A 106128-nucleotide genomic window follows, 5' to 3' on the forward strand; every position below is an offset into this window, starting at 1 on the left:
TCTCGAGAAGCACCCAAACGCCGAACCCAACACCTGATAACGATCTCCACCATCAATGAATCCAGATCAACTTACACAGACAACTTGACAAGCTCGCTCCTGGGGACTCGCCCACGAGCTGGGACACGTCTTCCAGAACTACACCTTCCTGGGCCGTACCGGATACGGCTTCACCGACGCGTCGGCGGGCACCTTCTGGGAGACCAGCGCCGAGTTCATGGCGATGCAGGCGCTGCCGACCACCGCGGCCGGCGACCTGTCCCGGTGGCTGCGCTCGGAGAACCTGTACTGGAGCTCCAGCCGGCACCACTACGGCAACTGGATGCTGGCCCAGTACATCAAGGACCGCGACGGCCTCGCCATGTTCAACCGGATCTGGAACGAGGCGCTCAGCAGCGAACACCCGCTCGACACCTACCGCCGGATCACCGGCATCACCCAGGCCGAGCTCAACCGCCGCGTCGGCGAGTACGCCACCCGCACGGTCACCTACGACTTCGGCAACCGCGCGACACTGATGCCCTTCATCACCAACGTCTACGGCGCCGGGTTCCTCAACGACGCGTACAACGGCGGCGGTGTCGAGGCGATCGACCAGAGCCTCGGCCACTACCGGATCAACGACCGGATGGCCCCCGCCGACTACGGGTTCAACAAGATCAAACTCGTCCCGGCCAGCACCGGCGCGACCGTCAAGGTCCACCTCAAGGGCCACGCCGAGACCGGCGCGACCGGCTGGACGTTCGGCCTCGTCGCCAAGAACAGCAGCGGCACCGCCCGCTACTCCACGCTCTACACCGGCACCGACGGCCAGATCAACCTCACCCTGCAGTCCGGCGAGACCGAGGCGTGGCTGGTGGTCACGGCCACCCCGAGCGCCGTGCCGCACTACGCGTTCCTCGACGGGTACACCGCCGCACGCCGCTTCCCGTACGAGTTCCGGGTCAGCGGCGCCACCCCCAGCGGCTTCGAGACCGGATACGTCAAACCGGCCGCCACGGGCGGCGGCCACTGGCACAGCAACGGCGGCGGCTGGGTCTCCGCCGGCGCCAGCGTGGCGTCGACCGCCTACGTCGGCCCGAAGGCCGCCGTCTACGCAGGAACGGTCACCGGCAACGCCCGCATCGAGGGCCTGGGCTGGGTCAACGGCGGCACCGTCGGCGGCAGCGCGGTGGTCAGGGACAACGCCCTGATCCAGGCCGGCGCCAACCTCTCCGGCAGCATCGTGGTGGGCGGCGACGCCGAGTTCGCCATCACCTGCGCTTCCGGTACGTACCTGCGCTTCAACCCGGACCGCGGCTGCGACGGCGGCGCCGGCGAGACCGACGTCAACCCCGCACACGGCACGTTCACCAGCACCGAGCTGGCCATCGGTTAGACGGCTCCGGCGTGATCGTCGCCGGCCCATTCGGCGACGATCACGGCCCCCTGCTCAGAACGAGTACAGGCGGTACCGCGGAGGTCGTGAACGGTGAGCGTCGTCATGCCCTCAGGACGTCCGCGGCCCGCCACGGTTCACCGCTGTTCTCGTACAGCGCGAGGTAGTCGGCGTGCACGGCGGCGGCGGAGTCGCCGAGCCGGAGCGTGTCGTGCCCGATGCCCATCGACTCCGGCAGGGTCAGCACGCCCAGCGGAATGCCGGCGGCGTCGGCGAGACGGCGCGGCACCCCGATCGCGGCGACCGGGTCCACCACACCGTCGCGAGCGCTGATCGCCACGGCCACCCGGCGCAGGCCGGTGGGCCGCGGGCGCCGGAGCCGGGCGGCCACCCGCAGATACTGCGCGGCCGCCCGCATCGAGTAGCCGCGGGCCGTACGGCGCTCGGGCAGCAGCCCCCGGCCGTAGAGCGCGATCATCGGCCGGATCAGGGCCCGCGGGGCGCGCGCCGCGTCGGGTGCGAAGAACGGCGAAAGCAGGAGCAGATCACGGACGGTGTCGCCGCGGGTCTGCGCGAGCCAGGCGGCCAGCACCGCTCCCCCGGAGATGCCCACGACGCCCGCCTCGTCGCCGAGCCCGGCCGCGACGGTCATCGCCGTGTCCGCGTAGCGGGTGAGCGCGGCCGCGGTCACCCGGTGGTGCGCGTCCGGGTCGGCCGTGCCGTGGCCGGGCGCCCGCGGGATCCAGACGTTGTACCCGCGGTCGAAGAACGCGGCGGCCAGCGCGTCGAACTGCACCGGCGCGTGCGTGTACCCGTGCAGCAGCAACACCGACCTCTCGGTGCGCGAACCGTGGCTCAGCAGGCGGCTGCGACCCTCCGGGCGCACGGCCGGATCCGCCGTCTCGGCCGCGATCACCGCCTCGGCCGCACGGATCGCGGCGCCGAAATCGGACTCGTCATCCCCGAGTTCACCGGTTGCCGGTTCGGGCATCGCACTTCTCCTTCCGGTCGACTTCGGACGGTGGAGAGAACGTACCGCGAGGGCCACGGTTCACCGCCCCCACCGATGAACCCCGGTGGCCCGGCGCCGTCCACCCCTCCGTAGACACGACCTCGCGAAGGAGACCACGTTGCGACTCTCGGAGAAGACGGCAGTGATCACGGGCGGCACCACCGGCATCGGCCTCGCCACCGCCCGCCGGTTCCTCGCCGAAGGCGCCCGGGTGATCATCACCGGACAGAACCAGGACCGCCTGACGAAGGCCCGCGCCGAGCTGGGCGCCGGCGAGAACCTCGCCACGGTACGCGCCGACATCAGGGTGATCGACGATCTCGACGCCCTCGCCGCCCGGGCCGCGGAACGTTTCGGCGGCCACCTCGACGTGCTCTTCGCCAACGCCGGTGTCGCCGCGCTGGCCGCGGTGCCCGAGGTGACCCCGGAGCAGTTCGACGAGCAGGTCGCCGTCAACCTGCGCGGCCTCTTCTTCACCGTGCAGCGGCTGCTGCCCCTGCTCGGCTCGGCCGTGACCGTCGACGGCGGGCTCGCCGACCTCTGAGCCACCGCAGGTCCGGGCCGCCCCTCGGCGCACCGGTGGTGCCCGGCCGGCCTCGCGCCGGCCGGGCACCGGGATCACTCCGTGAAACGCGGCGGGGTCACTTCGGTGGGATCGTCCCACCGGACGTATACACACCCGCCGAGTTCACCGCGATGGCGAATCCGACATTCTCTTGCCTATTCATGAATGCGCCGGAATCATCGTCACCATGTCGATCGAAATCACTTATTTCACCGTCAAGGCCGGTCGCGAGGAAGAATTCGTCACCGTCTTCGCCGAGCGCGCCATCGACTATTTCATCGATTCCGGCGCGACCGATATCAGGATCCACCGCAGCGTTACCGACCCCACCCGATTCGTGAAGACGAGCGTCTGGGAATCGCGCGAGGCGCGCCTCACGAACTTCTCCGAAACCCAGCGCCACCAGGACTTCGTGGCCCTGATCGGCCCCTATCTGGCCGGCCCGCCCACGGTGGACGACTACGACGTCGCCTTTCCCTCCTGAAAGACCGATGGCCGGCCTCAGCGGCCGGGAGCGAACTCCGCGTCGAGCCGGGCCATCCGGGACCGCAGATCGGGCGACATGAAGGCACTCTCGGCGGCCAGGGCGTCGAAGGCCACGACCGAGCGCTCCCAGACGGCGGCGGCGTCGAGGCGGCGGCCGGCCCGCAGGTAGGCCTCGCCCACCATCAGGTCGGTCAGCAGCGCCCAGATGCGGCTGCTGACCTCGCGGAACATCCGGTTCGCGGCGACCAGGAAGTCGGTCGCGTCGGGGCGGCCGGACGCCATGCCCAGCTGCAGGAAGATGGTGGCCACCAGGTTGATGTCCTGCTCGAACTCCACCGCGAGCAGCGCCTCGGTCAGCGTGGCGGTGCCCTCCTCGGCACGGCCGAGTTCGAGCAGGGTACGCCCGAGCCAGGTCAGCGTGTGGCCCAGTCCCTGCGTGTTGCCGGACGACCGGTACAGCGACACGGCGCGTTCGTAGAAGGGCAGGGCACGGGCGAAGTCCGGTACGTCGTTCAGCGACCACGTCTCGGCGATCTTCACCAGCACCGAGGCCTGCTCGGCGGGTGCGCCGAAGTCCTCGAAGAGCGACAGGGAACGCTCGTACTCGGCGGTGCCCCTCTCCCGGTCGGTCAGCGCGTACACGTTGCCGAGCAGCCGGCGCAGGTGGGCCTCGGCCAGCAGGTCGCCGGCCGCGACCGCGGCCTCCAGCGCGGGCCCGCCCGCCTCGGCCCACATCGGGATCCGGCCCGTCCGCAGGTAGGCATTGAACAGGTCGATCACCGTACGCCAGGGATGGCGGCCCCGCCGGTAGGCGGACCGGAGCGCGGCCAGCAGGTTCTCGCGCTCGGTCAGGAACCAGGCCAGGGCGTCCGGCACGGTGCCGAAGAGCTCGGGTTCGACGCCGGGCATCGTCACCCCGTCGATGACCCGCAGCACCGGCCGGATGTTGCGTTCGTTCATCAGTTCGACCGTACGGGTGAAGTGGTCGAGCAGGCGGTCGGCGGCACGTTCCCGCTCGTCCGCCGTCTCGTGCTCGGCGGCCGTCTCGGTGGCGTAGACCGCGATCAGGTCGTGCTGGGCGTACCGGCCGGGACGGGCCTCGTCGACCAGCCGGGCCCGGACCAGCTCGCGCAGCAGCCGCGCGGTGTCCCGGGCGGGCCGCCCGGCCAGGCTGACCAGCAGCGGGAGACCCGCATCCGGTCCGGTGTGGGCGGGCAGCAGCCGGAACAGCCGGGCCGCGCCCGGCGAGAGCTGCCGGTACGACCAGGAGAAGACCTCCCGGACGCCGCCCGGCGCCTCGTCGTCGAACGGGTCCAGACTCGCGCGCGCCTGATCAAGGTCGGTCAACAGGTCACCGATGCCCCGGGCCGCGACGATCGAGAGCGCGAGCGGTAGCCGGCCGCAGAGCTCGACCACCCGGTCGAGTTCCCCGTCCGGGATGCGCCCGTCGCGCACCCGTCGCCGCAGGGCGTCACGGGCCTCCCGCGGGCTCGGCAGGTCCAGGCTGATCAGCGCCGCGCCCTCCCGGACGGCCAGCCCGTCGAGCCGCAGCCGACTGGTGACCAGCACCAGCGAGCCCGGTGCGGCGAGGATGAGCGGGCGTACCTGCTCGACGGTGCGGACGTTGTCGAGCACGACCAGCAACCGGCGGTTCACCGTCAGCGTCCGGTAGAGGCCGGCCCGGGCGTCCGGGTCCTCCGGCATGCCGCCCCGGGAGACGCCGAGCGCCTCGAGGAAACCGCCGAGCACCTCGCCCGGCGCGACCGGGACGCCGGCCGGGTCGAAGCCCCGCAGGTTGGCGAAGAGCTGGCCGTCGGGGAACCGGTGCGCGACCCGATGGGCCCAGTGCACGGCCAGCGTGGACTTGCCGACCCCGGGGATGCCGTCGATCGCGATCAGTCCCGGGCCGGTGAAGCCCTCCGCCGCCTCGGACAGGGCGCGCAGTTCGCCGCTGCGGCCGCTGAACAGCCGCAGGTCGGGCGGGAGCTGCGCCGGGTGCGGCAGCGCGGCCGGGCGGGCCGGGCGGGCCGGCCGGGTCACCTGCTCGAGCACCTCGGCCAGCGCGGCTCCCGGCACCAGTCCCAACCGTGCCCCGAGTTCCTCCTCGATCCGCCGATACCAGGCGGCCGCCTCCTCCGGCCGCCCGTCCTGGGCCAGCAGGCGCATCATCTCGGCGGCCAGCGCCTCGTCCAGCGGGTCGGCCTCGGCCGCCGCCCGCACCAGCGGCAGCATCCGCCCCGGTACCCCGGCCCGGCGCGCCGCCGCGCCCGCGGCCAGCGCGGCCGCCGTACGCTCCCGGTCGACCGCGGCGAACGCCGCGACGGCGCCGAGCCCCTGGGCGTACGGTCCCCGCCACAGCGACAGCGCCGCCGTCCAGATCGGCACCGCCTCGGCGGGCTCGGCCGCCGAGGCGGTCGCGACCAGCTCCCGGAACTCCAGGACGTCCGCGCTCGACCGGTCGGCCCGCAGGCGGTAGCCCTCCGCCGTACCGGCCAGCCACCCGCCCTCGGCCCGCACCGGCAGACCGGGCTCGAACGCCCGCCGGATCATGCCGACGTACCGGTGCACCATGTTGGTCGCGTTCGCCGGCGGCTCGGCGGGCCAGAGCAGGGCGATCAGGTCGGCCGGGCTCACCGTGCCGCCCGCCCTGGTCAGCAACAGCGCCAGCATCCGCTGCGGCCGCACCCCACCCGGCTCCACCTCGGCGCCCGCCCGCAGGACCCGCAGGGCACCGAGCACCTCCAGCCGGATCGGAGGTACTCCGTCGCGCATCCCGGCCCTCCCGCATCGACTACCGCCGCTGAAACACGGTGATTCTGCACCACCGCCCGGACCTCGGGGCACACCGATCCCGGGCGGCTAACCGGCGGCCATGCCGGCGTAGCGCACCCGGTCGGCGCCGGGCACCAGCCGCAGCGTGTGCCGGGGCGCGGTCTGCTCGGCCAGTTCCCGCGCGAACTCGAGCACCGGCTCGATCACCGTGTAGCGGTGCAGGCCGGTGCGGACCAGCAGGCCGGCACGGTAGATCTCGCTCAGCGCGGCGGAGGCGCCGGTCCGGGCCACCCCGGCGAGCTCGGCCGCGACGTCCGGGTCGACCGCCGGGGATCCGCCCCGGCTCAGGCTCCGCAGCATCCGGGCGGCGTCCCGCCCGAGGCCGTGGTACGACCGTTCGAAGACCGCCCGCAGGTCGGCGTCGGCGTCGTCACCGATGAACGGATCGAGACCGGGCAGCGTCGGCAGGCAGGACGCGAGCTCCCGCAACGGCCGGGGCCTGTGCTCCGAGATGCGTGCGGCGACGATGGCCATCGCCAGCGGCAGCCGTCCGGACCGGGAGAGCAGCGTGGCCAGCATGTCCTCGTCCTCGGGCCCGGCCGGCGCGGGACCGTTGAGACGTCGCAGCAGCAGGTGACGGGCGTCCTCGGCCGGCGGGACGTCCAGAGTCAGCAGCAGGGCGCCGTCCGCGGCGGCGAGGCCGGTGAGCCGACTGCGGCTGGTGACCAGGACGACGCTGCCGGGCGCGGCCGGGATCAGCGGGCGCACCTGCTCGGCCTCGCGCGCGTCGTCAAGCAGGATCAGCAGCCGGCGTCCGCTCGTCAGGGTGCGCCACTGCGCGGCCCGCGCCTGCGCCGTCCGGGGCAGCTCGGCGCACGGAACTCCCAGGCCGCAGAGCAGCCGGCCCAGCGACTCGGCGGCGGTCGACGGCTCGTCCCGGCCCGATCCGCGCAGGTTCAGGAAGAGCTGCCCGTCCGGGAACCGCTCGGCGATCTCGTACGCCCAGTGCACCGCGAGCGCGGTCTTGCCCACGCCGAGCATCCCGTCGACGGCGACCACGGCCGCGCCGTGCTGCTGCGCGATGCCCTCGCCGAGCATCCGCCCCAGCTCCGCGCGCTCGGCCCGGCGGCCGGTGAACAGTGGCGACGCCGGCGGCAGCTGTGCCGGCACCGATGTCCACCCGCCCGGCGCGGAGACCGGCACCGCCGGACGGCCCGGTGCGACCCCGGGCACCGGGGCCGGCGGCTCGCGCAGGATGGTCTCGAAGGCCGCGGTGAGCTCGCGGCCCGGACTCAGGCCGAGGTCGGACACGAGGCGTTCGCGGAGGTGGTGGTACCGCTCGATCGCCTCGGCCGGGCGCCCGGCCGAGGCCAGCAGCAGGAGCAGGCGCGCTTGCAGGGCCTCGTCGAACGGCTCCGCCGCCGCGGCCTCCTGCACGGCGGGCAGCAGCGACACGGCGCCCGGGCCGTCCGGCGCCGCGGCCGCCGCCGCGTAGGCGACCATCGAGCGTTCCCGGTTCACGGCCACGAACAGGGGGTGCGTGTCGGCGTCGAGCCCGGCGCCGAACCGGCCGTGCCAGAGTGCGAGCGCCTCCCGGTAGGCCGCGATCGCGGGTTCTGTCCGCCCCGCCTGCAGCTCGGCCGCCGCGTGGGCGGCCTTCGCCCGGAACAGCAGGAGGTCCACGGCCCCGGTGGGCGCGGTGATCCGGTAGCCGCCCGGCCGGCGAACCAGCCACTCCCCCTCGGCCCGCCGGGCCAGACCGGGTTCGATCACTCGCCGGATCGCGCCGATGTGCCGGTGCACGACGTTGACCGCGGTCGGTGGCGGGTCGTCACCCCACAGCAGTTCCACCAGTTCGGACACCGCCACCGGATGCCCGGCCCGGGCCAGGAGCATGGCCGCCATCAGGCGTGGCTGCCGGGCACCGAGGTCCACCTCGGTTCCCGCACGCCAGGCCCGTACTCCGCCGAGGACCGAGAACTGCACCGGACTGGACAATGCGCCGCCCTTCGGATGACGAGTCAACGTACTTAAAATCTCAAAGAGGCCATTGTCCCCCCGCGACGCACGCCCGGAGTTCGTGATCTCCGAGAATGCTGGGGCCTGCAACAGTGAGAATCCACCGGGTTTCGGCCTGTGTCGGAAATTGAACAATCCACCCCGGGCACCGTCCTCCCCTGCGGGAAGGGTGCGGAGCCCGCCCCCCGCTCGGCGGAAGTGACGACCACCGCCGGGGCCGTCACTTCCGCGGCACTTCGCCATCAGTTCCGCATCACAACGCCCTCCTAGCTTCGGATTCGGCGGTACGGGAGCACGTTCCCGCACCGCCGGCCGAGAGCGATCAGGGATGACGAGATGACGACAATGACGGCGGCGAGCGACCGGATCGACGCGCTGCACGCAGCACACTCCGCGAGTCTGCTGCGCTTTCTGACCCGCTTGACACACGGCGAGCGGCAGACCGCCGAGGACCTCGTGCAGGAGACCATGTTGCGCGCCTGGCGGCACGTCGACACCCTGCCGACCGACCCGGACAGCGAGCGGCGCTGGCTGTTCACCGTGGCCCGGCGCCTGTTCATCGACGTGATCCGGTCGCGGCAGAGCCGCCCGGCCGAGACACCGGTCTTCGACATGGACTGGGTGTCGTCCGCCGAGGACACCGTCGACGTGGCCATCGCGACGCAGTCGATCCTGACCGCGTTCGACCAGTTGAGCGACGTCCAGCGCGGTGTCCTGTCCGACCTGCACTTCCGCGGCGAGGCACCCCGGGATCTCGCCCGCCGCCTGCGAGTGCCGCTCGGCACGGTCAAGTCCCGGGCGCACTACGCCCTGCGCGCCCTGCGCAACGGCATGGAAGCCACGGGCTGACGACCGCTCCCGGCCCGCAACATACCTCCGACCACGGGAAAGAAACGATGACTGACCTACCTGACCTGACCCGGCTGAAGAACCAGCTGACCGGGCCCGTCTTCCTGCCCGGCGACGCCGGTTACGACGCCGAGCGCGCGTTGTTCAACCTCAACCGGGAGCTCGTTCCGGCGATCGTGGTCGGCGCGGCCACCGCGGCCGACGTCCAGGCGGCCATCCGGTTCGCCGCGGAGCACGGGCTGGCGGTCGCGACCCGCGGCGGCGGGCACCTCGCCCCGCGTGACGGCGCCGGTCAGCTGCTGCTGACCCTCGACCGGATGAACTCGGTGACCGTCGACCCCGGGCGGCGCACCGCCCGGATCACCGGCACGCCGCGCTGGGCCGACGTCATGGGCCCGGCCGGCGAGCACGGCCTGGCCGCGGCGAACGGCTCCGCGGCCGGGGTCGGCGCGGTCGGCTACATGCTCGGCGGCGGCCTCAGCCCGGTCCTGGGCCGGCCGAAGGGCTGGGCCTCCGACCACATCATCGCGATGGACGTGGTCACCGCCGACGGCCGGCTGCGCACCGCCAGCGCCACCGAGGAGACGGATCTGTTCTTCGCGCTGCGCGGTTCCAAGGGCAACGTGGGGGTGGTGACCGCGGTCGAGTTCGGACTGTTCCCGATCACCACCGTCTACGGCGGCGGCCTGTGGTTCGCCGGTGAGCGCCTCGCCGAGGTGCTGCCGGCCTGGCGGGACTGGGCGGCCACGCTGCCCGAGTCCGCCACCACATCGGTGGCGATCCAGCGGCTGCCGCCCCTCCCGGAGCTGCCCGGCCCGCTGCGCGGCGCGTTCGTCGTCCACGTGCGCTACTCGCACATCGGCACCGCCGCCGAGGGCGAGGCGGCACTCGCCCCGATCCGGGCGCTGGGCTCCCCGGTCTTCGACACCGTCACCGAGATGCCGTACGCCGAGTCCGGCGACATCCACAACGACCCGCCGGACCCGCTGCCCTACTACGACCGCAGCCTCGGCCTGCGCGAGTTCTCCGACGACACCATCGCCACCCTGGTGGAGCTCACCGGGCCCGGATCCGACTGCCCGCTGGTGGCCGTCGAGGTCCGGGCGCTCGGCGGCGCGCTCGACCGCGTCCCGCCGGCACCCGACGCGGTGCCCTCCCGCGGCCTGCCGTTCCAGTGGTTCGCCTTCGGCGCCGGCGGTCCCGGGCAGGAGGAGCTGATGACCGGCTACCTGGAGAGGTGTGTCGAGGCGCTGACGCCGTGGGCGCACCCCCGCCGCATGGTCAACTTCGTCGGCCCGGAGGAGGCTCTCACGCCGCGGGAGCTGCGCGACACCTACGGCGCCGACCTGTACGACCGCATCGTCGCGGTCAAGGAGAAGTACGACCCGGAGAACATGTTCCGGATCAACCACAACATCGTCCGGGTCTGAGCCTCTACCCGGGCTGACCGCGGGGCGGGTCCCATCATGCCGGTGGGACCCGCCCCGGTTCACTTCCTCGACAGTGGACGGGCCGCGGCGACGATCAGCGCCACCAGCAGGACGGCGAAGTAGAGCACCGCGTCGCGGGTCGCGACGTGCTGCGCCGCGAAGCCCAGGCCGAGAACCGGCACCGCCAGGCCGAGGTAGCCGGCCAGGAAGAGCCCGGCGAGGGCCTCACCGCGAGCCTCGGGCTCGGCCAGCGTGATGGTGGTGGTCAGGGCGCCCTTGAAGGCGGCGCCCGCACCGGCCCCGGTGATCAGGCCGCCGATCAGGAACAGCGCGAAACTCGTCTGCCAGACCCCGGCGATCAGCACGCTCAGACCGGCGGCCAGCGTGAGCAGACCGATGCGCAGCAGCACCGGCAGGGACGCCTTGGCGAGCGCGAACTGGGCGAACACCGCGGCCGCGAAGACGCCGAAGGCCACCAGCCCGGCCACCGCGTGCGAACGCTGGCCCAGCACCCCCACCAGGAAGCCCGGCGTGAGCGAGGTGAACAGGCCGAAGACGGCGAAGCCGGAGAACGCGACGGCGGCCGCGGCCGCGTACCTGCCGAGCGCGGCCCGGGGCACCGAGACCCGCTGCGGGCGCCACGGCACGCTGCGCCTGGTCACCGTCTCGTGCGCGGTCAGCGTGACGATCAGACCGACCGCGAGCAGGGCCTCGAACACCAGGTAGGGAACGGTCAGCGGGTGCCCCGCGTATTCGGCCAGGACGCCCGCGATCAGCGGGCCGAGTCCGATGCCGCCGAGGTTGGCCGAGGTGGCGACCAGGTCGGCACGCCGGCGGCCGCTGCCCGGCCGGTCCTTCACGTGCAGTTCCATCAGGTACGCGGTGGCGGTCGCGGTCAGCATGCCGACGCTGACCCCGGAGATGAACCGGGCCACGAGCAGCGACGCCAGGCCGGGCAGCAGGAACACCGGCCCGGCGACCAGGTCGGCGACGAGTGCCCAGGCCACCATCCGGCGCCGGCCGACCCAGTCGGAGAGGTGGCCGGCAGTGAAGACGCTGAGCACGACACCGATGGCGTACATGGCGAAGACCACGGTGATGGTGAACGAGCTGAGCCCGTCGCGCTGGGCGTAGAGCACGTAGAGCGGGGTCGGGGCGGCCGAGAAGGCCATCACGACGGCGAAGGCGAAGGCGATGCGCCAGAAGCCGCGCACCCCTGCCCCGGTGGTCTGTTCGGTGGTCGTTGCGGTCGTCATGCCCCGGAGGACGGGCCCGGTGCCGCCGAGTTCACGTCACGAGCCGGAACGGTCTGGCACTATTGATCGATGTGACGGCATCCCTACTGGCGGTCAGCGATCTGCACATCTCGTACCGGGAGAACCGGGAGGTGCTCGACGGGATCCGGCCGGAGTCCGAGGACGACTGGCTGATCGTGGCGGGTGACGTCGGCGAGCTCTTCGACGGCGTCGGCTGGGCGCTCGGTTCGCTGCGAGAGCGCTTCGGCACGGTGATCTGGGCGCCCGGCAACCATGAACTGTGGACACACCCGAAGGATCCGGTGCAGCTGCGCGGCGAGGAGCGCTACCGGGCCCTCGTCGACCGGTGCCGCGAGCTGGACGTGCTCACGCCGGAGGACGAGTACCCGGTCTTCCCCGGCCGGGAGGGCCCGGTCGTCGTGGCGCCGCTCTTCCTGCTCTACGACTACTCGTGGATGGCGCCCGGCGCGACCACCAAGGAGAAGAGCCTGGAGCTCGCGTACGCCGCCGGGGTGGTCTGCACCGATGAGATGCTGCTGCATCCGGACCCGTACCCGGACCGGGAGTCGTGGTGCCACGCCCGGCTGGCGGCGACCGAGAAGCGGCTCGCCGCGATCGACCCCGCGCTGCCCACTGTGCTCGCCGGCCACTGGCCGCTGCGCCGCGAGCCGACCGACGTCATGTGGCACCCGGAGTTCGCGCAGTGGTGCGGCACCGACCGGACCGCCGACTGGCACCTGCGGTTCCGGGCCGCCGCCGCGGTCTACGGCCACCTGCACATCCCGCGTACCACGACGTACGACGGGGTGCGCTTCGAGGAGGTCTCGCTCGGCTACCCCCGCGAGTGGGGCCGCCGCGAGGGCCCGCCCCGGCCGGTGCGCCGGATCCTGGAGGGCGCCGCGTGATCAAGGAGCTGCTGCCCCCGGCGGTGGTGGCCGTCGAGGCGTTCGGCGACGTCCCGGGCGAGGCGCCCTTCCCCGGCGAGGAGGATCTCGTCGCCCGGGCCGTCGAGGTCCGCCGCCGCGAGTTCATCACCGCCCGCCGGTGTGCCCGGGAGGCGCTGCGCGGTTTCGGCTTCCCGGACGCGCCGATCCGCCCCGGCCCCCAGCGCGAACCACAGTGGCCGTCCGGCATGTCCGGCAGCATCACCCACTGTGCCGGCTACCGGGCCGCGGCCGTGGCGCGTACGGCCGACGTGCCGCTGCTCGGCATCGACGCCGAGCCGCACGGCCCGCTCCCCGAGGGCGTCGCCGACTCGATCGTCGTCCCCGGCGAGCCGGAGATGCTGGACCGGCTCGCCGCCACGCACCCCGGCACGCACTGGGGCCGGGTGCTGTTCAGCGCGAAGGAGTCGGTCTACAAGGCCTGGTTCCCGCTGACCCGCCGCTGGCTCGGTTTCGAGGAGGCCCGCCTGAGCATCGCCCCGGACACCGGCACGTTCGCCGCGACCCTCCTGACGGACGGCACCAGAGTCGACGGCGGCCCACCGCTGACCGTCCTGCACGGCCGGTTCACCGTCGGTCGCGGTCTCGTCCTGACCGCTGTGTCACCGTGACGCCACGCAGAAACGAACCGGAACGGGAAAAAATGACCATGGGTCCGTGCCGCCGTCACGCTGCGCGCGGAGGCGCGTGAGCACCGTCACTGACCAGTGCAAACACAGCTAAGACGCCTAAAATCGTCAAGATTTGTAAGAACGATGGGGGGTCTAGAGGTGAAGCGAACGATGGTCGACCGGCCGATCCGCGAATGGAACGGGCTCACGATTCCGGACCCTGGGATCTACCACCTTGACCAGGCTCACAAGCGCATCGGCTTCCAGTCCCAGCACATGATGGTCAGCGCGGTCCGGGGCGAGTTCGCCGAGGGCAGCGCGACCATCGCCGTGGCCGAGGACCCGCTCCGCTCCTCGGTGACGGCCACCATCCGGGCGGACAGCCTCACCACGCACCACCCCGACCGCGACGCCCATCTCGCGAGTCCCGACTTCCTGGACGTGGCGCGGTTCCCGACACTCGAGTTCCGCAGCACCGGGGTGCGCTGGCAGGAGAGCAACGAGGCGGTCGCCCTGCTGGCCCGGCTGCGGAACAACCCGATCTCCCGGCGGGGCCGGCCCGGCGGCGCCGTGCCCCTGGCCGCGCAGGCGAGCGGGCGGTTCCTGGTGCACGGCGAGCTGACCGTCCGGGACGTCACCCGCCCGCTCGACCTGCAGGTGTCCTACGGCGGGGCCCGGCGCGACCCGACCGGGCAGGACATCTTCGGCTTCAGCGCCTCCGCCGAGTTCGACCGGGAGGCGTACGGGCTGGTGTGGAACGTGCTGCTGGAGAGCGGCGGCGTGCTGGTCGGCAAGACCGTGCGGATCGAGATCGCCGGCGAGGCGGTCCACCACCGGGCCGGATGACCCCAACCGTCCCGGCCCGCTACGCCACGGCGGGTGAGCGCTCCTGCGACGCGCGCTCCCGGGCCAGCTCGGCGAGTTGCGCCCGCTCCTCTGCCGCACTGCGTGCCGGGGCGACCACCGCCGCCGGCAGCTCGGCTCTCGCCGTACGCGGGGAAACGGTGTTGTGTTTCCTGGCCAGGAAGACGCAGAGCAGCGCCGGGACGACGATCAGCGCGACCGGCAGCACGCTGTGGGTCAGCAGGAGCGAGACTCCGGCCAGGGCGATGCCGAAGGCGATCTCGGCGCGGGTGGCGCCGAACGCCTCGCGGAGCGTCACCCGGCCGGAGCTCTTCGGGGTGACCAGGAAGACCGACCCGCCGAACGCCGAGGTGACCGACGAGCGCAGGCTGACGAAGAACATCGAGCCGTAGAGCACCACCGAGTGCAGCAGGTAGGAGAGCAGCGCGATCTTCGGCATCCGGCGGAAATGGAAGAGGACGTCGTTGAGCAGCGGCGCCAGCAGGAATGCGATCGTGGGCACCAGCATCCACACCGGATAGGTGACCGTGTAGCCCAGTGCGGGCAGCGCGATCACGTGAATGGCCACGTAGAGCGAGAAGAGCGCGGTCAGCGGGAGGCTGTAGGTGAACAGCACGATGTCGAGCTTCTCGTACCAGGTCATCCGGGAGCTGAGAATGGTGCCGGAATACCGTTTGATGAACTCCATGTTGCCCTGCGTCCACTTCGAGTGACGCTTCTTGAAGGCGTGGTAGCTGACCGGGAACTCCTCCTCGCAGCGGATGTCCGGCGCGAAGACCGTGTAGTACCCGGCGTCACGTGCGGCGATGGAGAAGCAGAGGTCCTCGGCGACCACGCTGGGGAAGCCGCCGGCCGCGTGGTAACACTCCCGGCTGACCATCGCGCCGTGGCCGAGCAGCGAGAGGAAGCCGTGCCGGTCCTTGACGCTCTGGTACGCGATCCAGTGCGAGTCCACCCCGATGGCGAAGGTACGCATGAAGTCGTTGCGGTTGCGGGTCGCCGAGTGGTTCGCCTGGACGATCCCCGCATTGCCGTAGTGGGCGAAGTAGTCCAGGCTCCGCGAGATGTAGTCGGCCGGGACGATCTCGTCGCTGTCCAGGATGACGAAGTAGTCGTACTCCGCCGTACGCAGGTAGTTGTTGAGGTTTCCGGCCTTGAAGCCGGCCCGGTCGGCGCGGCGCACCACGCGGACGCCGTAGCGCTCGGCGAACGCGTCGACCTCGGCGAGTGACTCCGGCTTCTTCGAGTCGTCGAGGATCACCACCTCGTAGTTGCCGTACCGCTGGGCCATGCTGCGCAGCAGGCTCTCCCCGGAGAAGTCGTCGCAGGTGCAGTAGACGAGCACCACCCGGGGTTCGCCGCCACCGGCCCGGCGGGGCACCTCGACCGGGCGTGGCCGCTGGACCAGGTGGAAGTAGAGCGTGTACACGATGTCCTTGGTGCCGTTCAGCCAGAAGTAGGTGATGAACAGCGCGCTGGCGGTGGTGAGCGCGCCCAGGTACCACGCCGCGCCGGCGGCGGCCGACACCACGTGCGCCATCGCGGGGACCGCGGGCACGAGGATCGCCAGCCAGCAGGCGAGAATCAGCAGGTAGACACGGGGTGATTTGGCCACGACTGCCCTCTCCGGAATCGTCGTATCTTTACATTTCTCACGCCGCCCCGGAGTAATCACCGTTGATTATGGTCCGGTGTTGATATTGACGAGCGCTAGGATGTTTCCGGCCGACGGCAACCATAGCGAGCGGTCGATGGTGGAGCAACCGTGCCGGCATGGCGACAATCACGATCCGGCCGCCGACATTGCCCCTCCGTTAAATATGTGTGGCGTGGGAGCGCGATCGTCCGGGTACGGCGATCCACATCGCCCGAAATGAAATGCAAACGCAATACAGTGGCGAGCGTCACGGTTTGGGAGGAGGAATTCGTGAAAGGCGGGAGCGTGCTGATCATTGTGGCGATACTGCTGGCGGTGACCGGGCTCGGCAGGGGCGACGAGGCGGACCCGCCACGCTGCGGCGACGTCCCGGACCGGGACGGGGGCGTGCTGACGCCGTACCCGGGGATGGGCGCGGGAACGTTCCTGCGCGGCGCCTCCCTGGCGAGCACCGATCCCGCGCGGCTGCTGCCCGTCATGCGCGACCGGTACATGATCGACACCGTCGGGCTGTACCACCTGGACGATCCCGCGCCCGTCGCCGCCGCCCTGGAGCGGCTCGGCATGACCGCGGTGGTCCGCCTGGAGGAGTACGACCCGGCGACCTTCGCGTTCACCGGCGGGGACGCCGACCGCCTGCTCGCCCGCCACGCGCCCCTGCTCGCCGGGTTGCCGCGGGAGCGGATCGCGTACCTCGCCGTGAACATGCCGCTGGACGATCCCCGGGTCCAGGCCCGGCTCGGCGGCGTCAACTCCCCGCTGTCGGCCGGGAGCCAGCTGACGTACGCCGCCACGGTCGTGTCCCGGTTGCGCGCCATCGCCCCCGGGGTGCCGGTCTACCTGGGTGTCTTCTACGGCTGGGACGGCGCTTACCGGCCGCCGTCCTACCGGGACGCCCGCGCCGACGGCTACTTCCTGACCAGCTACAGCTACCCGGGCCCGACCGTGCGCGCCGCCACCGACGACGACGCCACCCTGATCGACGCCGCGGGCCGCCGGACGGTGATGGACCGCTTCCGTGAGCAGTACGGCGACGCCCCGGTGGTGATCGAGTACGGCGTCCACACCGCCGAGGGGCACGGCGGCACACGGCCCGCTCAGGACGCCGGCCTGGTCCGGGACCGGGCCGCCAAGCGCCGCGCTCTGGCGGCCACCACCCGCTTCTACTGCACCGAGTATCCGCAGGTCCGCGGCACCCTCTACTTCGGCTTCGACGTCTACAAGTCCGAAGGTGATCCCCCGGCGCCGCTGGACTACGGACTCTCCTGAGAATTGGCCGCGTAACATTCTTGTGACCGTCGTGTTAAGCGCTTAGAGTCTGGGCATCGGTCAAAATCTAAGCGCTTAGATGTACGACCGGCGCCCGTCGACAAGGAGCCGGCCATGGGAAAAGTGCTGTCCACACTCCTCACAGCGATCCTCTCCGCCATCCCCTCCTCCGCCACCCCTTCCTCCGCCACCCCCTCCTCAGCCGCCGTGAATGCGTCGAACCTGTTAACTCCGTATGACCCCGGTCGATTCGTCGATCTCTACTCCACGCCCGGCGGGCCGATCGCCGGGGCGACGTACATCTTCAATCCGACCGTGGACTGGCAGCGCCGGATGGCGTTCGACTTCCGGCAGATGCGCGCGATCGGCGTGAACACCGTCGGCCTCTACAACCTGGTGCAGATGACCGACGCCGACCGGGACGCCCTCTTCGCCGAGTTGGAGCGCAACCGGCTGAAGGCGGTGGTCCGGATCGAGTGGTACGACCGGCAGACGTTCGCGTTCACCGCCGCCGACGCCGACCGGGTGCTGCGCTACTACGACGCCGACGACACCGCACACGGCTACACCGCGCTGTTGAGCTACCTGGTCCGCCGCGGCAAACTGTCCGATGTCGCCTACCTAGCGGTCAACATGCCGGTCGACGACGGGATGGTCAGCGGACACTTCGCGACGAGTGAGTACCCGGACGGGCGGTCGAATCCCCTCTGGGCGGCGCGGCAACCGTCGTACGCGGAAAGGCTCTTGACCGGTCTGCGCGCGAAGACCGGGAGCACCGAGGCGTATCTCAGCGTCTTCTACGGCTGGGACCAGTCCTATCCGACGCCGTCCTACGCCGGGATCGCGCACCCGGCCGACGGTTATTTCCTGAACAATTACTCCTACCCGATCTCCGCACCCGCGAACGCCGGCGCATCCACCGCCGAGCTGCTGAACGTGCCACGCCTGGCCGGCGCCATGGATAAGATCATCGCGCAGTACGGCGCCGCCCCGAAGGTCATCGAATACGGTTTCCACACCGTCGACTTCAACAACGGCGTGATCCCGAACCAGAACGCCGGCCTGGTCCAGTCGCAGGCCGCCAAGAAACGCGCGCTCACCGAGACGACCGCCTATTACCAAAACCCCGATTTCCAGGTACGCGGCACGCTGTACTTCGCCGAGAACCTCTTCAAGCCGGAGGGGAACCCGCCCGCGACGATGGACTGGGCACTCGGGGTGCCGGTCGCCGAGACCCAGGCGGAGGACACCTCGGCGACCCGCTACTACCGAAACGGATCACCGATCGACGTCACCCCGGTCGCCGACTCGACCGCGTGGGGCGGCGCGGCGATCACCCTGGCGAACCCCGGCGACACGCTCGCGTTCCAGAACCTCGCGGCCGCCTCCGTGGCGCAGATCCGCTACCGCGCCGCCCCGGCGACCACGCTGTCGATGTCGGTCAACGGCGCCACCGCGCGCACGCTCACCCTGCCCGCCGCGACCGACTGGAGCACGTTCACCGTCCCGTTCAGCATCCCGCTCCAGGGCACCGTGACCCTGCAGCGCCCGTCGTCCGGCGGCGCGGTGACCGTCGACTGGTTCGGCGGCAAGCCGGAGAACGAGGCCGAGCTGACCGCCCACACCGGATCGAACCCGGTCAGCGCGTCCGGCGCGTCCCGCGGCGAGGCCCTCACGATGCCCGCCGGCCAGGCCGCCACGCTGACGATCGACCCGGTCCGCGGCGGCACCCGGATCCTGATCCGCTATTGCGCCACGGTCGCGACGACCCTGCGACTCTCCACCGGCACGACGGTCACCCTGCCCGCGACCGGCGGCGCCTTCGCCTCCCGAACGGTCGACGCCGCCGTGACCAGCGGAACCGCCCTCACGCTGACCCGCCCGGCCTCCGACGGCGACCTGCTGCTGGACTACCTGACCATCGGCGGCCAGTACGAGGCGGAGTCGTCCGGCGGCCTCTACAACGGAGCGCACGCGGTCGCCTCGGCGACGGCGTCCGAGGGCGCGCTCGCCACCTCGTTCGACGTGCTCGGCGCCTCGGTGGTCTTCGCCCCGGTCCGCGCGGGCAGCAGGCTCACGTTCCGGTACGCCGCCACCCGCGCCGCGAGCATGACGGTGCTCCTCGACGACGTGGCACACCCGATCGCGTTCCCCGCGACCGGCGGCCGGCTCGCCACCGCCGAGCTGTCCCTATCGATCCCGGAGAACGCCACGCTGATCGTCCAGCGCAATGCCGGCGACACCGCGCTGGGCCTCTCGATCGACGCGATGTCGGTATCCTGACCGCCATCCGCGCCCACCCCGCCGACCGTTCCCGCGGCCGGGCACTGCCGCGCGGATCACGCGGGTGCGAGGCGCGGTCCAGGTGGCGGCCGGCGCCGCCTGGGCCACGCCGCAGCCCCGCGCGACAGGGCCTCACCGCAGCCCCGCGAGCCCCGCGTGACGGGGCCTAACGGGTCGGCGGGGGCGGCGACTGCGACTGGCGCTGCTCCGGCACCGGTCGCTGGCCGTTGTCACGCTGGTCGTTGCGCCGGTCCTCCGGCCGAACCTGCTGGGCGGCCGGGGAGGTGAGGCTCGCCGCCGCCGTATTGGGAACGACAGGAGCGCCGGGACCGCGATTCTGCTGCGCGTCGAAGTTGGCAAGATACGCCCGGCCGGACTGCGTCAGACTCAGCGCGGCGCGCAGCTCGGACTGGGCCTTACGGGTTCGTTCCGCCAGGGTCGCCCTGACACCGTCGGCGTACTCCTGCGCCTGCAGACCGGTGGCGGTCGCTTGGGCGATCCCCCTCTGGGTCGTCTCGAGAGCCATCCGGCTCTGTCGCGTCGACAGCTCGACATACCGCTGGTCAACGGGGGAGAGCTGACTCTGGATTTGCGACAGGGGAGGCAGATCCTGGGGCATGGTGATGCGCATCCTTCCTCGCGGCCGGGCCATCGACGACTCGGCCGATTGACAACGGCGGGAGTACGACGTTCGCCCTCGGCGCCGGGTTCAACGAGGTGACCTGGCTCTCGATCAGCATCAGCTCCCGGACCCGGGCGGCGATCTCGAGCGGCCGGAGGACCGGCTGCCACCGCACGCCCAGCGCGCCGGGGTTCCCGGCCAGGTGCTCCAGCCCTCGCGCCATCCGTTCACGGATCTGCGTCTCGCGCGGCGCGATCTGGGCGACCAGCGCCGCCGCGTCCGGATTCAGCCGCGCCCATCCCTCCGAGGAACCGGTGGCCGCCCGGTGCGACTCCGCGGCGGCCCGGGCCGTCTGCAATCGGTGCAGCGACCACACCGCGGTGCCGAGATCGCCGAGGTCGTACCCGCGTTCCTGGATCTCGGGGAGCGCCCGGACGAGCAGCGCCAGGTCCTCGGTATGACGCTCGGTCACCTGCGACAGGCTCACGTTCTCGGGCACCCGGTGTTCTCCTCCGCGTCGGCTATCCCTCACAACGGGAACATTCCGCCCACCGTTCAGCGGAAGATGCTCCCCTGAATACCGTCCCGACGCCCCGGTCCGTGTGTGGACTCCGGTGCCGGTGCGCACCGGACTCCTCACGCCCGGCGCGGGCGGGTACGTCTCCGCCGGGGTGAGCCGCGTATACCGGCCGACCTCGGCGAGGTGGCCCGCCGTTCTCGGTCATGGTCCGGGTCGGGGGTTATCCACAGCCGGGGTTTATCCACAGGGCCCCGGGCCAAGATCACCGTTTTCTGCCACTGTTCCGTTAGGGATGGGGGTTTCCCCCGGTTGGGGTGGGCCCTGCCTGGCCGGGCTTGATCAACATTTCATGATCAACTGCGGGGATGATCTTGGTGGCTGGTGCTCAGGGGTGTGTCGGCGGGCTGGAGTGACCCGTGAGCGCCAGCTTTCCCGGCGCGGCTGGCGTTCACGGGTCACTCGGAGCGCCCGAGACACCCCTGACCACCAGCCGACCGGCCCGAGACACCCCGGATCGCCAGCCGGACCGGCCGAGGCGCGCCGGACCGGCGGTTCATCGCCCGCGGAGTGCCGCTCGACCGGTCCACGAACGAACCCCCGGGCGGGCGGAGCCGATGATCCGCGGGCGGTGAGTGTTCGGGCGGGCGGCACCCCGTCACGGGATCCGGCGTCCCGCCCAGGTGGTCCCGAATTGACCAGCAGGGTCATCCTCGGGCGCCGGCCGGGAACCGGCGGTGGCGCTCGGCGCTGAGTGACGGAAGGTCAAGCCGTGGCCGGCCGGGAAGAGCGGGTCGCCGGTGTCGTTCGGTACGTCCTCGTGGGACGCCCCGACCGAGGTCATCGAGGACGGGAGCTCCATCGGCAGGCGGCCCTCCGGCACGGCGTCGCCGAAGAGGACGGCCAGCAGGGCCTCGTCGGTGATGCCGAACTCACCCAGGGTCGCCGCGCTGGCCGCGACCACCTCGGGCAGCACGGCGGCGCGGTCCAGGTGCACCACCAGGACCGTCGGGGTCTTCGCGAAGCGGGTGACCAGCTCGTCGATGCGGGACTGCGGAAGGCTGAGCGCGCCCTGGTGGAATCCGGCCTCGTAGTCGATTCCGGTCTCCCGGTGCTCGTACGGCGCCGCCAGCCGGATCACCGCGACGTCCGCGTCCGCCGGGTCGTCGACCGCGCCGGGGAAGAGGCCGAAACCCTCCTGATATATCCGGCTATTTCGCGACAGCGGCAGTAGCCCGTCGTTCTTCAGCACCGTGACCGCCCGCTGCTGCGCCCGCACTCCAGCGGCCGAGAACTCGCTGTTTCCCACGACATCCGGCACGGCCGACGGGTCGACGTACGGATTCTCGAAGAGGCCGAGGGCGAACTTCACCCGCAGGATCCGCCGCGCCGAGGCGTCGATCCGTGACTCCGGCAGCGCCCCCGACCGGACCAGATCCACCACGATGGACGGGCAGAACTCGCCGCCCAGCTGATCGACGCCGGCCTCGACGATCCGGCGCACCCGCTCCGCACGGGACAGATCGGAGGCACCCCAGCACCGGGCCGGCCACCGCATCCCCTCCACGCGTACATCGGTCACCAGGCCCCAGTCCGAGCACACCACCCCGTCGTATCCGTATCGGTCACGGAGCCACCCGGTGACCACCTCCCGGTTGAAGCCGAAGCCGATCTCCTCGACACCGAGCCCGACCGGGATCGCGTAGTACGGCATCACCGCCGCCGTGCCCGCCGCGAACGCCGCCTCGAACGGCCGCAGGTGATACTCCAGGTTCCCGCCGGGATAGACCTGCTCCTGCCCATACGGGAAGTGCGCGTCCCACCCGTCCTTCTGCGGTCCCGCGCCGGGGAAGTGCTTGGTCATGCACGCGACGCTGCCCGGGCCGAGCGTCTCCCCCTGCAGCCCGCACACGTACGCCCGGACGAGCCGTGCCGCCGTCGCCGCGTCCGCCCCGAACGTCCCCGGCAGCCGGGACCACCGCGGCTCGGTCGCCAGGTCCGCCTGCGGCCCGAGGCTCATCCGGATCCCGACGGCGAGGTACTCCCGGCGCACCACCTCGGCGAACGCGGTCACCAACCGCTCGTCCCCGACGGCGGCGAGGCCGAGCGCCTCCGGCCACCGGGAGAACGTCGTGCTCACCATCGAGGTCGCCGGGTTGTCGGTGAACCCGTGCACCGGATCGCTGGAGAGCGTCACCGGGATCCCGAGACGCGTGGACGCGGCCAGCTCCTGCACCCGGTTGTGCCACTCCGCGTACGCGCGCGGCGGGATCCGGGGCGCGGCGTTGAAGTGGTTGATGTGCGACTCGTTGATCAGCGTGCGGGTGGAGAGCACGTCGCGCGGGATGTCGTCGCACGAGGGCCCCGGTTCATGAAGCCCGTCCGGGTCGGCCTTGAGCATGGTGTGGAACATCAGCCCGGCCTTCTCGGCGAGCGTCATCCGCGCGATCAGGTCGTCCACCCGCTCCTCGACGGGAAGCCGCGGGTCTCGGTAGCGCATCAGGCCAGCCCGTTCGCCCGGGCGACGGCGCCGAGCCAGGTCGCGCTCGCCTTCCGGGTACGCCGGAACGAGGAGCGGTCCACGGCGATCAGCCCGAACGTCGGCGCCCAGCTGCCCCACTCGTAGTTGTCCAGCGCACTCCAGTGGTAGTAGCCCCGCACGTCGGCCCCGTCCGCGATCGCCTCGTGCAGCCCGGTCAGCGCCGCCCGGGTGTAGTCGACGCGCCGCTGATCATCCGCGGTCGCGATGCCGTTCTCGGTCACCACGACCGGCACTCCCCCGGTGACCTTCCACGCGTTGCGGACGCCGATCGCGAGCGCGTCGGGGAAGTACTCCCACCCGGTCAGCGTGGTCTCCGCTCCGTCCGGCACGCCCACCGCGCCGTCGCGGCCCACGAACGTCCGGGTGTACGCCTGCACCCCCACGAAGTCGTCGTCCCGGGCGGCCTCCAGGAAGAACTCTTCGAGCGGGTAGCTGTACGCGTACGCCTGCTCCTCGCACCCCGGCAGCGGGTGGATCGCCTGGGTGGCCACCGTCCAGCCGGACCGGATCGCCGGGATCTGGGAGAGCACGTCGCGCGCGAGCAGATGGGCGCGGGCCAGTTCCGCCGACACCCGCCGGTGCGGCCGGGCCATCCCGTACGCGACCGGCGCGGCGCCCGGATCCGCCGCGCCCTCCCGGCAGGCGATCACGTTCGGCTCGTTGATCGTGCAGACCCACTCCACGCCGTCCGCGACGATCGGCAGCGCCGCCTCGGTGAACCGGGCGAACAGTTCGGCCGCCTCCCGGTGGTGCCAGCCGCCGAGCGCGTCCATCCAGCGCGGCACGGTGAAGTGGTTGAGCGTGACCATCGGGACCAGCCCGTGCTCGTGGCAGCAGTCCACCATCCGCCGGTAGTGGTCGAGCATCGCCCGCGAGACGTGCCCGCGCTCCGGCTCGATCCGGCTCCACTCGACGCCGAACCGGTAGCTGGTGAGACCGATCTCGGCCAGCAGCGCGATCTCCTCGGGGTACCGGTGCAGGCTGTCCAGGGCGTCGCCGCTGACCTCCGGGATCGCGCTGCTCGGCGCGTACTCGCGCTGCCAGTAGTCGCTGTTGACGTTGTTGCCCTCGGTCTGGTGCCCCGAGGTGGCCGCACCCCAGAGGAATCCGGGCGGAAACGATCGCACGTGCGTCTCCTTTCCTTGCTGTCGAGAACCGGGCTGCCGGGAACCGAGCGGTCGGGAACCGGGCTGCCGAGAACCGAGCGGTCGGGAACCGAGCGGTCGGGAACCGAGCTGTGCGGGATCACTTCAGGCCCGCGGTCGCGACGCCCTGCACGAACCAGCGCTGCAGCGCCACGAAGAGGGCCACGATCGGGGCGATGACCAGGACCGATCCGGCGAGCAGCAGCCCGTAGTCGGTGGCCTGCTCTCCCGTCGAGTAGAGCGAGAGCGCGACCGGCAGCGTGTACCGGTCCCGGCTCTGCGCGACGACGAGCGGCCAGAGGAAGTTGTTCCAGGACGCCAGGAACTGCAGGATGCCCAGCGTCGCCAGCGGCGGCCCGCAGAGCGGCAGCACCACCCGGGCGAAGATCCGCAGCTCGCCGGCGCCGTCGATCCGTGCCGCCTCGATCATTTCGTCCGGAATCGATCGCATGTACTGCCGCATCAGGAAGACCCCGGTCGGCGAGGTCAGAAAGGGCAGGATCAGTCCCGCGTACGTATCCACGAGGTGCAGTCTCGCGACCACCACGAAGAGCGGCACGAACGTGACCACGCCGGGCACCATCAGGACGACCATGACCAGCACGAAGAGCACCCGCCGTCCGGGGAACGAGAGCTTGGCCAGCGCGTACCCGACCATCGAGCAGAAGAGCAGGTTGCCGAGCACGGTGACGGCCGCGACGATCAGGCTGTTGCGGAGGAACGTGCCGATGCCCAGCGCGCCGAACCACTGCCGGTAGTTCTCCAGGGTGATCGCGTGCGGCAGCCAGCCACCCGGGTCGGCCCGGATCTCGGCGTCCGGCTTGACCGAGCCGAGCAGCATCCAGACGAACGGCATCACGGTCAGCACCGCGGCCACGACCAGCACGCCGTACACGAGGTGGCGGGGCCGCCTCTTCCGCCTCGGCGGTGGCGCGGGTGTGCGTACCGTGAGGGAAGGTCTTTCCATGGTCGTCGTCATCTCAGTCCCTCGCTCTCAGCAGGCGGAACTGCAGCAGACTGACCGCGGCGATCACCACGAAGAGCACGTAGCTGGCGGCCGACGCGGCGCCGTAGCGTCCGAAGCCGAACTGGTCGAACGTGTAGTAGGTGGCCGAGAGCGTGGCGTCGAGCGGACCGCCCCGGGTCATCACGTACGGCTCCTCGAAGAACTGCAGGTAGACCACGGAGATCAGCACCCCGCCGAGCAGCAGGGTGGGCCGCAGCAGCGGGAGCGTGACGTGCCGGAATCGCTGCCACGCGCTCGCGCCGTCCGCGGCCGCCGCCTCGGTCACCTCGGACGGGAGCGCCTGCAGCCCGGCCAGAAAGATCACCATCAGCGTGCCCATGTTGCGCCAGGCGGCCATCGCGATCAGCGACGGCATCGCCCAGACGGTGCTGTGCAGCCAGTCCGGCCCGGTGATCCCGGCCGTGGCGAGCAGCCGGTTGAGCAGGCCGTCCGGCTGGAGGATGAACCGCCAGACCACCGCGACGGCGACCACGCTGGTCACCACCGGGGTGTAGAAACCGACCCGGAACGCCGTACGGAAGCGGTTGATCCCGCTGTTGAGGGCCATCGCGAGAGCCAGCGCGACCGTCATGGTGAGCGGGATGCCGACCAGGACGAAGTAGCCGGTGTTGAGCAGGGCGCGGCGGAACCGCGGGTCGCCGAGGAGCGCGGTGTACTGGTCAAGGCCGACCAGGTCGACCGCCCACGGCGTGGTGACGTCGCTGCTGCGGAAGTCGGTGAACGACATCAGCACCGAGCCGGCCAGCGGCACCAGCATGAACAGCCCGAACACCGCGACGAACGGCAGCGCGAACCCCCACGCGACCAGCCCCTGCCGGCGGCGCGCGGCCACCGTCATCGGGAACCGGTCCCGATCCGGGCGGCCGTCTCCTGCAGCGTCCGCATCGCCGTCGCCGGGTCCTCGCCCGCGACGGTGAGCCGCTCCATCTGGGTGTTGCCGGCGTCCTGCACCTGCGTCCACTCGGTGGTGGCGGGCGGCGCGCTGACGTCCTCCAGCTGCTTGCCGAAGACGGCGAGCTTGGCGTCGCCCGCGAGCGCCGGGTCGTCCCACGCGGCCTGCACGGACGGCAGGTCGCCGACCGACTTGTACCAGGCCACCTGCGTTTCCGGGCTGCTCAGGTAACGGATCAGCAGCCAGGCCGCGGCGGCGTTCGGGGAGTCCTCGAACACGACCAGGTTGGAGCCGCCCACGAAGGACGTGGCGCTCTTCGCCGTCGGCAGGGTGGCGGTGGCGTACTGCGACGCGAAGTCCGCGCCGCCGAGCTCGGCGAGCGCGCCGACCTCGAACGGGCCGCCGATGAACATCGGCACGGTGCCGTCGACGAACGCCGCCTGGTACGCGCCCGGGTCGGTGCTCGGGGTCCGGTCGGCGATGCCCTCGGTGAAGAAGCTCTGGTAGTAGCGGGCGGCGTCGACCATCGCGGGGCTGTCGATCGTCCAGCTCTTCGCGTCCGGCGAGGTCAGGGTCGCGCCGTTGGACCAGGCGAACGGGAGGAAGCCCTGGAAGTCCCGGGGTGCGAGCGCGACGCCGTACCGGGAACCCGCCTTTGACTGAAATGCCTTCGCGAGGGCCTTGAAGTCGTCCCAGGTGGCCGGGGGCCGGGTGAATCCGGCCCGCGCGGCGAGATCGGTGCGGTAGTAGAGGACGGGCGTGTCGACGTACCAGGGCACCGCGTAGGTGCCGCCGTCCAGCCGGGTGGAGGCGACCGCACCCGGGTAGAACGGGCCGGCGCCCAGGTCGGACGGGACCTGCGCGAGGGCGCCCGCAGCGCCGAACTCACCCATCCAGGTGGTGCCGAGCTGGCCGATGTCCGGTGCGGTGCCGCCCGCGATCGCGGTCTGGTACTTGCTGTGCGCGGCGTCCCACGGGATCGGCGTGACCTCGACCGTCACGTCCGGGTTCGCCGTCTCGAAGTCCTTGAGCAGGGCCGGCAGGTGCTCGGCCTCCGCGCCCTGCGCCCAGAGCGTGATCGTGCCGGTCGCCGGCCCGGTGCCGATCGTCGCGGCGGTGGCCGGATCGTCGTTCGCGGTGGACCGTCCGCAGGCCGTGACGCAGAGCAGGCCCGTGAGCAGTGCGGCCAGTGCCGTCCTATTCATCGTCGCTCCTCGATTGTCGTTCTCAAAATCTAAGCGCTTAGATTTTGGGTTGGCAACGACCGAGGTTTCAGACAGTGCCTATTTCCGAGCGCGCCAGATCACGAGCGCGCCAGATCACGAGCGCCAGATCAGCAGCCGCAGGACTCGCGCAGCACGACCTGCACCGGCAGCTCGTGGAAGTCCGGCGCGCGACCCGGCTCCGCGATGTGCCGCAGCAGGACGTCGACCACGAGCCGCCCCATCTCGGCCATCGGCTGACGCACCGAGGTCAGTCCCGGCCGGGCCACCCGCCCCGCGACGATGCCGTCAAAACCGGTCACCGCGACCTGCTCCGGAACGCGCACACCCCGGCCGGCGAGGATCTCCAGCACGTCCAGGGCCACGTCGTCGGTCGCGCAGACGAACGCCTCCGGCAGCCGCAGATCCGCCGGCAGCGTGACCGCCGCCCGCCCGCTCGGCGTCGCCCGGGTCTCCGGCACCAGCGGCTTGCGCGGCACCCGCAGCCCCGCCGCCCGCAGCGCGTCCCGGAACCCGGCGAACCGGTCCCGCCCCTCCGCCGGGTTCAGCCCGCCGACGAAGAGCAGGTCACGCCGCCCGTGCTCGCGGATCAGGTGCTCGGTGACGGCCCGCATCCCGCCCCGGTTCGCCACCGTGACGTGGCTGAGCCGATCGTCGTGCGGCGGCTCGGAGACCGCCACCACCGGGATCCGCCCGGCGATCCGCTCCAGCGCGTCGTCCGGCAGCGTCTGCGGAAACACCGCAAGCCCGTCCACCCGCCCGGCGATATCGGTCACCGTGTCGGCGCCCCCCGACCGGCTCGGACCACCGATCATCAGCGCGTACCCGTGCCGCCGGCAGGCGAGCTCCATCCCCCGCTGAATCTCGTCCACATAGAGCGGGAACTCCCGGCACCGCTCGTCCGGATCCTCCCGCACGAAGGCGATCTCCGTCGGCAGCACCGCCGCCTCCGCGGGCAACAGATAGTCGAAAGAGAAGAGACCCAGCACTCCGGTACGCCCATCCGCGAGGCCACGCGCACTCGCCGACGGCACGTAGTGCAGCGCGCGGGCCGAGGCGAGCACCAGATCCCGGGTGGACTGTTTGACCCGATCCGGCCGCCGGAACGTCATGGATACCGTGGCGATCGAGACCCCGGCATGCTTCGCGACGTCGTACACGGTTGCTGCCTTCACCACGACAGCTCACCGTACACGCCCACTCGACCTATTCTCGCGGTGTCCGTCGTTGGGCATCCTCAACGCAACGGGGGTGTTCACATGCGCGGGGTGCTGTCCTTGATCGTGGCCGGGCTGCTGGCCGGTCCACACGTGCTGCAGTGGTGGCTGCGCCGGTCCCCGCGCACCACCCGGCGGGCCGTCCGCTGGTGGACCTCCGGCCCCACCCCGGCCGAGGTGGCCTTCCTCTGCGGCGGCCCGGACCGGGTGGCCGACCTGACCATCGCCGATCTCTTCGCCGAACGCCGCCTGACCGTCGACGACGACGGCCGCCTCGCGCTCACCGGCACCACCGTCGGCCCGCAGGACACCGGTTTCCGCGCCACGATCCTGCACCGGCTCGCGCAGGGCCCCACCGACCTGGCCGCCCTGCGCTTCGCGGCCCGGTCCGACACCGCGACGATCGCCCTGTGGCGGATGGCGGCCCGCTACGGTCTCCTGCTGCCCGCCTGGCACCGCCAGTATCCGCAGCGCGTCGTGGCCGCGTCGATCCTGGTCATCACGTACGCGATCGCCCTCACCCTCCCGGGCCTGACACTGTGGATCGGCGCCCTCGCGGTGGCCCTGGGCATCCTGGCCATCGCCCGCACCCGCGTGCTGGTCGCCTACGGCTTCGACCCGCGCACCGCCGCCGGCCTGCGCGCCACGACCCTGGCGCTGGAGGCCGCCGCGGCGGGCGAACCGCGCTACCGGATCGCCGCCCGCGGCCTGCGCTCCGTCTCCGACCTGCGCCCCGACGCCGCCGACCCGCACCCGGTCCCCCCGAGCACCTGGCACGTCCCGTGGCACGCCCCGCGCATCCCCGAGCCGGGCACCCCGTGGTGGCGCCAGGCCGCCCAGTCACCCCGCTGATCCGACGCCGGTCCGGCCGCCCTCAACGCCGGTCACTGTCAGACCGCCCCTGATCCGGGTTGATCGTGTGCACTCGCGGCCCTCAGACGCGGCTCACCCCAGCAGAATCGCCTTCGGCCGGGTTCCGGAACCCGGGCTGACCCGCCAGCAGGGCGAGCAGGCGGTTCCAGTGGCGTTGCAGCGCGATCGGGTCGAACGCGTCGGTGTCGGCCATGGTGAAGCCGTGGACCGTACCCGGAAGGATCTCGGAAATGTGGTCGAGGTTCGCCGCGTCCAGGACCCGGTTGAGCTCGCCGAGGCCCTCGGGGGTCACGTCCGTCGCGGCGTGACCGAAGTAGGCGCGGGCGGTGATCCGGGCGAGCTGCTCCGGGCCGGCCGCCGCCACCGGGCCGTGGAAGGAGGCGACCGCGGTCACCCGGTCGGGGTGGGCCGCCGCAGTACGCACCGCGAGGAGGCCGCCGATGCAGTACCCGGTCACCGCGACGGCCGCGCCGGAGACCTCGAGCCGGGAGCCGAGGAAGTCGAGGTACGCACCGGCGTCCCGGAGGGCCCGGTCCTCGGTGTGCGCCTCGATCATCGGCATCAGCCGGGCGAAGACGGCGGGCCGCTCCGCCGCCCCGATGAACTCGGGAAGCTCGATCACCGGCGTCGTCCCGTGCCGGTAGAAGATGTTCGGGACCAGCACGTAGTACCCGTGCCCGGCCAGCTCCTGGGCCATCTCGCGCAGCACCGGCCGGATCCCGAAGCCGTCGGGGTACATCAGCACCGCGGGGTACCGGCCGGCGCCGCCGGGATGGGCGGCGAACGCGTCGGCCCGCCCGTCCGGTGTGGGGATCTCCAACGTCGTGATGGGCATGGCTCTATCTCCTCGTCGTCGTCGACATGGTGCGACAGTGGACGGCGCCGGGTCCGGCCGGGTGCGGATCCGGCCGGACCCGGCGCCGGTCAGCCGAGCTCCGCCGGGTCCAGGGCCTGGCGGAGGTACTCGGGGCGGCCCAGCGGCGGCCACTCGTCCGGCCCGGTCCGCAGCACGCCGCCCCCCGCACGGTCCCGGGGCTCGCCCCAGTAGCCCTCGCCGACGATCTGCATGGTGCCGTAGCCGAGCCGGTTGACGGTCAGGTCGCGGCGAGGTCACCGTCACCCAGCAGACGCTGCACATCCCCCAGGAACCCCACCAGTCCCTGATCACGGTCACCGCCGAGGCGGGATTCGGATCAGCGCCACGCACCCTCCAGCTCACCGGCGGTGATGAGGTGGTGTGACGGCCACACCCGTCAACACACTGAAGCTCTCGTCCGGGCCGGGGTCAGTGCGCCCGGTCGGCCGGAGTGAGTTCTCCGGGCGTACCGGAAGAGAGATCTTGATGGGGTGACGAGCGCAGGGCCGGGGCGGCGACCGCGGCGATCGCGAGGAAGACCAGGACCGCGACCATGGCGCCGCGCAGGCCGAAGTGGTCGCCGAGGAAGCCGAGGGCGGGCGGGCCGGCCAGGAAGGCGACGTAGGCGATCGACGCGACCAGGGACACCCGGGCGGTGGCGTTCGGGCCGGAGTCGGCGGCCGCGGAGAGGGCGACCGGGAAGCCGAGCGCGGCGCCCAGGCCCCAGAAGATCACCGCGGCGCCGGCCACCACCGCGTTGTCGACGGCGACCACGATCACCAGGCCGACGGCGCCGATGACCGCGCTCGCGCCGAGGACCACCGGGCGGCTGAAGCGGGCCAGGAACCAGCCGCCGGTGAAGCGGCCGAGCGCCATCGCCGCGACGAAGGTCAGGTAGACCAGGGAGCTCAGCGCCGGGTCGAGGCCGTGCCCGTCGACCATCAGCAGCGGGAGCCAGTCGTTGGCGGCGCCCTCGGCCAGGGCCAGCGCCAGCACGATCACGCCGATCAGCAGCAGTTGCCGGTCTCGCCAGAGCCGGGCGCCGCCGCTCTCGCCGTCGGCCGCGGCGTCCTGGCCGAGACCGGCGCCCATCCAGGCCCGCGCCAGGATCATCAGCGGTACCCCGATCGCGGCGGCGGCGAGCATGTGCCAGAGCACCGGGAAGTCGACGGCGGCCAGCACCAGGCCGACCCCGGCGCCGAACACCGTGCCGAGACTGAAGAAGCCGTGCAGGGTCGGCAGGACCGGACGGCCGAGGATCCGTTCGACGTCGGCGCCCTCGATGTTGATGGCGACCTCGCTGCCGCCGATCCCGATGCCGAAGAGGCACAGTCCGATGCTGACCACCAGGCTCTGCGACGTCGTCGCGCCGATGCCGACCAGCGGCATGCTGATCAGCTGCGACACCACGCCGACGGTGATCACCCGGCGGGTGCCGAAGCGGGCGATCAGCGCGCCGGAGCCGAGCACGGCCACCATCGAGCCCGCGGAGAGGCCGAAGAGCACCAGGCCCATCTCGGCGGTCGAGGCGCCGAGCAGGTCGCGAACGGCGGGCGTACGCGTCACCCACGAGGAGAGGAAGAGCCCCGGGATGAAGAAGAGCATCAGGAGCGCCGCGCGCCGCCGGCCGATGGTGGTGGTCATACCTGTGAGCCTTTCCGAGTAGTGCGTACAAACGTACACACTCCCTGAGGGCTCCGTATATTGTCTTAATGGCTGGTTCCCGGCGGGTGGCGAACGATCCCCTGCGCAAGCAGCGCATCCTCGACGCCGCGCTGGCGGTGATGACCGAGCACGGCGTGCACGGGACCACCCACCGCCGGATCGCCGAGCGCGCGGGGGTGCCGCTGGGCTCGCTGACGTACCACTTCGACAGCCTGCAGACCATCATCGAGCAGGCGTTCGAGCATCTCGCCGAGACGATGTCGCACCACTACCGCGCGACCCTGGAGGCGGCACCGGACCGGCGGGCCGCCTGCGCCGCGGTCACCGACCTGATCTGCGGCGCGGAGTACGCCACCCCGGGCGACCTGACGCTGATCAACGAGATGTTCGCGTACTCGAACCACGACGAGGCGGTCGCCGAGGTCGGCCGGCGCTGGCTCGCCCGCAGTCACGCCAGCCTCGCGCTGCACTTCCCGGAGCCGGCCTGCCGGGCGATCGACGCGCTGATCGAGGGCTGGTCGATCCACCAGGCCGTCGAGCAGAAGCCCCTGGACCGGGCCATGGTCCTCGCCACGGTGACCGCGGTGGCCGCCGCCTTCTGATCAGAAAGGCCGCCTTCTGATCAGAAAGAGAGTGGCCGCACCCGGAACCCGGGTGCGGCCACTCTCCCTGGGAGGGGGATCAGTTCGTGACGCGGACGCAGGCGCGGGCCGCGGCGACCCGGTTGTTCGCGGTGAGCGCGCCGCAGACCTGGGAGTTGTTGGCGACCGTACGGTTCAGCGTGATCGTGCTGGTGGCCCGGTTCCCGCCGCTGCACGCGACCGTACGGCTGACCGCGTTCCCCTGCGCCGCGGTCGCCTGCAGGGTGACGTTCCCGGTGCACGCGTTGGCCGGCGTCGTCAGCGTGACCTGCACCGTGTTCACCCGCAGCCCGTTGCGCTGGACGGTCGCGCAGAGCCGCGCGGTGTTCTGCCCGGTCGCCCGGACCTGCACGTTCACGCAGGCGTTGGTGGACGCCGCGGCCCCGGTGCCGTTGGTCGGCCGGGTGGTGGGCGGCGTGGTCGGCTGGTTCTGGTTGTTCTGCTGGCCGTTGTCGTTCTGGCCGTTGTCGTTCTGGCCGTTCTGGTTGTTCTGCTGGTTCTGGTCACCCGGCTGACCGTTGTTGCCCGGGCCGGCCGGGCCCGCATCAGTCGAGGCCGACACCGCCGCGCTGGAGTTGCCGGGAGTCGTGCTGGCGTTCGCCGCCAGGGTGCCGAGACCGCCCATCGCGCCCAGGACCGCGACCACGATGGCACCGTTACGAAGGCTGTTCTTCTTCATCGGAATTCCCTCTCCTCGGTATTTCCTCGGCTTGCGCCCCGTTGGGAAATACCTTCGAATTCCGACCTGTGTGCCCCTTAAGCCGAACCTATCTATTACTTAAGTCGGCACTGTCACCCCGTTAAGAATCTGCTCGCAGAGCGTAGTCACCGGGCCGCCTTGCAGCGGTGAAAGACCAGTTCAGAGCGGATATCAGCAAAGACCAGCCGCACCACAGCGTCAGCACAGAAAGGCAGGTTTTACATAACCGCAACACAGGAAAACAACCTCCAAAACCTTTGAACCACAGGGCCGCATTTCCCGTACGCGCGAAAGAATGTCACCGGAAAAGGCGCGCGATCTCGAACGTGAGCTCGTCACCGAGGTCAATACTCCGGTCGATCAGCCACTGGAGTTGCAGCCCGTCCGAGAAGGCGACCAGGTGCAGCGCGGCCCGCCCCACGTCCACCCCGGGACCGAGCCCCCGGTTCGCGAGGTCGACCGCGACGAGGCGGCGTATCCGGCGGAAACGCTCCCGGAAGAACACGTGCGACGGGTGATCCGGATCGGTCGCCTCGGCCGCGAGCGAGGTGTAGAGGTTGACGAACCCGGGGACCAGGGTGTGCTCGCGGTTGATGTCCGGCCACACGTCCAGGAACGTCTCGTCACCCCGGGCCCGCTCGGCGACCACCCGCTCGCTGCGCTCGTCCCAGCGCCGGATCACCGTCTCCAGGAGCTCCTCGCGCGACGCGAAGTAGTGCAGGATCTGCGCCGGCTGCACGTCCAGCATCCGGCCGATCCCGCGCAGCGACGTGGACCGGTAGCCCTGCTCGCCGATCGACCGCATCGCCGCCTCGAGGATCTCCTCGCGGCGGCGGGCCCCCTTGGGGGAGAGATTCCGGCTCGTCATGGCGCCTCCACCGACGTTCGCGCTACGCTTCCGGCGAGAAACTCTACCAGTGATAGGTTTTGCCATGCTGCTCCCCGAGCCCACCCTCTTCCTCCCCCACCAGGGCGAACCGTCGCTGCGCTGGGGCATCCTCGGCACCGGCTGGATCGCCGGCGAGTTCGTCCAGGCGGTCCAGGCGCACACCGCCCAGCGGGTCACCGCGGTCGGCTCCCGGGCCACCGCGTCCGCCGAGCGGTTCGCGAAACAGCACGGCATCGGCAGCGCGCACGGCTCCCTCGACGCGCTGCTCGGCGACCCGGACGTGGACGTCGTCTACGTCGCCTCCCCGCCCGCCGAGCACCTCGCCCAGGGCCTGGCCGCGATCGCCGCCGGCAAGCACGTCCTGATCGAGAAGCCCCTCGCCACCAGCGCCGCCGACGCCCGCACGCTGCTCGGTGCCGCCCGCGCCGCCGGGGTCTTCGCGATGGAGGCGCTCTGGAGCCGGTACCAGCCGCAGACCCTGCTCATCCGGGAGCTGCTGCGCGAGGGCGTGCTCGGCGAGATCCGCTCGGTCTGGGCCGACCTGGGCCAGGCGATCAACCCGGATCCCGCCCATCGGCTGAGCCGCCCCGACCTCGGCGGCGGCGCGCTGCTCGACATGGGCATCTACCCGATCCAGCTGAACTCGATGGTCCGCGGCACACCGAGCGCGATCACCACGGTCGGCGGGCTCGCCGCGTCCGGCGTCGACGAGTACGCCACCCTGCTCACCACGCACGGCGGCGGCGAGCCGTCGGTCCTCTCCACCTCGATGACCACGCGCACCCCGGCGACCGCGGTGATCAACGGCTCCGAGGCGCGCATCGAGATCGTCTCGCCGTTCCACGTGCCGACCGGTTTCGCCCTCGCCACCAACGACTTCGGGACGCCCCCGGTCACCTGGCAGGACCCCACCGGGATCACCTTCTTCGGCGGGCTGAGCTGGGAGGCGACCGCTTTCGCCCACTACGTCGGCGAGTCCCGCGCCGAATCCCCGCTGCACACGCACGAGGAGACCGTCGCCATCCTCGCCACCATCGACGAGGCCCGCCGCCAACTCGGGGCGGCATGATGGGTTACGCCAGGCGTCTCGCCCCCGGTCAGATCTGCCGCATTTTCCGGTACGACGTGAACGCCCGAGTGTCCACCCTGCTCCACACCGGCACGACGACCCTGTTCGAGGCCCCGAACTGGACCCCGTCCGACGAGCTGATCCTCAACGGCGACGGCCTGCTCTGGTCACTGCCCGCCGACGGCTCCGCCGATCCCCGGCAGATCCCGCTCTCCGGCGTCCCCGAGCTGAACAACGACCACGTCCTCTCCCCCGACGGCGTGTCGATCTACCTGTCCGCGAACGACTGGCACCTCTACCGGGCCCCGCTGGCCGGCGGCGAGGCCCGGCGGATCACCTCCGGTACGTCGCGGATGCACTTCCTGCACGGGGTGAGCCCGGACGACGCGGTGCTCGCGTACGTCGGCATCGATCAGCAGGACTGGTCCACGGCGAGCGTCTGGACCGTGCACACCGACGGCACCCACGGCACGCGCCTCACCGCGCCGGGCGGCGTCGACGACGGCCCCGAGTTCACCCCGGACGGCGAGTGGATCTACTTCAACACCGAGCGCTTCTCGCCGAACGCGCAGATCGCCCGGATCCGCCCGGACGGCACCGCCCTGGAGCGCCTCACCGTCGACGACCGGGTGAACTGGTTCCCGCACGTCGCCCCGGACGGCAGCCGCGCCGTCTACCTGAGCTACCCGCCGGGCACCCGGGGCCACCCGGCCGACCTCCCGGTCGAGCTGCGCCTGGTCGACGCGGACAACTGGCGCACCCCGCACACGGCGGTCGCCCTCCCCGGCGGCCAGGGCACCGTCAACGTCAACAGCTGGTCCCCCGACTCCGCGAGTTTCGCCTACGTCGACTACCCGTTCCCCGCCTGATCGGTCCGGCGGGGTGGGCTGGTCGCCCTCCTGGCTGCTGTCCAGGGGTCTCTCACGGGCTCCGATACGCCCCTGGACACCAGCCGAGAGCCGGCACCGGCACCGGCACCGGCGAACAGCCGCGTGGGCGGAGGCGGCGGGCACGCGATGACGCGCTCTGATGGCCGTACGCGAGAAAAGGTTGTGGCTTCTATATGATCCCGGCCGTGACGACGGCCACGATCGATGCGGACATCACGGAAGCCACCCGACCGAGTGGTGTGCCGGACATCGTCCGGCGCCGGCTGGCGACCCTGCCGAACTGGCGCGATCCGTACTCGTGGCTGGTCACGCTGGTGGTCGTGGTGATCGGGGCGATCCTGCGGTTCGAGCGGCTGGGCGAGCGCAAGGGCTACATCTTCGACGAGGTCTACTACCCGACCGACGCGTGGGACATGCTCACCCACGGCGTCGAGTGGGATCCGGAGCACAACGCGCCGGGCTACGTGGTGCACCCGCCGCTCGGCAAGTGGCTGATCGCCCTCGGCGAGCTGGTCTTCGGCAACGACGAGGTCGGGTGGCGGGTGTCGTCCGCGGTCGCCGGCACCCTGATGATCCTGATCCTGGTCCGGGTCGCCTACCGCCTCTTCCACTCGGTGGTGCTGGCCGGCGCGGCGGGCCTGCTGCTGGCGCTCGACGGTTTCCAGCTGGTGCTCTCCCGCACGTCGCTGCTGGACATCTTCCTCGGGCTGTTCGTGCTGGCCGGCTTCGCCGCGCTGCTGCTGGACCGGGACCACTACCGGCGGCGGCTGCTCCGGGACCTGGAGGACGGCGTCACGACACGGATCGTGCCGTGGTGGCTGCTCGTCGCCGGGGTGCTCTTCGGGATGGCCTGCGGCGTCAAGTGGAGCGCGCTCTTCTTCCTGCCGGTCTTCGCGGCGCTCACCCTGGTCTGGCGGTGGCGGGCCCGGCGTACCGCGGACCGGACCGGGCTGCTCGCCGACCTCGGGTGGGGGGTGCTCAGTGTGGTGCTGACCGTCGTCACCTACCTCTCCACCTGGGCCGGCTGGCTGCTCACCGACGACGGGTTCTACCGGCACTACCGGCGGGACAACGGGCTCAGCGAGCCGTTCGTCATCGGGGCACTGCGCAACCTCTGGCACTACCACCACGAGGCGTACACGTTCCACGCCGGACTGACCAAGCCGCACACGTACCAGTCCTGGCCGTGGCAGTGGCTGCTGCTGGGGCGCCCGGTGCTCTTCGAGTACAAGAACGTCGGCGCGTGCGGGGACACCACCTGCGTCCGCACCATCCTGCTGCTCGGCACGCCGCTGCTCTGGTGGTCGTTCCTCCCGGCGCTCGCCGCGCTGATCTGGTTCGGTCTGGCCCGGCGCGACTGGCGGGCCTGGGCGATCCTCGCGCCGGTCGCCGCCGGATACCTGCCGTGGTTCTACTACGCGGCGAAGGACGACCGGACGATGTTCTCGTTCTACCTGCTGCCCGCGGTCCCGTTCCTGATCCTCGCCGTCGTCCACGTGCTCGGCGCGATCATGACCCCACCGACCGGCCTGGAGATCGGCGCGGCCCGCACCGACCGGCAGATCGTCGGCACGGTGGCGGTGGGGGCGTACGTCCTGCTGGTCGCGGTCTGCTTCGCCTACTTCCATCCGATCTTCGTGAACCAGGTCATCGAGTACGACGACTGGACGTCACGCATGTGGCTCGGCAACCGCTGGATCTGATCGGAGCGGTCTCGGCAGGACATCGAAGTCTGCCACACCCCCGGAACAGATGAGTGACTTCGCCCTAACGGAGGGTGCCCGTACAGCGATCATCGCCAATAGGGTCGGGTGGGTGAGCACTCCGGAGCAGCCGCCGCTCAGCACCCCGGAATACCGGCCCGCGCAGCAGTTCAGCGCCACCACCCGCGGGCTGTGCAGCGCCGCGTACATCGACCACGATTTCGCCACCGCGGTCATCGACGAGGTCGTCGAGTCCGAGCGCAGGGCGGTGCCGCCGTCGTTCGGTTTCGACCTCGACCCGGTGGTACGCCACTGTCTGCGCGCCCGGCGCCTGCTGATCGTCCGCTATACGCTCGTCACCGTCATCCTGCTCGCCGGACTGCTGATCAGCCCGTTCCTGACCCTGTGCTGGCTCGCGTTCTGCGTGGCCGTCGAGATGCTCCGGGCACCGGCCGGCCGGCGATGGCAGGTCCTGCGGTTCGGCGCCGTCACCGTGGTCCTGCTCGCTGCCGCCGTCACCGTCGTCTCGATCACCGTGGTCACCCTGCTCGCCCGGCTCACCCCGGACTGGCTCCTGGAACGGCTCCTCACCGGCGCCGTCGAGACGTCCGCCTCGGCCACCGCCGACCAGCTGGTCGACGCGCTGTTCAGCGCCGCGCTGCTGGTCACGCTGCTGCCACCGGTCGCCATGCTCGCCGCGATGTTCCTGTCCCGCTGGCACGCGTACGGGATCGTCTTCGGCGAGCTCGCGCCGGGCGCCGACGGCACCGCGCCGCAGACCCGCAACGACCGGGTGGAGCGCCGGCTGGCCACGGTCGCGCGGATGCAGCGGGGCAACATCGCCGTGCACGACGTCAACCCGTACGCGGGAGCCGGCCCCTTCCCGGATTCACGAGGCACCGGGGGCCGGTCCGGCGACATCGGACGGAGCTGGTCGTTCGCGGTCACCCTGCGGCCACGTGGCGCCGAGCGCAACGGTCACCGGGTGGCGCTCGACCCGCACGAGCTGAACCGGCGGGTGAACGCCGCGGTGCTCGCGCTCCGCGACACGAGCCTGCGCGACGGCGAGCGCATCCCGAACCTCTACACCGTGCCCTATGTGGCCGCCGACGGCACCCGCCGGCGCGACGACCCGCTGATCGACCGGCAGAGCGGGACGCCGTACACGAAGGCCTCGCCCGAGACGATCGCCGCGATCGAGGCCTGCCCCCAGGGCGGGCTGCGGCACTACCTGCGGGTGGTGGTGCCGGCCAACGGCAAGGAGATCCGGACCCCGGACGGACGGCCGATCCTGCCGGCCCAGGACTCCGGCATCGAGGTGACCGCCTTCATCCACCTCGCGGTCGAGGGCGGCCTGCTCTACACCGAGTTCATCGCGCTGGTCCTGCCGCCGCTGCGGCCCGGCTTCCGGGTCGCCGACCTGCTGCGCGCCGACCGGATGGTGCCGCTCGCCGCGGCGGACACCGCCCGGGGCTTCCTCACGGACAACCTCTACGGCCCGTCGCGCCTGATCCGGATCGGCTGGGACGCGGTACGGCTCCGGGCCCGGATGGCGCGCTCCGCGGCCGAGGCCGAGGAGCTGCGCTACTACGACTACGGAGCACGGTTCAGCGTCCGCGACCTGGCCTCGCAGGAGACGCGCACGTTCATGCAGAAGCTGGACGGCACGAAGTACATCAAGCTGCTGGACAAGACGGTGACCGAGGCGGTGATCGGCTTCCTGCGCGAGCAGGGCGTCGATACCGGCGAGTTCGAGACGAACGTGGCCAACCAGACCTTCGGCACCCTGATCTTCCACGGCGGGGTGCAGAACTTCGGCGGTGCCAACACGATCCACCAGGCGAACACCACGGCCGGAAGCGGGGCATGACGTGAACTTCAACGGACCGGTCGAGTTCCACGGCGGCGTACAGAACTTCGGTGGCGTCAACGAGGTCACCCAGACCAACATCTCCCTCGACGCCGGCGTCCGCGACCGGATCGAGGCGCAGATCGCGGCCCTGCGCGCGGCCCACCCGGACCCGGCGGCGGCCGAGCGGGAGATCCCGGTCCTGGAGGAGGCGGTACGGCAGCCGTCCCCGGAGGGCCGTGGCCGGGTGGAGACCGCGCTGGGCCGGCTCGCCGCCGGGGCGGGCAGCGCCCGCGGCGCCGTCGAGGCGATCGCCGCCATCGCTGCCCTGGTCAAGGCACACTGGCCGGGTTAGCCCGGGTTAGCCCGTGTTCCGGAACCCGGGCTAAATGTCGGTGGTGCTCCGCTTCGGGAAGCCGAGCGGCACCGCGACCTGGTTCCAGATCGCGACGAACCTCTTCTTGTACGTCTGCGCCTGCCGCGAGTACGCCTGCGCTTTCTCCCACGCCGCCGACCGGCTCGCGGTGTCGTCGCAGCTACCGGTCACGGCCGGCTCGGCCCACGCCACGAACTGCTGGTCGGCCTCGAGTGAGGACTGGAACGCGGAGATCAGCGTCGACCGCAACGACCCGCCGCCGATCGCGGACACGTCGGCCGCCTCGGCCGCGGCGATCTGCCCGCGGCGCTCGTCGCCGACCGCCCGCATGTCGGCGAGCGCCGCGCCGAGCTGCGTGCAGCGCTTGACCCGGTCGATCGCCCGGTTCAGCCTGGCACGGCTGGCCGTGCTCTCGTCCAGCAGCCGGTCGATCACGTCCGCCTGCTCCCGCGGCGTCGGCGTGGCCGGGGTGGTGACGGATGCGGTGGTGACGGCGGTGGCCGGATCGGACACCTGCTCCGTGGTGACCTCCGTCGCCGGCGCGGTCGCCGGTCCGGCGATCACGGCGGGTGTGGACGGCTCATCGTCGCGAACCAGCAGCACACCGACCCCGATCACCGCGACCAGCAACGCCGCGGCGAGCCCGATCAGGACCGGCACCAGTGGCGGACCCCGAACGGGCGGCGGTGCGAGGTTTTGCGGGGGCGGGGTCGGGTACCACCCCGGCGCCGACCCGGCGAGCAGGTGGTTGCAGCGGGCACAGCGCGTTGCCGACGGATCGTTGTCGAGACCGCAGGAGGTGCACTCCATGCGGACAAGGCTATCGATCTCCCCTCAACCCTCGGTACCACCCGTATGTACGAGGCGTGATCACCACCATCGGCGGTTCGGCACCGGACGCACGGCTGAAGGGACTTGCGATCATGCGCTTTGATGGATACATGACTGCCCGCGATTATCAGCGCTCTCGATGGAACCCCGCCGCGACCGGGGTGGTCCTGCTCCTCGCCGGGCTGGCCATGGGTCTGTTCGCGATCGTCACCGACGACGGGTTCCCGGTCGCGGGCGTCATGCTGGTCGAGGCGGGCGCGTTCCTCGGGATGTACGGCGTGCTCAGTCGTCGTTTCCGGCAGCGCCGGTTGCAGCGGTAGCCGGCTCGGGGCGGTGGACACCACGAGGCCGGTACCCCAGCTCGTCCGCCACCCCCACGAGGTCGGCCAGCAGCCAGACGGTGGCCAGCCACATCTCCGTACCCTGCAGGCCCGGCCGTCCGCGAGACGGCTGGAAGCCGAAGCCCTGCCCGGGTACCCAGTGCCCGAGCGCCTCCCGCAGCAGTCCCTCGGCGAGCGCCCGCACCTCGTCCGGCCGATACCCCGTCCCCTGGGTCAGCCACAGCGGATGCGCGATGTCCAGGATGTTGCACGCGTTCTGCCGGTCGGCTCGCCTCACCCGGGTGTCCCGCGCATGCGCCAGCACGGTGTCCACCACCCTCTCCGGATAGGGCACCGGCACCCCGAACTGCGCGAACGTCCCCCGTGACGCCCGATAGAACCCGTTCACGACCTGCAGCAGTCCCTCCCCGGCAGAGGATCCACCCCACATTCCGGTACGCCGATCCGCGTTGACCAGCAACCATCCGAGCAGCGTCTCGGCGCCGTCGCCACGGCCCATCCGCCGGTTCCAGTGGATCGCGGTGCCGAGGATGTCCACCCAGTGCCCGCCGTGCCACGCGTTCGTCTCCCACGGCAGCCGCCGCAGCTCACCGACGAGGTCCGCCGTGTCGAGCAGCCGGACGGGATGCGCGAACCCGCTGCCCAGCAGGTCCAGCGCGTACCCGGCGGCCAGCACGTGATAGCCCGCGTCGGGGTCGGTCAGCCCGGGTGACGCCGGGCGGATCCCGCCGCCGGCCAGCAGTGTGCCGACCATCCCGGTGACCGGATCCTGCCACCCGCGCAGCCGATCGCGCTGCACGTCCGCGGGCAGCTGCGGCGGCGCCGTCCCGAGCAGCAGATCGGCGATCTCCACGGCGTCGCACTGGGCCCGGACGGTGGGCGCGGCCCCCGGGACGTCCACGAAGTACTCCCCGTCGAAACACCGCCCCAGGATCTCCCCGGCCGCCGCCCGCGCCGCCTCCGCGAAGGCCGCGGCCTCCCCACCGAGGCCGGCCGTAGCGCGCCGTCCGGTTTTCGGCGGCACCCGCCACTTGATCACCCGGGCCGGGTTGCCGCCGACCACGGCACCCGCCGGAACGTCCTTCGTGACCACCGCCCCGGCCGCCAGCACCGCCCGGTCGCCGACGGTCACCCCGTCGAGGACCACGACGTGCGAGCCGATCCAGACGTCGTTCCCGACGCGGATGCCCTTGCTGGTCAACGGCTGGCGGAAGACCTCGACGTCCGGATCGCTCATCGTGTGGTTGAACCCGAGCAGCGACGTGTGCGCCCCGATCCGCACACCGTCGCCGAGCGCGATCGTCCCGCGGACCACGGTGTACGCGTTGATCGAGCAGTCCCGGCCGGCCCGCAGTTCCCCGGTCAGGTACGCCCCCGCCGCCACGTAGCCGCGCGCACCCAGCTCCAGCCGTTCGTTCTGCACCGCGGCGAGAGCGGAGACGAAGCAGTCCTCCGCGATCGCGTACCCGGGAAGCTCGTTGAACCTCGCCAGGAGCCGGCGCTGACCGGCCTGGGCCTGCTCATCCGCGGCACGCCAGAAGTCCCATGGCGAGTAGTCGAACGGTTGCTCCACGCCGGCCTCCCAGGAAAGCGCATTCCCCTCCATCAAACCGGGGAGACCGGCCAGCGCACAAGATCAGTCCTCGGCTACCGCGAGCGCGTGGGACGGGCAGAGTCCGACCGCTTCCCGTGCCCGGTCGGCGTCCACCCCCTCGGGATGCTCGGTCAGCAGCACCACGATGCCGTCGTCGTCCTGGTCGAACACCTCGGCCGTGGTCAGCACGCACTGCCCCGACCCGACGCACACGTCGTGATCCGCGATGATCCGCACGGCGTCCCCCATCACCAGGTCACCGGCAGCTCGTAGAGCCCGTAGATCCCCGCGTCCGTCTTCAGCGCCAGTGAGTCCACCGAACCCGCGAGCCGCAGCCCGGGGATCCGCCGGAACAGCGTGTTGAAGACGATCTCCAGCTCCAGACGGGCCAGGTTCTGCCCGAGACACTGATGAGGGCCGTACCCGAAAGCGATGTGGTTGCGCGCCCCACGGGTGACGTCGAAGGTGCCCGGGTTCTCGAAGGCGGCCGGATCCCAGTCGGCCGACAGCCCGTTGACGATGAGTCCCTCCTCCGCCCGGATGGTGACGCCGGCGACGTCGACGTCCTCGGTCGCCACCCGGGCGGTCGCGGACTCGACGATGGTGAAGTAGCGCAGCAGCTCCTCGACGGCGAGCGGTGTCCGCGACGGATCCCCGGTGATCAGCGCCAGCTGGTCCGGGTGCTCCAGCAGGCCCACCACGCCCAGCGAGATCATGTTCGCGGTCGTCTCGTGCCCCGCGACCAGCAGCAGGAACGCCAGGCTGACCAGCTCACCCCGGTCGAAGGACCCGCGGGCGATCTGGCGGCTGAACAGGTCGTCGCCCGGCGACGCCATCTTGCGGCCGAGCAGTTCGTCGAGGTACCCCCGAACCTCCTCCAGGCAGCGCCGTCGCTCCTCGGGTGCCGTGGTACGCCGGATCATCGCGCTGGTCCGGCTCTGGAAGAAGTCGTGATCCGCGTACGGCACCCCGAGCAGCTCGCAGATCACCAGCGACGGCACCGGCAGCGAGAGCATCCGGACCAGGTCGACCGGGCGCTCCCCGGCGGCGAGCATCTCGTCGATGAACCCGTCGACGATCTCCTGGATCCGGGGCCGCATCGCCGCGATCCGCTTCACGCTGAACTCGCTGATCACCGCGCGCCGGGCCGCCGAGTGTTCGGCGCCGTCCATCCCGATCATCGACAGCGGCTGGTTCTGGAAGTTCTTGCGGGTCTGCTTGTCCCCGAAGAGGAGCGGGAACCCCTCGCGCCGCCGGTCGGACGAGAACCGGCCGTCGGCGAGGACGGCGCGCGCCTCCTGCCAGCGCGAGATCCACCAGACCTCGTCGCCGCCGGGCAGGCGGACCCGGCTGACGGGTCCCTGATCGCGGGTCCGCTCATACTCCGCCGGCTCGGCGAACGGGCAGGTGCGCGCGACCGGTAATTCGGTGGGAACGGTTTCTGTCATGTCGACCACTCGGCTTTCATGAAGATCCGGACGTTTTTCCTCCGCTTATCGAGCCTAGTCAACCGGATGAAATCCGTCCATACATTGATGAATTGATCATCGAGGACATGCGATACTGCAGGTCAGGACGCTTGAGAACCAGGACGGTGACCATGCAGCCCGGTCCGCTGCGTGCCGACGCCCGCCGCAACCGCGAGCAGATCATCGAGGCCGCCCGCACCCTCTTCCTGCGCCTCGGCCCCGACGTCCCGATGGAGGAGATCGCCCGCAGCGCCGGGGTCGGCGTCGGCACCCTCTACCGCCGCTTCCCCGACCGCGACGAGCTGATCAAGGCCGTCAGCCTGGACACCTTCAGCCGCCTCGCCGAGCTCGCCACCCGCGCCGAACGCGAGGAGCCCGACCCCGCCACCGCCCTGACCCGCCTGCTGCACTCGGCCCTGGAGCTCCACCTCGGCCTCGCCACCGCCTCGATGTCCGCGCCCGGCAAGCGCGCCCTGATGGACTCCCCCGAGGTCAGCGCGTACCGCACCGAGGCGATCGCGGTCGTCGGCCGCCTGGTCCGCCGCGCCCAGCAGGAGGGCACCATCCGCCCCGACATCGGCCCCGGCGACGTCGCGGTCGCCCTGGCCGTCGTCTCCCGCTTCCTCCCCCCGGCCCTCCTCCCCACCGACCTCCCCCCGACCGAGAACGATCTCGCCGACATGGCCCGCCACCGCCTCTTCACCCTGATGATCGACGGCCTCCGCACCACCCCCGGCACCCCCCTCCCCGGCCGCCCGATCGAAGACCAGGACGTGGAGACCTTGCGCCGCCAGCGCACGCCTTTCTGACTTCTCCGGTACGCCGTCCGCGCTCCCCCCGCGCTCAAAAGGCCACGCCGTCCGTGGCCCGCGAGGCCCGTGCCCACTCCAGACCGTCACGCGCCCCCTCCCCTGGCTGGCTCTCCGGGGTGTCTCGGGCCTGGCGAGGCACCCCGGAGAGCCAGCCAGAAGCCGGAGCCGCCAATCCCCTGCCCGACAGATCGGAAATGTCGCCTGACGGGGCTGTCGAGCGGCGGGAATGTTCGCCTGACGGGGCTGTCGAGCGGCGGATGGGTTCCGAGAGGTGGCGGGAGTGAACGGTGCGGCGGGAGTGGGCCGTAGAGGCGAGTAGGTTGTGACGCTGTCAGAGCGTCGCGTTCGCTCCGGTCACGGCCACGAGGAGTCAAGGGTGAGCACGTCCGAGAGCACGCACGCCGACATCGGCGAGCCGGCCCCACCCGCCGAGATCACACCGGCGGCGGCCCCCGGCGCGAAGAAGCGCACGACGAAGGCGGAACCGTGGCAGTTCGGGCCGCTGGAGGGGCTCGCCGTGCTGCTCATCCTGTTGCTGCTGCTGCGGAGCCGGCTCTCGGTCGTCGTGTCCAGTGCGGGGCTGCAGACCTGGACGACGATCTTCGTGTCCGTTCTCGTTCAGGCTATGCCGTTCCTGGTGTTCGGGGTCGCGCTCTCCGCCGTGATCGCGGTCTTCGTGCCACGGAGCTTCTGGGCGAAGGCCCTGCCCCAGCACCCCGCTCTCGCCGTACCCGCGGCGGGTGTCGCCGGGGTCATCCTGCCCGGGTGCGAGTGCGGCAGCGTGCCGATCGCCGGTTCGCTGATCCGGCGCGGTGTCACCCCGGCCGCGGCGCTCGCGTTCCTGCTCGCCGCGCCCGCGATCAACCCGATCGTGCTCACCGCCACCGTGATCGCGTTCCCCGGCCAACCGCTGATGGCCGTCGCCCGGGGCACCGCCAGCCTGGTCGTCGCGGTGCTGATGGGCTGGCTCTGGCTGCGGATCGGGCGACCGGAATGGATCAAACTGCCGCACCGGCCGGATCTCGACGACGCGTCGAAGTGGCGGGCGTTCTGGGCGGCCTGCCGGCACGACGTCATGCACGCGGGCGGCTTCCTCGTCGTCGGCGCGGCCGCGGCGGCCACCATCAACGTGGTGATCCCCGAGGCCTGGCTGCAGAGCCTGGCGAGCAATCCGGTGGTCTCGGTGATAGCGCTGGCCGTCCTCGCCGTGCTGCTCTCGATCTGCAGCGAGGCGGACGCGTTCGTCGCCGCCTCACTGTCCCAGTTCTCGCTGACGTCGCGGCTGGTCTTCCTGGTCGTCGGCCCGATGGTCGACCTGAAACTGATCTCCATGCAGGCCGGCGTGTTCGGGCGGCGGTTCGCCTTCCGGTTCGCCCCGGCCACGTTCGTCGCCGCGATCCTGATCGGCTCGCTCTTCGGAGGAGTGCTCCTGTGAACCGCCTGACCCAAGCCGTGATCATGCTGCTGCTCGGTGCCACGGTCATCAAGGCCACGGTCACCGACACCTATCTGCGGTACGTCAAGGCGGGCCTCGGCCCGTATCTCCTGGCGGCCGGCATCCTGCTGGCCGCCGCCGCGCTCGCGACCTTCTGGTACGAGATCCGCACCGCCCGGAACCGGGAGGCGGCGCAGGCCCACGACCACGACGACCACGGGCACGACCACGAGCACGACGACGGGCACGGGCACGGCCACGGCGAGACGCGGGTCGGCTGGCTGCTCCTGCTCCCCGCGCTCGCCATGCTGATGATCTCGCCGCCCGCGCTCGGGTCGTACTCGGCGAACCAGGCGGGCAGCGTCGGCCTCTCCGCGGCCTCGGACTACCCGCCCCTCCCCGACGGCGACCCGGTCGAGGTCACCCTGCTCGACTACGCGTCCCGGGCGCTCTTCGACAGCGGGAAGAGCCTGACCGGCCGCAACCTGAAGCTGACCGGTTTCATCACGCCCGGCCCGGACGGCTCGATGATGCTGGCCCGGATCGTGCTCACCTGCTGCGCCGCCGACGGCCGCCCGATCAAGGTCGGTCTCACCGGTGTCTCGATGGACGCGCCGGCCGACGCCTGGGTGCAGATCGAGGGCGTCTACAGCACCCAGGTCGGCACCGATCCGGTGAACAACGCCCAGATCGCGTACATCGAGGTCCGCGGCTGGCAGGAGATCGACGAGCCGAAGCAGCCGTACGTCTAGAGAGCGATGACCTCGAGGTCGACCGGCGCCAGGATGGTGCCGGTGTAGCCGATCGCGGCCGCCGCGGCCTTGGCCTTGGCGAGGAAGACGCTCGCGGCCTGGGGCAGCGGCGTGTAGTGGCAGAACGCCAGGCTCGCGGCCCCGGCGGACTTCGCGACGCCGGGCAGGTCGACCACGTTGGAGTGCGAGACCAGCATGTGCTCCTTCATCGCCGCCCGCTGCGCCTCCGGGACGTACTGCAAGAGCACCGGAAGCAGGTCGTTGTCCTGGGCCTCGTGGATCAGCAGGTCGCAGCCCCGGGCCAGGGTGATCAGGTTGGCGTTCGGCGCGGCCGTGTCGCCGGAGAAGACCACCTTCTTGCCGGAGCTCTTGATGGTGAACCGGTACGCGTACGGGTCGCGCACCTCCGGCCCGTGCGAGACGCGGGTGGCGTGCACGATGACGTTGTCGTCCTCCATCACCGTCGTGAGCGGGTGGCGCCGGGGCAGCTCGACGTCGTGTCCGCGAACCGTCTCGAACGTCCCGAACCCGCCGCCGGACTCGAAGAGGTCGATGTCCTGCCCGAACGCGGCCCGCACCCCGGAGACCAGCCGGCGCGCACCGGGCGGCCCCCAGACGCCGACCTTCGACGGCAGCGGGTTCGGGTCGGTCCATCCGTGCAGCAGCAGACCGGGCAGGCCGGACGTGTGGTCGAAGTGGTGGTGGGTGATGAACACGTGGTCGACGGCGGTGAACCCGAGTCCGCTCTTGACCAGTTGGTTCGGGGTGTCGTACCCGCAGTCGATCAGGTAGACGCGCTCGTTGACGACCAGCGCGATCGCCGGTTTGGCCTGCCCGCTGTTCAGCTTGGGCCCGCCGTTGACGCCGAGCATGACGACGCGGTCGCCGGAGGAGGAAGCCGTGGAGGCCGCCAGGGCGGCGCTGCCGGGTAGCACGGCGCAGGAGGCTCCGATGCTCAGGGCGCCGAGCAGCGCCGTCCGCCGGGTCGTGGTCATCGTGTGATGCAGGTCTCCGCACATGCCCGACAGTCTCGGGCCGGGAAAAGCCACCCGGCCAGCGGGAATGAGCGCACGAGCGTTCGGTCGCACCGAACGCTCGTTGTTACGATCACGACGAAATGGATCTCACCGTGCAACACCTGCGCTGCTTCGTCGCGGTCGCCGAGGAGCTCAACTTCACCCGCGCGGCCCGGCGCCTGCACCTGAGCCCGTCCACCGTCAGCGAACAGATCACCCTGCTCGAACGCCGTCTCGGCCGCCCGCTCTTCGTCCGCACGCCGCGCACCGTCCAGCCGACCGCGGCGGCCGGCGAGCTACTCCCGCTCGCCCACCGGGCGGTGACCGCGATGGATCAGGTCGTCACCTGGGCCACCGGGCCGGACACCGCCTCGACCGTGGTGGTCGGCGTGATGGCGTCCAGCGAGCAGTTCCGCGCCCTGCTCGCCGGGGCCCGGTCCACCGCGCCGGGCGTCGACTGGCGGATCCGGCAGCTCGGCTTCGAACCGCCCTACGACGCCCTGCTGCGCCGGGACCTGGACGCCGCGGTGCTCGCCGAGATCGGCCCGGCCCGGCGGATCGCCGGGATCGTCGCGCACGACCTCTGGCAGGAGCGCCTGGTGGTGGTCGCCCACGAGAACCACCCGCTGGTCGAGCGCCGCCGTCTGCGCCTCGGCGACCTGGCCGCCGAGAGCCTGATCTGCGGACCGCACGGCCTGGAGAACGAGCAGTGGTTCGCGGCCATCCTCGCGCTGATCCCGGGCACCCCGAAGGTCCTGGCCACCGCCACCAACCTGGAGGAACTGGTCGAGATGTGCGCGGCCGGGATCGGCATCGCCGTCTCCCCCGCCTCGGTGATCCAGATGTTCCCGCGTCCGGGCCTCGCCTTCGTCCCGCTGCACGAGGCCCCGCCCGCGACGCTGCGCCTGCACGTCCGCCGCGACGACCCGGCACGCACGGTAGCCGTCCTGGTGGACCGGGCCCGGGAGCTGTTCAGTTGACCGTACGGAGATCCAGGCTGTTGCGGATGTACGACGACTGGTCGCCGGTCGACCACCAGAGCACGCCGCCGCGGTAGGTGATGTTGCCGGCGTCCTGGCTGACCAGCACGGTCTTGCGATCGCTGAGGTCGTAGATCAGCAGCTCCGCGTTGCCGCTCAGCTCCGCCTGCGTGCCGACCTGCGCGATGATCTCGAACCGGTCCAGCACCGCGACGTCGGTGATCCCCGTGGTCACGTCACCCTCCGCGACCTTACGGCGGGCCGAGCCGTCCGGCTGGGACAGCTCCATCTTCGCGTAGCCGTCCTGGTTGATCGAGACCAGCTGGCACCAGGCCGAGCTGCACGCGGTCACCGTACGCTTCCCGGTCGGCACCGCGATGTCCTGCCCGGTGGTCAGGTTACGCAGCGAAGTGGTCCCGGACGCGGCGATCTGCCCGTCCACCGCCCACGGCCAGGTGGTCATCCGCCAGTCACCCTTGGCGGTGGTCGACGAGACCTTACCGCCGGTGAGCTTGATCGAGCGGAACTCGGTGCTCTGCCCGCTGCCCGCCGCCACCCAGTGCACGCTGCCGCCGTCGATCACCAGGTCGTCGGTGGAGTCGTAGAACCGCACGTCCCCGACGTCCGCGGTCACCATCCGTGCCGGGGCCTCATCGGTCAGCGAGGCGGTCCAGAGTTGCGCCTTCCCCTTCACGCTCTCCACCCAGACGAGTGTGTCGCCCGAGCTGGTCAGCGCCGCGAACGGCGCGTGCCCGGCCTCCGGGACCGTGCGCAGCACGCGTACGTCACCACCGGACCGCCGGATCACCAGCCGCAGCGTGCCGTCGGTCCGCGCCGTCCCGGCCGAGGTCTTCGCGTCCAGAAACAGGCCGGGCGTGTATTCGCTACCGTCCGTCAGCTTGGCCGGCAGACTGCCACGCTCCGCCTCCGGCCAGGCGACCGCGAGCGGTGTCGGCTGCGTCGACTCCGACTGCGCCGGCTTCCCGAAGAGCAGCCCGGCCCCGGCCACGAGCGCCACCCCGAGCACCGTGAGCGTGCGATACAGGGGAACCCGCTCAGACATCCGACGATGCTAACCCCGCCTGCCGCACGCCAGGCGTTCAGGTCACTCTTGCTTCGGAGGTACGCGCCACGGCGTACCCGAAACGCTCAAAAGGCAGGCGGGAGCGCGGCAGGGACCTCGCCGCGGACGGTGGCCGCGGGGATCGACGCCGTGAGGGTCCAGTCGTGGCCGATGTCCGCGGCGGTGCGCAGCAGCTTCGGCAGGTGCTCCTCGATCAGCGTGTCGACCGAGGTCTCGGCCGCGTGCACGGTCACGTTGATCGCCGCGACCACCCGGCCCTCGCCGTCGCGGACCCCGGTGGCGACCGAGCGGATGCCGGGCGCGAGATCCTGGTCGGCGAGCGCCCAGCCCTTGGCCCGGACCTCGCGCAACGACGCCGAGAGCTCCGCGGGCGTGGGCTGCCAGCGCGCGGTGATCCCGGAGCGTGACGCCTCGGCCAGCACGCTCGGTACCGAGGCGGGCGGCAGCGCGGCGAGCAGCACCTTCCCCATCGACGTGGCGGCGGCCGGGAAGCGGGTGCCGATCGAGACGGCGAGCGTGACGATCTTCGGAACGGCGACCCGGGCGACGTAGACGATGTCGCCGCCGTCCAGCTGGGCCATCGACGTCGACTCGTTGGTCGCCGCGACCAGCTTCTCCATGTGCGGGCGGGCCACCTCCCACATGTTCAGCGAGTGCACGTACGCCATCCCGAGGTCGAGGACCCGCGGGGTGAGCGCGTACCCCCGGCCCGCGCCGCGCACGTACCCGAGCGTCTCCAGGGTGATCAGAATCCGCCGCACGGTGGGTCGCGCCAGGCCGGTCTGCCCGGCGATCTCACTGAGCGTCATCGACGGCTCCCCCGGTCGGAAGGAGCGCAGGACGTCGAGGCCACGCGCGAGGGCCTCGATGAAGTCGGGCCCCGCGCCCCTTCCGGTGTCAGTCACCCGGCTCATGCTTCCACTGCGCGGTTCCGGCGTCCCACTGGGTGTACTGATAGGGATTGTCGAAGAGCTCGGCCTCGGGGACATCGGGATTCATCCCCCGCGCCCAGGCCTCCTCCCCCATCGTCTCCCGCAGGTACGACACGGTCGCCTCGACCTTGGCCCGGGCCGCCGCGAGGTCCACGCCGACCAGCTTCCCGTCCCGCTTGACGACCTTCCCGCCGACCAGCACGGTGTGCACGTCGCCGCGCTGGGCCTGGAAGGCGACGTGGCCGTACGGGTTGAGGACCGGGAACATCACCGGCGACGCGTCGTTCTTGATCAGCACGATGTCCGCCTGGCGGCCCGGGGTGAGCGCGCCGACGGCTGAGTCCATCCCGAGCGCGCGGGCGCCGCCGCGGGTGGCCCAGTCGACGACGTGCTCGGCGCGCAGGTGGTGGTTGGTGATCGTCCTCTGCTCGGCGTGCGCCTCCAGGTGCTCGCGGGACCGGTCGGCGCTGAGCGTGGTGCGCATCGCGGAGAAGAGGTCGCCGCTCCACCAGACGCTGGTGTCCATCGAGAGCGAGACCGGGATGCCGTACTTCCGCAGCTGCCAGGTGGGCGGGTAGCCCTGGCCGGCGCTCTGCTCGCTCTCGGTCGAGACGGAGACCGAGCCGCCGGTCGCCGCGATCCGGTGGTACGAGTCGGCCCCGAGCGTGGTCGCGTGCACGTAGACGGTCCCGGGGGTCATGAACCCGTTCTCGTACATCAGCCGGATGCCGTCGTCGTTGGTGGCGCCCCAGACCCCGGCGTGCGTGGTCACGGGGACGCCCAGCTCACGGGCGGTCTCGAAGGCGGCCTTCTCGGGGAACGCCGGGTCGCCGGTGACGTCGAAGGCGAGCTGGAACCCGGCCAGCTTCCCGCCGTCGATCCGCCGCCGGAAGAAGTCCCGGAAGCCATCCGAGGTGGACCACTCCCACGGCCCCTGCTGGATGTTGCCGTACCCGAGGACGAACCGGCCCGGCACGGCAACGAGTGCGTCGACCGCGGCGTCGGCGTGCTGCGGGGTCTGCAGCCCATGCGACCAGTCGACGGTGGTGGTGACCCCGGCGTCCAGGGCCTCGATCGCGGAGAGCAGGTTGCCGGCGTAGACGTCCTCGGGCCGGAAGAGCTTGCCCGATTCCAGGTAATACCAGACGAAATACTGGGTCAGGGTCCAGTCGGCGCCGTAGCCGCGCATCGCGGTCTGCCACATGTGCCGATGCGTGTCGATCATGCCGGGCATCACGATGCCGCCGGTCGCGTCGATCTCCTCGGCGCCCTCCGGGGCGCTCAGGCCGTACCCGATCTCGGCGATCTTCCCGTCGACCACGAGAACGTCGGCGCCGGGCAGGACCGTACGGGTGTCGTCCATGGTGAGCACCAGGCCGTTGCGGAAGATTGCGCTCATCGTCACCTTCTTTCGGACTACTGTCCGCTGTGCGGGCAGCGCGGTTCGCTCAGCGTGGCCCCGGTCACCTTTGATGTCAAGGGCATGTTTCGGCGACATCAACCGGGCGTTGACAGGGCAGGTCGGAGCGAGGAATCTGTTCTGGCGGACAGGTGTCCGCAGAACGGGCGGTAGATATGACTGGGCCTCTCGCGGGGCTGCTCGTCGCCGACTTCTCCCGGATCCTCGCCGGGCCGTACGCGACGATGCTCCTGGCCGATCTGGGCGCGCAGGTGATTAAGGTGGAGGGTCCCGGCGGCGACGACACCCGGACCTGGATGCCACCGGTGCGCGACGGCGTCTCGACGTACTATCTCGGCGTCAACCGGAACAAGCGCTCGATCGCGCTCGACCTCAAGGACCCGGACGACCTGGCCGCCGCACGTGAGCTGGCCCGGCGCGCGGACGTGCTGATCGAGAACTTCCGGCCCGGCGGGCTGACCCGTTTCGGACTCGACTACGACTCGGTTGCCGCGCTTAACCCGCGCCTGGTTTACGCCAGCATCAGCGGCTTCGGCTCCGGGGCGGGTGCCTCGATGCCCGGGTACGACCTGATGGTGCAGGCGATCTCCGGGCTGATGAGCCTCACCGGTGATCCGGACGGGTCGCCGTACCGCGCCGGGATCTCGGTCTTCGACGTGATGGCCGGCATGCACGCGAGCATCGGCATCCTGGCCGCCCTGCACCACCGGACCACCGGCGGGCGCGGGCAGCACGTCGAGGTCAACCTGCTCAGCTCGGCGCTCTCCGGGCTGGTCAACCACTCCAGCGGCTACGTCGCCGGGGACACGATCCCGTACCGGATGGGCAATGCGCACCCGAGCCTCTTCCCGTACGAGCCGCTGCCCACCGCCGACGGCGAGCTGATCGTGATCGCCGGCAACGACGGCCAGTTCGCCAAGCTCTGCGCCGTCCTGGGCCTACCGGGGCTGGTCGCCGACCCCCGCTTCGGGCGTAATCAGGATCGGACAGCCAACCGGGAGCAGCTGCGACCGATCCTGGTCGAGCGGCTCGCCACCCGCACCAAGGACGAGTGGTTCCGCGACCTGATCGCCGCCGGCGTGCCCTGCGCACCGATCAACACCGTCAACGGCGGTTTCGCGTACGCCGCAGAGCTGGGTCTGGAGCCGGTGATCGACGCGGGCGGCATTCCGTCGACCCGGAACCCGATCACGTTCTCGGCCACGCCGCCGAGCTACGAACTGCCGCCGCCCGGACTGAACGAACACGGTGAGGAGATCCGTGCATGGCTACTGAGCTGAATGCAGACCCGGGACTGAGATTCCCGACCGGCCTCGGCACCTCCGACCGGGACTCGATCTCTCTGCTCGGGCAGGATCTCGCGGCCGACCTGATGGGGAAGGTCGGTTTCGGGGAGCTCGCGTTCTGGCTGGTCGCGGGACGCCGTCCGACGAAGGGCGAGGTACGCGTCTTCGAAGCCGTACTGGTCGCCCTCGCCGATCACGGGTTCACCCCGACGGCGATCGCGGCGCGGCTGACCTATCTGTCGGCGCCCGATTCGTTGCAGGGCGCGATGGCGGCGGGCCTTCTCGGCGGCGGTTCCCGCTTTCTCGGAGTCACCGAGGACACCGGTGTATTCCTCGCCGCCGCGCTCTCGTCCTCCACTTCTCCCGACGTCGGCCAACTCGCTCGTCACGTGATCGCGTCCACGCCCGGGCGCATTCCGGGGCTCGGGCATCCGGTCCACAAAGTGCAGGACCCGAGGACGCCGGTCCTCATCGGGATCGCCAAGGAGGAAGGGCTCTACGGACCCCACCTCGAACTCCTTGAGGCGATTGCCGCCGTACACGAGAAGAAGTTGCCGTTGAACGGTGCCGGGGTGTGCGGTGCGGCCCTCGCCGACCTCGGTCTGCCGGTGGAGATGCTGCGCGGATTCGCTCTGCTGGCGCGCGCCGCCGGACTGCTGGGGCAGATCGCCGAGGAACGGCGGCGCCCGATCGCCAACCAGATCTACATGACCGTCGACCGGAACGCCGTCTACGAGGCTTAGAGAGGATTCGTCATGGCCAGCATCGTCGCGGTCATCGCCTCGACACACCATCCCTTCTACTACCGGGCCAGCACCGCGACGGGTGCGGACCGGCCCCCTTTCGCGGACGAGTGGACCCGGAAGATCCTCGCTTTCCGGGAGACGCTGACCCGCGCCAATCCGGACGTCCTGGTGATGGTCGGCTCCGATCACTTCCACCAGCTGTGGCTGGACAACATGCCGCAGTTCCTGGTCGGCAAGGCACCGGTCTACGACGCGAACTGGTACAACGAGGAGCGCGAGTTCGGCCTGCCCCGGATGCTCCTGAAGGGCCAGGAGGACCTCTCCGGGCACATCCTGCGCTCCGGCCTGGACGCCGGCTTCGACCTGGCGTTCAGCAACGAACTGCGCATCGACCACAGCGTGACCTGCCCGATCATCACGCTGCGCCCGGAGGCCGACCTGCCGATCGTGCCGATCTACACGAACATCTTCGCGCCGCCGCTGCCGCGCCCACAGCGGTTCGTGCAGCTCGGTGAGGCCCTGCGGACGATCATCGAGCAGTGGCCGTCACACCTGCGCGTCGCGGTGATCGGGACCGGTCACCTCTCGCTGGAGCTGGGCGGCCCGCGGCAATTCGGCCCGCACGGCCCCGACCCGGCTTTCGACGCGAAGGCCGTCGAATGGATCGCGAACGGCGACCTGGACGGCTGCCTGCGCGAGGTGACCCTGGACAGCCTGCACGACCCGGGGAACGCCACACACGGATTCATGGACTTCATGCTGATGATGGGTGTCGCCGGGGCCGGGGTGAAGGCCGATTACGTCGACACGCTCGACCTGTTCCACACCATGGAGGCCTACTTCACCTGGTACCCGAACGGTGGTGTCGCATGAGCAGGTACCTGCTGAACAAGTTCCTCTTCACCGTCGACCGCGATCCCGACCTGGTCGAGCGATACCGTTCCGCTCCCGCCGACCTGGTCCCGTGGTGGGAGTCGACCATCGCGAACTCCCTCCTGAACTGCCACACCGGCGAGGCGAGCACGTGGCTGGCCTTCACCGACGAGGAACGGACCGCGCTGATCACCCACGACCACGTGAAACTGTTCGAGCTGGGCGCCCACCCGTTCCTGACATTGACGCTGTTCATCGCCATGTTCGAGCGCGACAACACCACCGAGCTGGAATACCAGAAGGCGTACGGGGCGGCCCTCGCCCACGTCACCCGCCCCTATCCCGACATCACGACATGATCCGCGCGGCCGTCCTCACCGTCTGAGGCCGCCCACCGGCCCTGTCCCACCGGCCCTGTCCCACCGCCCGGCCGCCGCCCTGCGCATCCTGCGCCCGGGCGGCCGCCTGGACAAACCCCGGCCGCACCGGCCTGACCTGGTGACCTTCCGCCCTCCCGTGAGACCGTGACAAGGGTCGAGCCACGGAAGGGATGTGGATGCCCGCGCCTCAGTCCCCGATAGCCGATCGGCAGAACACTCCCGAGATCCTCACCCTGGCACGCGCCATGAGCGCCGCCCACGCCCGTGCCCAGCGCCTCGAGGGCACCAGGATCGTCATGTCGATCCTGGTCGCCCTGACCTCGATCGGCGCCGCGCTGCTCCCCGCGCTGGCCACGCCGGTGGCCGCTCTGGGTGCGGGCTGGGCACTGGCGCAGGGCCTCGGCTTCACCGTGTGGATCCTGGGGCGCCCGGATACGCCGTCGTTTCGCCGGTACCGTGCTGGCGGTCCTGATCGGCTGGCCGCTCGCCGGCGTGCTGCTCGGCGTCCTGCTGCAGATGCCGCTCGGCCGCCTGCTGGTGATCTGGTTCGTCCCGGCCCTGGGCATGCTGCTGACCGCTTCCGACCTGTACCGCCGCCAGGCCGAGACCGCGGCCACCCGCTCCCGGGTACTCGCCCTGGTCGCCGGCCGCTTCCCGGGCCGCCCGCACCGGCCCGTCCCACCCGGTGACCCCGCCGTGCTGGCCCGCCAGGTGCAGGATGTCCTTCTTGCCACGCGGCGCACCCAGGCCCGCGTCCCGGACTGGTTCTTCCTGCACTTCCGCCCCCGCGACCGCGTCGACTTCCAGCGCGAGGTGACGGATCTGGCCGGGTCCGCCGATCCCGTCCCACCACCGTCCACCCCACCCGGGCAACCGTCGCCATAGACGTACCGCGATGGTTACAGTACGGAGAGCCAGGCCTGCCGAGGATGCCCCAGCATGGGCCCCGCAGGCCGGTGCGAACCGCAAGGAGGGTTCCGTGCGTCAATCCTCTCCCGGAGAGCCGCGTCCCGAACTCGAGACGTCGGAGTCGGCCGCGGCCGACGTCAGTGGGCGAACCCTGCTCGAACTCCTCCACGACCCGGACTCCGAGGTGGCCGCCTCGGTCCAGCGGCTACTCGCGGAACGGGAGCACCGGCACGACGTGGTCGCCGGTTGGAACAGTCTCCCTCCCCGGTGACGGCCCTCGCCGAACGGCACCGGCTGTCGTCCGCCCAGCTCACCTCGATCGCCTGGGGGATGCCCGGCCCTCAGGTCATCGACGCCCTCTACGCCGCTGACACCAGTCGACTGCGGTTGCTCGCCGCGCACGTCCTGAGGCAGAACGGCGCGGCGGCCGGACCCGGCGCGGACGCTCTCGCGGTGCTGGATGCGGCGCAGCGCCGCGATCCCATCGCGACCGCGGCGGTGCTCCGGTCCGGGTGGCTCGGTGCCTGGACCGCCCGGATGCTCGACCATGCTCCTGCCGATACGGCGCATCATCGCCTCGGCGTCCTGGCCACGGCGGCCGCCCGGCACACGGGGATCCGCACCGAGCTACGCCTGCCCGTTCTCGGTGGGAGCCTGCACTTCCCGACCCTGGGCACCGTCTCCGTTCCCGGTGCCGAGACCGGATCCGTCGCGGTCGTCCGTGTCGACAGCGGCCTGCACATCGACGTCGCCGGCACGACGGTCGACGAGGCGGGATCCCGGTGGGATCCGGTCCGAGCCCTGACCGCGCAGGGCATCCGGCTACTGGTCGACGACCGGGATCCCTGCCGGGACAGCTTCGATGTGCCGCCGTGCGGACCACTCCCGGACGCCGAGTTCGCGCGCTGGCAGACGGCCTTCCGGGAGGCGTGGTCCCTACTGCGCCGTCACGTCCCGGCCATGGCCGCTCAGGTGGGCGGCGGCCTCCGCGTCCTCGTCCCGCTCGGCCCGCCATCGACAGCCGGTGGGCGGAGCGTCAGCTGCGTCGACGCCCTCGGCACGCTCGCGGCCACCACTCCGGAGGACGGCATCAGTCTCGCCCTCACGTTGGTGCACGAGTGGTCCCATTCTCTGCTCAACGGCCTGCTCGAGTTCACCGTGCTGTCTGAGCCGGGCTCACCCGCAACCTACTTCGCGCCGTGGCGGCCGGACCCGAGACCCCTGCTGGGCGTACTGCACGGGACGTTCGCGTTCCTCGCGGTCACCGAGACCCTGCGGTCGTTCCTCGCCGCGGACATCGGCGGCGAGCCGGCGGGGCACGAGTTCGCCCTACGGCGAGCCCAGCTCGCCGAGGTCCTCGAAACGCTTGCGGACGTGCCCGGGCTGACACCACAGGGACAGCGTTTCGTGGCGGTGCTGCGCCACCGCTCCGCAGACCTTGCCGGCGTCGCGGTACGCCCCGAGTACGACGCCACGGCTACCGCGCGGATCGCGGTGTCACGCGCCGCCTGGGCTCGCCGTCGAGAGGGCGAGCCCAGTTGATCCGTCACACCCGCGGCGGCTCGATGTCACAGTCAGCTCGCTGACCACGGACGGCGTCCAGGGTCGCCGGATGGTCCGCGCCGAGCACCCGGCTCATCATCGTCAGCGTCTCGTCGAAAAGCGCCTGCGCCGAGTCGTCCCGGTCCATCCTGAGCAGGGCCGCGTTGATCGCACAGGCCAGCGTGTCCGGGTGCGCCGCACCCCGTGCCTCGATCGAAAGCTGGTACGTCGACCAGGCCAGCCTCTCCGCTTCCTCGGTGGCACCGGCGTGCACGAGATCCTCCACCAGCCCGCTCGATGCCGCCAGCGTGTAGGGGTGCCGCTCGCCCAGTGCCACGGTGAGACCGGCCAGGGCGTTCTCGTCGACCTGCCGCGCGTCGGCGAAATCACCCGCGGACCGCAGCACCAGCGCGAGATTGACCTTGGCTGCCAGCGCGAGCGGGTGCATCGCCGAGAAGGCCTCCCGGTAGTGATCGACGGCCTCCCGCAACAGGGTACGGGCCTCGGTGATCTCCGACGGGCGGCCGCAACAACGCAGCGCGTTCGCGTAGCCGATGGTGGCCGCCAGCGTCTGCTCGTGCTGGGACCCGAAACGCGTGTAATGGTCGCGATAGCTCTGACGGCCGTTGTCCCGCGCCTCCGCGTAGAACCCCGACTTCCGCAGCGCCATGGTCAGCGTCCGTCCCGCCATCAGTGGATCGCGGTGTCGTGGGCCGAGCATGTCCCGCAACTGCGGAACGGCGGTACGCATCAGCGAGAGAGCCTGCTGGTAGCGCCCCTCCCCGTAATAGTCCTGGGCGAGGTTCACCATGCACAGCAGGGTCCGTGAATCGCCCTCGCCGACCTGTTTCCGCCATCGCCGCAGGATCTCCTCGTCCACGGCCGAGGCCTCCGCGAAGCGCCCCAGATGGCGGAGACTCACCGCGAGATTGTTCTGCGCACGCCAGGTGGCCTGCTCGTCCGAGCCCAGGACGCGTAGATGCCGCGCGACGTTGTCCTCCTCCACCATCAGCGCCTCGGCGAACTGGCCCTCCAAACGGAGGTCCACGCCGAGGAGGTTCGCCGTGTAGAGGGTGTGTTCGTGGTCCTCACCGAAACGAGGGTCCCGCCGCAGCCGTTCGAAGGTGTCGGTGCCCAGCCGCCGGGCCTTGCCGGTCTCCCCGAGAAGCCGGTACGCGTTCGCGAGATGCCGTTGCGCGATCAGGGTCAACTCGTCGTCCGGTCCCGGCCCGCCGTTCGTCCACCGGTCGACCACGACCTCGCCCAGAGCCCGGCTCGCCTCGTAGTCTCCGATCACGAAGAAGTAGCGGATCTGGTCGACCACGACCAGCCGGGCGGTGTGCTCCTCAGCGTCGATCAACTCAGCCGCGTCGATGTGCGGCGCGACCTCGCTGAGCATGGGCCAGTTGTCGGGGTCGTCCGGGTACCCGGGATTCGCGTACGTGAGAAGCCGTTGCGCGTTCTCCCGGCTCTGGCGCAGCCGTTCCTGGAGGAGTTCCGTCCGGAGTACCCGCTGGGTCAACCGGTGGACCTGGACACGCTGCCCCTCGTCGACCTTGGCGAGGCCGAAGCGCCGCACCTCGCGGATGGCCCGGTTCAGATCGATGGGCCGGTCCAGGGCCTGCTGCAGGTTCCCGCTGAGTCCGCCGCCCCGCCCGGCCCGCAGTGTGGTCACCGAGATCGGCACCGGGCCGAGATACGCGAACAACTCCAGAAGCTCCGCGGCGGCCGGCATCTCGGCACGGAGCCGGTGCACGGCCAGCTTCAGGACCACGTAGATCGTCTGCGGGTAGTCGATCGGCTTGCCCTCGGAGAGCAACTCCTCCAGGTTGGCGTCGAGCAGCTCGAGGTACTCCGCAATCGGCATGCCCGTGGTCGCGTGCCAGTTCGCGGCCTGCTCCAGCGCCAGGGGCAGGTCACCGAGCTTGTCGGCCAGCCGGTCCGCGCTGTCGTCGTCGATCGCCCGGCCGTGCCGGCGGATGAGCTGGATACTCTCCGATCGCTCGAAGACATCGACCTCGATCGCGTTACCCCGGGCCGACCAGGCGGCGTTGTTGCGCGATGTGACGATGACGTGGCCAACGCCGGTCGACGGGACGAGATCGGCCAGCGTCTCCGGGCTCTCGACGTTGTCGTACACCAGAAGCCAGTTGAACGGGCTGGCGGAGAGCGTTTCGAGCACCAGCGCCGAGGTCTGCTTCATGTCCTGGCCAACCGGGATGCCGAGCCGCAGCGCCAGTTGGGCGAAGGACTGCCGCACCTGGGTCGCGCTCTCTGCCGTCATCCACCACACGAGCCAGTACTCGTCCGCGTGCCGGTAGGCGAACTCGGCCGCCAGCTGTGTCTTTCCCACGCCACCGAGTCCGTGTAGGGCCTGCGGGACGACCGAGACGGTCGAACTCGCCGCCAGCATCTCGGAGAGCATCGACAGCAGGCCTTCCCGCCCGGTGAAGTCCGGGTTCTTGGGCGGGAGCCCACCGCGGATGGGGCGCGGGGTTTCGACGGGTGACGCCGTCGAGGGTGACGAAACCGATGACGGGGCCAACACCGCGGATCCTCCTGGCAGTCTGTTGTCGGACGAAATCGGATCTACTCCCCCGCGATCTTGGAGGTCCGATGCAGCCTCTTCCGTGAGACTCACGAAGGAGTCGGCGAACGTTTTCCCTATTAACCAACAAAGTTCACGGAGACGATCATCCGGGTATATCGGGCGCCCCGCGATCAGCACCCAGCCGTGCAGACGTCGCTGAAGCGCACCGGTAGACGCATGCGCCAGCCGCTCCGCGAAGCCGAGTATCGGCATCACGCCGGTCACCGGCTCCACAGCCCGTTCCACGGCCCGGAGCACGGCCGGGAGATCCGCACCGGCCAGCTGCACCCCGCCCCGCGGGCCAATCATGTCAGCGGCGGCCCGCCTCAGCGCGTCAACTGGGAAATTCATGAGCAGCTCCGCCAGGGCCGCTCGGCTCGCGTCGTCGATACGGGCCTCCGACAGGTCACCGACGTCACCCGCCGACCGGGGCCAGGACAGCGGGCGGCGCAGCGTCACCGCCGCCTGCGGCGCGTACCGATGATGCTTCCGAAGGAACTCACCTCCGGCGTTGCCGGCCAACCGGAAGAACCACCATCGGCCCTCGTCGCTCACGCTGGCGAACGACGTGAACCGCAATGCCGTCGCGACGACCGACAGTAGATACTGCGAGCGCCAGCCGCCGAGATGCATCGCCCGGATCGCCTCCGTCGATCGGGAACGGTTCGAAGGCGAGGTCCACCAGGTGCTGGGCGAAGAAGGCACGATCGCTGTGCGCCAGGGCCTCCCGGTGGGCCACGGTCTCCTCGGCGTACTGCCCCGGCGGGCAGACCTTCACGATCACCTGGCGATCGGGCTCCCCCGGGGCACCGACGATGATCGCGGCCAGCACGGCACCGGTGTAGCCGCTCGCGGTCCAGCGCGGGTTGGTCAGCCGCACCGACCGGTTCTCCTGGCCGGCCCAGCGGATCAGAGCGGCGGCACCCCGGTCACCGAGGACGTCGGTGAGCGACTCGAAAGCGCCATCCCTGCCCATCGGCTCCCCACGTTTACCATTGTCGACACCGGGACGGCGTCACACGCACCGTAGCGATTCCCGAAGAGCAACGACAACAGTCAATATCATCCACTTCAGAGATAGCCGTCTTTATCTCCACTCCGAGAGCCAGGGTGAATGCTCTGAACAGGGGAACGACTTGACACTAATTGCCAACCCGTATAAATCCCCCATAAGAGTTCTCGTGAGCTTCTTCCGCGTTATTCAGTAGCTTCACGGGAAACGATGCGGCGCCAGGCGGACCAGATCAGGAGCAGCGCGCCGACGCTGCACACCGTGTTGCCGATCATGTCGATGAGCAGGGCGTTTCCGCCCGCCGGGGGCTGGGTGAACGAGTGCCAGGCGTAGGTGAGCAGCGCGCCCGCGCCGATCGCCAGGCGGTGCCGGTCGTTCCAGCCCTCGCCCGCCGACCACCACGCGATCAGCGTCAGGTAGCCGACCACGTCGACCACCCAGATCGTCACGCCGGCCCACACCGGCAGGCCGTCGACCAGCGTCACCCCCTGGAAGATCCCGCCCGCCACCAGCGTCGCGGTGAGGACCACCCATCCGCTCGGTGCGCGACCCGAGCGGCCCGGCAGCCGGACCCGCCACAGCAGACCGAGAACGATCAGCGCCACGACCAGGACCCCGGAGACCGCGAACTGTGCCGGCGTCGACGTGTACGGCCACGCCGCCATGTTGATCGCGCCGCTGATGAAGAGGCCCAGAATGAAGAGCACGCCGGTGACCGTCAAGCCGCGCCGGCCCATCCACGGAACGGTGCGCTTCTCCGGGGCGACCATCACCTCGACCATCAGAATGGACGCGGCCATGCTCCAGAAAACGTGGATGGAGAGGACGTAAATGGTCCACACCGCGCCGATTCCCAGGGCCGGGAGGTAGCCGTCGACCAATAAATGCTCGTCGGCATAGTTCGGGTTGAACAGGGATTGCGTCACCAGCGCCTCTTCCAGCAGGGCGTAGGCGAGGGCCAGGATCAGCATGTTGACCCAGCTCGATCCGCGGCGCCGGACCGCCTCACGGATCAGCAGGGCGCCGCCGCCGTACATCGGGGCCAGGACGACAACCGCGGGCAGATAGACGACCGGCAGGTTGCCCAGCAGGAACTCGGCCACCAGGGGCGCCAGGAAGTACAGCCCGAGAACGGGGGCGTTGCGACGGATCATGCCCGTCAATAAACCGGAACGGCGCCGGGTACGGGTATGTCAGATGTCAGGCCGGCGGCGTGACGGACCGGGACCGGATCCGTCCCGCCGCCGAAGTGCGGTGACGCGGGCCTCGCGGGCCGGGGAGGACGGTGAGTCGCTCTGCGGCCGGATGCCCCCGTGACGGCGAGGGTCAGTCCAGCTGGCCGTCGTAGTCGGGGAGCTTGAACGTCCGCTCGGCGTGGCCGCCGCCGAGGTCGCTGGCGCTGTTGCCGACGTTGGCGACGATCGTGTAGCCGCGGCTCTCGATGTCGATCCGGGCATTCGTCTTCATCGTCTGGTTGTCCGAGAAGTCGAAGGTGTCCCGGGTGTAGAGGTCCGTCCAGGTGTACCCGACGATCTTCAGGTTCACGGCGGTCCCCAGCTCGATGATCTCGGGGCGGGCGGTCACGAAGAAGATCGACGCGCCGGCCTTGCGCGCCTGCTCGGCGAGCGCCAGCACGCCCGGCGTGGCGTCGTACGGCTTGTAGTGGCTCTGCAGTGCGGTGTTGTCGATGTCCAGGACGATCGCGGCCTTGACGTCGCCGTCCGGCAGCCGCTCGTCGAGGTACGCCGACGCCTCGTCGGTCACCGCCTCCACATCGGCGAGCCAGGTCTCGTACGAGGGCAGCGCCTGCACGGTGACCGCGGCCCGGACCGGCGCGGCGGTGGCGCCGGTCGCGGTGACGGCGAGCCCGGTGGCGAGCACGGCGGAGCAGGCGGTGGTGAGCACCAGCCCACGCATCAGAACGGTACGCATGAATCCCTCTCGGCGGGTCAACGAGGTCGCGCCGGTAGTCCACCGGCCTCGGATGACCACTGAACGACCGTCAGATGATCGATGATCGTAGATCAAATGACGACCGGCCGGCAGTAGGGGTACCGCCGGCCGGGGCCGAGAGCAACGCGAGGGTCAGTTCACGATGGAGTCGGTACGCGTCGCCGTGGGGTCGACGGCGATGCAGCTGACGCCGCGGTCGAGCGCCCATTCGAGCGCCGACGACGGGTAGTAGTAATAGATCTCCAGGTCCTCGTTGCCGTCCGAGTAGCGGTCGAACGCGTTACCGCAGCGCTCCTCGGCCTCCTCGATCACCGCGTCCTCACCGGGGTAGGTACCGTCGTCGAGGGTGAACACCGTGTAGACCTCGGCCCGGTGCGGATCGGTGCACGGCACGATCTCCAGGTCGTCGACCTGGTCGTACTCCTGAAGGTTCTCGATGCAGACGCCGGGGTAGAGGTCCGCGCTCGTCGTGGTGGTACGCGTGCCGCTGCCGCTGCCACTCCCGGAGCCGGTGCCCGAGCCGTCGTACCCGCCGGTGCTGTCGAACGCGCCGGGAGCCGCGAGAGCGAGCGCCACGACGGCACCGATGATCAGCGCGTAGAAGGCGGAGGCGATCAGCCCGACGATGGCCAGCCAGTTGCCCCGCTGCCGCCGGCGCGAGATCTGGACCAGGGCGATGACGCCGAAGAGGAAACCGAGCGGGAAAATGCCCCACACGCCGCAGACCAGCGATGCGACGGCGAAACCGTTCATCGGGGGCTCGGCGCCGCCCGCGAAGACATGCATTCCGGGCGCGGCGTATCCGGGATAGGGCGGCGCCTGCGGATAGCCGTAACCGGGCGGCGGCGGATAGGCGGCATATCCGGGCTGCGGATATCCGGGATGAGCGCCGGCGGGAGAAGCGGGCGGCGGATAGACCGACGGGTCGTAGGCCGGCGCCGGATAGGCCGCCGGAGGCGAATAGGCCTCAGGGGAGGGGGCAGGGAAAGGAGTAGGAGAAGGAGCGGGAGAAGCAGGGGGAGAAAGCGGCGGCGGCGCGGTCGGGTCCGGCGCGGGACCGTTCCCCGGGCCCGGATCCGGGGGAAGCTGATCGTTCACCTCCGGGAGGTTAACAACCTTCATGATCGGCCTCTGCCCCGGATCGATCAGCACTGCTCGTAGACGTAACCCTCCGCCCCCTGCGCCACCACGTCCCGGTCACGCAGGATCACCGACACCTGCGTGCCATGGTCCGCACAGGCCGTCTCGTACGCCGCCCTGGTGTACTCGATCTCGAACATCCGATCCCGGAACGCCGTCCGGAACCAGTCACACTCGTCATACGGCTGGCACTCCTCGACCACCGCGAAGTCGAAGCCGACCGCCGGGAATTCCGCCGTGTTCTTCTGCCCGATCGCCAGGCCGTGCCGATGAGCGTTCTCCACGAGCATTTTCGCGTACGCCACGGCGTCGTCCTCGGTCAGCGCCCCGGCGGACCGGGTCCACGAGTCGAGATTGTCCGGCTCGACCGCCTGGTAGCCGTTCCGCGCGCATCCCGCGAACCACTCGCCGACCGCCGCCGCCAGCGCCGTCCGGTTCGCGGCGGTCGAGATGTCCAGCAGGTACTCCCCCGGCCAGTCCGGGTCCTCGACCTGCTGCCCGCCGTCGTCCTCGAGGATCCACCGTCGCAGGTCCGCCTCGCCCGGCTGGGTCTGGAAGGCGTTCACGTAGCAGATCCCGTACCGGCCGGTGACCGCCGTCTCGGCGCGATCGCGGTCGACCACGCGCACCGATCCGCCGGGCTGGTAGGCGCCGCCGATCTGGTAGTCGAAGGTCGCGTTCACCGGCGGCTTCTGGTACAGCACCGGGGGCGACGGGGTGGTGGAGACGCGGACCGAGCCGCGGTCCGGCGGGGCGAACGTGTAGTCCGGCTCGGTGCCGGTCGCCGTGCTCGGCGGCATGGTGATCGGCGGCATCCGGGGCGACTCGGCCGTGCAGGCCGGCAGCATGCTCACTGCCAGCACCAGCGCCGTTACCCTGCGGATGATCATCGTACGTCGAGCCTATCGTCGAGGAGCCGGCGATCCGGCGGGATGGACAATCACCACCGGAAGCGCACCGCGCGCACCGCTCAGCCAGGGCATAGGCTGCCCGGCATGGTTGATCACGACCCGGTTCGGGAGGTCACCCGGGCCGACGTCGCCGCTCTCGCAGCGGGCTGTGCCGTCTTCGGTACCGGGGGTGGCGGCCCCGTGCACATCGAGCGGCTCGCCACCGAGGCCGCGCTCGACGAGCACGGGCCGGTCCGGCTGATCTCCGTGGCCGGGCTCACCGACGACGACGCGGCGATCGTGCTCTCCGGTGTCGGCTCGCCGTCGGTCGGCGTGGAGATGCTCGGCGCCAAGGGCCAGCCGGCCACCGTGGTCCGCGAGGTGGAACGCCTGATCGGCCGCCCGGTCACCGCCGTGATGCCGGCCGAGATCGGCGGCAGCAACGGCGTCTCCGCGGTCCGCTGGGCGGCCGAGCTCGGCCTCACCGTGCTGGACGCCGACGGGATGGGCCGCGCCTTCCCGGAGGCCACCATGATCGCGATGAACGTGGCCGGGCTGGTCAGCGAGTTCTGCGTGCTGGCCGACATGATCGGCAACGTCGCGGTGCTGCGGACCGTCGACCTGGCCTGGCTGGAACGGCAGGCACGCGCCATGATCGTCGCCAGCGGCTCGGTCACGCTCGGCGCCCACTACGTGATGACCAGCCGGAACGCGCCGGGCGCGGTGATCGAGGGGACGGTCGGCCGCGCCCTGCGGGTGGGCCGCGCGCTGCTCGCCGCCGACGACCCGGTCGCCGCGCTGTGCACCGCGCTCGGCGCCGGGCTGCTGATCACCGGCAAGGTCGTCGACGTGGAGCGGACCGCCACCGACGGCTTCACCCGCGGCGCGATGACCGTCGACGGGGTGGGCACCGACCGCGGCCGCCGCCTCCGGGTCGAGCTGCAGAACGAGAACCTGGTCGCCCTGGACGAGGGCGAGGTGGTCGCCAGCGTCCCCGACCTGATCGCCGTGGTCGACACCGAGACCGGCACGGCGATCTCCACCGAGATGCTCCGTTTCGGTCAGCGGGTCAGTGTGCTGGCCTGGCCCTGCGACCCCCTCTGGCGTACACCCCGGGGCCTGGAACTGGCCGGCCCGGCGGCATTCGGCTACCACCTGCCCTACGTGCCGCTCGCGGGGACCGGCCGATGAGTGGCACGGGCACCACAGCGAACCCCCGCCCCGCGACGGCGGCCCGGGGCGCGGACGTGAGCGACATAGCCGTCGGTATCGACGTCGGCGGGACCAACACCGACGCGGTGGCGCTCGCCGCCGGCGGTGCGGTGCTCGCCCGGACCAAGGCCGTGACCACCCCGGACGTCATCGGTGGCATCCGCGCCGCGCTCTCCCGGGTCCTCGCCGACCTGGGCCGCGACCGGAGCGCCGTCTCCCGGGTGATGCTCGGCACCACGCACGCCACCAACGCCATCGCGCGCCGCCGGGATCTGGGCCGGGTCGCGGTGATCCGGCTCGGCGCGCCCGCCGCGACCGCCTTCCCGCCGCTGCTCGGCTGGCCCGCCGACCTGCGCGAGACGATCCTGGCCGGCGTGCTGCTGGCGGGCGGCGGCCACCTGGTGGACGGCCACCCGATCGCCCCGCTCGACCGCGACGCCGTCCGCCGCTTCCTGGACGCCCTGCACCGCGCCGGCGACAAGACCGGCGCCCGGGGCGGGAACGCTGCGGGCGGGAACGGAAGCGCCGGGGACGGGAGCGGTGCGGGCGGGGTCCGGAGCGGCGCCGACGCGGTCGCGGTCAGCGGGATCTTCAGCCCGTCCTTTCCCGACCAGGAGTTCGAGGTCGAGGCCCTGGTCCGCGAGCACCTGGGCGACCTGCCGGTCTCGCTGAGCCACCAGATCGGCACGATCGGGCTGCTCGACCGGGAGAACGCCACCGTGCTCAACGCCGCCCTGCACGGCGTGGCCCGCGACGTCACCTCCGCGCTGGCCACGGTGATCGCCGAGGCGGGTATCGGGGCGACCGCCTACTTCGCGCAGAACGACGGCACGCTGATGGCCGTCGAGCAGGCCGCGCGGTTCCCGGTGCTGACGATCGGTTCCGGTCCGGCGAACTCGATCCGCGGCGCCGCTCACCTCTCCGGCGCCGAGCACGCGGTGGTCGTCGACGTCGGCGGCACCACCAGTGACTTCGGCGCGCTGGCCGGCGGCGGCCCGCGGGAGTCGACCATGCCGCGCGAGGTCGGCGGGGTCGGCACCAACTTCCGGATGCCGGACGTCCTCAGCCTCGGCCTGGGTGGCGGTACCGTCGTCGACCCGGGCACCGGCCTGCTCACCGGCGACTCGGTCGGGTACCGGATCGCCGAGCGGGCCCTGCTCTTCGGTGGCGGCACCCCGACGCTGACCGACGCCGCGGCGGCCCGGGGAGCCGCGATCGCCGGCCGTCGGCTGCCCGATCTCGATCCGCCGCTCCGCGAGGGCCTGAGCCGCGCGCTGGCCGTGGCGTACGACCGGATCGAGTCGGCCGTGGAGCGGATGTCACTGGGCCGGACCGGTCTGCCGCTGGTCGTGGTCGGTGGCGCCGGCTTCCTGGTCCCGGATCGGGTGTCCGGCGCGAGCGAGGTGATCCGGCCCGGTCACGGCGACGTGGCCAACGCGGTCGGCGCGGCGATCGCCCTGGCCGGTGGGCGCGCGGACGAGATCTGCCTCTTCACCGAGCGGACCGCGGGTGTCGAGCGCGCCAGCCGTACCGCGATCGAGAAGGCGATCCAGGCCGGCGCCGATCCGGCCCGCGTCGAGGTGGTCGACGTCAGCGAGATCCCGATCTCCTACTCGGTCCACGCCACCGTCCGCATCTCGGTCAAGGCGGCCGGCCCGCTGGCACCGTGACGGGCCTCCCCGGCGCGCCGCAGCACCCGAATCTCAGAGCCTTTCTTAGGAAGTATTAACAGCCGTGCCGAGTAGCCCGGGGGAATCTCACCCCCGGGCCCTCACAGAACCGTACGTAACAGTCCCCCGTTATACGGCTCGTGTCGTTCTGGTCACCAGACTGTGGGGGCGTAGCTGGTCCAGGCCCAGTGAGCGAAGGCTCGTGGGCGTTTCTTGACGGCGTTGTTCCATGCCGTCCGGGACCGTTTCTTGCCCCGCAGCCGCCGGTATTTGCGGCGGACCCAGCGCAGCAGGTAGGCGTTGATGCGTTCCAGGAGGGGATGCAGGGCTGATCGGTAGAACGCCCCGTAGTAGTTCATCCAGCCCCGCACGATCGGGTTGATCCAGTCGGCGAGGTCCGTTTCGGTCAGGCTGGTGCGATGGTGTAGTCGCCAGGACCGCACCTGGGCACTGATCCTCTTCAGGGCCGGTTTGCTGATCGCGGGCAGGAACGAGCAGAACATCTGCCCGTTCTTGTTCTCCGCGGAGCGTCGCCGGAAGCCGTAGCCGAGGAAGTCGAACTCGGTGTGCTCGTATGAGTCACGCCGGTTGTCGTCCTGGCAGTAGACGATCCGGGTCTTCTCCGGGTGCAGGGCCAGCCCTACCTGGTTCATCCGTTTCGTGATCTCGGCCAGCACGTACCGGGCCTGCCGGTAGCTGACACAGTGCACGACCACGTCATCGACGTAGCGCTCGAACGGCACGGACGCGAACGTCCGGGCCATCCAGGTGTCGAAGGCGTAGTGCAGGAACAGATTCGCCATCACGGGCGAGATCGCAGAACCCTGAGCGGTGCCCCGGTCCCGCTGCGTGAGAGTTTCGTCGGGCTGTTGCAGCGGTGCAGCAAGCCACCGGTTGACGTACAGCAGCACCCACGGCTGATCAGTGTGCGCGGCGACCGCTTTGACCATCAGGTCCCACGGCACCGTGTCGAAGAACTTCTGGATGTCCAAATCGATCACCCAGTCGTGCTTCCAGCACCGGGTGCGGCACACCGCTACCGCGTCGATCGCGGAACGTCCGGGCCGGTAGCCGTACGAATCCGGATGGAAGATCTTCTCTACCTGTCCTTCCAGGACCCGCGCCGCGACCGTCTGGGCGATCCGGTCGCCGACCGTGGGCACGCCCAATGTTCTGACGCCTCCCCCGGTCTTCGGGATCTGCACGGCACGCACCGGCGGCGGGAAATAGGTGCCCGACGACATCCGATTCCAGATCTTGTAAAGATTGTTCTTCAGATCCTTCTCGAACTCCGCCAGCGACACCGCATTCACGCCGGGTGCACCCTTGTTCGCTTTCACCTTCTCATACGCCTCCCAGACAGCCCGTTTCGCAATCACGAACGGCTTGCCCGGTGCTTTCAACTCATCCACACGACTCCTCCCAGCATGCTGGTTGATCGAGCAAATACAGTCACGAACGACCCGGCCCCTTCGCTCCACTCCCATTACAGGAGCTTCGTCACTACTACGAGCCGGTCCGCCGGCGTGCCCGGCGACGGTACTCGATCCCTCACGGCTTCGGACCGCTCGGGACACTCCCTCTCACCCACCATGAACAGCGGATGGTTTCCGGGCACGCCTTCTCCCGTTCCGCACGGAAGCCGCAGGCCGGGCTCGCGTCGCCTGTATGCCGGACACCGCCTGGCCAGTAGACTGGTCCCCGCCAGACTCATCCCGGGATCGCATTGACACCCCGGTTTTGATGTCAGTTCCTAAATTTCGACACGTCATCAGCGATTCGCTTTCGCTCGCCTTCCCGACCCCCACCTGACATCTCGAACGGACGCCTTTTCCTCATCGTTCACCACAACAGTCTTCAGCTAATGCAGCATGAGGTGGTTTGAAACCTCCCCCCAGCAGGGCGATCCCGAAGGGCCAAATCCTTCATCTTCCGTACAGCATCGCTACTGGAAACAGTTCCTACATACCTGTCCTTTCACGTTCGGGACACAACAATGCCATGAAGACATAGACCATCGTTAATGTGAGGCGTCAGGTTAACCCGCGTTAAGGCTGAGGAGCGTCTCTTGTCTTCCCCCCGTTTCGCCCAGATCACCTGGCCGTTGTTCCGCATCGTCATCGGGCTGCTGTTCGCCTGCCACGGGCTCAGCAGCCTCTTCGGGCTGTTCGGCGGCAGCCGCGGCACCGGTGAGCCGGTCCCGGTCGGCACCTGGCCCGGCTGGTACGCGGCGCTGATCCAGCTGGTCTGCGGCCTCCTGGTGCTGGCCGGCCTCGTCACCCGCCCGGCCGCGATCCTGGCGTCCGGCTCGATGGCGTACGCGTACTTCGTGGTCCACCAGCCGAACGGCCTGCTCCCGATCGAGAACGGCGGCGTCGCGCCGGCCCTCTACTCGTGGTCGTTCCTGATCATCGCGGCCTTCGGCGCGGGCTCCTGGTCCCTGGACGCCCTCATCGGACAGCGCCGCACCGCCGAGTCGCCGGCGGAACCCGTGGCGGAGCGCGTCTGACCGACACCGACGCCCGCCACCGCAGGACGTCCCGGCCGCCCCATCCCCCGGCGGCCGGGACGTCCGCGCCGGCGCGCCGTGACACACGCCCCACCGGCCGGGCCCCGCGGCGGAAGGTCCGCGTCAGCCCAGGGAGGCGCTGGCGGCGCGCAGGTCGCCGAGGGCCGTGAGGGTGTGCCGGGCGAGGTCGTCGTTCGGGTCGTCACCCTCGATCCAGACCGCGTAGCCGCGCTTGAAGGCGAGGACGCCCATCTCCCCCGCGAGCGCCGCGACCGGGTCCGGCACGCCCCGGGCGATCAGGGCGGCGGTGACCGCGGCGGCCAGGCCGACGCTCTTGAGCGCGTCGCGTTCCTGCAGCTCGGCGCTGCTGGCGACGGCGGCCTTCAGGCGCGGGCCCAGCTCGCGGTTGACCGGGCCCATCGCGTCCGACACCCGGCGGAGCGCGACGGCGACCGCTTCCAGGGGCGTGGCCCCGGCGGGCGCCTCGGCGACCCCCTCGGCGAGCAGCCGGCTCAGCGTCTCCTGCCCGGCCACCAGCAGCTCGCGCTTGTCCGGGAAGTGCCGGAAGAAGGTGCTCTTGGTGACCCCGGCCCGCTCGGCGATCTCGGCGACCGTGGTCGCGTCGTAGCCCTGCTCGATGAAGAGGTCGCAGGCGGCCAGGACGAGGCGTTCGCGTGCGCCGGGTTCCCATCGAGCCATCCCGCCATCATAGTGACGAGACCTTTGTCCCATCACTCTGGTACCGTGACGGGACAAGTGTCCCATCACTTCGGGAGTGATACATGCGCGTCTTCATCACCGGCGGCACCGGCCTGATCGGCACCATCGTCGTCGCCGAACTGCTCACCCACGGCCACACCGTCCTCGCGCTCGCCCGCTCCGACGCCTCCGCCGCCGCGCTCACCGCCGCCGGCGCCGAACCGCTGCGCGGGGAACTCGCCGACCTGGACGCCGTCCGCGCCGGTGCCGCCCGCGCCGACGGCGTGATCCACCTCGCCTTCGGCAACGACTTCAGCAGCCCGGAGGCGCTCGGCCGGGCGATCGCCGAGGAGACCGCCGCCCTCCTCGCGCTCGGCGAGTCCCTGATCGGCAGCGACCGGCCACTCGTCACCGTCTCCGGTACGCCGTGGGTGCCGGGCCGCCCCTCCACCGAGTTCGACCCGCTCCCCGTGGACGGGCCGGTCGGCGGGCGCGGCCGTACCGTCACCGAGATCCTCGGGATGGCCGGGAAGGGCCTGCGCGGCAGCGCGATCCGGCTGCCCCGCACCGTGCACGACCACGGCGACGGCGGGTTCGCCGGGCTGCTCACCCGGATCGCCCGCCAGACCGGCGTCTCCGGATACCCGGGTGACGGCACCCAGCGGTGGCCGGCCGTGCACGCGCGCGACGCCGCGGTCCTCTTCCGCCTCGCGCTGGAGCAGGCCCCGGCCGGCAGCTCGTGGCACGCGGTCGCCGACGAGGGCGACACGGTGCGCGACATCGCCACGGTGATCGGGCGGCGCCTGGGCCTGCCGGTCCAGGCGGTGCCGGCCGAGACCTACGGGCCGCTCGGACCGATCTTCGCCACCGACCAGCCGTCCTCCAGCGAGCACACCCGGCGCGAGCTCGGGTGGAAGCCGGTCCACCCGAGCCTCCTCACGGACCTGGAGAACATCGGAGGCTGAGCATGGCGCGTACGGGAGAAGGGACGTGGACCTCGGTGTTGGAGGTAATCGCAGAGCCTCCCTGAGGGCGGGGGCCCGCAGTAGCGTCGGAGTCGCAGAAAGCAGCGACGAAAAGGAGCACACCATGCACACGCGCACGCTGGGTGGCGGACTCGAGGTGTCCGCTCTCGGTCTCGGCTGCATGGGCATCAGCCACGGACTCGGGCCCGCATCGGACCGGGCCGACGGGATCGCGGTCATCCGGGCCGCGGTCGAGGCGGGCGTCACGCTCTTCGACACCGCCGAGGTCTACGGACCGTACGTGAACGAGGAGGTGGTCGGCGAGGCGCTCGCACCGTACCGGGAGCGGGTGGTGATCGCCACCAAGTTCGGCTTCGCGATCGGCGACGAGGGGCGGCAGAGCGGCCTGGACAGCCGTCCCGAGCACATCCGCCGGGTCGTCGACGCGTCGCTGAAGCGGCTCGGCGTCGAGACGATCGACCTGCTCTACCAGCACCGGGTCGATCCGGACGTGCCGATCGAGGAGGTCGCGGGCACGGTCAAGGAGCTGATCGAGGCGGGCAAGGCCCGGCACTTCGGACTCTCCGAGGCGGGCGCCGCCGTGATCCGGCGCGCGCACGCCGTGCAGCCGGTGACCGCGCTGCAGAGTGAGTACTCGCTCTGGTGGCAGGAGCCCGCGGCGGAGATCCTTCCCGTGCTGGAGGAGTTGGGCATCGGCTTCGTGCCGTTCAGCCCGCTCGGCCGTGGCTTCCTGACCGGCAAGATCGACCAGAACACGTCGTTCACCCCGGGCGACATCCGCTCCAGCCTGCCCCGGTTCAGCGCCGAGGCCCGCCAGGCCAACCAGGCGCTGGTGGATCTGCTGGGGGCGGTGGCCGTCCGCAAGAGCGCGGCACCGGGCCAGATCGCGCTCGCGTGGCTGCTCGCCCAGAAGCCGTGGATCGTCCCGATCCCGGGCACGCGCAACATCGGCCGCCTGACCGAGAACGTCGCGGCCGCGGACATCGAGCTGACCGCGGACGATCTGGCCGAGATCGACACTGCAGCAGCGAAGATCCAGGTGGAGGGCGACCGCTACCCGGAGAAGATGCAGCGCATGATCAACCGCTGACCGTCTTGGCCGGAGCAGCAGCCGGAGGGGAGTCGGCGGGTGGCTGCGGGGTCAGGGCGGCCGGTCAGGGCTGGGTGAGGGGGAGGCGGACGCAGGCCAGGGTGCCGGAGGGGTCGTTGTCGATCAGCTCGATGGTGCCGTGGTGGAGCTGGACGACCGCGCGGGCCAGGCTCAAGCCCAGGCCGTGGCCCGGGATGCCCTGGTGGCGTACGTTGCTGCCGCGGTAGAAGCGGTCGAACACCCGGGCCCGCTCGGCCGGGGGCATGCCGATGCCGGTGTCGGCGACGCCGAGCACGGCCGTGTCCTCCTCGGCGCGGAGGCTGATCCGGACGGTCGCGCCGGGTGGGCTGTAGGTGATCGCGTTCGCGACCAGGCCGTGCACCACCTGGCGGAGCCGGAACGCGTCCCCCTCCACCTCCAGGCACGATGGCAGGTCCAGGCTGAGGTGCAGGCCCACGGTGGACGGGCGCACGGCGGCCACCGCCTCGGCGACCACCTCGGCCAGGTCGACCGGCTCGATCCGCGGGGCGGCGTGGCCCGATTCCAGGCCGGCCAGGTCGAGCAGGGTGTCGGCGATGTCCTGGAGCGTACGCGCGTTCCGGTTGATCGATTCGACCATGGAGCGGAGGTCCTCGGCCAGCGTGCCTGCCTCGTCGGCGAGCATGGTGGCGTTCGCGGTGATCGAGGTGAGCGGGGTGCGCAGCTCGTGGCCGATCAGGTCGATGAAGTCGTCCTGTGCCCTGGTCAGCTGGCGGGCGAGCTGCTCGGCCCGGCGCAGCGCGACGTAGACGCCGATCTGCGCGGCCAGCCCGCCGATCAGCACGACCAGCTGGTCCTCGTGCGGTTCGGGGGCGCCGGCGTAGCAGGTGAGCACGCCGAGCAGGGTCCCGCTGTCCCGGACCGGGACGGCGAGCACCGTGCGGACACCGTGGCGCAGGCACATCGCGACCCGGTGCCGCTCGTACGCGCTGCGCAGGTTGGCGTGTGCGGTGATGTCCGGCACCCAGATCGGCTGGCCGGACTGCCAGACCCGGCCGGTGATGCCGTACCCGAGCACCGGGGTGTGACCGAAGAGCTCCTCCCGGCCCTCGCCCCAGTGGCCGACGCCGCGCAGCATCCCGCTCGCCTCCTCGATGAGGAAGAGCTCCGCACCGGCCCAGCGCAGGGCGGTGACCAGGATCTTCATGATCTCCGGGGTGGCCTCGGCGAGCGATGCCGAGCCGCGCAGGCACTCGGCGACGGCGTCCTGGCAGGCCCGGAACCTTTCCGTACGGCGGGTGGCCGTCACCTCGTTGGCCACGCAGACCGCACCGATGCCGCGCTCGCCGGGTCCGAGGATGGGCCGGGCGGTGGCGACGAACGTGCGCGCGGCCCGGCCCGGCAGCTCGACGGTCACCTCGGCCTCGACCAGGCTCTCCCGCAGCGCCCGGACCAGCGGCGCCTGCTCCCAGGGGATCGGGCGGCCCTGTTCGTCCCGCAGCGTCGCGCCGGCCGCGAGCATCTCGGGGGCGGGCATCTCGCCGGTCTCCGGGATGCTGTGCGCCTCGCGGGCGTACCGGTTCATCACCACGATCTGACCGTTCTCGTCGCAGGCCGCGACACCGACGGTCAGGCTGTCCAGCAGCGCGGTGAGGAAGCCGTCGCTGCGGTCCACCGGTTCAGCACCGACAGGCGCGGCGTCCGGGGTGAGTACGCCGGCGGGCGGGGTGAGCAGCGAGGTCATCGACGTGAGCAGGATCCGCTGCCGTTCGGACCAGGCGCGGGGCTCGCGGTCCATCACGATCAGCGCGCCGATCGGGGTGCCGTCGGGGGCGTGGACCGGGGCCGCCGCGAAGGAGCGGACGCCGCAGTCACGGGCCAGGGCGTGGTGGGGCGTCGGCGCGGAGGACGTGTCGTCGCAGGTGGTCACGGTGCCGCGCTCGCCGACGTACCCGGAAAGGGCCTCGGCGAGAGGAACCGGTGGCGAGCCGGCGTGCCGATCGTGGAGCCGGATCGACGCCATCGGAGCATCGAGAGCCAGGGCCGCATGGTGCGCCAGGGCGTCCAGCGCGGTGATCTGCCCGGCTGCCCGGGCCTCGCGGATCGTCACCATAACTCGCATCTTCCGCTCGATGTCCCGCGAAAGTTGCCCGATTTTATCGGTTTATAAACGCAAAAAGCGAAGCCGCCCCTACCCGAAAAACGAAGTGGGGCGGCTCCGGAGACGCTCGGGATCAGACGAGACCGTTATCGGTCAGGAAGGCCTTCGCCACGGTCGCCGAGTCCTGCTTGTCGACCTGCACCTTGGCCAGGTACGTGGTCAGGTTCTCGGTGGTCAGCTTGGCCGAGACGGCGTTGAGCGCGCCGCTGACCGTGGTGTTGTTCGCGGTGCTGCGGATCAGCGGGATCACGTTCTGCGAGGTGTAGAGGTTCTTCGGGTCCTCGAGAACGACCAGGTTGTTGGTCTTGATGCCGGAGTCGGTGGAGAAGATGTTGCCGACCTGGATGTCGCCGTCGGTCAGCGCCTTCATGGTCAGCGGGCCGCCCGCGTCGAGCGCCTTGAACGACTTGAACGTGACGCCGTACAGCGACTCGAGGCCCTTGAGGCCCTGGTAGCGCTCCTGGAACTCGGCGCCGGCGCCGACGATCAGCTGCCCGTTGATCGCCTTGAGGTCCTCGATGCTCTTGAGGTTGTACTTGGTGGCGGTCGCCGAGGTGACGGTCAGCGTGTCCTTGTCCTCGGCGGCCGACTGGTCGAGCACCTCGGTGCCGGTCGGCAGGTTCTTCTTCAGCTCGGCGAGCACCGCGTCCGGGCTGCTGACGCCCTCCGGCACGCCGCTCTTGGCGAGGTACGCCAGCAGCGCGCCGTTGTACTCGGGCAGCAGGTCGATCGAGGCGTCCTCGAGCGCCTTGATGTAGAGCTCACGGGAGCCGATGTTGAACTTCCGGTTGACCTTCACGCCCTTGGCCTCGAGGGCCTGCGAGTAGATCTCGGCGAGCAGCTCGCTCTCGGCGAAGTTGGCCGAGCCGACCGTGACGGTCGAGGTATCACTGCTGGCGCTACCGGCGTCATCACTCAGCGGGTCGCTGTTGGCGCCACAGGCGGTCAGGCCGAGGGCGAGCGCGACGCCGGCGGCGGCGATCTTTATCGACTTCATCAGGGGACCTTTCGGGGAGGGTGGGTGTTATCGGGTCAGGCCGGGTGACACGATCCAGCGCTGGATCAGGCCCAGGAACAGGTCGAGAACGATGGCGAGAGCGGCGACGACGATGGCACCGGCCAGGACACGGGAGTAGTCGTTGACGGCCAGGCCGTCGATGAGCAGGCGGCCCAGACCGCCGAGGCCGACCGCGGCGGCCACCGTGGCGGTCGCGACCACCTGCAGCGCGGCGTTGCGGAAACCGGCCAGGATGACCGGCAGTGCCATCGGCAGCTCGACCCGGAACAGCACCTGCAGCGGGCGCATGCCCATGCCCTTGGCCGCGTCGACCACCCGGTGGTCGAGGCTGCGCATGCCGGCGTACGTCGAGGTGAGGATCGGCGGGACGACCAGCACGGTCAGCGCGATCAGCACCGGTGTCAGACCCAGCCCGAGGAGCGTGACCATCAGCATCAGCAGGCCGAGGGTGGGCAGCGAGCGCCCGGCGTTGCCCGCGTTGATCGCGATGAACGAGCCATGCCCGGTGTGCCCGATGTAGAGCCCGACCGGCAGCGCGATGACCGTGCCGATCAGCAGCGCCAGCACGGTGTAGCCCAGATGCGACAGGATCAGCTGCGGGATGCTGCCGTCCTCGCTGAACGCCCAGTGCGCGGGGTCGAAGAGGTACGAGAGGTTCATGCGGAGGCACCTCGCCGGGTCCAGGGCGTGACCGCCCGCTGCACCAGCACGATGATCAGGTCGGCGATGCCCGCGAGTAGCACCGACAGGATGATGCCGATGATGATCGGCTCCAGGTAGAAGAGCTGGAAACCGCGGGTGAAGAGCTGGCCGAGACCGCCGATGCCGATCAGGGCGCCGACGCTGACCAGGCTGATGTTCGAGACGGTGGCGACCCGCAGACCGGCCAGGATGACCGGCAGCGCGACCGGGAACTCCACGTCGACCAGGCGGCGGAAGCGGCGGTAGCCCATCGCGGTGGCGGCCTGGGTGATCACCGGGTCGACCGAGCGCAGGCCGTCGGCGACCGTCCGGGACATCAGCGCGGTGGTGTAGATGGTCAGCGCCACCACGATGTTGACCGGGGAGAGCACCTTCGTGCCGAGCACCACCGGCAGGAAGACGAAGAGCGCCAGCGACGGGATCGAGTAGAGCACCCCGCACGTGTTGATCAGCGGGTGGTAGAGCCAGGTGAAGCGGACGCCCAGGTAGCCGATCGGCAGCGCGATCACGAATCCGAGGAGCACCGGCAGCAGCGCGAGCCAGATGTGCTGCTGCAGCGCGTCCAGGACGACCTGGTGGTTGTTGGTCAGGTACTGGATCACGGCTGCCGCCCGGCCAGATGATCGGCGACGTCGTGATGGGTCACGTAGCCGTCCGGCTCGCCGTCCGCGCCGAGGCGGACCGCGATCCCCTTCGGGGAGCGGATCGCCAGGTCGATCACGAGGCGCAGCGAGTCGGCCTTCGTGAAGCTTCCCTCGTACGCGATATCCGCGGTGTACGGCCGGACGGTGAGGTCGGCCGCGCTGTCGAAGGAGAGGCTGCGCAGCCCCCGGTCGCGCCCGACGAACTCGGCCACGAAGTCGTCGGCGGGCTTGGCGAGCAGCTCCTGCGGGGTACCGAACTGGGCCAGCACGCCGCCCTGCCGGAAGATCGCGACCATGTCGCCGAGCTTGATCGCCTCGTCGATGTCGTGGGTGACCATCGCGATCGTCTTGCCCAGCTCCTGCTGCAGCCGGAGGAACTCGCGGTGCAGCTGCTCGCGGACCACCGGGTCGACCGCGCTGAACGGCTCGTCCATCAGCATCACCGGCGGGTCGGCGGCGAGCGCCCGGGCCACCCCGACCCGCTGCTGCTGCCCGCCGGAGAGCTGGGCGGGATACCGCTTGGCGAACTCCTCGCTGAGCCCGACGCGTTCCAGCAGCTCCAGCGCGCTCTTCCGGGCCTCCCGCCGGGTCTTGCCGACCAGCACCGGGACGGTGGCCACGTTGTCCAGCACCGTCCGGTGCGGGAAGAGACCGGCGTGCTGGATCACGTACCCGATCCCGCGGCGCAGGGTGGCCTCGTCCTGGCCCGCCACGTCCCGGCCATCGATGAGAATCCGGCCCGCGGTGGGCGCTACCATCCGGTTGATCATGCGTAGGGACGTGGTCTTGCCGCAGCCGGAGGGCCCGACCAGCGCGGTCAGCTTGCCGGTGGGCAACTCGACGGAGAGATGGTCCACCGCCGTACTACCGCCGGGGTAGACCTTCACGACGTCATCAAATGTGATCACGGTGCTCCCGTTGCTCCCTGGCGGTCACTGTCGATCTCATGAATACTACTATTCATACTTGCGTTGTGGTGAATAGGATTGTTACGGCTCGTTAACAGGGGTGCGGAGGCTCCATGCAGGCCCTTCTTCTCGACGGCACCGGCCTGACCGTCCCCGCTCTGGCCGCCATCGCGACCGGAACCGTACCGTTCACCGTCGACCGCTTCGCGCTGGAACGCGTCGCGGTCGCCCACACCCGGTTCGTCGAGGCTCTGGTGCACACCCCGGTCTACGGCGCCAACACCGGGGTCGGCGCCAACCGGCACGAACAGGCCAGTGACCTCGGTCTCGCCATCCTGCGCAGCCACTGCGCCGGAGTCGGGCCCGAGGAGGACGACGCCACCGCCCGGGCCACCATGGTGGTCCGGCTCAACCAGATCCTGGCCGGCGGCAGCGGCGTCTCCCGGCGCACCACCGAGGCGCTCGCCGCCGCCCTGCGCGACGACGCCGTACCGACCCTGCACGGCTGGGGTGCGATCGGCACCTCCGACCTCTGCGCGCTCGCCGAACTCGGTCTCACCCTGGTCGGCGAGCGGCCCTGGCGGCACGCGCTCGGCCCGGTCATCGAGCTGGAACCCACCGACGCGCTGCCGCTGATCAGCTCCAGCGCGCTCACCCTGGCCACCGCGGCGCTCGCCCTGACCACGGCGGAGATGCTGCTGCGCGCGTCGATCGTGACGGCGGCGCTCTCCTTCCTGGCCCTGCGGGGCAACCTCGAGGCGTACGACCCCATCGTGCACCTGTCCCGCGCCCACCTGCTCCAGCCCGAGGTGGCCGCGGCGGTCCGCTCCATCGTCGCCGGGGGCGGGCCCGCCGTCCGCATCCAGGACCCCTTCGGCCTGCGGGTGCTCCCCCAGGTCACGGCGCCCGCGCTGGCCGCCACCCGGAATCTGGCCGCCGTGCTCGCCGCGGAGCTCAACGCCGCCGCGGAGAACCCGCTGGTCACCTCGGACGGCGTACGTCATCACGGCCAGTTCCACACCGCCACCCTAGCCACCGCGCTCGACACCGCACGCGGAGCGCTGCTTCCGGCCCTCGCGCTCTCCTCCGCCCGCCTCGGCCTGCTGATGCGCCCGGACATGACCGGGTTGCGGGCTTTCCTGGCCGATGGTCCCCCCGGCGCCTCCGGCCTGATGATCACCGAATACGTGGTTCAGGACCTTCTGGCCTCGATGCGCGCCGGCATCCACCCCACCGCGTCGGCCACCCTCTCCATCTCCCTCGGTGTCGAGGAACACGCCAGCTTCGCCACCCAGGGCGCCCGTGACCTGCGCGCGATGACCCGCCTGGCACCGACGCTGATCGCCGCCGAGCTGCTCGCCGCGATCCGGGCCCTGCGCATCTCCCCGGAGCGGCTGACCCCCGGACTGGCCACGCACGCGTTCACGGTGGTCTCCGACGCCCTGGACCCGGACCTCACCGACCACCCGCTCGACGCCGACCTGCACAACGCCGCCGCCCTGCTCCCGGCCCTGGCCGCCCTGCTCCCCCTCTGAAGCGGTCCGCGCCCGGTCCCGGCTGGTGCGCGGGGGTGTCTCCGGCCCCTCGGCACACCCCTGCGCACCAGCCAGAAGAGCGGGCGCGAGTCAGTGCAGGCAGAACTCGTTGCCCTCGGGATCGCGCATCACGTGGGTGGTCGGGCCGCGGTCGGCGTGCGTCTCGACCAGGGTGGCGCCGAGCCCGGTGAGCCGGGCGATCTCGGACTCCTTCTCCTCCGGCTCCACGTGCACATCGATGTGGCAGCGGTTCTTGGCGGTCTTACCCTCCGGTACGCGCTGGAAGAAGAGCCGCGGCTCGGTACCGGACGGGTCGCTGCACGCGGCCACGTCCCGGAACGCGGAGCGCCCGTCGATCTCGATGCGCTCGTCGGCCGCGAGCCGCCCGGCCGCGACCAGCTGGTCGACCAGCGCGGAGTGGTCCTCGACCCGGGTGCCGAAGACCTGCGCCCAGAAGCGGGCCTGAGCGTGCGGGTCACCGCAGTCGAAGGCGATCTGTGTCCTCATGACCGCCGATCCTCCCGCAGGCAGCGGTCACCGGATGACCGCAATCGCCCAAAGTCCCACCGACGACCCGGCGTACGGCACAGAATGTGGGCGGGGCCGAGTCGACGTCGAGGTAGGCGCATGCCGAACGTATCCCGGACAGCGTGCCGGCTGGTGGCCGTGGGTCTGGTCGTCGTCGCGTCGGCCGCCGGGTGCGGCTCCGACGACAGCGGCGGCGGCAGCGCGGAGCCGGCGGTCAGTCTCGTGTCGCCGAAGGCCACGCCCTCGCCGAGCCTGCACAACCTGAAGAGCCCGGAGACGGGGAACATCATCGTCCGGCTCAAGGACCGTACCGGCTCGTGGAACGAGGAGGTCGGCTCGGCGGACGACACCGGTTCCCTGCTGATCGCGATCACCTGCATCGGCGGCGGCGCGGTCTCGGTGAACTACAGCGACAGCGCCGGCGACGAGGGCACCACCACGCCGGCCTGCAACGGCATCGTCGCCAAGAACGAGGACCAGGACATGGCCGACGGCAAGGTGAAGATCACCATCGAGCCCGACGGCGACCAGCACTGGTCGGCCCAGATCGTCCGCGGCGCCCAGTAGGGTCAGACCTCCAGGGGCCGCAGCTCGTCGGCGTAGCTGACGGCCCGCCGGCGCAGCACCCCGCCCGGGCTGATCGAGTACTGGCCCATCCGCCAGAGCGGCGGCGAGTACGCGTGCAGCGACACCGACCCGTCCTCCGCGCCCGCCATCCGGTGGATGTGATCGGGTCCGAAGGCGAACACCCGCCCCGCGCGGACCACCCGGGTCACCGGCTCACCGCCCATCCGCGGGTTGGACTCGGAGACCGCGCCCCGGGTGACCGCGACCGCACCGGACGAGGTGTCGTGGTCGTGCCAGCCGGTGTCGTCCTGGAGGTTCCAGCAGAGCACCCAGACGTCGATGTCGGCGTCCCGGTGCAGCTGGGCGTAGTGCCGCCCGCCGGTGTCGTGCCGGACCAGGTGCTCCCACAGGTCCGGGCGGGCGGCCAGATCGATCACCCAGGTCTGCAGCTCCTTGGGGGTGAGTACGCGCCCGGGCAGGGCAGGAAGGGTCACCGCGGTGCTCCTGTCAGGAAGTGGTGGGGGTTGGCGGAGAGCAGTGCATGACGGAAGGCGTCACCGAGACCGGGGTCCAGGAGCGGTTTCGCGTACGGCCGGTCGGAGCCGTGCACGATCCCGTCCACGCCCACGACACGGACCATGGCGTCGATGGCCCGCGTCCCGTAGGAGGAGGTCTCGTAGTAGACGTTCGGGTCGACCGGGCCGAGCGCGCCCCCGCGGGCGGCCAGGCGCTCGTGGTGCAGCGGGGCCAGGCCGGCCAGCGCGACGAACCCGATCCGCAGGTCACGGCGCCCGGCGAGGTGCCAGGCGAGCCAGGCCTGGTGCAACTGGGCGACGTACGGGACCAGCGCGGGCCACCAGGAGGGGAGATCGTCGGCGCAGGCCGGGGCGGGCCCGGGATGCACCAGCAGCGGTTTGCCCGCGTTCTTCAGGACGTCGAAGAGAGGGTCGAGGCGCTCGATGGCCGCCGGATCGGCGAGTGCCGTGGCCGGGAGCTGGAGGCCGACCACCCGGTCGGCGCCGAGGATCTTCTCCAGTCCGGCCGGATCGGGCTCGACGACGGACGCGGCGGCCCAGACGTGGAAGGGCTCGCCGAGCCCCCGTGCCGACGCGTGCCAGATGTCGGAGAATTCGTGAGACTCCGGGAGATATTCCAGGCCGAGCGGGCTGGAGAGCGAGAGCAGTACCCGCTCGGCGGGATCGTCCGCGCGCCTCGCGACGTCGTGGTCGTCCGGGCACACCTCGAACGGCGGCTCACCCGGGAGGTGCAGGGTCCAGCCGCGCAGATAGCCCCGGCTGCGCAGGGCGTCGATCAACGGCTCGGGCCATAAATGCTGATGGCAGTCCGTGTGAAGCGCTTCACCCATGGGAAGAAGTGAAGCGCTTCCCTACCCCGTGGCGCAAGGAGAATCTTGTAAACAGAGTGTTAGGCTCGGTCGATGTCACGGCAGCCAGCACGCCGGACGCTGCAGGATCTGGCCACCGCAGCCGGCCTCTCGCTCGCCGCGACCTCCTATGCGCTGCGCGGCGTCCGCGGCTCCCCGGCGACCATCACCCGGGTTCGCGAGCTCGCCGCCGAGCTCGGCTACACCGTCGACCCGATCGCCCGGGCGCTGGCCAGCGGGCGTACCGGATCGATAGGGGTCAGCGGCTCCCTCCGCGATCTCTGGCAGCAGGACCTCTCGGTGATGCTGACCCGGGCACTGCGGAAGCGGGGGCACTACGCGACGATCGCGGACGCGGACGCGGACCCCGCGCAGGAGCGCCTGATCGTCGAGCAGTTCGCCGCGCAGCGGGTGGACGGGGCGCTGGTCTCCCCGGTCGACCCGTCCGCGGACTACTGGCGCCTGCTCGAACCGGGCGTCGCCGTGGTCTCGATCGGCGACGCGCTGGTCAGCCGCCCCGAATCGGGTTCGGTGCTCTTCGACAACCGGTACGGCGTGGACACCGCCCTCGCCCACCTCGCCGAGCTCGGCCACCACCGGATCGGCCTGCTCGCCCCGGCGCTCCCGTCGACGCCGGGCCGCCCCGCCGAACTGCTCGCCGCCGAGATCGCCGCGGAGCGTGGCCTGGACCTGATCGCGATCAGCGCCCCGGCCGCGATGAACGACGCGGTCGAGGTGGTCGCGGAGCTACTGGCCGCCCCGGCCCGCCCGACCGCGCTCCTCTGCCTGACTGACTCCCTGGCCTTCGCGGTGTACCAGGCCGCCCGCGCCGCCGGCCTGGCCATCCCGGGCGACGTCTCGGTGGTCGGCTTCGACGATCACCAGCTGGCCGGGTTGGTGAGCCCGGGCCTGACCACGATGGCCTGGGACGAGGAGGCGATCGTCGAGGCCGCGGTCGGCCTGCTCGCCCCGGACGCTCCCGAGGTACCGCCCTTCCGACCGACTCTGATCACCAGGGGCTCGACCGCAGCCGCTCGATGAGCCGGGCGATGTCCCGCCCGAAGGGCCGATCGGCGGTCGCGGTAGGACCTCCCTCTGACGTTTTGTCGGGAAATATCGCCTTAAAAGCTCCATCTAGCGGTAAAGCTGGCGCGAGCAATGCAGCCTGGTGCACCGCCAGCAGCTCGCACGCGGTCACGTCGCGCAGGCCGTCGAGCACCTCGGACAGGCACTCCACCGCCTCGAAGCCGAAACTCTGCACGTCCTCCTGGCCGAGCGACGTCTCCATCGAGCCGGCCAGCGACGGCGTCGCGAACCGGCGCATCCGGTGCACCACCCCGACCGCCCGTTTGTGGACCGCCACCATCCCGGCGTGCGCCCCGGGCGTGTCCGAGAGCTGCCGCGGCAACCCGGTCAACCGGTCGTCCAGCAGGCGGTGCAGCCGTGCGGCACCCAGCTCCGCCACGTGCGTCAGCGCCGCCACCAGCGCGTCCACCGCCGCGACGAGGTCGGTTCCGGCGAAGCCGGCGGTGCCCACGAAACCGCCGTCCAGGTGCGCCGGGGAGTCGGTGATCGCGGTCAGGGCCCGGTCGACCGCCTGCTCCACGCCCGCGGTCGCGCGTGCCGCCACCGCCAGCGCCGGCGCCGTCACCCGGAAGGAGACCGGCGCCTGCAGCGCGCGTCCCTCCCGCGCTCTCCGCAACCTCCGCAATTCCGCATTGACCGTACGCAGTTCCGCGTCCCCGGCGCCCAGCCCCGGATGCGACGGGTCCCCGCTGGCCCCGATGACGTCGTGCGAGGCGGCCGCGACCCGGAGCACCTGGTCCAGCAGCAGGCGCGCGTCCCCGGCGAAGAGGCTCGCCCGCCCGGTCAGCCCCGGCACCCCCTCCAGGAAGGCCACACCCTCCTTGGGCCCGAAACCCGTCCGCTCCAGCACTGCCAGCCCCAGGTGCGCCAGCGGGATGATCTCGCCGGCCGCCCCGCTCCCCCGTGCCGGGATCTCCGGGACCACGCCGCCGTTCAGCATCGCGACCAGGTGCTGGCAGAGCTCCGGGGACACCCCGGCGGCCGGGTCCAGGAAGGTCCGCAGGCGCACCGCGAGCATCGCCCGGGCCTCGTCCGCGGGCAGCCACGGCGCCGACCCGACCGCCCGCCCGGCCATCAGCGTGTTCTGGTGCCGCCCCTGCTCCGCGGCGCTCAACCGGATCCCCGCGAGCGCGCCCATCCCGGTGTTCACCCCGTAGACGGCCTGGCCACCGGCGAGATCCGCGATCACGGCGGCCCGGCTGACCTTGAGAGCGCCGAGCAGCGCCGGGTCCAGCTCGAACCGCGTGCCCTCCCGGGCGATCCGGCGGATCAGCGCGGGCCCGAGGTCCTCCGGGCGCTCGACGATCATCGGTACCGCAGCATCGTCCCGGTACCCGCCGCCTCGGCGCGCCTCAGGATCAGGTGACCGAGCGCGATGTCCAGGATCGACAGGCCCCGGTGCCAGAACAGGATCCGCTCGTCGTCGCGCTCCCGGCCCGGCTTCCGCCCGCTGACGATCTCGCCGAGCTGGGCGTAGAGCGACTGCTCGGTGAGCCGTCCGGTGTCCACGTGTGCCCGCAGCGCCCCGAAGCGGCCGGCCTGCGCCTCACGCCAGTCGTCGACGACGACCTTGTCCATCACGTCCAGCAGGTCGAGTTCCACAGCACTGATGGTCCCGTACGGAACCACGAAGGCGCCCGGCCGGACCGCCGCCGTACGCAGAAGGGGTTGTGGCTCTTGCAGTCTCGTGGCCTCGACCAGGATGTCCGCGCCGTCGTAGACCTCGTCGGCGGTCGCGACCACCCGAACGGGTGTATCGGTGGCGGCGCGGAGCTGCTCGGCGAAGGCCTCCCGCGACTCGGGGCGGCGGCTGGTGACCCGGATCTCCTCCAGCGGGAAGAGGCGGTCGAGGAGGGTGACGTTGGCGAACGCCGTGCCGCGCGCCCCGACGTGCCCGAGGATGCGCGAATCCGGACGCGCCAGGTGCTTCGCGCCGACCGCGGTCATCGCCCCGGTCCGCATCTCGGTGATCCAGGTGGCGTCCAGGATCGCCAGCGGCACCCCGGTCTGCGGGTCGTAGAGCGTCAGCATGGCCAGCTCGCTCGGAAGTCCGCGCTGGTAGTTGGGCACGAAGTCGCCGACGACCTTGACACCGCTCATGCCCAGCGGCGTCACGTGGCCGCGCAGGATGTTGAAGTGCCCGGCACCGCCGTTGTCCGGCACCAGGTGCGTACGCGGTTCGAAAACGGTCTCGCCACGCCCGTGCGCCGCGACCACGTCCTCGATCGCGGCGATCGCGTCGTCCGGGCCGATGGCCAGGGAGTCGACGTCGGCTCCGTTCAGGAACCGGAGCCAGATCTCGTTCATACGATGAATCGTTGCATACACTCCGAAGACTCCGTGTTTTAGGCTATTCACATGGGAGAGCGGCTGGACGACGACCGGGCCCAGGAGTGGTTGCTGAGCCGGGCCCAGCGGCACCGCCTCTCCCCGACCCAACGACAGATCGTCCAGCGGATGCTCGGGATGTTCCCCGACGTGGCGTTCCTGTCCACCATCGAGATCGCCGAGCAGACCGGGGTGAGCCAGCCCACCGTCACCCGTCTGGCCACCGCGCTCGGCTTCGCCGGGTTCCCCGAGTTCCGCACGGCCATGCGGGAGGCGGTCCTCGCCTCGGTACCGGACCAGCGGGTCCCCGCGTCCGAGAAGCAGGACGCGATCGACCAGGAACAGGCGAACGTCGGCACCCTGAAGCGGGTGGTGAGCGGCGCCCCGATGACCGCAGCCGTGACCGCCCTGTCCGGTTCTGACCCACTGGGCGTGGTCGGATTGCGGGCTTCCGCCGCGCTAGCCGACTATTTCGGATATTTCGCCCGCCGGGTGCTGCCGTCCGTCCGCGTCTGCACCGACGGGGCGAGCCTCGACGACGACCTCCTCCAGCTGCGCCACCAGGGAGCTTCGGCCGCGCTCTTCTTCAGCATGCCGCGCTACCCTTCGGGTACGGTCGCCGCGATCCGCCTGGCCCGCCGCCTGGGAATGACCACGGTGGTGATCGCCGACACGGCCCTGCTCCCGTTCGCCGACGACGTGGACGCCCTGCTGGTCGCCCCGGTCGGCACCGGCCTCGTCTTCGACTCCCACGCCGCCGGCGTAGTCCTCGCGATCACCCTGCTCGACGCGGTGGCCGCGGTCCACCCACAGCGCACGCAGCAGCGCTTGGAGGCCCACGAGTCCCTGGTCGACCGCTGGACCCACGACACCTGACCCACCCTTGACCCCGCTGGTCGATTCCGGCGGGATCGTCGTCGCCAGCGGGGGTCGCGGGATGGGCGTTCTCGGTCATGGTCCGGGTTGGGGGTTATCCACAGCCGGGGTTTGTCCACAGGGCCCCGGGCCAAGATCACCGTTATGTGCCACTGTTCCGTTAGGGATGGGGGTTACCCCCGGTCGGGGTGGGCCCCGACCGGCCGGACTTGATCAACATTTCATGATCAACTGCGGGTTGGATCTTGGTGGCTGGTGGTGAGGGGTGTGTCGGCGGGCTCAAGTGACCCGTGAGCGCCAGCTTTCCCGGCGCGGCTGGCGTTCACGGGTCACTCGGAGCGCCTGAGACACCCCTGGCCACCAGCCGACCGGCCCGAGGCACCCCGGATCGCCAGCCGGACCGGCCTGAGACACTCCGGATCGCCAGCCGGACGATCCGCGGTCGGCGAGCGTTTCGGACGGGCACTCGCCACGGGATCCGGCGTCCCACCCGGGCGGTCCAGAATCGACCAGCAGGGTCACCCCACCACCAGCCCGGGCCGGCCCGCCCACACCGCCAGCCCAGCCCGGCCCCACCACCGGCCCAGCCCTACCCCCGACACACCCCAGCGGGCAGCGGGCAGCGGGTGAGGATTGTCAGTGGCCGCGGTCGATCCACTCCTGGAGGTGCGGGGCCTCGTCGGCGATGGAGGTCGGGTCGCCGTGACCGGTGCGGACCGCGGTGTCGGACGGCAGGGTCAGCAGCCGTGAGCGGATCGACGTGATGATCGTTGGGAAGTCCGAGAACGATCGGCCCGTGGCGCCCGGGCCGCCCTGGAACAGGGTGTCGCCGCTGAACAGGGTTGACAGCTCCGGGGCGTAGACGCAGACCGCGCCCGGTGCGTGACCCGGCGTGTGCAGGATCCGCAGATCGATGCCGCCTACCGTGATCACCTGACCGTCCGACAGCTCGCCGTCCGGGCGGCGGTCAGGGTGGGTCATCTCCCAGAGCGGCAGGTCGCCCGGGTGCAGCAGGATCGGAGCGCCGGTGGCCGCGGCCAGTGCCGGGGCGGCGTCGATGTGGTCGTTGTGGCCGTGAGTGCTGATGATCGCCTTCAGCACCCGGCCGGCCAGGGCCTTCTCGATCGCCGCGGCGTCGTGCGCGGCGTCCACGACGACGGCCTCCCGCTCGTCGCCGATGATCCAGACGTTGTTGTCGACGTCCCAGACGCCGCCGTCGAGGGAGAACGTGCCCGAGGTGACAACCCGGGTGATCGGCTCGGTCATCAGGTCCCTTTCGTGATCGTTACCGGTAAACCATCGCATGCCAGACCCGCGAGCCCGACGACGCGGTGCCCACGGCGATCGCCACGGCCCACACGACCGCCCGCGGTGGCAGCACGGCACAGAACGGACGGCACCGGGGACAGCAGCGCTGCGGCGCAGACCGACGGCGAGCGACAGGCGGGCAGCAAGCGACAGGCGAGCGGGCGAGCGGGCGGGCGAGCGGGCGAGCGGGCGGCGCGCAAAGGCGGGCGGCGGGGAGAAAACCGGAAAGTCGGGAATCTCGGAATGGCCAGGAGCATCGAGACACCGCCTCGCTGTCCATCCTCCGAGCCGATGTTTTCAAGATCATTCGGGCGACCCCTACCGTGGTCAAAGGCACTATGATCTTCACTTTCCGGCTGTACCTCGGTTTAGTTCAGTGCCCTGGCAAATAGGGCGTGCCACTGTTGCCGCGGCAGCCCGGCCGATCGTGCTGGTCAGGCCCAGCCGGCGTCCCACCGTAAGCGGAATTGGAGTACACGCAGTGAATATCGAGACGGCGCTCAAGGAAGCGATGACCATCGAGGGCGCGATCGGCGTCGCTCTGGTCGACTACACCTCCGGTCTGACGCTGGGCATTCTCGGCGGTGGCCCGACGATGGACATGAACATCGCGGCGGCCGGTAACACCGACGTGATCCGGGCCAAGGTCCGCACCCTGGAGATGCTGGGCCTGCAGGACGGCATCGAGGACATCCTGATCACCCTCGACAGCCAGTACCACCTGATCCGCCTGCTCCAGAACAAGCGGAACGGCGAGTCGTTCTTCCTGTACCTGTCCCTGAACAAGTCGCGCGCCAACCTCGGCCTCGCCCGCCACCAGCTGCGCAAGATCGAGGCGGAGCTGGACGTCTGATGACGGCTCCGGGTGACATCGACCAGCCGGTATACACCGAGCTGGCCGGCCTGCGCTACCAGGTGCCGGGTGTTCTCGGCTGCGTGGTCGCCGGTGTCGACGGACTGCTCATCCTGCACGACACGAGCACCGGTACCGAGCCGCACGACGTGGCCGCGCTGGCCGCCGGCGCGCACGGCATCAGCCGTACCACGGGCGCCGTGCTCGGCCAGGGCACCTTCGCCGACGTCACGATCCACAACAGCAACGGCTACCTGGCCGTCTACGCGATCGGCGACCTGGCGCTGCTGGCCGTCATCGGCGAGGGCAACCTCAACATCGCCCGCCTGCACCTCGAGGCCCGTCCGGTCACGGCTCGCCTCGCGAACATCCTGCAGATCCGGTCGGCGCGCCTCTAGGCACGACTCCCCCCGAAGCCCCGGGCGGCTTCACGGCGTACGCGAGATGGAGTGCGCGTACGACGACGCCGGCGCCCGAGACGCACGGCATGCCCGAAAAGCTCGATCACGAGAAGGGCCGGCATCTGCCGGCCCTTCCGCTTTATCCGGAAAAAGCGCACAACAAAGTCAAGTTCCCTGCGAAGGTACGCCCACCCCGCCCACCAGCGCCTCAAAAGGCGGCCACCGCCGGGGGCCGCGGATCCGCCATCATCATCCGACGACCACCGCAGCCCCCGCCGTCGCGGTGAGCTCCGGGCACCCGGACCGGGCGCTACCGGTCAGGCGCGGCTGAGCAGGTCGCCGACCTCGGTGCGGGAGGAGACGCCGAGCTTGCGCAGGATGTTGGAGACGTGGACGGCCGCGGTCTTCGGTGAGATGTAGAGGCGCCGGGCCAGCTCGGTGTTGGTCAGACCGTCACTGATCAGCACCGCCACCTCGCGCTCGCGGGGTGTCAGCGCGGCCGGACCGGAGACGGCGGGTGCGTCCGCCGCGCCCATCCCGAGGCGGGCGCGCACCTGGATGAGCTGCACGCACCGCCAGCCCCGCCACCCGGAGAGCAGCCGGGACGCCGCCTCCACCTGCGCGGACGCCTCCTCGCGACGACCGCCGGCCAGCAGGCACCGGGCCGCGCCGATGTGGGCCGTACCCCGGGTGGCCGGGCTCAGGATGTTCGCGTCCGTGATCGACAGGTAGCCGTCGAGCGCCTCGGCGTGCCGGCCGTACGCCTCCGTGACCTGCGCCTCGACCAGCGTACGGAAGGCGTCCCAGACGTCCTCGTCCAGCAGTTCCCGCAGCATCCGGTCGAGCCGGTCCGCGGGCATGCCCAGCTCCCGCGCGGCGGAGATCAGGTCGTGGGCCATCTCGCCGCTGCGCCACGTCTGCTCGGCCAGCCCGGCGATCAGCGCGGACAGCGCGGTCTCGGCGCGCGCCACGTCACCCCGGCGGCAGGCGACGTGGAACACCAGGCCGGGAATGAGCGTCGGGCCGTTGTTCGGCAGCGTGGCCAGGTCGGTGATCAGCCGTTCGACCCGGTCCAGCTCGCCCGCCTCCAGGTAGAGCCCGGCGAGGAAGACACCGTGGTAGTCCGCCCAGCGGCCGCGGCGCCGGTAGCCGTGCTCCAGGTCGCGGCCCTCCTCCAGCGCGGCGATCGCGCCGCCCAGGTCACCGGCGCGCAGCGCGAGCCGGGCCCGTCCCCGGTAGTAGGTGGCCACGGCGAGCGACTCGAAACCGGCCCGTTCGGCGGCGGCCCGCATCCGTTCCAGGATCTCCGCGTGCTCGGTCGGCGAGGTCGGCGGCTCGCCGTGCACCAGCACGTTCAGCGCGCGGGCGGCGAGCACCCACTCGCCGGCCTTCTCCGCCTCGTCGATCAGGCCGGAGAGGATGGCACGGCCCTCGGCGGCGGTCTGCGGGCGTTCCGCGTATGTCGAACCCTTCTCCACCAGCGCCGCCAGACGCACCGCCGGGAGGTCGAACTCGTCCGCCAGGGCCAGCGCACGGTCCGCCCAGTCCAGGGCCGGCGGGAAGTCGTCCCGCAGGTAGGCCGACTGGGCGATCGCGGTCATCGCGCGGGCCTGGTCGGCGCCGGGCGGCAGCATCGCGATCAGCGCCTCGATCTCCCCGGTCAGCGCGCGCATCTCCTGCGCGGCCTGGGACTCCCACGCGATCCGGACCAGCAGGTAGAGCGACTCGGCCCGGTCGGTGGCGCAGGCGGCCAGGTCACGCCAGCGCCGGCCGTACCGCAGGGCGTCGTCGAGCAGCCCGACCAGCCACGCGGCCCGGGCCGCCGAGGCGAGCAGGTCCGCGTCGTCGGGTGCCTCGTCGAGGCCCATCTCGGCGAGCTGCAGCGCCTGGTGGGCCGAGCCGATCGACAGGTAGACCACGGCACCGCGCCGGGCCGCGGCGATCATGTCGTCGTACCGTCCGGCGCCGCGCGCGTGGTGCGCCACCATCGCCGGGTCGGAGCCGCCCGCGCCCAGCAGCACGTCGAGCGCGGACTCGTGCAGCCGCCGCCGCTGCCGTCCGAGCATGTGGTCGGCGATCGCCTCGCGCACCAGCGCGTGCCGGAAGGCGAACTCGTCCTCCCCCGACTCGACCAGCACACCGCGCATCACCAGATCCCGCAGCACGGCGATCAACGCGTCCTCGCCGGTGCCGGTCACCGCCGCGAGCAGGTCGAACGGGATCCGGTGCCCGAGCACGGTGGCCGCCTCGACGATCCGGTGGCTGACCGGCTCCAGGTCGTCCACCTGGCGCCGCAGCACGTCGGCGAGACTCCACGGCAGCGGCTGCTCGACGAGCGCCTCGACGGCGTACCCGGGAAGCGCCCTTAAAAGCTCCTCCAGGAAGAAGGGATTGCCTCCGGTCCGGTGGTGCAGCGCGGTCGCCGCCCGGGGAGAGACCGGGGCGCCGGTCGCCGCGGCCAGCATCGCCGCACTCTGCGCGGGCGTCAGGCGGTCCAGGCGCACGTGGGTGACCGTGTGCCGCCGCTCCATCCGCGCCAGCAGCCCGGAGACCGGTTGCCGGCTGGTGACCTCGTCCGGCCGGTAGGTCCCGACGAGCAGCCGGGGCTCGTGCTGGTCGGCGATCCGCTCGAACAGCGCCGCGCTCTCCGAGTCCGCCCAGTGCAGATCCTCGAACACGATCACCGCGGGCGCGTCGCCGATCAGGTCCCCGACGATCGCCAGCCCGGTGTGCAGCCGCTCGACCGGGCTCCGCGTGGCGTCCGCGAGCGCGGCCAGCTGCTCCTCGTCGACGCCGCCGAGCCCGTCGATCGCGTCCAGCAACACCTCGTACGGCCGGGAGAGCGACCCCGGCTCCGCCTGCCCGACCAGCACCACGGTCTCCGCCGGCAACCGGTTCAGCAGCTCGTGGACCAGGCGGGTCTTCCCGATCCCGGGCTCCCCCGCGATGATCGCCACCGCGGGCTCCCGCGCCGAGGCGAGCCGCGCCAGCCTGCGCAGCTCACCCTCCCGCCCGATCATCACCGGGCTGACACCGCCACGGAATGCTCGCACGGCGTCAGCGTACCGGTGGGCTTCCCGCGTGCCGCCGCCCGCTTCCGGCACGCGAGCGCCTCACGGGCCCGGCTCAGCAACCGCTGCCGGTCCGCCTCGGCGATCAGCTCCCGGCGGTGATCGTTCGCCAGCATCAGCGCCACGTCCGGATGAATCATCATGGCTCGTTCTCCTCGCCGTCGTCGTTGCCCTTCGATGTATCCATCCTCGGGTCTCCGGCACATCGCCACATCGGACACGACTACCTATATTCGCTGGTCAGAGCGGTCTAGGCAGCCTACTGGGAGCGCCTAGGTATACCTACTGGCATGCACCAGTACCTAGACCCGTCGTCGATCTCCCCATCCGTACGCGACGCCCTGACCGACTGCTGGGTCGCGGTGACCAACGCCGGCGGCGCCGCGGGTTTCCCGTTCCCACCCGTCGGCGCAGCGGAGGTCGCCCCGGTCCTGTCCGCCCTGATCGACGGGTTGTCCCCGGCGGTCTCCCGGTTGGTGGTGGCCACCTCGGGCGTCCGGCCCGTCGGGTGGGTGCTGCTCTCCCGCGATCCGAGCCCGCTGGTCGCGCACTGGGGCACGATCCGTCACCTGCAGACCCATCCCGATCACCGCCGGGCCGGGATCGGCGCGGCCCTGATGCGCGAGGCCCAGCGGATCGCCCGCGACGAGATGGGCCTGGAGCAACTGCGCCTGGCGGCCCGGGGCGGCATGGGCCTGGAAGACTTCTACACCCGTCTCGGCTGGCGGGAGACGGGCCGCTGGCCGAACGCGCTGCGCCTCTCCCCCACCGACACCCGCGACGAGATCCTGATGACGCTGACCCCGTTGTAGCCGTCCCCACGCGGCTGTTCCCGCTCCGATCCGCCGCGCTCCCCCTATAGCTCGCCCTCCACCGGCTGCCACGCACCGAACGACACCCGGGTTCCACCGACCACCGGCTCACGCCTCGCCCAGCGCGCACGCACGCAACCTCGGTCTCCACCCCTTCCACGACCGTACGTAGGGAAAGGTCTTGGCGAGCTCGGCCACGGCACGGACCACCGCCAGGCCGGCGGCCGTCGGCTCACCCCGGGCGATGAAGGCGCGATGCCCGCGGACGCGAGCTGAGAGCCCCCGGGAGCTATCCTCGCGATCATCCTCGATGACTGGGAGACCCGCCGTGATCATGGCTCTCTTGCTGGACCTCGCCAACATCATCGGCGGTCTGCTCCTGGCGGTCCCGCTGCTCCTGCGCCTGCCCACGATCGGGTACGACCTGGGCCGGTTCGCCGCCAGGATCGCCGGCTGGACCTGGATCATCGGAGTCGTCGCGCTGGTCGCCGGTGGCTACTGGCTGCTCGTGCACATCTTCTCGGGCCCCGGGATCCTGCACTTCGAGGTGGTCGGCATCGCCGTCGGGCTGCTGCTGACCTGGGATCGCCTCACCGGCCGCCGGGTACTTCCGGAGAACCCGCCGAACACGCCCGTCGAGGTCTCCGGGCCGGCACTGATCATCGCGATCGTCGGCCTGATCGCCATCGTCGTCGGCGTCCAGGGCCTGTTCACGCCCAACTAGCCCACCCGCGCGGACGGTCCGGTGCTGCCCGCCATGCCCACTCCGTCCGTGACTGACCGGCCCGCCGTCGCTCGACCCCTCCATCCCGGTCGTCCCGCACGAAACGGACTACCACGACAAAAGCGGCCCGCGACCGCGTTCCGTCCGGTGACCGCAGTGCCTCTTTCCGGGGAGATGCCGAGGTCCACCGGTTGAGGACCTCGTGGTGCGGGCACCCTTGGCGAAGGAACGGGGCAGACCGGAAGAGACGCCATGACGACCGTGTTCGAGACCAGCGACGCCGGCGCCGCCGAGCAGAGGCTGATGGACACGTACACCCGGTTCCGGATGAGCATTCTCGGTCACGAGCACTACATGCGGCTGGTGCAGACCCCGCTCGGCGAGTACGTCGCCCTGCAGCACAGCACGTTCGCGATGAGCTTCGACGCCCGGGGCGGCCCGCTCGGTTACCTCCCGGTGGCCCGGGTCCTCGCCGGCACCTCGGCCTTCCACAACCGCGGGCAGCCCACCGACCTGCGCCCCGGTGACGTCTTCCTGGCCTGCCAGCCCGACCGTGACTGGCGGATCGAGGTGGACGGGTTCCAGGCCGAGGGCGCCCGGATCGACCCACTGCTCTTCCTCCGGGTCGCCGGGACGTTACCGCGGTTCTCCGGCTACCGTCCGGTCTCCGCCGAGGCCGCGCGCCGGTGGGACACCACGTTCACGTACGCGCGCGACGTCCTCCGGGACACCGCGGCGCCGGCCGAGCCGCTGCTCGCCGACAGTCTCGCGCAGCTGATCGCGGCCACCACGCTCTGCACGTTCCCGAACGACACGCCGCACAGCCCCACCATCGAGGACCGCCGGGACGCCCATCCGGCCAGCCTGCGCCGGGCGATCGCCTTCATCGACCAGAACGTCCACCGCGACATCGGCCCGGCCGACATCGCGAGCGCGGCCCACGTCACCATCCGCAGCCTGCAGCTGACGTTCCGGCGTCACCTGGACAGCAGCCCGATGGCCTACCTGCGCCGCGCCCGCCTCGACCACGTCCACCGCGAGCTGCGATCGTCGAACCCGGCCACGGCCACGGTCGGCGCGGTCGCCGCACGCTGGGGTTTCGTCAACCACAGCCGGTTCACCGCGCACTACCACGCGACCTACGGCACCACGCCGTCCCGCACCCTGCGCGACGACTGATCCGCCGCACGGCCGCACCGGTCGGCGAGCCGGGCGAAGGCCTCCCCGAGCTCCGCGGGGCCGACCACCTCGATGTCCGCGTCGTAGCGGGCGAACGCCGCCGCCAGCCCCGCCCACGACCAGGACCCCTGGGTCACCCGGCAGCGGTCGCCGTCCAGCTCCTCGACGATGCCGTCCCGGGTGTACGCCGTGATGGCCGTGGCCGGTTTGCCGAGGATCACGGTTCCCCGGCACGGCCAGTCCCCGCCCGCCTCGGTGGCGCCCCGGAAGACCCCGAGCACGTACCCGGCCACGTCCCCGCCGGGCAGTTCGCGGGGCGTGAACCGGGGCCCGTTCGGCGTCCGCAGTGTCATCCGGTCCACCCGGAACGTCCGCCAGTCCCCGCGATCGAGGTCCCAGGCGATCACGTACCAGCGGCCGTCCCGGGTGATCACGTGGTGCGGTTCCGCGCGGCGGGGTGGGGTGTCCGCCCGGTCTGATCCGTACCCGAAACGAAGGATCTCCCGGGAGTGCACGGCCGCGCTGATCGCCAGGAGAAGCCCGCCGTCGACGGTCGTCCCGGCACGCTCGACCGCGGTGACCCGCAGGGAGCCGACCCGGTGCCGCAGCCGGGACGGCATCACCTGGCGGACGGTGGTCAGGGCCCGGCCGGCCGCCTCCCCGGTCCCGTTACCCGGCGTGGTGGCCGCGATCTGCAGGGCGAGGACCAGCGCCACGGCCTGCTCGTCGTCGAAGAGCAGCGGCGGCAGGTCGGCACCCGCACCGAGCCGGTACCCGCCGTCCGGCCCCTTGCTCGCCGCGATCGGATAGCCCAGCTCACGCAGCCGGTCCACGTCCCGCCGGACGGTCCGCAGGCTGATCTCCAGCCGTTCGGCGAGCAGCTGCCCCGGCCAGTCCCGGCGGCTCTGCAGCAGCGACAGGAGCGCCAGCAGTCGAGCGGAGGTCTTCGGCATGCCGTGGATTCTGCCCGGAGTAGGTGCCACACCCTGGCACCCACTGCGGTGAATCTTGTCCCGTACCGCCCCTCGCTGACTACGGAGACACTCATGAACGACGTGAACTGGCTGGGCATCCCGGTCGCCCTGATCGCCGTCACCCTGCTCGGCGGCGTCTGGTTCGCCGTCCTCTTCCCGCGCGCCTACAACGTGTCCCTCGGCCACGCCCCCGACGCCACGCGCAAGCCGACCCCGCTCTTCCTGGCCGGACCGCCCGCGACCAGCCTGGTCATCACGCTCACCAGCGCCGTCCTGCTCGCCGCCCTGAAGATCGACACCTACGGCCCCGCGCTGCTCTTCGGCCTGCTCACCGGCGTCGGCTACCTGAGCGCGAACACGCTCACCATCGCGATCAACCCGAACTTCCCCCACCCGCTCCGCTACGCGACCATCTCCGCGGGCTACAACATCCTCTCCGCCGTCCTGATCAGTCTGATCCTGACCACGGTCTGACCCCTTCGATCAAAACCCTTCCCGGGTACGCCCGGCGCCCCGTTCCCACGAGGCGCCGGCCGCCCGTTCACGCGCTCGCCCTCACGCGCTCGCCCTCACGCGCTCCCGAGAAGATCCCAGCGGTTGCCGGAAATATCCTGAAAGACAACCACTTTCCCGTACGACTCGGTCCGCGGCTCGCCCACGAAGGTGACCCCGGCCCGGAGCATCCGCTGGTAGCTCGCCTCGAAGTCGTCGACCTGCAGGAAGAACCCGACCCGACCCGCGGTCTGGTCCCCCACCGCCTTGCTCTGCCGCTCCCCGTCCGCCCGCGCCAGCAGGATCCCGGTCTGCGCCTTCGGCGGCCGCACCACGACCCACCGCTTGACCCGCCCATCGTTCGTCAGCGACGGCGAGTCCTCCACCAGCTCGAACCCGAGCACTTCGGTGAAGAACGCGATCGCCGGGTCATACTCGTCCACGATCAGCGAAACAAGATCGATCTGCATCCCGGCAGCGTAGCCACCCCGCTCCCCCGACCATCCGGTGACCGACAAGGATCAGAGGTCGCCGCCCTCGATGCCCGCTCATGCCGAGCGGCGGGTCTCGATCGGCCGGGCCGGGCGGGTGCCGGCGACGGTCCGCGCGGGTGTGACGGTGAGCGGGGCATCGCGGTCGCTACAGGTAGGGGACTCCCGCCTCGGTCACGGAGAGGGTCAGGGGGCTGGGTGACGCCCAGCTTCCCGGCTCGGCCAGGGTGTCCGCCAGGTCGGCCGGGGAGTGGCCCGGGGTGACCTCGACCAAGCCACGGGATGCCAGGCGGAGGACGGCCTGGCGGAGCAGCGGGACGGCGTCCGTGCGCTGCTCGGCCGTGCCGTTGCCGGTCCAGCTCGCGATCATCTCGGCGAGTGTGGCATCGCCGTCCGCCTCGTGCAGGACGAAGTACTCGACCACATTGACGCCCACATCGGTCCTCACGCTCGGATAGTAGGTGGTCGCCGCACGTGATGCATCCGAGGGGCGGGCTGCCGGCCGGCGCCCGGGGGTGTCCGGCGCAGAGCGAGACACCCCCGGGCGCCGGCCGGAACCGGGAGCTACGGACGATCGGGGGCCAGGACGATGTCGAAGTGGACCCGGGTCCAGGGGCGTCCGGCCAGGTCACGGCCGTCGGGGGTGGGTGTCTCCGGCGACTGGGGTGTGAAGTCCTTCACCAGGGAGTCCCGTACCCCGAAGACGCTGTCGTGGGCGAGCACCTCGTCGCCGCGTACGAAGATGTGGGTCACCAGAGTGCGCAGACCGGTGGCCTCGACCATGAAGTGCAGATGCGAGGCCCGCAGGGGCGAGCGGCCGGTCGCCGCCAGCAACCGGCCCACCGGGCCGTCGTGCGGGATGGGGTACGGCGTCGGAGCGATCGCCCAGAACCGGTACCGCCCCTCCGCGTCGCTGAACAGGTGACCGCGCGCGGCCACCCGCCCGTCGGGGTACTGGACGTCGTAGAGCCCCTCGTCGTCGGCCTCCCAGACCTCGATCCGGGCGTCCGGCACCGGGCGGCCCTCGGTGTCGGTGACCGTACCCTCCACCCAGCACGGTTCGCCGGGCGCGCCGCCCGCGATGTCGCCGCCGAGCGGGATCGCCGGGGAGTCCTCGACGAAGAACGGGCCGAAGACGGTGGCCTCGGTGGCGTTCGCGTACGCCTCGTTGTTCACCGTGACGGTCTGCATCGAGGCGCCGAAGACGTCGGAGAGCAGGATGAACTCCTGGCGCCGGTCGTCGGTGATGTGACCGGTCGCGGTCAGGAACGCGATCGCCTGCTGCCACTCGGCCTCGGTGAGGCGGACCTCGCGGACGAACGCGTGCAGGTGCCGGGTGAGCGCCCGCATCAGTTCCTTCAGGCGCGGATCGGGGGTGCCGTCGAAGGACGCGACCACCCGCTCGACCAGTTGCGCCTCGCGTTCCTGCTGTTCGTCGCTCAACGGGGCTCCTCTCCCGACCAGGCGTGCTGGAGCAGTTCTCGGAGGTTCTCGCCGGTCACCGGGACCGGGTTGCCGGCCGGGACGACCGGCAGGATCGCGTCGACGGCGGCCGGGATGTCCTCCTGCCGGAATCCATGGTCGCGCAGCGCGCGCGGCGCATCGACCGCGTCCCGCAGCCGCCGCAGCTCGGCGGTGCCGAAGCCGTCCGGCGCGGCGACCGCGTTGAGCGCGAGCACGTGCGGCAGGACGACCGCGTGGGTCTGCGCGTGCGGGAGGCCGAACATGCCGCCGAGCACGTGGCAGATCTTGTGGTGCAGCCCGGAGCCCGCCGACGCGAACGCCACGGCGGCCAGGTACGCGCCGTACAGGGTCTGCTCCCGGTCATCGGCGGGCAGCCCGGCACGCAGCGCCCGGATGCCCTCCAGCGCCAGCGCCCGGTTGATCGGGTCGGCCCGGGGCGCCCACATCGAGTCCACACAGTGTGCGAGCGCGTTCAGCCCGGAGGCGACCGCCATCTCCCGGGGCAGGGTGGCGGTCAGGGCCGCGTCGTAGACGACCGTACGGGGCAGCACTCGCGGGTCGGAGCCGGTGGTCTTGCGACCGTTCTCGGTCATACCCCAGACGTCGGTGGCCTCGGAGCCGGCGAACGTGGTCGGCACCGCGACGATCGGCAGGCCGGTGGTGAGCGCGACCGCCTTGGCCAGCCCGGTCGCCGACCCGCCGCCGACGCTGACCAGCACGTCGACGCCGGCCGCGGCGGCGGCCTCCCGCGCCCTTTCCGCCGTCACGACCGGGACGTGCATGGCGACGTCGGTGTGGTGCAGGACGGCCGGGATCAGCGGCTTGCCGATCAGCATCGGACGGCTGCCGAGGCGGGCCGCCTCCTCCGCGGCGCGCTCCGCGGCCTGACCGGACGCGAACACGACCCGCTGCGGCAGCGTCTCGTGGGTGAAGGTGAGACTCATCGCCCGAGGATCGCACTCATCGCGTCGTGCAGCGCCCCTCAGGGGCCATCGGCGAGCCGCGCCGACCGCCGGTTCGACGTGCGGAAGCGGATCGCCCGGTCACGAGGCACTACCCCCAGGGTGTCGGCGGCACAACCTGAACGCGGAGCCAGGCGTCCGCCGGGAAGAGCTTGCGGGCGATGAGCCAGGCGATCCGGGAGTAGTACGGCCGGGCGGTCGCCTCGTCGATGATCTCCGGGTTGTCGACGCGGTGATCGACGCCCCTGCGGCGGATCGTGCAGCCGCCCGCGGCGAGGACGTTGCGTACCCAGTTGGTGCCGGCGCCCCACGGCAGGTTGACGACGAAGCCGTGATCGGTGGGGATCGCGACGATCGGCACGCTCAGGGCCCGGCCGGTCTTACGGCCGCGGTGGCGCACGACGGCCCACGGCGACCAGCGGCGCCCGGCCAGCGACAGGATGACGTTCATGCACCGGATCCTCCGCTCCCGGCGGGCCGGTCGCTATGGCGGAGTTCCGTCATCTCTTCGCAGGGCGTACGCCACCGCGTCGGTCCGGCCGCGCGCGCCGATCTTGCGGTAGACGCTGGCCAGGTGCCGTTCCACGGTGTGTACGGCGATGCCCAGCCGCCGGGCGATCTCGGTGTTCGAGTCGCCGGACGCGAGCCGCAGCAGCACGTCCCGCTCGCGGGGCGTGAGGATCCGGACCGGGGCAGGGCGGCTGACGACGCCCCGGGTCACGAAGTCGGTGACCAGGCGTACGTCGGCGGCCGGGTCGTCCATGAACAGCGTCGGCGTCGAGCCGGGCAGCTCCACCAGGTGCGCGTCCGGCAGATCCGCCGCGAGACGCCGGAAGACCTCGACCGGGATCTGCTGCTCGCCCTGGCGGTGCAGGACCAGGCTGGGAGCGCGTACGGACGAAAGCTCCGCGGTGACGTCGATCTCCTCGGCGGCGTCGAACCAGGCGCGCGCCACGTCGGCGGTGGTCGCGGTGCGGAACGCCTCGGCGGTCCAGCGGCCGGACGGCGCGGCGTCCCAGCCCAGCCAGGCGGTGGCCGCGGCGTCGGCGAACAGGCCCCAGTCCTGGTCCACCAGGGAGAGCAGCGCCCGGGTCTGCGGCGGGAGCATCGCCTCGCGCATCCGGGGCGCGCCGCCGAAGAGGACCGTACGCGCGACCCGGGCGGGTTCCCGGGCGGCGAAGGCGATCGCGGTGGCGACCGAGTGGTAGTAGCCGAGCAGGGACGGGCGCTCCAGGCCCGCGTGGTCCAGCACGGCGCGCAGGTCCCGCAGGTGGGCGTCGACGCCGAGATCGGTCAGGTCGATCGCACGGCCGGACTGCCCGGTGCCACGGCCGTCGTAGAGCACGACGGTCAGCCGCCGGGCGAGGGCGAGATACGCGGCACGCAGCGCGGGGATGCGCCACTGCGCGACGATGTTGCTGAGCGACGGCATCCAGACCAGCGGCGGGCCCTGGCCGAAGACCTGGTAGCCGATCGTCACGCCGTCGCCGGTGCGGGCGTATCGGACCTCGTGCATCCGCTCATGTTCGCAGCCCGGCTGGGCGCCCGCGTGCCCGCGGCTACCGCCGCCCGTTGCGCAGCAGCCCGGCTGGGCGCCCGCGTGCCCGCGGCTACCGCCGCCCGTTGCGCAGCGGCCCGGCCAGCTCCGCGAAGCGGCGGGCCGTCGCCGCCTCGTCGGTGAGATCGAGGATCGGGCCCAGGGCGGCGGCCCAGCCGTGGCAGAACAGGTTCCAGCCGTCGTACGCCGTCAGGTCGTCGCGCTCCCGTGCCTGCCGGAGGATGGCCAGGTCACCGCGGTAGTTCAGATCCCAGACCACGGCCTTCGGCGGGAATGCGGCGTACGCCGAGAGCGGGCTGCCCGGGCGGTCCTTGCCGAGGCCGGTCGCGTTGACGATCAGCGCACCGGGCGGTGCCGCCGCGAGCAGGTCGTCCCACGGCCCGGTGCCGACACGGACGGTGAGGTCGGCGCCGCGTCGTTGCGCCCACGGCTCCAGGACGGCGCGCAGGTGCCGGGCCGACGCCTCGCTCTGATCGGTGAAGGTCAGCCGGCGCGGGGGCTCGGGACGGGAGAGCAGGTGCCGACCGAGGGCGATCGCGCTGCCTCCGGCGCCGAGGCAGAGCAGGTCACCGCCGTCCGGCCAGATCTCCGCCACGACGCGGCCGATGGAGAGCGGGTCGCGGGCGTACCCGGTAAGCGTTCCGTCCTGCCGCCGGATGGCGCTGACCTCGCCGCACTCGGCCGCGAGAGGGTCCAGCCCGGCGATCAGATCCCGGGCCTCGCGCAGCACGGCGACCTTGTGCGTGGTGATCACCGCCCCGAGCACGTCGTCGTCGGCGGTCAGCTCCCGGATCAGCGAGCGATAGGTATCGGTCGGAGCGCCGAGCGGTACGTCCCGGCCACGCAGCCGGATGGCCCGGCCGATATCGGACATCCAGAGCGGGAAGGCCTCGTTGATCAGGGATTGGCCGGTCGAGACGCCGATGAACCAGAGCGATGGCACCACTCGATCCTCGCATCCCCGCATCAGCGGTGTACCGTGCCGTGCGGACATCGACAAACATTTAAGACAATGTGGAGTTAAATGTGGGTGTTGAGGGCCATCCGGCCGGCGGAGACTTCGCCGATCAGCGCGCCGCCTCTCTGCGAAGAATGTTTCCTAACCGGGCGGTGTTGAGCCCGGCCTCGTCGGTTCCGATCATCGTTCCCGCCCGGGTGTCCGCCCCCACCCTTCCGGCCGCCCCCACCCGCCGCCGCTGGATGGCCGTGGTCGCCGTCGGGGTGGTGGCGATCGTCGCTCCCGGCGCCGTCGCCGGCTTCCGGCTGCTGAGCCATCCGTCCGTCGCGGTCTCCGCCACGGCACCGGCCGAGGCGTTCCCGGTGGTCTCGCTCGGCCCCGAGCCGGGCGCGGCGATCGGCGGCAGCTCCCCGTCGGCGTCGCCCTCGTCGTTCTCCTATTCGGTCGCGCCGTCGGCGTCCGCCTCCGCTTCCGTATCGGCGTCCCCGTCGGCGTCGTCTCCGTCGCCGTCGCGTACGGTCTCGCCGACCCCGACCCGGGTGGCCGCCGCGATCAGCGACTATTCCGCGTGTTCCGGCCGGGATGTGGCGACCTTCCAGGCGACCTTCCGCGACGTTTTCGACTTCTACCACGTCTTCATCGACACGGACGGCGACGCCTCGACCGGCTACCGCGTCCCTTCCGGCGGGATCGGCGCCGACTTCATGCTGGAGAACGGCGCCCTCTACGAGTCGGGCGGCGCGGCCTGGTCGTGGAAGGAGGTCAAGAACTCCCGCCCGGCCACCTCCCACTCCGGCCACGCATACCGCTGGCAGATCCGTTCCCTGTACGGCAACGGCCGCGTGGTCTTCAACGGCTCCGGCGGCGATCCCGAGGTCTACTCCCCCGCCGTGGAGGTCAGCGCCTGCCCGTGAGTCAGCGCCGGATCGCGGTGCCGGTCAGCGCGGTGCGGAGACCGGGACGGCGACCGGATCCCGGCGGTCCATCAGCCTCCAGGTGCGGCGGCGGATCAGCGGGTCCAGGCTGACCAGCAAATACACCGTGGCCACCACGAGGATGCCGCCGACGGCACCGAACGTCGCGGCGAGCACGCCGCCGGCCAGGCCGCCCAGGGGGATGCCGGCCCAGCACAGGCCGCCGACCGCGCCGAGGACGCGGGCCCGCAGGCCGGCCGGGATGCGTTCGAACTCCGCGGCGGAGAGCAGTGGGTTGATCACCCCGATCAGCACCCCGCCGGCGAGGGTGACCGCCACGATGACCGGGAGGCCGACCGGCAGCGTCAGCACGAAGAGCCGCGGGACGGCGCCGAGGAGGAAGGCCGCCGCGAACGTACGCCATCGTGGCAGCCCGGCGCCGTACACCGAGACCAGCAGCGACCCGGCGAACGCACCGGCGCTCAGCACGCCGCCGACCAGCCCGAGGGGCGCGGCCTCGTGGAAGCGCTCGTTCGCCCAGACCGGGAGGAGCACCGCCGACATGGCCTGATCGAGCAGGTTCGTCAGCATCACCATCCCGACGATGCCCCGCAGGAGCGGATCTCGCACGACGAAGCGAAGCCCGGCCGCGAGATCGGCGAGGTAGCCGGGGCCGCCCTCGTGCGGATCGGCGACCGGCGGCCGGACCGGGACCAGGGCAGCCACCAGCGCCGCGGCGAGCAGGAAGCTGGCCGCGTCCAGCGCGATGACGACGGGCGCCCCGGCCAGCGTGATCAGCACCGCGCCCAGGGGCGCCCCGATCAGCGATCCCAGCCGGTACACGCTGTCGGCCAGCCCGGCGGCGCGCTCGGTGCTCCACCCGGCGGCGGCCGCGACGTCGGGCACCATCGCGTACTTCGCGTTGTCCGACGGCCCGCGGCACAGCCCCACCACGCCGACCAGCACGAGCAGGGCCGGATAGCCGAGGTGGCCGGCCGCGTACAGCAGGGGCACCACGCCGAGCACCAGCCCGGCGATCAGGTCACCACCCACGCTGGACACCCGCAGCCCGATCCGGTCGACCAGCGGCCCGCCGAGCACCCGCGCCACGACGAGGGCGCTCATCTCCACGAACGCGGTGACCCCGGTCAGCAGGGCGTCGCCGGTGGTCTGCAGCACGAACCAGGGCACCGCGAGGGCCGACATCCTGGTGCCGGTGACCGATATCGCCTGGGCGGCGAGGAGCCCGTACGCGGACCGCGCCCTCACCCTTCGTCCCCGGCCCGCGCCGCCAGCACGGCGTCCAGCTGGCCGCGGCGCGGGAAGATCTGGAACTGCGTGGTCATCGCGACCCGTTCCGCCCCGTCGCCCGCCCGTTCGGCCGCCTGCTCCCGGTAGCGCAGCAGCAGCTCCATCATCTCGCCGGAGAGCTGCTCGGCCTCGGTGGCGCTCAGGCTGAGCGTGAGGTCGCTCATGCTGCCCGCCCGCACCCACTCCTGCGGCCAGTCGGCCAGCTCCGAGATGGACCGCTCGACGTTCTCCGCGTACATCCGCGCGATCGCACGCAGGTAGGCCTCGCCGAGCTCCCGCTCCGGCGCGTCCGGCTCGGGGGTGTCGAACCAGGTCGAGCGGTGCACGGCCCGCCAGAACCGCTCCCGCCCGTGGCCGAGCTCGGGCGCGTCCGCGACGAAGCCGTGCGCGGCCAGCGTCCGGAGGTGGTAACTGGTCGACGCGCTGGACTCGCCGAACCGAGCGGCCAGCTGGGTGGCGGTCTGCGGCCCTTCGTGACGCAGCGACCCGAGCAGCCGCAGCCGCAGCGGATGAGCCACCCCGCGCAGCGTCCGCGCATCGAGGACGATGTCCTGCCGAGAGTCGTACCCGGGCTTGCTCGCATCGACAACCATCATCCAAAGCTATCTTTGCAAAGAGATCGCTGCAACCGCTCGCCGGCGCACTGCCCGCCTCTGGCCGGCGCTGCGGGGTGCATCGAGATCGCCGATGCACCCC

101 protein-coding genes and 2 pseudogenes are annotated in these 106128 nt (G+C 71.2%); 46 read left to right on the top strand and 57 right to left on the bottom strand.

Features of this window, described 5'->3' with window-relative positions:
* Positions 1-106: 106 nt before the first annotated feature.
* Positions 107-1378 (top strand): annotated as a pseudogene (locus AB0M08_RS29375) (DUF6055 domain-containing protein); the annotation flags it as partial.
* A 103-nt stretch (positions 1379-1481) separates the two neighbouring features.
* Here AB0M08_RS29375 and AB0M08_RS29380 read toward each other — a convergent pair.
* On the bottom strand, positions 1482-2369 hold the full coding sequence (locus AB0M08_RS29380; RefSeq protein ID WP_364499985.1) for an alpha/beta fold hydrolase: 888 nt from the start codon (positions 2367-2369) through the stop codon (positions 1482-1484).
* A 139-nt stretch (positions 2370-2508) separates the two neighbouring features.
* On the opposite strand from AB0M08_RS29380, the gene AB0M08_RS29385 reads away from it, so the two are divergent.
* Together AB0M08_RS29385 and AB0M08_RS29390 are read left to right on the top strand one after the other, a co-directional pair.
* Positions 2509-2934: an SDR family NAD(P)-dependent oxidoreductase gene (locus tag AB0M08_RS29385; protein ID WP_364499987.1), complete on the top strand. Its 426-nt coding sequence runs from the start codon at positions 2509-2511 to the stop codon at positions 2932-2934.
* 208 nt (positions 2935-3142) lie between these two features.
* A complete protein-coding gene (locus AB0M08_RS29390; protein WP_364499990.1) occupies positions 3143-3439 on the top strand; it encodes an antibiotic biosynthesis monooxygenase family protein in 297 nt (98 codons plus the stop codon).
* Positions 3440-3456: 17 nt separating this feature from the next.
* Here the strand turns inward: AB0M08_RS29390 and AB0M08_RS29395 are convergent, their stop codons facing one another.
* Positions 3457-6213: a BTAD domain-containing putative transcriptional regulator gene (locus tag AB0M08_RS29395; protein WP_364499993.1), complete on the bottom strand. Its 2757-nt coding sequence runs from the start codon at positions 6211-6213 to the stop codon at positions 3457-3459.
* An 87-nt stretch (positions 6214-6300) separates the two neighbouring features.
* The gene (locus AB0M08_RS29400; RefSeq protein WP_364499996.1) at positions 6301-8199 is read right to left on the bottom strand and encodes a BTAD domain-containing putative transcriptional regulator; all 1899 of its coding nucleotides are present in this window, start codon (positions 8197-8199) and stop codon (positions 6301-6303) included.
* A 369-nt stretch (positions 8200-8568) separates the two neighbouring features.
* Here AB0M08_RS29400 and AB0M08_RS29405 point away from each other — a divergent pair, with 369 nt between their 5' ends.
* Positions 8569-9081: a sigma-70 family RNA polymerase sigma factor gene (locus AB0M08_RS29405; protein WP_364499999.1), complete on the top strand. Its 513-nt coding sequence runs from the start codon at positions 8569-8571 to the stop codon at positions 9079-9081.
* A gap of 47 nt (positions 9082-9128) precedes the next feature.
* On the top strand, positions 9129-10511 hold the full coding sequence (locus AB0M08_RS29410; protein WP_364500002.1) for an FAD-binding protein: 1383 nt from the start codon (positions 9129-9131) through the stop codon (positions 10509-10511).
* Between the two features lie 59 nt (positions 10512-10570).
* Here the strand turns inward: AB0M08_RS29410 and AB0M08_RS29415 are convergent, their stop codons facing one another.
* Entirely contained in the window at positions 10571-11767 is a 1197-nt protein-coding gene (locus AB0M08_RS29415; RefSeq protein WP_364500005.1) for an MFS transporter, read from the bottom strand.
* 71 nt (positions 11768-11838) lie between these two features.
* Between AB0M08_RS29415 and AB0M08_RS29420 the strand changes: the two genes are divergently transcribed.
* The 3 genes from AB0M08_RS29420 (at position 11839) to AB0M08_RS29430 (ending at position 14168) form a co-directional block, all read left to right on the top strand.
* Positions 11839-12672, top strand: a complete 834-nt coding sequence (locus AB0M08_RS29420; protein ID WP_364500008.1) for a metallophosphoesterase — start codon at positions 11839-11841, stop codon at positions 12670-12672.
* The gene (locus AB0M08_RS29425) at positions 12669-13322 is read left to right on the top strand and encodes a 4'-phosphopantetheinyl transferase superfamily protein (RefSeq protein ID WP_364500011.1); all 654 of its coding nucleotides are present in this window, start codon (positions 12669-12671) and stop codon (positions 13320-13322) included. The genes AB0M08_RS29420 and AB0M08_RS29425 overlap by 4 nt, the downstream gene beginning before the upstream one ends.
* Before the next feature lie 171 nt (positions 13323-13493).
* On the top strand, positions 13494-14168 hold the full coding sequence (locus AB0M08_RS29430; RefSeq protein WP_364500260.1) for a YceI family protein: 675 nt from the start codon (positions 13494-13496) through the stop codon (positions 14166-14168).
* A 19-nt stretch (positions 14169-14187) separates the two neighbouring features.
* Here AB0M08_RS29430 and AB0M08_RS29435 read toward each other — a convergent pair whose 3' ends face one another.
* The gene (locus tag AB0M08_RS29435) at positions 14188-15801 is read right to left on the bottom strand and encodes a glycosyltransferase family 2 protein (RefSeq protein WP_364500014.1); all 1614 of its coding nucleotides are present in this window, start codon (positions 15799-15801) and stop codon (positions 14188-14190) included.
* Between the two features lie 327 nt (positions 15802-16128).
* Here AB0M08_RS29435 and AB0M08_RS29440 point away from each other — a divergent pair, with 327 nt between their 5' ends.
* Together AB0M08_RS29440 and AB0M08_RS29445 are read left to right on the top strand one after the other, a co-directional pair.
* Positions 16129-17112, top strand: coding sequence for a hypothetical protein (locus AB0M08_RS29440; protein ID WP_364500017.1), 984 nt, complete (start codon positions 16129-16131; stop codon positions 17110-17112).
* A 114-nt stretch (positions 17113-17226) separates the two neighbouring features.
* Complete coding sequence (locus tag AB0M08_RS29445) at positions 17227-19395, top strand: hypothetical protein (protein ID WP_364500020.1); 2169 nt, start codon at positions 17227-17229, stop codon at positions 19393-19395.
* A gap of 166 nt (positions 19396-19561) precedes the next feature.
* On the opposite strand, the gene AB0M08_RS29450 is transcribed toward AB0M08_RS29445, so the two are convergent.
* From AB0M08_RS29450 to AB0M08_RS29485, 8 genes are all read right to left on the bottom strand, one after another.
* Complete coding sequence (locus AB0M08_RS29450) at positions 19562-19921, bottom strand: hypothetical protein (protein ID WP_364500023.1); 360 nt, start codon at positions 19919-19921, stop codon at positions 19562-19564.
* 37 nt (positions 19922-19958) lie between these two features.
* Positions 19959-20516: a hypothetical protein gene (locus AB0M08_RS29455; protein ID WP_364500026.1), complete on the bottom strand. Its 558-nt coding sequence runs from the start codon at positions 20514-20516 to the stop codon at positions 19959-19961.
* A gap of 676 nt (positions 20517-21192) precedes the next feature.
* Positions 21193-23034: a glycoside hydrolase family 3 N-terminal domain-containing protein gene (locus AB0M08_RS29460; RefSeq protein WP_364500029.1), complete on the bottom strand. Its 1842-nt coding sequence runs from the start codon at positions 23032-23034 to the stop codon at positions 21193-21195.
* Positions 23034-24203 carry a family 1 glycosylhydrolase gene (locus tag AB0M08_RS29465; RefSeq protein WP_364500032.1) on the bottom strand — a complete coding sequence of 390 codons (1170 nt, stop codon included), beginning with the start codon at positions 24201-24203 and terminating at the stop codon, positions 23034-23036. Before AB0M08_RS29465 ends, AB0M08_RS29460 begins: the two co-directional genes overlap by 1 nt.
* 118 nt (positions 24204-24321) lie before the next feature.
* Positions 24322-25107 (bottom strand): carbohydrate ABC transporter permease, encoded by a 786-nt coding sequence (locus AB0M08_RS29470; protein ID WP_364500035.1) that lies wholly within the window; start codon positions 25105-25107, stop codon positions 24322-24324.
* A gap of 94 nt (positions 25108-25201) precedes the next feature.
* The gene (locus AB0M08_RS29475; RefSeq protein WP_364500038.1) at positions 25202-26086 is read right to left on the bottom strand and encodes a sugar ABC transporter permease; all 885 of its coding nucleotides are present in this window, start codon (positions 26084-26086) and stop codon (positions 25202-25204) included.
* Positions 26083-27345 carry a sugar ABC transporter substrate-binding protein gene (locus AB0M08_RS29480; protein ID WP_364500041.1) on the bottom strand — a complete coding sequence of 421 codons (1263 nt, stop codon included), beginning with the start codon at positions 27343-27345 and terminating at the stop codon, positions 26083-26085. The genes AB0M08_RS29475 and AB0M08_RS29480 overlap by 4 nt, the downstream gene beginning before the upstream one ends.
* 128 nt (positions 27346-27473) lie before the next feature.
* Positions 27474-28541, bottom strand: coding sequence for a LacI family DNA-binding transcriptional regulator (locus AB0M08_RS29485; protein WP_364500044.1), 1068 nt, complete (start codon positions 28539-28541; stop codon positions 27474-27476).
* Positions 28542-28622: 81 nt separating this feature from the next.
* Between AB0M08_RS29485 and AB0M08_RS29490 the strand changes: the two genes are divergently transcribed.
* Positions 28623-29432, top strand: a complete 810-nt coding sequence (locus tag AB0M08_RS29490; RefSeq protein WP_364500047.1) for a TIGR04222 domain-containing membrane protein — start codon at positions 28623-28625, stop codon at positions 29430-29432.
* A gap of 82 nt (positions 29433-29514) precedes the next feature.
* Here the strand turns inward: AB0M08_RS29490 and AB0M08_RS29495 are convergent, their stop codons facing one another.
* The 3 genes from AB0M08_RS29495 to AB0M08_RS29505 form a co-directional block, all read right to left on the bottom strand.
* Positions 29515-30288 (bottom strand): dienelactone hydrolase family protein, encoded by a 774-nt coding sequence (locus tag AB0M08_RS29495; protein ID WP_364500050.1) that lies wholly within the window; start codon positions 30286-30288, stop codon positions 29515-29517.
* A gap of 89 nt (positions 30289-30377) precedes the next feature.
* Positions 30378-30521 carry a hypothetical protein gene (locus AB0M08_RS29500; RefSeq protein ID WP_364500052.1) on the bottom strand — a complete coding sequence of 48 codons (144 nt, stop codon included), beginning with the start codon at positions 30519-30521 and terminating at the stop codon, positions 30378-30380.
* Positions 30522-30738: 217 nt separating this feature from the next.
* Positions 30739-31953, bottom strand: coding sequence for an MFS transporter (locus tag AB0M08_RS29505; RefSeq protein WP_364500055.1), 1215 nt, complete (start codon positions 31951-31953; stop codon positions 30739-30741).
* Between the two features lie 68 nt (positions 31954-32021).
* Here AB0M08_RS29505 and AB0M08_RS29510 point away from each other — a divergent pair, with 68 nt between their 5' ends.
* A complete protein-coding gene (locus AB0M08_RS29510; protein ID WP_364500057.1) occupies positions 32022-32576 on the top strand; it encodes a TetR family transcriptional regulator in 555 nt (184 codons plus the stop codon).
* A gap of 79 nt (positions 32577-32655) precedes the next feature.
* Here AB0M08_RS29510 and AB0M08_RS29515 read toward each other — a convergent pair whose 3' ends face one another.
* Both AB0M08_RS29515 and AB0M08_RS29520 read right to left on the bottom strand, forming a co-directional pair.
* Positions 32656-33294 carry a hypothetical protein gene (locus AB0M08_RS29515; protein ID WP_364500060.1) on the bottom strand — a complete coding sequence of 213 codons (639 nt, stop codon included), beginning with the start codon at positions 33292-33294 and terminating at the stop codon, positions 32656-32658.
* A gap of 319 nt (positions 33295-33613) precedes the next feature.
* Entirely contained in the window at positions 33614-34183 is a 570-nt protein-coding gene (locus AB0M08_RS29520) for a TetR/AcrR family transcriptional regulator (RefSeq protein ID WP_364500063.1), read from the bottom strand.
* 64 nt (positions 34184-34247) lie between these two features.
* Between AB0M08_RS29520 and AB0M08_RS29525 the strand changes: the two genes are divergently transcribed.
* From AB0M08_RS29525 to AB0M08_RS29545, 5 genes are all read left to right on the top strand, one after another.
* The gene (locus AB0M08_RS29525) at positions 34248-35273 is read left to right on the top strand and encodes a Gfo/Idh/MocA family oxidoreductase (RefSeq protein WP_364500066.1); all 1026 of its coding nucleotides are present in this window, start codon (positions 34248-34250) and stop codon (positions 35271-35273) included.
* Positions 35274-35329: 56 nt separating this feature from the next.
* Positions 35330-36142 carry a hypothetical protein gene (locus AB0M08_RS29530; RefSeq protein WP_364500069.1) on the top strand — a complete coding sequence of 271 codons (813 nt, stop codon included), beginning with the start codon at positions 35330-35332 and terminating at the stop codon, positions 36140-36142.
* 194 nt (positions 36143-36336) lie between these two features.
* Positions 36337-37866 (top strand): phospholipid carrier-dependent glycosyltransferase, encoded by a 1530-nt coding sequence (locus tag AB0M08_RS29535; protein WP_364500072.1) that lies wholly within the window; start codon positions 36337-36339, stop codon positions 37864-37866.
* Positions 37867-37978: 112 nt separating this feature from the next.
* Positions 37979-39736 carry a hypothetical protein gene (locus AB0M08_RS29540; RefSeq protein ID WP_364500074.1) on the top strand — a complete coding sequence of 586 codons (1758 nt, stop codon included), beginning with the start codon at positions 37979-37981 and terminating at the stop codon, positions 39734-39736.
* Between the two features lies 1 nt (position 39737).
* Positions 39738-40070 carry a hypothetical protein gene (locus AB0M08_RS29545; protein ID WP_364500077.1) on the top strand — a complete coding sequence of 111 codons (333 nt, stop codon included), beginning with the start codon at positions 39738-39740 and terminating at the stop codon, positions 40068-40070.
* 30 nt (positions 40071-40100) lie between these two features.
* On the opposite strand, the gene AB0M08_RS29550 is transcribed toward AB0M08_RS29545, so the two are convergent.
* The gene (locus tag AB0M08_RS29550; RefSeq protein WP_364500079.1) at positions 40101-40751 is read right to left on the bottom strand and encodes a hypothetical protein; all 651 of its coding nucleotides are present in this window, start codon (positions 40749-40751) and stop codon (positions 40101-40103) included.
* 206 nt (positions 40752-40957) lie between these two features.
* Here AB0M08_RS29550 and AB0M08_RS29555 point away from each other — a divergent pair, with 206 nt between their 5' ends.
* Positions 40958-41242: a hypothetical protein gene (locus AB0M08_RS29555; RefSeq protein WP_364500082.1), complete on the top strand. Its 285-nt coding sequence runs from the start codon at positions 40958-40960 to the stop codon at positions 41240-41242.
* Here AB0M08_RS29555 and AB0M08_RS29560 read toward each other — a convergent pair.
* The 3 genes from AB0M08_RS29560 to AB0M08_RS29570 form a co-directional block, all read right to left on the bottom strand.
* On the bottom strand, positions 41205-42836 hold the full coding sequence (locus AB0M08_RS29560; RefSeq protein ID WP_364500085.1) for an acyltransferase: 1632 nt from the start codon (positions 42834-42836) through the stop codon (positions 41205-41207). The two genes, AB0M08_RS29555 and AB0M08_RS29560, sit on opposite strands and share 38 nt — an antisense overlap.
* 63 nt (positions 42837-42899) lie before the next feature.
* On the bottom strand, positions 42900-43094 hold the full coding sequence (locus AB0M08_RS29565) for a (4Fe-4S)-binding protein (RefSeq protein ID WP_364500263.1): 195 nt from the start codon (positions 43092-43094) through the stop codon (positions 42900-42902).
* Between the two features lie 11 nt (positions 43095-43105).
* Positions 43106-44305, bottom strand: coding sequence for a cytochrome P450 (locus tag AB0M08_RS29570; RefSeq protein ID WP_364500088.1), 1200 nt, complete (start codon positions 44303-44305; stop codon positions 43106-43108).
* A 131-nt stretch (positions 44306-44436) separates the two neighbouring features.
* Between AB0M08_RS29570 and AB0M08_RS29575 the strand changes: the two genes are divergently transcribed.
* The 3 genes from AB0M08_RS29575 (at position 44437) to AB0M08_RS29585 (ending at position 47325) form a co-directional block, all read left to right on the top strand.
* Entirely contained in the window at positions 44437-45135 is a 699-nt protein-coding gene (locus AB0M08_RS29575; protein ID WP_364500090.1) for a TetR/AcrR family transcriptional regulator, read from the top strand.
* Between the two features lie 505 nt (positions 45136-45640).
* Complete coding sequence (locus tag AB0M08_RS29580) at positions 45641-46573, top strand: permease (RefSeq protein WP_364500266.1); 933 nt, start codon at positions 45641-45643, stop codon at positions 46571-46573.
* Positions 46570-47325 (top strand): TIGR03943 family protein, encoded by a 756-nt coding sequence (locus AB0M08_RS29585; RefSeq protein ID WP_364500093.1) that lies wholly within the window; start codon positions 46570-46572, stop codon positions 47323-47325. Before AB0M08_RS29580 ends, AB0M08_RS29585 begins: the two co-directional genes overlap by 4 nt.
* Here AB0M08_RS29585 and AB0M08_RS29590 read toward each other — a convergent pair.
* Positions 47322-48320, bottom strand: a complete 999-nt coding sequence (locus AB0M08_RS29590; protein WP_364500095.1) for an MBL fold metallo-hydrolase — start codon at positions 48318-48320, stop codon at positions 47322-47324. The genes AB0M08_RS29585 and AB0M08_RS29590 overlap by 4 nt on opposite strands.
* 122 nt (positions 48321-48442) lie before the next feature.
* On the opposite strand from AB0M08_RS29590, the gene AB0M08_RS29595 reads away from it, so the two are divergent.
* Positions 48443-49321, top strand: coding sequence for a LysR substrate-binding domain-containing protein (locus tag AB0M08_RS29595; RefSeq protein ID WP_364500098.1), 879 nt, complete (start codon positions 48443-48445; stop codon positions 49319-49321).
* On the opposite strand, the gene AB0M08_RS29600 is transcribed toward AB0M08_RS29595, so the two are convergent.
* From AB0M08_RS29600 to AB0M08_RS29610, 3 genes are all read right to left on the bottom strand, one after another.
* A complete protein-coding gene (locus tag AB0M08_RS29600) occupies positions 49314-50384 on the bottom strand; it encodes a hypothetical protein (protein WP_364500101.1) in 1071 nt (356 codons plus the stop codon). The genes AB0M08_RS29595 and AB0M08_RS29600 overlap by 8 nt on opposite strands.
* An 86-nt stretch (positions 50385-50470) precedes the next feature.
* Positions 50471-51310 carry an IclR family transcriptional regulator C-terminal domain-containing protein gene (locus AB0M08_RS29605; RefSeq protein ID WP_364500104.1) on the bottom strand — a complete coding sequence of 280 codons (840 nt, stop codon included), beginning with the start codon at positions 51308-51310 and terminating at the stop codon, positions 50471-50473.
* The gene (locus AB0M08_RS29610; RefSeq protein WP_364500107.1) at positions 51303-52736 is read right to left on the bottom strand and encodes an amidohydrolase family protein; all 1434 of its coding nucleotides are present in this window, start codon (positions 52734-52736) and stop codon (positions 51303-51305) included. The genes AB0M08_RS29605 and AB0M08_RS29610 overlap by 8 nt, the downstream gene beginning before the upstream one ends.
* 176 nt (positions 52737-52912) lie before the next feature.
* Here AB0M08_RS29610 and AB0M08_RS29615 point away from each other — a divergent pair, with 176 nt between their 5' ends.
* The 8 genes and pseudogenes from AB0M08_RS29615 (at position 52913) to AB0M08_RS29650 (ending at position 58493) form a co-directional block, all read left to right on the top strand.
* The gene (locus tag AB0M08_RS29615) at positions 52913-54037 is read left to right on the top strand and encodes a CoA transferase (RefSeq protein ID WP_364500109.1); all 1125 of its coding nucleotides are present in this window, start codon (positions 52913-52915) and stop codon (positions 54035-54037) included.
* Entirely contained in the window at positions 54022-54786 is a 765-nt protein-coding gene (locus AB0M08_RS29620) for a citryl-CoA lyase (protein WP_364500111.1), read from the top strand. The genes AB0M08_RS29615 and AB0M08_RS29620 overlap by 16 nt, the downstream gene beginning before the upstream one ends.
* Before the next feature lie 12 nt (positions 54787-54798).
* Positions 54799-55662 (top strand): extradiol ring-cleavage dioxygenase, encoded by an 864-nt coding sequence (locus AB0M08_RS29625; protein ID WP_364500114.1) that lies wholly within the window; start codon positions 54799-54801, stop codon positions 55660-55662.
* On the top strand, positions 55659-56021 hold the full coding sequence (locus tag AB0M08_RS29630) for a hypothetical protein (RefSeq protein ID WP_364500116.1): 363 nt from the start codon (positions 55659-55661) through the stop codon (positions 56019-56021). The genes AB0M08_RS29625 and AB0M08_RS29630 overlap by 4 nt, the downstream gene beginning before the upstream one ends.
* 197 nt (positions 56022-56218) lie before the next feature.
* Positions 56219-56447, top strand: a pseudogene (locus AB0M08_RS29635) (S-4TM family putative pore-forming effector); the annotation flags it as partial.
* Positions 56415-56927 carry an S-4TM family putative pore-forming effector gene (locus tag AB0M08_RS29640; RefSeq protein WP_364500119.1) on the top strand — a complete coding sequence of 171 codons (513 nt, stop codon included), beginning with the start codon at positions 56415-56417 and terminating at the stop codon, positions 56925-56927. The pseudogene AB0M08_RS29635 and the gene AB0M08_RS29640, both read left to right, overlap by 33 nt.
* 94 nt (positions 56928-57021) lie before the next feature.
* Entirely contained in the window at positions 57022-57222 is a 201-nt protein-coding gene (locus AB0M08_RS29645) for a hypothetical protein (RefSeq protein ID WP_364500122.1), read from the top strand.
* Complete coding sequence (locus tag AB0M08_RS29650) at positions 57198-58493, top strand: HEXXH motif domain-containing protein (RefSeq protein ID WP_364500125.1); 1296 nt, start codon at positions 57198-57200, stop codon at positions 58491-58493. Before AB0M08_RS29645 ends, AB0M08_RS29650 begins: the two co-directional genes overlap by 25 nt.
* Positions 58494-58497: 4 nt before the next feature.
* On the opposite strand, the gene fxsT is transcribed toward AB0M08_RS29650, so the two are convergent.
* The 6 genes from fxsT to AB0M08_RS29680 form a co-directional block, all read right to left on the bottom strand.
* Positions 58498-61638: an FxSxx-COOH system tetratricopeptide repeat protein gene (gene fxsT, locus AB0M08_RS29655; protein ID WP_364500127.1), complete on the bottom strand. Its 3141-nt coding sequence runs from the start codon at positions 61636-61638 to the stop codon at positions 58498-58500.
* On the bottom strand, positions 61583-62059 hold the full coding sequence (locus AB0M08_RS29660) for a hypothetical protein (protein WP_364500130.1): 477 nt from the start codon (positions 62057-62059) through the stop codon (positions 61583-61585). The genes fxsT and AB0M08_RS29660 overlap by 56 nt, the downstream gene beginning before the upstream one ends.
* Before the next feature lie 221 nt (positions 62060-62280).
* Positions 62281-63249, bottom strand: a complete 969-nt coding sequence (locus AB0M08_RS29665) for a hypothetical protein (RefSeq protein WP_364500133.1) — start codon at positions 63247-63249, stop codon at positions 62281-62283.
* 172 nt (positions 63250-63421) lie between these two features.
* Complete coding sequence (locus tag AB0M08_RS29670) at positions 63422-64027, bottom strand: HAD family acid phosphatase (RefSeq protein WP_364500136.1); 606 nt, start codon at positions 64025-64027, stop codon at positions 63422-63424.
* Between the two features lie 153 nt (positions 64028-64180).
* Positions 64181-65146 carry a septum formation family protein gene (locus AB0M08_RS29675; protein ID WP_364500138.1) on the bottom strand — a complete coding sequence of 322 codons (966 nt, stop codon included), beginning with the start codon at positions 65144-65146 and terminating at the stop codon, positions 64181-64183.
* A 47-nt stretch (positions 65147-65193) separates the two neighbouring features.
* Positions 65194-66078, bottom strand: coding sequence for an endo alpha-1,4 polygalactosaminidase (locus tag AB0M08_RS29680; protein WP_364500140.1), 885 nt, complete (start codon positions 66076-66078; stop codon positions 65194-65196).
* 105 nt (positions 66079-66183) lie between these two features.
* Here AB0M08_RS29680 and AB0M08_RS29685 point away from each other — a divergent pair, with 105 nt between their 5' ends.
* Together AB0M08_RS29685 and AB0M08_RS29690 are read left to right on the top strand one after the other, a co-directional pair.
* Entirely contained in the window at positions 66184-67269 is a 1086-nt protein-coding gene (locus AB0M08_RS29685; RefSeq protein WP_364500143.1) for a DUF917 domain-containing protein, read from the top strand.
* On the top strand, positions 67266-68960 hold the full coding sequence (locus AB0M08_RS29690) for a hydantoinase/oxoprolinase family protein (protein ID WP_364500145.1): 1695 nt from the start codon (positions 67266-67268) through the stop codon (positions 68958-68960). Before AB0M08_RS29685 ends, AB0M08_RS29690 begins: the two co-directional genes overlap by 4 nt.
* A 152-nt stretch (positions 68961-69112) precedes the next feature.
* On the opposite strand, the gene ltrA is transcribed toward AB0M08_RS29690, so the two are convergent.
* Positions 69113-70372: a group II intron reverse transcriptase/maturase gene (ltrA, locus tag AB0M08_RS29695; protein WP_364500148.1), complete on the bottom strand. Its 1260-nt coding sequence runs from the start codon at positions 70370-70372 to the stop codon at positions 69113-69115.
* A gap of 656 nt (positions 70373-71028) precedes the next feature.
* Between ltrA and AB0M08_RS29700 the strand changes: the two genes are divergently transcribed.
* A complete protein-coding gene (locus tag AB0M08_RS29700; protein ID WP_364500151.1) occupies positions 71029-71469 on the top strand; it encodes a DoxX family protein in 441 nt (146 codons plus the stop codon).
* A 123-nt stretch (positions 71470-71592) separates the two neighbouring features.
* Here AB0M08_RS29700 and AB0M08_RS29705 read toward each other — a convergent pair whose 3' ends face one another.
* The gene (locus AB0M08_RS29705) at positions 71593-72168 is read right to left on the bottom strand and encodes a helix-turn-helix domain-containing protein (protein ID WP_364500154.1); all 576 of its coding nucleotides are present in this window, start codon (positions 72166-72168) and stop codon (positions 71593-71595) included.
* Positions 72169-72251: 83 nt separating this feature from the next.
* On the opposite strand from AB0M08_RS29705, the gene AB0M08_RS29710 reads away from it, so the two are divergent.
* A complete protein-coding gene (locus AB0M08_RS29710; RefSeq protein ID WP_364500157.1) occupies positions 72252-73133 on the top strand; it encodes an SDR family oxidoreductase in 882 nt (293 codons plus the stop codon).
* A 124-nt stretch (positions 73134-73257) separates the two neighbouring features.
* Positions 73258-74244 (top strand): aldo/keto reductase, encoded by a 987-nt coding sequence (locus AB0M08_RS29715; protein WP_364500160.1) that lies wholly within the window; start codon positions 73258-73260, stop codon positions 74242-74244.
* Positions 74245-74308: 64 nt separating this feature from the next.
* Here AB0M08_RS29715 and AB0M08_RS29720 read toward each other — a convergent pair whose 3' ends face one another.
* From AB0M08_RS29720 to AB0M08_RS29740, 5 genes are all read right to left on the bottom strand, one after another.
* Positions 74309-76336, bottom strand: a complete 2028-nt coding sequence (locus AB0M08_RS29720) for an ATP-binding protein (protein ID WP_364500163.1) — start codon at positions 76334-76336, stop codon at positions 74309-74311.
* A gap of 121 nt (positions 76337-76457) precedes the next feature.
* Positions 76458-77381 (bottom strand): ABC transporter substrate-binding protein, encoded by a 924-nt coding sequence (locus AB0M08_RS29725; RefSeq protein ID WP_364500166.1) that lies wholly within the window; start codon positions 77379-77381, stop codon positions 76458-76460.
* Positions 77382-77408: 27 nt separating this feature from the next.
* Entirely contained in the window at positions 77409-78062 is a 654-nt protein-coding gene (locus tag AB0M08_RS29730; RefSeq protein ID WP_364500169.1) for an ABC transporter permease, read from the bottom strand.
* Positions 78059-78706, bottom strand: a complete 648-nt coding sequence (locus AB0M08_RS29735) for an ABC transporter permease (RefSeq protein ID WP_364500172.1) — start codon at positions 78704-78706, stop codon at positions 78059-78061. Before AB0M08_RS29735 ends, AB0M08_RS29730 begins: the two co-directional genes overlap by 4 nt.
* Positions 78703-79656, bottom strand: a complete 954-nt coding sequence (locus tag AB0M08_RS29740; RefSeq protein WP_364500175.1) for an ATP-binding cassette domain-containing protein — start codon at positions 79654-79656, stop codon at positions 78703-78705. The genes AB0M08_RS29735 and AB0M08_RS29740 overlap by 4 nt, the downstream gene beginning before the upstream one ends.
* 113 nt (positions 79657-79769) lie before the next feature.
* Here AB0M08_RS29740 and AB0M08_RS29745 point away from each other — a divergent pair, with 113 nt between their 5' ends.
* Positions 79770-81191 (top strand): aromatic amino acid lyase, encoded by a 1422-nt coding sequence (locus tag AB0M08_RS29745; protein WP_364500178.1) that lies wholly within the window; start codon positions 79770-79772, stop codon positions 81189-81191.
* Between the two features lie 90 nt (positions 81192-81281).
* Here the strand turns inward: AB0M08_RS29745 and AB0M08_RS29750 are convergent, their stop codons facing one another.
* Complete coding sequence (locus tag AB0M08_RS29750) at positions 81282-81698, bottom strand: VOC family protein (RefSeq protein ID WP_364500181.1); 417 nt, start codon at positions 81696-81698, stop codon at positions 81282-81284.
* 120 nt (positions 81699-81818) lie between these two features.
* Here AB0M08_RS29750 and AB0M08_RS29755 point away from each other — a divergent pair, with 120 nt between their 5' ends.
* A complete protein-coding gene (locus AB0M08_RS29755; protein ID WP_364500184.1) occupies positions 81819-82286 on the top strand; it encodes a hypothetical protein in 468 nt (155 codons plus the stop codon).
* Between the two features lie 2 nt (positions 82287-82288).
* On the opposite strand, the gene AB0M08_RS29760 is transcribed toward AB0M08_RS29755, so the two are convergent.
* Together AB0M08_RS29760 and AB0M08_RS29765 are read right to left on the bottom strand one after the other, a co-directional pair.
* Positions 82289-82780, bottom strand: a complete 492-nt coding sequence (locus AB0M08_RS29760) for a cysteine dioxygenase family protein (RefSeq protein WP_364500187.1) — start codon at positions 82778-82780, stop codon at positions 82289-82291.
* On the bottom strand, positions 82777-83652 hold the full coding sequence (locus AB0M08_RS29765; RefSeq protein ID WP_364500190.1) for an amidohydrolase: 876 nt from the start codon (positions 83650-83652) through the stop codon (positions 82777-82779). Before AB0M08_RS29765 ends, AB0M08_RS29760 begins: the two co-directional genes overlap by 4 nt.
* Before the next feature lie 72 nt (positions 83653-83724).
* Here AB0M08_RS29765 and AB0M08_RS29770 point away from each other — a divergent pair, with 72 nt between their 5' ends.
* Entirely contained in the window at positions 83725-84711 is a 987-nt protein-coding gene (locus AB0M08_RS29770) for a LacI family DNA-binding transcriptional regulator (RefSeq protein WP_364500193.1), read from the top strand.
* On the opposite strand, the gene AB0M08_RS29775 is transcribed toward AB0M08_RS29770, so the two are convergent.
* Together AB0M08_RS29775 and AB0M08_RS29780 are read right to left on the bottom strand one after the other, a co-directional pair.
* Positions 84680-86065, bottom strand: coding sequence for an aromatic amino acid lyase (locus AB0M08_RS29775; RefSeq protein WP_364500196.1), 1386 nt, complete (start codon positions 86063-86065; stop codon positions 84680-84682). The two genes, AB0M08_RS29770 and AB0M08_RS29775, sit on opposite strands and share 32 nt — an antisense overlap.
* Positions 86062-87063: an ornithine cyclodeaminase family protein gene (locus tag AB0M08_RS29780; protein ID WP_364500199.1), complete on the bottom strand. Its 1002-nt coding sequence runs from the start codon at positions 87061-87063 to the stop codon at positions 86062-86064. Before AB0M08_RS29780 ends, AB0M08_RS29775 begins: the two co-directional genes overlap by 4 nt.
* Before the next feature lie 51 nt (positions 87064-87114).
* On the opposite strand from AB0M08_RS29780, the gene AB0M08_RS29785 reads away from it, so the two are divergent.
* On the top strand, positions 87115-87960 hold the full coding sequence (locus AB0M08_RS29785; RefSeq protein ID WP_364500202.1) for a MurR/RpiR family transcriptional regulator: 846 nt from the start codon (positions 87115-87117) through the stop codon (positions 87958-87960).
* A gap of 636 nt (positions 87961-88596) precedes the next feature.
* Here the strand turns inward: AB0M08_RS29785 and AB0M08_RS29790 are convergent.
* Complete coding sequence (locus AB0M08_RS29790) at positions 88597-89226, bottom strand: MBL fold metallo-hydrolase (RefSeq protein WP_364500205.1); 630 nt, start codon at positions 89224-89226, stop codon at positions 88597-88599.
* A gap of 553 nt (positions 89227-89779) precedes the next feature.
* Here AB0M08_RS29790 and AB0M08_RS29795 point away from each other — a divergent pair.
* Both AB0M08_RS29795 and AB0M08_RS29800 read left to right on the top strand, forming a co-directional pair.
* On the top strand, positions 89780-90121 hold the full coding sequence (locus tag AB0M08_RS29795) for a hypothetical protein (protein ID WP_364500269.1): 342 nt from the start codon (positions 89780-89782) through the stop codon (positions 90119-90121).
* Complete coding sequence (locus AB0M08_RS29800) at positions 90121-90519, top strand: roadblock/LC7 domain-containing protein (RefSeq protein WP_364500208.1); 399 nt, start codon at positions 90121-90123, stop codon at positions 90517-90519. The genes AB0M08_RS29795 and AB0M08_RS29800 overlap by 1 nt, the downstream gene beginning before the upstream one ends.
* A gap of 320 nt (positions 90520-90839) precedes the next feature.
* Here the strand turns inward: AB0M08_RS29800 and AB0M08_RS29805 are convergent, their stop codons facing one another.
* Both AB0M08_RS29805 and AB0M08_RS29810 read right to left on the bottom strand, forming a co-directional pair.
* Positions 90840-93575 carry an AAA family ATPase gene (locus AB0M08_RS29805; RefSeq protein WP_364500211.1) on the bottom strand — a complete coding sequence of 912 codons (2736 nt, stop codon included), beginning with the start codon at positions 93573-93575 and terminating at the stop codon, positions 90840-90842.
* Positions 93542-93736 carry a hypothetical protein gene (locus tag AB0M08_RS29810; RefSeq protein ID WP_364500213.1) on the bottom strand — a complete coding sequence of 65 codons (195 nt, stop codon included), beginning with the start codon at positions 93734-93736 and terminating at the stop codon, positions 93542-93544. Before AB0M08_RS29810 ends, AB0M08_RS29805 begins: the two co-directional genes overlap by 34 nt.
* Positions 93737-93883: 147 nt before the next feature.
* Here AB0M08_RS29810 and AB0M08_RS29815 point away from each other — a divergent pair, with 147 nt between their 5' ends.
* The 3 genes from AB0M08_RS29815 to AB0M08_RS29825 all read left to right on the top strand — a co-directional run bounded on the left by AB0M08_RS29815 (position 93884) and on the right by AB0M08_RS29825 (position 96308).
* Positions 93884-94405, top strand: a complete 522-nt coding sequence (locus AB0M08_RS29815; protein WP_364500216.1) for a GNAT family N-acetyltransferase — start codon at positions 93884-93886, stop codon at positions 94403-94405.
* A gap of 334 nt (positions 94406-94739) precedes the next feature.
* Entirely contained in the window at positions 94740-95129 is a 390-nt protein-coding gene (locus AB0M08_RS29820) for a hypothetical protein (RefSeq protein ID WP_364500219.1), read from the top strand.
* Positions 95130-95381: 252 nt separating this feature from the next.
* Positions 95382-96308 carry a helix-turn-helix domain-containing protein gene (locus AB0M08_RS29825; RefSeq protein WP_364500222.1) on the top strand — a complete coding sequence of 309 codons (927 nt, stop codon included), beginning with the start codon at positions 95382-95384 and terminating at the stop codon, positions 96306-96308.
* Here the strand turns inward: AB0M08_RS29825 and AB0M08_RS29830 are convergent.
* A complete protein-coding gene (locus AB0M08_RS29830; protein WP_364500225.1) occupies positions 96269-97261 on the bottom strand; it encodes a WYL domain-containing protein in 993 nt (330 codons plus the stop codon). The genes AB0M08_RS29825 and AB0M08_RS29830 overlap by 40 nt on opposite strands.
* Before the next feature lie 93 nt (positions 97262-97354).
* Here AB0M08_RS29830 and AB0M08_RS29835 point away from each other — a divergent pair, with 93 nt between their 5' ends.
* On the top strand, positions 97355-97756 hold the full coding sequence (locus tag AB0M08_RS29835) for a DUF1761 domain-containing protein (protein WP_364500228.1): 402 nt from the start codon (positions 97355-97357) through the stop codon (positions 97754-97756).
* A gap of 95 nt (positions 97757-97851) precedes the next feature.
* Here AB0M08_RS29835 and AB0M08_RS29840 read toward each other — a convergent pair whose 3' ends face one another.
* The 7 genes from AB0M08_RS29840 to AB0M08_RS29870 all read right to left on the bottom strand — a co-directional run bounded on the left by AB0M08_RS29840 (position 97852) and on the right by AB0M08_RS29870 (position 103192).
* Positions 97852-98244: a VOC family protein gene (locus AB0M08_RS29840; protein WP_364500231.1), complete on the bottom strand. Its 393-nt coding sequence runs from the start codon at positions 98242-98244 to the stop codon at positions 97852-97854.
* A 169-nt stretch (positions 98245-98413) separates the two neighbouring features.
* Positions 98414-98713: a hypothetical protein gene (locus tag AB0M08_RS29845; RefSeq protein WP_364500233.1), complete on the bottom strand. Its 300-nt coding sequence runs from the start codon at positions 98711-98713 to the stop codon at positions 98414-98416.
* A gap of 116 nt (positions 98714-98829) precedes the next feature.
* Positions 98830-99708, bottom strand: coding sequence for a dioxygenase (locus AB0M08_RS29850; protein ID WP_364500236.1), 879 nt, complete (start codon positions 99706-99708; stop codon positions 98830-98832).
* Positions 99705-100673 (bottom strand): maleylacetate reductase, encoded by a 969-nt coding sequence (locus AB0M08_RS29855; protein ID WP_364500239.1) that lies wholly within the window; start codon positions 100671-100673, stop codon positions 99705-99707. The genes AB0M08_RS29850 and AB0M08_RS29855 overlap by 4 nt, the downstream gene beginning before the upstream one ends.
* Positions 100674-100782: 109 nt before the next feature.
* Entirely contained in the window at positions 100783-101142 is a 360-nt protein-coding gene (locus AB0M08_RS29860) for a hypothetical protein (RefSeq protein ID WP_364500242.1), read from the bottom strand.
* 33 nt (positions 101143-101175) lie between these two features.
* Entirely contained in the window at positions 101176-102207 is a 1032-nt protein-coding gene (locus tag AB0M08_RS29865; protein ID WP_364500245.1) for an alpha/beta fold hydrolase, read from the bottom strand.
* A 94-nt stretch (positions 102208-102301) separates the two neighbouring features.
* Positions 102302-103192 carry a hypothetical protein gene (locus AB0M08_RS29870; RefSeq protein ID WP_364500248.1) on the bottom strand — a complete coding sequence of 297 codons (891 nt, stop codon included), beginning with the start codon at positions 103190-103192 and terminating at the stop codon, positions 102302-102304.
* A 212-nt stretch (positions 103193-103404) separates the two neighbouring features.
* Here AB0M08_RS29870 and AB0M08_RS29875 point away from each other — a divergent pair, with 212 nt between their 5' ends.
* Positions 103405-104121, top strand: a complete 717-nt coding sequence (locus tag AB0M08_RS29875; RefSeq protein ID WP_364500251.1) for a hypothetical protein — start codon at positions 103405-103407, stop codon at positions 104119-104121.
* A gap of 24 nt (positions 104122-104145) precedes the next feature.
* Here the strand turns inward: AB0M08_RS29875 and AB0M08_RS29880 are convergent, their stop codons facing one another.
* Both AB0M08_RS29880 and AB0M08_RS29885 read right to left on the bottom strand, forming a co-directional pair.
* On the bottom strand, positions 104146-105390 hold the full coding sequence (locus AB0M08_RS29880) for an MFS transporter (RefSeq protein ID WP_364500254.1): 1245 nt from the start codon (positions 105388-105390) through the stop codon (positions 104146-104148).
* Positions 105387-106028, bottom strand: coding sequence for a winged helix-turn-helix domain-containing protein (locus tag AB0M08_RS29885; protein WP_364500257.1), 642 nt, complete (start codon positions 106026-106028; stop codon positions 105387-105389). The genes AB0M08_RS29880 and AB0M08_RS29885 overlap by 4 nt, the downstream gene beginning before the upstream one ends.
* Positions 106029-106128 lie beyond the last annotated feature (100 nt).

This window comes from Actinoplanes sp. NPDC051851, from assembly GCF_040681165.1.
Classification (GTDB): Bacteria; Actinomycetota; Actinomycetes; order Mycobacteriales; family Micromonosporaceae; genus Actinoplanes.

Coding starts and splice junctions, on each gene's coding strand:
- AB0M08_RS29745 (WP_364500178.1), top strand. CDS start 79,770: ATGCAGGCCCTTCTTCTCGACGGCACCGGCCTGACCGTCCCCGCTCTG.
- AB0M08_RS29390 (WP_364499990.1), top strand. CDS start 3,143: ATGTCGATCGAAATCACTTATTTCACCGTCAAGGCCGGTCGCGAGGAA.
- AB0M08_RS29705 (WP_364500154.1), bottom strand. CDS start 72,168: ATGGCTCGATGGGAACCCGGCGCACGCGAACGCCTCGTCCTGGCCGCC.
- AB0M08_RS29800 (WP_364500208.1), top strand. CDS start 90,121: ATGACGGCTCCGGGTGACATCGACCAGCCGGTATACACCGAGCTGGCC.
- AB0M08_RS29415 (WP_364500005.1), bottom strand. CDS start 11,767: ATGACGACCGCAACGACCACCGAACAGACCACCGGGGCAGGGGTGCGC.
- AB0M08_RS29790 (WP_364500205.1), bottom strand. CDS start 89,226: ATGACCGAGCCGATCACCCGGGTTGTCACCTCGGGCACGTTCTCCCTC.
- AB0M08_RS29780 (WP_364500199.1), bottom strand. CDS start 87,063: ATGAACGAGATCTGGCTCCGGTTCCTGAACGGAGCCGACGTCGACTCC.
- AB0M08_RS29505 (WP_364500055.1), bottom strand. CDS start 31,953: ATGACCACCACCATCGGCCGGCGGCGCGCGGCGCTCCTGATGCTCTTC.
- AB0M08_RS29855 (WP_364500239.1), bottom strand. CDS start 100,673: ATGAGTCTCACCTTCACCCACGAGACGCTGCCGCAGCGGGTCGTGTTC.
- AB0M08_RS29630 (WP_364500116.1), top strand. CDS start 55,659: ATGAGCAGGTACCTGCTGAACAAGTTCCTCTTCACCGTCGACCGCGAT.
- AB0M08_RS29525 (WP_364500066.1), top strand. CDS start 34,248: ATGCTGCTCCCCGAGCCCACCCTCTTCCTCCCCCACCAGGGCGAACCG.
- AB0M08_RS29715 (WP_364500160.1), top strand. CDS start 73,258: ATGCACACGCGCACGCTGGGTGGCGGACTCGAGGTGTCCGCTCTCGGT.
- AB0M08_RS29660 (WP_364500130.1), bottom strand. CDS start 62,059: ATGGGCAGGGATGGCGCTTTCGAGTCGCTCACCGACGTCCTCGGTGAC.
- AB0M08_RS29775 (WP_364500196.1), bottom strand. CDS start 86,065: ATGATCGTCGAGCGCCCGGAGGACCTCGGGCCCGCGCTGATCCGCCGG.
- AB0M08_RS29665 (WP_364500133.1), bottom strand. CDS start 63,249: ATGATCCGTCGCAACGCCCCCGTTCTCGGGCTGTACTTCCTGGCGCCC.
- AB0M08_RS29495 (WP_364500050.1), bottom strand. CDS start 30,288: ATGCCCATCACGACGTTGGAGATCCCCACACCGGACGGGCGGGCCGAC.
- AB0M08_RS29535 (WP_364500072.1), top strand. CDS start 36,337: ATGATCCCGGCCGTGACGACGGCCACGATCGATGCGGACATCACGGAA.
- AB0M08_RS29690 (WP_364500145.1), top strand. CDS start 67,266: ATGAGTGGCACGGGCACCACAGCGAACCCCCGCCCCGCGACGGCGGCC.
- AB0M08_RS29815 (WP_364500216.1), top strand. CDS start 93,884: ATGCACCAGTACCTAGACCCGTCGTCGATCTCCCCATCCGTACGCGAC.
- AB0M08_RS29685 (WP_364500143.1), top strand. CDS start 66,184: ATGGTTGATCACGACCCGGTTCGGGAGGTCACCCGGGCCGACGTCGCC.
- AB0M08_RS29395 (WP_364499993.1), bottom strand. CDS start 6,213: ATGCGCGACGGAGTACCTCCGATCCGGCTGGAGGTGCTCGGTGCCCTG.
- AB0M08_RS29840 (WP_364500231.1), bottom strand. CDS start 98,244: ATGCAGATCGATCTTGTTTCGCTGATCGTGGACGAGTATGACCCGGCG.
- AB0M08_RS29620 (WP_364500111.1), top strand. CDS start 54,022: ATGGCTACTGAGCTGAATGCAGACCCGGGACTGAGATTCCCGACCGGC.
- AB0M08_RS29610 (WP_364500107.1), bottom strand. CDS start 52,736: ATGAGCGCAATCTTCCGCAACGGCCTGGTGCTCACCATGGACGACACC.
- AB0M08_RS29520 (WP_364500063.1), bottom strand. CDS start 34,183: ATGACGAGCCGGAATCTCTCCCCCAAGGGGGCCCGCCGCCGCGAGGAG.
- AB0M08_RS29795 (WP_364500269.1), top strand. CDS start 89,780: ATGACCATCGAGGGCGCGATCGGCGTCGCTCTGGTCGACTACACCTCC.
- AB0M08_RS29865 (WP_364500245.1), bottom strand. CDS start 102,207: ATGCACGAGGTCCGATACGCCCGCACCGGCGACGGCGTGACGATCGGC.
- AB0M08_RS29625 (WP_364500114.1), top strand. CDS start 54,799: ATGGCCAGCATCGTCGCGGTCATCGCCTCGACACACCATCCCTTCTAC.
- AB0M08_RS29680 (WP_364500140.1), bottom strand. CDS start 66,078: ATGATCATCCGCAGGGTAACGGCGCTGGTGCTGGCAGTGAGCATGCTG.
- AB0M08_RS29410 (WP_364500002.1), top strand. CDS start 9,129: ATGACTGACCTACCTGACCTGACCCGGCTGAAGAACCAGCTGACCGGG.
- AB0M08_RS29670 (WP_364500136.1), bottom strand. CDS start 64,027: ATGCGTACCGTTCTGATGCGTGGGCTGGTGCTCACCACCGCCTGCTCC.
- AB0M08_RS29430 (WP_364500260.1), top strand. CDS start 13,494: ATGGTCGACCGGCCGATCCGCGAATGGAACGGGCTCACGATTCCGGAC.
- AB0M08_RS29785 (WP_364500202.1), top strand. CDS start 87,115: ATGGGAGAGCGGCTGGACGACGACCGGGCCCAGGAGTGGTTGCTGAGC.
- AB0M08_RS29500 (WP_364500052.1), bottom strand. CDS start 30,521: ATGCAGATCGTCGGCGAGGGCTACTGGGGCGAGCCCCGGGACCGTGCG.
- AB0M08_RS29600 (WP_364500101.1), bottom strand. CDS start 50,384: ATGTCTGAGCGGGTTCCCCTGTATCGCACGCTCACGGTGCTCGGGGTG.
- AB0M08_RS29835 (WP_364500228.1), top strand. CDS start 97,355: ATGAACGACGTGAACTGGCTGGGCATCCCGGTCGCCCTGATCGCCGTC.
- AB0M08_RS29825 (WP_364500222.1), top strand. CDS start 95,382: ATGACGACCGTGTTCGAGACCAGCGACGCCGGCGCCGCCGAGCAGAGG.
- AB0M08_RS29720 (WP_364500163.1), bottom strand. CDS start 76,336: ATGGTGACGATCCGCGAGGCCCGGGCAGCCGGGCAGATCACCGCGCTG.
- AB0M08_RS29445 (WP_364500020.1), top strand. CDS start 17,227: ATGGGAAAAGTGCTGTCCACACTCCTCACAGCGATCCTCTCCGCCATC.
- AB0M08_RS29480 (WP_364500041.1), bottom strand. CDS start 27,345: ATGAATAGGACGGCACTGGCCGCACTGCTCACGGGCCTGCTCTGCGTC.
- AB0M08_RS29475 (WP_364500038.1), bottom strand. CDS start 26,086: ATGACGGTGGCCGCGCGCCGCCGGCAGGGGCTGGTCGCGTGGGGGTTC.
- AB0M08_RS29810 (WP_364500213.1), bottom strand. CDS start 93,736: ATGATGATTCATCCGGACGTGGCGCTGATGCTGGCGAACGATCACCGC.
- AB0M08_RS29450 (WP_364500023.1), bottom strand. CDS start 19,921: ATGGCTCTCGAGACGACCCAGAGGGGGATCGCCCAAGCGACCGCCACC.
- AB0M08_RS29725 (WP_364500166.1), bottom strand. CDS start 77,381: ATGAAGTCGATAAAGATCGCCGCCGCCGGCGTCGCGCTCGCCCTCGGC.
- AB0M08_RS29770 (WP_364500193.1), top strand. CDS start 83,725: ATGTCACGGCAGCCAGCACGCCGGACGCTGCAGGATCTGGCCACCGCA.
- AB0M08_RS29515 (WP_364500060.1), bottom strand. CDS start 33,294: ATGAAGAAGAACAGCCTTCGTAACGGTGCCATCGTGGTCGCGGTCCTG.
- AB0M08_RS29710 (WP_364500157.1), top strand. CDS start 72,252: ATGCGCGTCTTCATCACCGGCGGCACCGGCCTGATCGGCACCATCGTC.
- AB0M08_RS29885 (WP_364500257.1), bottom strand. CDS start 106,028: ATGATGGTTGTCGATGCGAGCAAGCCCGGGTACGACTCTCGGCAGGAC.
- AB0M08_RS29765 (WP_364500190.1), bottom strand. CDS start 83,652: ATGGGTGAAGCGCTTCACACGGACTGCCATCAGCATTTATGGCCCGAG.
- AB0M08_RS29570 (WP_364500088.1), bottom strand. CDS start 44,305: ATGACAGAAACCGTTCCCACCGAATTACCGGTCGCGCGCACCTGCCCG.
- AB0M08_RS29460 (WP_364500029.1), bottom strand. CDS start 23,034: ATGCGCTACCGAGACCCGCGGCTTCCCGTCGAGGAGCGGGTGGACGAC.
- AB0M08_RS29730 (WP_364500169.1), bottom strand. CDS start 78,062: ATGAACCTCTCGTACCTCTTCGACCCCGCGCACTGGGCGTTCAGCGAG.
- AB0M08_RS29615 (WP_364500109.1), top strand. CDS start 52,913: ATGACTGGGCCTCTCGCGGGGCTGCTCGTCGCCGACTTCTCCCGGATC.
- AB0M08_RS29820 (WP_364500219.1), top strand. CDS start 94,740: ATGGCTCTCTTGCTGGACCTCGCCAACATCATCGGCGGTCTGCTCCTG.
- AB0M08_RS29490 (WP_364500047.1), top strand. CDS start 28,623: ATGCGCGGGGTGCTGTCCTTGATCGTGGCCGGGCTGCTGGCCGGTCCA.
- AB0M08_RS29755 (WP_364500184.1), top strand. CDS start 81,819: ATGCCGAACGTATCCCGGACAGCGTGCCGGCTGGTGGCCGTGGGTCTG.
- AB0M08_RS29510 (WP_364500057.1), top strand. CDS start 32,022: ATGGCTGGTTCCCGGCGGGTGGCGAACGATCCCCTGCGCAAGCAGCGC.
- AB0M08_RS29830 (WP_364500225.1), bottom strand. CDS start 97,261: ATGCCGAAGACCTCCGCTCGACTGCTGGCGCTCCTGTCGCTGCTGCAG.
- AB0M08_RS29860 (WP_364500242.1), bottom strand. CDS start 101,142: ATGAACGTCATCCTGTCGCTGGCCGGGCGCCGCTGGTCGCCGTGGGCC.
- AB0M08_RS29750 (WP_364500181.1), bottom strand. CDS start 81,698: ATGAGGACACAGATCGCCTTCGACTGCGGTGACCCGCACGCTCAGGCC.
- AB0M08_RS29405 (WP_364499999.1), top strand. CDS start 8,569: ATGACGACAATGACGGCGGCGAGCGACCGGATCGACGCGCTGCACGCA.
- AB0M08_RS29380 (WP_364499985.1), bottom strand. CDS start 2,369: ATGCCCGAACCGGCAACCGGTGAACTCGGGGATGACGAGTCCGATTTC.
- AB0M08_RS29590 (WP_364500095.1), bottom strand. CDS start 48,320: ATGACCACGACCCGGCGGACGGCGCTGCTCGGCGCCCTGAGCATCGGA.
- AB0M08_RS29595 (WP_364500098.1), top strand. CDS start 48,443: ATGGATCTCACCGTGCAACACCTGCGCTGCTTCGTCGCGGTCGCCGAG.